The following is a 113961-nucleotide window of genomic DNA, read 5'->3' on the forward strand; positions in this document are numbered from 1 at the left end:
GGTCGCTGCTGCTGTTTGCGATCACGGCGGCGCTGTTCCTGGCGTGGTTGCAGCGGGCGCGTCGCAACGCGCGGGCGCTGGGGATGCCGGCGCGCACGCCGGGGGCGCTGCTGTGGTGGTTCGTGCCGGTGATGAATCTCTATCGGCCGTACGTGGTGGTGCGCTCGGTGCTGCTGGCGAGTCGCGGCGGGTACGGGCGCTCGCCGGGGTGGCTGGCGACGTGGTGGCTGGTGTGGCTGGCGAGCGCGCTGTGGCTGTCCGTCGAGCTGGCGCTGGTGCGCGGCGAGGAGGTGGTGCGCTACTACCTGAGCGACGAGGTGGGGGTGGTGCTGGTGCTCGGGCTGGCCGCGCAGGGCGTGCTGGCGCGGCCGCTGCTGCTGGCGGTGGTGGTGGCGATCCAGCGGGCGCAGCGGGAGCAGCGGGCGCGGGGGCCGTCGTCCACGTTCGCTCAGGTCTCGCTCGCCGTCATGGCCTGTTCGCTGGTCGCGTGCACCCAGGCGCTTCCGAACGACGGGGCGACGCCCTCGGCCGGGCGGGTCTCGCCGGCGGCCCCCGTTGTGGCCCCCGTTGTGGCCCCCGTGGTGGCCCCCGTGGTGCTCCCTGAGCCCAGCGATCCGGCCCCACCGGCCGAGATCAAGTCCGGCCATGTCGTTGTGGGCGAGGGCGCGGCTGGCCTCGACGAGGCCGCCTGGATCGATTGGCAGGAGTCGCCGCTTGAGGCCGATCTCGACGGAGACGGCGTCTCGGAGGCGATCCAGTGGTCCTGCGGGCAGAGCCCCCAGACCCTGCGCATCGAGGTCGGTCGCGCGAAGACCCGCGTCAAGTATCGCGTGTCGGAGCTGATCGGCTGCGCCGCGGCTCTGGTCACGCTGATCCCCGAAGAAGCCACGCGGCAGCTCGTGTTCACGGTCGACGAGCACGACGAGGTCGGGCCGGATCTACACTTCATCTATACGTACCGCCGGTCCAAGCTCGAGCGGATCTGGTCCGGGGCGGCGAACCTGGACTTCCTCGTCGATGGCACCTGGGTGACCGAGACCAGCGATTGCGACGACGCTGCAGGCTTCATCACCACCACGACGAGTCGGCATCGCTGGAACGGCGCCAAGGTTGCCAGCGTGGTTCAGAAGGAGCGCACGCCCGTCGAGCCCGGCGGCTGCGCCGACCCGTGAAGCTCGGCCATTCGCGGCCATTCGCGGGTGCGCCGGTGACTTGAGGTCGCGCAGCTAGACCGGGGAGGCGCGGCGCTTGAGGGCGCCGTCGAGGCTCTCGAGCTCGTTGAGGTAGAGCTCGCCGCCGACCAGGCCGCGGGGGTTGATGAGGAGGGAGCCGACGCGCTTCGTGACGGCGCGGGGGACCAGCTCGGCGACGGGGGTGGCGCGGTAGGGGGCGCCGCGGGGCTGCCACATGCGCAGGGCGTCGATATCGGTGAAGCCGGCGATCACGGGGAAGCTGCCGAGGCGTTCGACCTCGAGGGGGTCGCCGGCGGCGTCGGGGTCGATCGGGACGAGCAGCGTGGCGCCCAGGAGGGCGGAGTAGAGGGCGCGGCGGGCGTCCCAGTCGCGGCGCAGGCTGAGGGCGCGCATGAGGCGGACGATCTCCGGGTTGCGCAGCGGCTCGCTGTCGCCGAGCTGGAGGTCGAACTCCGCGGGGTCGCCGGCGTCGACGCCGTAGGCCTTTGCGAAGATCGTCATGAGCTCGTCGACGAGGGTACGCAGCTCGGCGTCTGTGGCCGGGCTGTGCTTGCGGTGGAGGTTGGTGTGGTGCTGCTTCTCGCGAAAGCCGCGCTGCTTGAGCTGCTCGAGGCGGCCGGGGGTGAGGCCGGCGGCGGTCGTGAGGTTGGCGTTGGTGACGGCCTCGATGTGGAGCCCGGGGTTGTCGCGCTGGCCGGCGATCACGAGGTAGTAGTCGCGTGAGGCGACGACCAGGCGGTTGTCGCTGCCGCCCTGGCGGCGAAGCTGGTCGATCTGCGAGGCGAGGGCGTCGGCGGTGAGGGCTGGCATGGGAGGCGCTGCGGCGCGCGGGGGACGCGGGCCGGCGAACCATAGCGCAGGCGGGCCGCTTGCGTCGGCGCGGGGGCTGCGACATTTTGGGGGCCATGTTCTTCGAGGCCAACAAGATGAAGATGCCGACGGCCGCCGAGGCGCTGCCGGGGCGCGCCGAGGCGATGCCGGTGCCGGCGGTGCACTACCTGCTGGGCACCCCGCTGGTGCCGCCGTTCCCGGCGGGCTCGCAGCTGGCGATGTTCGGGATGGGCTGCTTCTGGGGGGCGGAGCGGAAGTTCTGGACGCAGCCTGGCGTGGTCTCGACGATGGTCGGCTACGCGGCGGGCTTCACCCCGAATCCGACCTACAAGGAGGTGTGCAGCGGGCGCACGGGACACAACGAGGTGGTGCGGGTGGTGTTCGACCCGGGCCAGACCAGCTTCGAGGCGCTGCTCAAGGTGTTCTGGGACAACCACGATCCGACCCAGGGGATGCGCCAGGGCAACGACGCGGGGACGCAGTATCGCTCCGGGGTCTATGTATATGATGAGGCGCAGCGGGCGGCGGCGGAGCGCTCGCGGGCGCTGTTCCAGGACGTGCTGCAGGGGGCGGGCTTCGGGGCGATCACGACGGAGATCGTGGCGGCGCCGACGTTTTATTACGCCGAGGAGTATCACCAGCAGTATCTGGTGAAGAACCCGGGCGGGTATTGTGGGCTCGGGGGGACCGGGCAATCGTGCCCGATCGGGCTCAAGCCTGGCGTGTGAGCCAGGTGCCGCACGCAGGCGGCGCGCACTGGCGTGAGCCCGAATGGGCGCTGGAGATGGGGCGGATCATGGGAGGATCGCGCGCCATTCGTCGGACTCGGCGACGCGCTTGATCACGGCGTTGCGGCGGGCGAGGAAGCGGCGCAGGTAGGCGGTGAGGAACAGGCGCTCGGCGAGGTCGCCGAGCGGGCCGAGTGGGGCGTCGAAGTCGAAGACGTCGCGCATCTCGGTGTGGCCCGCGTGCTCGCTGAAGAAGTGGTCGTGGTCGAAGCGGGCGAAGGCGCCGCGCAGCATGCTGTCGCGGAAGTGCCGCGGGGGGTCGAAGGCGGTGATGCGGCTGGAGAGGCGCTGCCACACGGCGAAGTGACGCGCGCGCCAGGTGACCTCGTCGCCGGGGCCCATGAGGCCGTGGCGGACGCCGGCGACGATCTGCTCGCCGGTGTGGTCGGCGGAGAGGCGGTGGAGGTCGACGCTGCGGGCGAGGTCGAAGCAGCGCTGGATCGGCGCGTGGATCGTGGTGCTGAGGTGCAGCGCGGGCATGCGTGGGGCCCCGCAGCATAGCGGGGTGGGCGTTGCCAGGGGTGGGCGCGGGCGATAGGGTGACGGGATGCGCGGACGGGTCGGGATCTTGGTGCTCGCGGGGTTGGGTCTCGGGTGTCCTGGGTCGGGGACGGGGAGCGCCGGTGAGTCGAGCACGGGGGCCGTGGGGTCGACGGGGCCCGTTTCGGGCAGCAGTGGCGGCGACGGTGCGAGCACGACGAGCGGGGTGGTGACGACGGGTGTGGGTACGACCGAGCTGGTGCCGACGACGGGGGGCGAGGGGAGCAGCGGTGCGGTGCTGACGACCGGGGGTGAGGCGAGCACGGGGGCGTCGGGGTGTCCGGAGCGGGCGCAGCGGGGCGTGTGGGTGTGGCAGCAGGCGCAGGCGAAAGATCCGGCGAAGGCGGCGGGGTTGCTCGCGTTCGCGGCGAAGCAGGAGCTCACGCATCTTTATCTCGAGAGTCAATCGTTGCTGCTCGAGGATCCGGAGCGGCTGGCGGCGTTCATCGGCGAGGCGGAGGCGGCGTGTGTGGCGGTCGAGCTGTTGTTCGGGGCGGCTGCGTGGGCGCAGACCGAGAACCATGGCGAGGCGCTCGCGCTGGTCGATGCGGCGCTGACATTCGTCGATGGGCTGGCGGGGGCGCGGCCGGTCGGGCTGCATTTTGACGTCGAGCCGCACGGGCTGCCGGACTGGGGCGCCAATCAGGGGGTGTACGCCAATGAGTATCTCGACCTGCTCGAGGCGATGGCGGCGAAGCTGCTGGGCAGCGAGCTGCCGCTGACGGTCGATGTCGCGTTCTGGTACGACAGCGTGGCGGTCGATCGCGACGGTGACACCCGGCCGCTGAGCGAGCTGGTGCAGGACCGGGTCGACCGGGTGGTGGTGATGGACTACCGCGATCACGCGGAGCCGCCGGATGGGATCATCGACAACGCGGCGGCCGAGGTGGCGTACGCGGAGCAGATCGGCCGGCGGGTGCGGATCGCCGTGGAGACCACCTGCGGGCTCGATCCGGAGAAGGTGACCTTCTGCGAGGAGGGGGCGATTGCGATGACGCTGGCGCTCGAGCTGACGGCGCAGGTATATGCGCAGAGTCCGGCGTGGGACGGGGTGGCGGTGCACGACCACGCGGCGTGGTCGGTGTTGATGGACTGAGCCTCAGGCGCGGCGCGGACGGGGTGAGCGCCAGATGACGGCGTCGACGAGGTAATGGTGGAAGTTGACGGCCTGGTGAAATACCAGCACGAGCGGGAGCACCTGCCAGGCGCCGCGGCCGGTGGCCTGGCCGAGCAGCCAGTAGAAGCCGATGCCGAGGCTGGCGCACACGAGGGCGTAGCGCAGGGCGTGCTCGGGCTGGCACAGGCGGGAGAGGAAGGGGCGGGTGGGGTCGATGCCGCCGCGGAAGCGGCGGGCGTTGACGGCCCAGACGAACAGGAGATATTGCGCGTTGTGCCAGATGTTGATGAAGAGCCAGCCGCGCGTGATGTCGGAGATCACGAGATAGCTGACGGTGGTGATGATGACGTGCGAGAGGATAAAGAGGGCGTGGCCGGTGCCGGCGGGCGGGCCGAGGCGGACAAGCCGGAGCTGGCGCAGGGTCCAGGTGGCGAGGGCGAGGAGGGCGAGGATGCCGACGACGATGACCGCGGCGCGCGGGACCTGCGGGCTCCACAGGGGGGTCTCGTAGAAGGTGGGGGACTGCTGGCTGGCGCGGTGGAGGACGCCCCACAGGGGGAAGCCGAAGACGATGCTATCGCCGAGCCAGTCGCGGCCGCCCGGGTCAGCGCCGCCGACGCGACGGTAGGTGCGGGCGATGCCGTAGCTCTGGCGGGTGTAGTGCCACGATTGCCAATAGTAGTAGATGGTATTGAGGACGAGCACGCCGCCGAGGAAGGCGGCGGCGCCGGTGGCGAGGAGGACCAGCGGCGGCAGGGCGGTGAGGAGGAACCAGTGCTTGCGCGCGCTGTGGCGGTCGAAGGCGACGCGGGTGTAGGTCGAGGCGACGTGGGGGTAGGCGAGCAGCCAGAGGTCGAAGAACAGGACCCAGCCGAACAGGGCCGGGTCGGCGAAGGCGACCGCGCCGAGGGTGAGGGCGAGGGCGAGGACGCCGAGGATGAGGCCGAGGTCGAAGCCGGGGCTGTGCAGCCAGTCGCTGTGGCTGCTGGGCGCGGCGGTCGACATGCGATCAGGTGACTGGCGGTGCGTCGGGCGGCTCGGGCGGGGCGGTGATCGGGTCCGGTGTATCGGGTGGCGGAGGCGTGTCCGGGGTCGGCGGGGGCGGGTCCTTGGCGAAGGGGCCCTGGGCGGTCTTCTGGGCGCAGCCCTGACCGAGCAGGGCGGCGCCGCTGATGCCGATCGCGAGGATGGCGGCGGCGGCGATGGCGATCGACGCGGCGCGTGGTCGCGGGGTCGCGTCGTGATGATGCGTGTCCATGCGGGCAGGGTATCACGGGGCTGCGCAGTCGCAGGGAGCGGGTGCCTGGGCCATCGCTGCGAGCAGGACCACGCGCTGCGTATCACGCAGTCGCAGGGAGCGGGTGCGCGGCCGATCGCGCGCATCGGCGATCCGCGACGCGGTGGCTCATGGGTCGCGGACGAGGCTTGCAGGTCGGCCGCGACCAGGGTTCTCAGCGGTCGTTCAGGGCGCGCAGGAGGCGACGGCGACGGGCGAGCAGGGCGTCGAGGCCGAGGGCGGCGAACATGAAGAGGGCGACGCTCGAGGCGAACAGGAAGTGGGCGGTGATGCGGTCGCGGAGCTCGTCCCAGGGGCCGGGGCTCGCTTCGGCGGGGGCGACGGTGACGGCGAGGACGGGGCGGGTGTCGAGGGTGGAGAAGATTGGCGTGGGCTCGCGGACGGGCTCGGCGACGGGCTCGGCTGGCGGGGCGAGCAGCGTGGGGTCGGGCTCGACCTCGGGCTCGCTGCGGGTGACGACGACCTTGCCGGGTTTGCCGAGCTCGCCGCGGATCATGCGGAGCATGGCGTCGTGGAGGCTCTCGACGGTGTACTGATCGACCTTGGGCGCGGCGTGGCTGCCACCGATGCCGGAGTGGTCGGTGAGGAAGATGTACTGACCGCCGGTGGCGCGGGCGGCGAGGCGGAGCTCGGCCTCGGCGGGGTCGCTGACGCCGCTGCCGGCGACCGGGTAGATCGCGGTGCCGTCGGCGCGGTGGCGCATGACCTGGCGGGTGAACTCGCGGGCGGGGCTGCCCGAGTGCGAGGGGGCGTCGGCGACGAGGAAGACCATGCGCGCCGTGGCGTCGCCCTCGTGCCAGGAGAGGCGGTTGCTGGCGGCGAGCGCCGCGTCCATCGCCTCGGGCTCGTCGCCGCCGCCGTTCGCGGAGTGGCGGCCGAGCATGGTGACGAAGGCATCGATGTCGCGGAAGTCGATGGACTCGGTGACGTAGTCGTCGCCGTGGTCGCGGTAGACGACGAGGCCCCAGCGCTGGGTGACGCCGGGGTTCTCGCGCGCGACCTTGCGGGCGATGTCGCGGACCTCGACCTTGAGGTACTCGAGCTCGTCGCCCATGCTGCCGGTGGTGTCGATGACGAGGGCGATGTCGAGGGCGGTGGGTTTGGCGGCGTGGCGGTGCTTCGGCGGGGTGACCTCGTAGACGGAGTCGGGGATGCCGAGCTCGGCGCGGGCCTCGGCGAGGCGCTTGATGGCCTTGCGGTAGCCGGCGGGGTCGGCGTTGTCGTCGACGGTGCCGACGGTGAGGGCGCTCGACTGGATCGCGCTGTCGTAGCCGGCTCTTGCTGTACGAGGCGCGACCGCCGAAGCCAGCCGTGCTGTCGCCCGTGCCGCCGCCGCCGCGACCGGTGCCGACCAGGCCGAGCCCGCCGACGCCGTAGGCCTCGCCGATCTCGGTGCCGGTCAGGCCGCCCCAGACGTCGGCGTCGTCGCTGCCGATCGCGAAGGCACCGCCGTAGGGTGAGGCGATGTGGCCGGGGGCGGGGATCGGATCTTTCGGGCCCTTCATCGCGTAGAGGCCGGACTTGGAGGTGGGCTTGCCCATGCGGCCCTCCTCGCCCTTGTGGCGGGTGCCGCTGATCGGCTCGTCGCTGGCGCGCACCTCGGTGACGGCCTCCTCGTCGCTGTCCTCGACGGCCAACGCCGAGGGCTCGGCGGGGCTGCCGGTCGCGAGCAGCACGACCAGCGAGAGCAGGCTGGCGAGGCCAGCACAGGTGGTCAGGGGCCAGTTGGTCCACACGGTCGAGGTGCGCACGGTGTTCATGCGAGCACAGACAGCGGGGACGCCGGGAGGTTCCCGCGATGTTGCATTCGCGGTGGGCGCGATCGGGCGCGGCGCGCGGGCGACGAGGGTCTGGCACACTGGCCGACATGAGTGAGGTGAAGCCGGCGATCGACTGGAGAAGCGTGCACGCGCTGGGGCTGCCGGGGGGCAGCGTGCGTGCGTTGATCGCCCTCGCGGTGGTCGGGACGGTGTGCGGGTTGCTGTTGCGCATGCCGGAGCGTGCGCTGCCGGAGCACCTGGAGAGCCTGCTCTTCGTGGTGCTCGGGCACTACTTCGCGGCGCGCGGGCAGGCGGCGGAGGACCCCGCGGGCGGGCCGGCGCCGCTGTATCTGCCGCGTGGCAGCGTGCGCCTGTTGTTGGTGGCGGGGCTGGTCGGCGTGGGGGTGATGGTGCTGCGTCAGGGCGATGTGCAGGCGCTGCGCGGGCTGTTCACGCTGGTGCTGGTGTTCGGGTTCTTGGTGGGGCTGTTGCTGACGCGGATCGCGGGGTGGTGGCGGCGCCGTCGGCCGCGGCCGGCTCGCTGGTTCGAGGATCTGCGGGCGTTGATCGGGCTCGGCGCGGCGGGGGCTCTCGGGGTGCACGCATTCGTCGGCGTGCTGCCCGGGCCTGAAGTGTTGGGATTCGGGCCGATCGGCGTCGAGCAGGGGCTGGCCGGGTTGGTCGGGTTCTACTTCGGCTCGCGCTCGTGACGATCAGCGGAGGATCCACGTGTCGGTGTTCTGGTCGTGGGCGACGATGCTGCCGTCGGCGAGTTCGACGCCGGCGGGGTCGCCGGGGTGGAGGGTGAGTTCGCTGTAGAGGGTGTAGGAGCCGACGCCGCGGGGGCCGGCCGGGTCGACCATCTGGAGCTTGGGGCGGCCGGCGATCGGGAACTCGCCGCGGGCCTGCCAGAGGCCCTGGGACAGGGCGTGGACCTTGAGCGGGGTGAGCGGGCGGTCGCTGAGATCGAAGGCGCCGGGGCCGGCGAGGTACTCGACGAGGTAGACGCGCTCGCCGGGCAGGAGCAGGTCGCTCCAGCCCCAGACGTAGGTGCCCTGGCTGCCGGTGAGGCCGAGGCCGGTGCGTTCGTCGAGGACCTGCATGCCCCACACGCCCGGGGCGGTGCGGTTCTTGGCGAAGCAGCTGTACCAGGCGTCGGCCTTCTCGTCGGTCCAGGTCGGTGGTTGATAGAGGGCGAACTGTTCGACCAGGCAGAGGTCGATCGGGGCGGCCATCGCGAAGTAGTTGATGAGCAGGACCTCGGCGCCGTCCATGCTCGTGCGGCTGTCGCTGAAGCGGTGGATGCAGCCGTCGACGGCGTCGGCGAGGCGGGCGACGTCCTGCATGGGGTCGGCGACGTACTTGGCGTCGTAGGTGGCGAAGATGGTGGAGGAGAAGCCGAAGTAGCGCGACCAGGCGAGCGCGCGGGTGCCGGGCTGGCCGGGGCTCTGCTCGAGCACGGCGAGGAAGCGGCTGACGTTGCACAGGTCGTCGCTGAAGCTGCCGAGCGGGGTGCCGCCGACGACGACGAGGCGGGGCTTGCCGTCGCCGCCGGTGACCGCGGCGTGGGTGCCGTAGTTGCGGCCGGAGTGGAACCACTTGGGGGAGTTCGGCTCGTCGGCGGCGGCGACGTCGTACTCGACGGTGTTGATGAGGCCGAGGGTCGCGGGGGAGACGCTGTACTGGCGGCGGTGGTAGATGAGGTTGATGTCGTCCCAGCCGTCGCCGTCGAGGTCTTGCAGGGTGCCGCCGACCTCGCGAAATTCGCCGGGGGCGAGCAGGGTGGGGATCGCCGAGAAGCCAGGTCCGCAATTCCCGGCGGCGGGGAGCTCGGGGCGCCACACGCAGAGGTAGCCCCAGTTGCCGTTCACGTTCTCGCCGTCGCCGTAGGAGGGGGCGAGGAAGGGGTGACGCAGGCCCTCGGGGTCGCGCACGGAGTCGGACCAGGCGTAGTCCTGGGCGACGGGGGCGTCGGCGCGGGCGACGATGCTGGCGGCGGCGAGGTCGACGACGGCGAGCGCGGGGGGGCCCTCTGCGCCGTCGAAGCGGCAGAAGCGGGCGGCGAGCTCGGCCAGGCCGTCGCCGCTGTGATCGCCGAGCAGCTCGAGGCGGTGGGCCTGGTAGTTGCCGTCGCATTGATCGATGGTCGCGGCGAGCGGGAGCTCGGTGAGGGCGAGCAGCGGCGAGCTGACGAGCAGGCAGGTGCCGTCGGGGCTGAGGGTACATGGCCCGAGGGACAGGTCGGTCTCGGGGGTGCCGTCGGCGTCGAGGTCGAAGGCGCCGCTCGCGGGTGGGTCGCCGGTGGTGGCGTCGGTGGTGTCGGTGGTGGCGTCGGTGGTGGCGTCGGTGGTGGTCGTGGCGACGGGTGTGGTCGACCCGGTGGTGGACCCGGGGGCGTCCGTGTCGGGGCCGTCGGTGGTGGGGAGGGCGGTGGTCCCGGTGGTGGTCGCGGCCGTGGTCGAGGCGGGGTCGGTGTCGGTCGCGGGGACGGGCGGGGTGCAGGCGAGGAGGAGGCCCGGGAGGCTGGCGAGGCTGCGAGCGAGGCGCGGCATGCGACCACCGTATCGGCCGCATGCGGTGCTGAACAGTGGTTTGCGGGGTGACGCCGAGAAAGGCTGGTGGCGGTGAAACTCCGGGGGCTGTGGGCCGCTCCAAGCAGCGGATGCAGGTGGCTCGCTGCGCGACGCTCTGTTTGTGTGCCGGCTGTTTGTGTGCCGGTTGTTCGTGTGCCGGTTGTTCGTGTACCGGGCTTGGTTGCTCGGCGGACGGGGCCGCGCGGGTCGTGCTCGCTGCGCCGGCGTCGGTGAGCGCGAGCGCGGAGCCGGCGGGCGAGCTGTGGGTGGCGAACTTCGTGGGGGACCGGGTGACGCGGCACGACGCGCGCAGCGGGGCGTTGATCAGCGAGCTGGCGGCGACGCCGGAGCTCGACGGGGCGCTGGGCATGGACCTGGGGTCGGACGGGCGGGTCTACGTGGCGAGCGAGGAGGGCAACCGGGTGCTGCGCTACGACGCGGCGACCGGCGCGTTCCTCGGCCGCTTCGTGTGGGACGACGCGGACACGCCGGTCGACGAGACGGGCGGACTCAAGGGGCCGGCGGCGGTGTTGTTCGGGCCGGACGGGGCGCTGTATGTGTCGAGCTTCGACGGCGACGCGGTGCTGCGATACGACGGCCGCAGCGGCGAGTTCATCGACGAGTTCGTGGTCGCGGGCGCGGGCGGGCTCGATGGGCCCGACGCGGGGATGGTGTTCGGGCCGGACGGGGACCTGTATGTACCGGGTTATTACAGCCACGCGATCGGCCGCTACGACGGGGTCACGGGGGACTTCAAGGAGCTGTTCACGCCCGCGGACGGCTCGTTGCTGGCCCCGCGGACGTTGATCTTCGCGGGCGACGAGCTGCTGGTGAGCAGCGAGTGGCGCTCGGCGGTGCTGCGATTTGACGCGGGCAGCGGGGCCTACCGCGGGGAGCTGATCGCGGCGCGGGCCGGCGGGCTGCACGGGGCCGCCGGCATGCTGCGGCGGGCCGACGGCAGCTTCGTGGTCGTCAGCATCGAGGCGGGTGAGCTGTTGCAATTCTCGGCGCTCGGCGATCCGCTGGCGCCGCTGGTGAGCGCCGCGAGCGGGGTGTTGCGCGGGCCGACGCACGTGCTGCACGTGGCGGACGATCGGGGTGCTGCATTCGTGAGAGGAGTCGATCCATGACGCTGCCTGAGCCTATCTGTACGCTCGTCGACGACGATCCGCTCGCCCGCGAGGGCATCGCTGCCTCGCCGGGCGACCCGGAGCTCGCGCGGCCGGACTCGCGTCTGGTGATCAAGGATGGCAGGCGGGTGGTGTTCCTGCGCGCCGAGGAGATCGACTGGATCGAGGCGGCCGACTATTACGTGCAGATCCACGTGGGCAGCAAGAGCTACCTGCACCGCGAGACGATGATGAGCCTGGAGCGGCGCCTGGACGGTGAGCAGTTCGTGCGGATCCATCGCTCGGCGATCGTCAATCGTCGGCGGATCCGCGAGCTCTCGAGCAGTCGGCGCGCGGCGGTGGTGGTGCTCGAGGGCGGGGCCACGCTCCGGGTGTCACGCAGCCAGCGCGACAAGCTGGCGGCGCTGCGCGGGTGAGGGCCCGCGGTGAGTGGGGGCGACTGGCGCTGTCGTGTGGCGCTGTGCCGCGGGATAGGCGCTATTGGGGCGGCAGGCAGGAGACGTTGTAGAGGGCGTTGCCGGTGAAGTCGGAGTAGGTGTAGGGGCGGTTCAGGCCGTCGTACTGGCCGACCGCGGTGAGGGTGTCGAGGTCGACCTTGAACACCACCTCGGGGTCGATCGGGTTGTTGGCGTCGTCGACGTCGGACCAGTTGACGGCCCAGAGGAAGCCCTCGTGATCGAAGCCGACGCCCTTGATCGTGTACTTCGACTTGAACACGGGGCCGAGCTCGAGGGTATCGATGTGGACGGCGTTGACGCCGTTGGTCGAGGAGACCCACATCCAGTCGTCGGGGCCCTCGGCGAGGCCGGAGCCGCCCCAGAAGCCGTTGACGAGGTCCCACTTCTGCAGCTCGGGGTCGAAGCGGCCGACGCCGTAGCCGCCGAGGGCGACGGAGGACAGCCAGACCTGGCCCTTGTGGTCGACGGTGATGCCGTAGGGGCCGATCTCCGGCGGGACGACGAAGACCTTGTAGGCGAAGTTGTCGATGTAGACGCGGGCCAGCTTGCCGCCGTTGAAGGCCATCGAGGTGAAGAAGAGGTCGCCGTGGGTGTTGACGGCGCCGCCGTAGGCGCCGAACTGATCGCCGGAGAAGGTGGGGATCGTGATCTGTTTATCGATGGTGCCGGTGTCGCCGTCGATGAGCGCGACGATCACCCCGCCGGGGGCGCCGAGGCCGGGGAACAGGCTCTTCTTCTCGCTCATCACCGTCCACACCTTCTCCTTGGAGGTGTTGCAGGTGCCGGGGGTGATCGTGCCCTGCGTCCAGGCGACGGGGCGCTGGTTGGAGGTCGGGAAGTCGATGAACCAGGCGCGGCACTCCTCCATGTCCCACGCGAGCACGTCGTTCTTGCCGGTGGAGGTCTGGATGCCGGGGACGCCGTTGGACTCCTTGCAGTTGGCGGGGTCGGCCCAGAATTTAACGAGGCCGCCGTGGCGATTGGCGACCGCGACGTCGCCGCTGAGCGCGACCGAGGTGCGCGACGGGTTGCCCATGCCGTCGGCGCGGGTGAGGTAGCGGCCCTCCTCCTTGAGGGTCTTCATGTTGATCTTGGAGACGGTGCTCTCCTCGGCGTTGGCGACCCAGACGTAGGAGAATTCGCAGCCGCAGGCGCCCATGCCCTCGGGGACGCCGAGGTCGAGCTTGGGGCCGCCATCGTCGGTGGTGCTGTCGACCGGGGCGGTGGTGCTGGTGCTCGCGGCGCTGTCGGAGTTCGAGCCGGAGCCGCCGGTCGGGGTGTCGTCGGTGGTGGGGAGCTGCGTGCCGCTGCCTGGGTCGCTGGGCTGGGCCGTGGTGATCGCCGTGCCGGCGCTGTCGGAGGCGCTCGTGGTGGTGTTGTCGCCGCAGGCGGCAAGCGCGGTGCAGAGGCCGAACAGGAGGAGGGCGCGCGCGGAGCTGCTCATCGCGCGACGGTATCACCTCTGTGCGGTGGAGGGGATCCACGGGGGCCGGAGCTCTGCAGATGTGGGTGGACAGGTGCTTGCGTGAGGCGAGCTGCCTTCGTTAGTTTCCGGTTTGCATGGACGCGAGGGAGCGGCGGCAGCTCGGGGCGCATTATACGTCGGAGCGAGATATCGCGAAGCTGCTCGGTGGGCTGTTCCTCGACGAGCTGCGGGAGCGCCTCGAGGTGGCGCTGGCGGATCGCTCGGAGGGGCGGGGCGCGGGGCTGCGGGAATATGTGGGTGGTTTGCGGCGGCTGCGACTGCTCGATCCGGCGTGTGGTCGCGGGGACGTGCTGATCGCGGCGTATCGGGAGCTGCGGCGCCTGGAGCTGCGGGCGCTCGTCGCGATGGCGGCCGCGGGGGAGGGCGACGATTCGCCGGGGGTCGACCTGGGGCAGGTCTATGGGATCGAGATCGACGCATCGTCGGCGCAGGCCGCGGAGCTCGGGCTCTTGCGGGTCGATCAGGAATGTGAGCTCGAGTGGGCGCAGGCTGGCCTGCGGGGGCGTGCTTCGGGGGCGCCGAGGCTGCGGGTGGCGAATGCGCTGCAGTTCGATTGGTCGGAGTGGCTGCCTGCGGGGGATGATGTGCTGGTGCTCGGGAATCCGCCCTACGTCGGCAAGCACTATCAGACGCCGGCGCAGAAGGCCGACATGGCGACGATCTTCGCGGCGTTCGGCAACGCGGGCGACCTCGATTATGTCGCGTGCTGGTTCGTCGTGGCCGCGCGGTATGTTCAGGGGACGCGGGCGAGGTGTGCATTTGTCGCGACCAACAGCGTCACGCAGGGCGAGCAGGTGCCGCTGCTGTGGCGGGTGCTGTTTGGGGTGTTCGCGATCAAGATTCACTTCGCGCATCGGACCTTCAAGTGGATGAGCGGGGAGCAGGGGGCGGCGCATGTGCACGTGGTGATCGTCGGATTTGCTGCGTTCGATCGCGGGGGCAAGCGGATCTTCGAGTATGCTGGTGACGCGGCGGTGTGCGTCGATGGGGTGGCGAACATCAGCCCGTATCTGACGAGTGGACCGGACCGATATGTCGTCAAGGCGAGGGCGGTGTTGGCGGCGGGGGTGCCGGAGATGCGCTGCGGGAACAAGCCGAGCGACGGGGGGCATCTTATCTTCACCGACGCCGAACGTGGTGAATTCCTGCGGGTCGAGCCTGGGGCGGAGCCGCTGTTTCGGCGTTATTGCGGATCGGAGGAGTTTATTAATGGGGGGATGCGCTGGTGTCTGTGGCTGCGCGGCGTCGATCCGGCGGTGCTGCGAGGGTTGCCGCGGGTGGTCGAGCGGGTCGAGCAGGTGCGGGAGTTTCGGCGAGCGAGTACGGCGGCGCCGACGCGGGCGGCGGCGGAGCGGGCGGCGGAGTTCTTTTATGTGTCGCAGCCGGCGGGGGAGTACATCGCGGTGCCGGAGGTGTCGTCCGAGCGGCGTGGATACATCCGGCCGGGTTCCTGGCGCCGGAGGTGATTGCGAGCAACAAGTTATATGTCGTCGCGACGCCGGATATGTTCCTGTTCGGGGTGTTGTCGTCGGCGATGCACATGGCGTGGGTTCGGGTGGTCGGTGGTCGGCTGCGCAGCGATTATCAATACTCGGCGGCGATGGTGTACAACACGTTCCCGTGGCCTGTGGATGCGGGCGCGGAGGAGCGGGTTACCGTGGAGGCGGCGGCGCGGGGGGTGCTCGACATTCGCGGTAGATGGCCCAGGAGCACGCTGGCGCAGCTCTACGATCCGCGGACGATGCCAGCGTCGCTGGCCCGGGCTCATGGTGCCCTCGATCGCGCCGTGGACCGGTGCTATCAGTGGGAGGCGTTTGTCAGCGACAAGGGCCGGTTTGCGCACGCGCTCAAGCGGTATCAGGCGTTGGTGGCACGCGGTGAGCTGGCGGACGCGTCAGACGGCGTGGGGACGCGGGTTGGGGGAGGCGCTGATCGCCAGGGTTACGCGGTCGAAAACGGTTGCGGGGCTCCGGGGCGACCCGGCACCATCGACGGCGCCGGGCCTGCGACGACGGGGGCACCATGGGTACGACGCTCGAGAGGCTGATCGATGGCGTGGAGCGCCGCTCCACCTGGAAGAACGCCGCCGTCGCTGTCGGCGTGACCCTCCTGGCGAATTTCGCGCTGGCCGGCTACATCCTGCCCAGCATCGAGGCGAGGCGCCCGGAAGCCATGGATGGCGGCTTTCTGGTGATGATCGACCTCCAGCCGTTGGTGTCGGCGGCGGAGGCCTACCGGATCTTCGACCTGTACAAGCCCGACATTCTGGGCTTTGTCAGGCTCCTGTATGCGGTGGACTTCGTGATCCCGGTGGCGTTCGCGTGCTTCTTCGCCTGCATGATCGGGAAGATGCTGCGGTATCTGAAGGGGCGGCTGGCGGGCGGCCCTGCTGTTGCCGTTCGCCGCCGTCCCGTTCGACTACACGGAGAACGTGCTGAGCCTGGTCCTCATCAGCCTGTACCAGGGCGGCCAGGTGTTCCCCGCTTTGGCGGGCGTGGCTGGCCTGGCGACGGCCGGCAAGTTCCTCAGCCTGGGCCTCACCGGCCTGGTGGTGGTGGTCCTGCTGCTTCGGAGCGCGGCGAAGTTCGTGGCTGCGAAGCTGGGCGGTCCGCGGGGGGCGTGACAGGGCGGGCGCTCAGGCGTCGTCGGGCGTCTGGGGGCTGACGGTGATCGGTCGGCCGAGGAGCACCGCGGCGAAGTGGACGAGCAGGGCGGCGGTGCCGTAGGCGAGGCCGACGACGACGCCGGCGTCGACGATGCCGCGCCAGGGTTGCTCGAGCAGGCGGACCAGCTGGACGATGCCGACGATGCCGAGGAGCAGGCACCACGAGATGATCAGTCGCTTGCGGGTGGCGTGGAACAGGCCGGAGCAGAAGAAGGGGGCGAGCAGGACCAGGAGCGGGTGGCGGTGCTGGCCGAGCCAGAAGGCGCGGGCGACGACGCGGGGGACGTAGCCCTTTTGAAAGCCGCGGTAGCCCTCGACGTAGCCGTTGAACACGGTCCAGCCGATGTAGAGGGCCCACTGAAACTGGCTCATGTCGTGCGAGCGCAGCGGCTCCAGGGCCATGGGCGTGAGGCGGAGGATCGCGGAGATCAGGAGGGCGCAGGTCGCGAGCACGCCCCACGCGGCGACTGCCATCACGGCGAGGCTGCGCGGCGGGTAGATCCGTATCGGTGCGCTCGGCATGGCGGCGGCATGTCTCGCACGATCGCCTGGCCGCGACAACCTGCCTGGCTCACATCAGCTCCTGGCGGATGAACTCGCAGTCGCTGGCTAGCATTGTCGCGGCCGAGTCTGGCTCACATCAGATCCTGGCGGACGAACTCGCGGCGCAGGCGCTTGAGGGCCTGCTCCTGGATCTGGCGGATGCGTTCACGCGAGAGGGCGTGGCGTTCGCCGATCTCCTTGAGGGTCTGCTCGCGGTCGTCGCCGAGGCCCATGCGTTGGGTCAGCACGGCGGCCTCGATCGCGGGGAGGTTGGCGAAGGCCTCGCGCAGGCGGGTGTGCAGCAGCTCGCTGTCGATGCGCTCCGGGGCGAGGGTCTCGTCGTTGTCGGCCAGCAGGTCGGAGAGGGTGTGGCCGGGCTCGTGGCCGATCGGCTGCTCGAGGCTGAGGGGGTCGCCGACCAGCGACCAGCGCATCCGCTGGATGCGTTCGATGCTGAGGTCGGTGGCGGCGGCCAGCTCGGTGTCGGAGGGCTCGCGGCCGTGCAGGGCGTCGAACTCGCGGCGGACCTTGGCGACCTTGTTCTGGGCGTCGATCATGTGGACGGGGAGGCGCACGGCCCGGCCGGTGTCGGCGAGGGAGCGGCTGATCGAGTGGCGGATCCACCAGCTCGCGTAGGTTGAGAAGCGGAAGCCGCGTTTCGGGTCGAAGCGGTCGACCGCCTTCATCAGGCCGATGTTGCCCTCCTGGATCAGGTCGCCGAGCGGGAGGCGGCCGTGCTTGAAGCGGCGGGCCACGGTGATCACGAGGCGGAGGTTGGCGCGGACGAAGCGGTGCTTGGCGGCCCACAGCGCCTGGTGTTCGGCCCGGGCGGCGGCGACGTAGCTGATGAAGGGGAGGCTGCCCTGGCGCGGCAGCTTGACCTTCATCGATACACCGGCGGGGTCGCCTGCCTCGAGGCCGGCGAGGTCGGCGAGGACGCGTTCGCTGACGACGCCGTCGCGGTCGGCCTCGGCGAGGGCGACCGCGAGGGCGCTCTGGGCGGCGTCGACGGCCTTCTGGTGGGCGGCGAGCTCGCGCTGGCGCAGGGCCTGGACGCGCTGCTCCATCGTTGCGAGCTCGGCGCGCGGGGCAGCGTCGTGCAGCAGCTCGCGGGCGAGGCTGCAGATCGCGGTGCCGAACGGGAGGTAGCCGAGCAGGGTTCGCCACAGGCGTTCGCGGTGGCTGGCGATCGCGTGGGCCGCGGCGAACTCCTCGTCGCGGGTCATCACGTCGTAGTGACCGAGGTCGCGGAAGTAGGTGCCGAGCAGGTCAGGCTCGGCCGTTGTGTTCGCGGGAGACGGGGTCGGGGCGGCACGGCGGGCGGGGCGTTGCATGGCCCCACGAGACTGGAAGCTTGGACAGAGTTTGTCAACCTTGATGTTCAAGGTTTGTGCAATGATGCGGGCGAAATAGCGCGTAGATTCGTGGTCATGGGCAGTTTTTGGCGTCGTAGCTTCATCGAAACAAGCTTCGTGGACGATCTCACGAGGCTTGGTCGAAGCTTCAGGCGGCGCGGGCGTGGAGTCGCGGCGGGCGCAGCAGCTTGGCCATGCGCACGCACTTGAGGCCGAGGCCGGAGCGTGCGCGGGCGATCGGGCGATAGCCGGCGCGGCCGTAGAAGGCGGTGGCGTTGAGGGTCGCCTCGAGGGTGAGGCGACGGACGCCGAAGACCCGGGCGGAGCGCTCGATGCGAGCGAGGAGGCGAGCACCGACGCCGCCGCCGGCGTGGCCGGGGTGGACGTAGACGGCTCGCACGACGCCGGTCGCGAGCGAGACAGCGGCGAAGCCGACGACGACGCCGCTGCGCTCGGCGACGACGACGGTGGCCGAGCGCACGAGCGTGGTGTAGAGGCCGCGGCCCTGGTTGGTCCAGCGGGCCAGCTCAGCGGGCCGGTAGTGCGTGCGACAGAGGTGTGCGACGGCGGCGACGTGGACCCGTGCCATGGCAGGGACGTCAGCAGCGCGGGCCAGTCGGAGGGACAGCTTCATCGCGTGCCGCCAAGGATAACCGAAGCGGCGGGGCGCTTGCCTGGTTTCGCGGCGGGGCGATCGTCGAGCGCAGGGGATCGCGATCGCGGTCGAACGGCGAGGGCCGATCGGTGGGCGGACGAGCAGACCCCACCGCGAAGGCGCGCCTTCGTGATGGGGTCTGTCGCGCCCGGGGCTCGGCCCGGTATCTGGCCGCCCAAGGGCAGTCGGCGAGCAGTCGGCGAGCAGCCGGCGATCAGTCGGCGATCAGTCGTCGCCGAAGTCTTCGTTCTCACGCCGCCGACCGCCGCGCTTGCCAGCGCCGCCGCCGGCCCAGTCACCGCCGCCGCCGCCCGCGAAGCCGCCGCCGCGACCGCCACGTTCACCGCCGCGACCGCGGTCACCACCACCGCCGCCGCCACCGCCACCGCCACCGCCACCGCGGCCACGGTCACCACCGCCACCACCACCGGGGCGGGGAGCACCGCCGCCGTGGAAGCCACCGCCGCCGCCACCACCGCCACCGCCAGCGAAGCCGCCCTCACGTGGAGGCGGTGGGGGCCGGTCCCCGCCGGCGCTGCTGCGGGGTGGGCCACCGCCGCCGCCGCGTTCGCGTTCGACGGCCTCGTCGACGCGGATGTTACGGCCGTCGACGACGGCCCCGTTCATCGCCTGCAGGGCGGCGGTCCCCGATGCGTTGTCGGAGAAGCTCACGAAGCCGAAGCCGCGGCTGCGTCCGGTCTCCCGGTCTTTGATCACGACCGCATCGACCACATTGCCAAAGGATTGAAACGCCGCACGCAGTGAGACCTCATCGGTCGCCCACGCCAGTCCGCCAACAAACAACTTCACGGTGTCCTCTTTCTCTTCTCGTTCGCCGACCCCGCGGGTCGCAGTGTGATGGTCTCGCTCGCGGCCCCACGGTGTGTTGGGGCGTTCGCCAGCCTCGAGAGTTATCAGTGATCGTCGGCGCTGTCGACCGGTGCGGACGAGACAAGATCGCCGGAGGCGCGGCCAGGGCGCGGCGTTTCGGCCCGCCGCGCGAGCGCAGGGCCGCCCCCGCGTGCCGGGCTCGTGCCGGCTCGTGCCGGCCTCGCGAGCCGCGGCGATCCCGGGTGGGGCCCGAGTTCGGGTTGGGTGGGCCCCATGGTGGCTCGGCGGGCGGGTGGGACCGGCGGGCCAGGGCGGCGGCCTCGCCGGGCACCGGGTGTGCAGGCGGTGCTGGCCCTGGCGACGCGAGCGCGTACCATGCGGGCGCCTTGCCCATCGTCACTGCCAAGCACATCTCCCGCAGCTTCGGAGCCCGCCGCGTCCTCGAGGACATCAGCGTCACGGTCCACACTGGTGAGCGCGTCGGCCTCGTCGGCGTGAACGGCTCGGGCAAGAGCACGCTCGTGCGGATCCTCGCCGGACTCGACGTGCCGGACACCGGCGAGGTCGTGCATCGCCGCGGCGCAGCGATCGCGTACCTCGAGCAGGAGCCGCGCTTCCCGGAGGGGATGCGCGCGCGCGAGGCGGTGCTGGCGGGCCTGGGCGGCTGGTCGGAGGCCCGCGCGCGCCACCTGGCCGCCAGTGAGGCGCTCGAGCACGGCGAGCTGACGGCCGCGGAGGTCGGGCGCCTGGTCGCGGAGCAGAGCGCGGCGGCCGGCGAGATCGAGCGCCTGGGCGGGTGGGAGCGGGTGCACGAGGCGGAGGCGCTGCTGGATCGCCTGGGGGTGACGGACCCGGAGGTGATCGTCGAGCAGCTGAGCGGCGGGGAGCGGCGGCGGGTCGCGCTGGCCCGCATCCTGGCCCAGCGGCCAGATCTGGCGATCCTCGACGAGCCGACCAACCACCTCGACGTCAGCACGATCGAGTGGCTCGAGCGCTACCTCGACGAGCAATTCGCGGGGGCCCTGCTGCTCATCACCCACGACCGCTACATCCTCGACCGGGTCTCGACCCGCACGATCGAGATCGACCGCGGCCACCTGCACAGCTTCGAGGGCGGCTTCGCGGCGTACCTCGAGGGCAAGGCGGAGCGGATGGCGCTGTCGCAGCGGACCGAGGCCAACCGCCAGAATTTTCTGCGCCGCGAGCTCGAGTGGCTGCGGCGTCAGCCGAAGGCGCGGTCGACCAAGCAGAAGGCCCGCATCGACCGCGCCCACGTGGAGATCGGCAAGGGGCCGCCGCCGGTCGAGCGCAGCCTCGACCTGCAGGTCCAGGCGGCGCGCAGCGGGAGCACGATCCTCGAGCTGCGCGGGGTCTCGCTGGCGGTGCCCGGGGCCGGGCCGGGGGCGGGCAGGTCGCTGGTCCGCGAGCTCAGCTTCGCGGTCCGCAAGGGCGAGCGCATCGGCGTGCTCGGGCCCAACGGCTGCGGCAAGACCACCCTCCTGCGGGCGATCACGGGGCAGCAGCCGCCCACGAGCGGGCAGGTCGTGCTCGGCAAGAACACGCAGCTGGCCTACCTCGACCAGACCCGCTCGGGCCTCGACGACAACGCGACGGTCTACGACAACATCGCCCAGAGCCGGCGCTCGCTCGAGGTCGACGGTCACCCGCTGGAGATCGGCCGCTACCTCGAGCGCTTCCTGTTCGACCCGCAGAGCTACGCGCAGAAGGTCGGCACGCTGTCGGGCGGGGAGCGGGCCCGGGTGGCGCTGGCCAAGCTGCTGCAGGGCAGCAGCAACCTGGTGCTGCTCGACGAGCCGACCAACGACCTCGACGTGGCGACCCTCGGGGCGGTCGAGGAGATGCTGATCGAGTTCGGCGGCACGGCGATCGTCGTCACCCACGACCGGTGGTTCCTCGACCGGGTGGCGACGGCGCTGCTGGTGTTCGAGCCGGACGGCAGGGTGACCCGGCACGAGGGCAACTACAGCCTGTACCTCGAGCTGAGCGCGCAGCAGAAGGCGCAGGAGGCCGAGCTGTCCGCAGGGACAGCCGCGAAGGCGAAGCTCGAGCGCGCGAGCAAGGCGGGTGAGGCGGGCAGCGGGGCGGGCGGCGGGGCGAAGAAGAAGGGGCTGAGCTACGCGCAGCAGCGCGAGCTCGAGGCGATCGTCGGGCGCATCGAGAAGGCCGAGGCGGAGGTGGAGCTGCTGACGGCCCGGCTGGCGTCGCCGGCGGTGTACGCCGAGGGGCACGCGGCGGTCGCGGCGGTCAACGACGCGCTGCGCGAGGCCCGGGCGCTGGCGCAGTCGCTGACCGCCCGCTGGGAGGAGCTCGAGGCGCGCAAGGACGCGTGAGCGACGGCTCGCGGGGCGGCGTCGGCGGTGGACCGTGCTTGCCCGGGCACTGAGCGCCTCGGCGACGGCTCGCGCGGGGCGGCGACGACGGGTGTACGCTGGTGGGCGATGCGACTCGCCGGGTTCGCTGTGTTGTTCCTCGCCTGCTCTGGACCCGCGAGCGAGACGAGCGACGCGAGCAGCAGCGGCGGTCCGGTGAGCAGCACGACGCCGACCACCGGCGCGAGCGAGACCAGCGGCGGCGAGGCGGCGTGGGAGATCGGGCTGCAGCTGGACGGCGATCACGGGGCGCTGCTCAGCGTGTGGGGGGCGGCGCCCGATGATGTGTACGCGGTCGGCGGCCAGCTCACGTCGGCGACCAGCTCGGTCGGGGCGCTGTATCACTTCGACGGGGTCGCGTGGACGCAGCAGGCGCTGCCCGCGGACACGCCGATGCTGCACTGGGTGTTCGGGGTCGAGGGCGAGCTGTGGGCGGTCGGGCGCGACGGCACGGCGCTGCGGCGAGCGGGCGATGCCTGGGTCGCGACCGCGACCGGGGTGACGGAGATCCTCTGGGGCGTGTGGGGTCCGGGCAAGGATCTGCTGTGGACGGTCGGCGGTGATGGGGTCGACGACGCGCCGGTGCTGCTGCGCTGGGACGGCGCGGCGTGGGCCCCGGAGCTGCTGCCGGCCACCGGCGAGAGCACCGGGCTGTTCAAGGTGTGGGGCAGCGGGGCCGCGGACGTGACGGCGGTCGGCGACCGCGGGCTGGCGCTGCACCACGACGGCGCGGCGTGGACGGTGCAGGACACCCACGACCTCGCGGACCTGATCAGCGTGTGGGGTCACGGGCCGGGCGAGCACCTGGCGGTCGGCGGGCGGGCCAATGGTCGGGTCGCGCGCTGGGACGGCGCGGCGTGGACGGGCGAGACCTTGGCGGTGCCGGGGCTCAGCGGGGTGTGGATGGCGGCGGACGGGTCGGCCACGGTGGTCGGGATGCAGGGGACGATCGCCGAGCTCGCGCCGGGCAGCATGGTGTTGCAGCCGCAGGTGAGCCCGACCTACTTGTTGCTCCACGCGGTGTTCGGCTTCGCCGACGGCACGCGCTTCGCGGTCGGGGGCAGCCTCGCGGGACCGCCCCCGTACGTCGGCGTGATCGTGCAGCGGGGGCCGTGAGCGCGGTCCACCGTCGCGCGCGGGGTCTCGCTACAATCGCGGGGCACGGCCGCCGTGCAGGAGCTTGATCGCTATGGTTGGGATACCGGTCCGACTTGGTTCTGTTCCGCTGGCACTGTCGGCGGCGCTCGGCTGTACGGTGAACATCAACAACGACCCGACCTCGCAGAGCTCGGACCCGACGAGCGGCGGGCCGGGCACGAGCGGGGAGACGCCGACCACCACGGACGCGCCGACGAGCGGCGGGACGGGGACCAGCGACCCGGGCACGAGCACGAGCAGCACCGGCAGCACGGGCAGCGATGAGACCGGCCCGGTGCTGCCACAGTGGTGCAACGGCTACAACCCGGACACCGCCGACTTCACGGTCCACAACAACAAGGACGAGTCGATCATGGACGGCAGCACGCTGGCGGCGGAGTGCGGCGGTCAGGGCTCGGTGATGATCCCGGTGTTCCCACACTTCGGCGGCTTCATGGCCGTCGCCGACTCCGTCACCTTCGACGTGATCCTGGACGTCGAGGGCTGGAACCTCGGACCCAACGGCCACTTCTTCGAAGCGCTGGCGCACGGGCACGAGATCAACTGCGCCCAGGAGCAGGACACCTATTACGGCGGCTATTCGTACAGCTTCATCCCGATCTTCCCGCCCGACGGGATCCCCGACGTCAACGTGATCAACGGCGCGGCGGGTCACCTGCACCTGACGCTGCACACGCCCGACGGCGACGTGCCCTTCGACGCCGATGTCGTGATGTCGGCGGCGATCGATCAGTGCGGCTACTGAGCGTCAGGGCTGGGCGTCAGGGGCTCGGCGCGGGGTGGGCGGCGGCGAAGGCGGGCCACATGCGATCGAACCACACGGCGTGGCCGACCGCCGAGGGGTGGAAGCCGTCGGCGAGGAAGTACTCGGGGTGGTCGGTGAGCTGGGCCGCGGCGAACAGGTCGACCAGGGCGTAGCTGTGGTCCATCGCCAGCCGGCGCAGGCGCTCGTTGTACTCGATGATGCGGGCCTCGATCTGCCCGCGCGCGACGCCGAGGAAGCGCTCGGCGAGGCCGGCCGCGGGCGCGTGCGCGAGGTTCGGCAGGGTGCCCACGACCACCTTGCTGCGGGTGCGGTCGAGACGCTCGGCGATCGCGGCGAGGTTGCGGGCGAAGCGGGGCGGCTCCACGCCGCGCCACACGTCGTTGCCGCCGATGAACAGCGAGACCACGGTGGGCCGCGCGGCGACGGCGGCCTCGAGCTGCGACTCGCGCACGCTCTGGCTGGTGCCGCCGTTGCTGGCGAGGTTGACGAGGCGGGCCGCCGGCTGCTGCGTCTGCAGGCGCGCGAACACGCGGGCGACGTAGCCGGTGCCCGCGGGCACGCCGAAGCCAGCGCCAGCGGAGTCTCCCAGGGCGACGTAGGTGATGCTCACGGCGCGGCAAGGTAGGTCGCCGGGCCCTGCAGGCAAGCGAGGTCGGCGATCCGACGCCGTGGTTCGCGTGCATCGACGGCGTCGACTGCACCGGCCTCTGCAGGCAGGTCGGCGATCAGACGCCGCGGGGGTAGGCGGCGATCTTGCTGCGCAGGCGGGCGAGGAGGTAGGGCGAGGCGGCCCCGAGCGCGTCGGCGATGGCGAGCGCCTCGGCCCCGTAGGCGGCGATCTTGGCCGGCTTCCAGTAGTGCGGCGGGGCCTTGAGGTTGTTGATGCGGTCGGCGAGCTTGACCAGCCACACCTCGCGCGGCTGCTGCTGGATCCGCCGCAGGCTGTCGGCCATCGCCTGGTCCTTGGGCAAGCTCGGGTCCTTGCTGAGGGCGCGCACGCCGGCGGCGACGGCGGGGCCGAACTCGGCGGCGATGCTGGCCTCGTCGACGCCGCAGTCCTCGATGGTGTCGTGCAGGAGGGCGCACAGCACGGCGAGGTCCGGGTCGGCGACGGGCTCGCGGGCGACGGCCTGCATGACCTCGGCGGCGACGCAGGTGATGTGGGTGAGGTACGGGAGCTCGCTGCCGGGGAGCTTCTGGCCGAGGTGCGCGCGGGCGGCGAACTCGGCGGCTTGCAGGTAGCGATCGGGGGACCAGAGCGGGTGATGCGATGCGGGCATGTCAGGTGGAGCTGCGGACGCCGTAGAGGGGGACCTCGGTGCGGCAGTCGATGGCCTCGTTGTTGTAGTCCCCCTGCGCGCGGCTGTGCAAGGTCGCCGAGAAGCGGTCTGCGCCGTTGAAGTCGCCGATCAGGTGGACATAGACGCTGATGTCGCCGAACACGCCGGCGAAGCCGTAGATGCCGGCGAGGTCGAAGTCGCCGTCGGCGTCGAGCGCCCCGGTGAGGCTCAGCAGCGCCGACTCCTCGCTGAGCACGAGGTAGCCGTCGCTCTGGGTGAGCGTGACGAAGCCGCCGGCGAAGGCGAGCTTGGTCAGCTCGTTGTTGCAGAGGTCCATGCCGGCGACCGCGGGGCAGTCGCAGGCGGCGGTGGTGTCGACCGTGATGTCGTAGCGGCCGCTGCGGTCGTCGCCGCGCGCGTCACCCTCGGCCTCGGCGGCGTCGAGGATGACGGAGGGGTCGAGCGGGTCCTGCGGCTCGGTGGTGGTGCACGCGGAGAGCAGCCAGATGCCGAGCAGGGCGCGGCTGCAGAGGGGCATCGTCGTGACGGCGGTGAGCGAGGGCAGGGAGGGGAGGAGCGTGTGCACGAGTTCTTTGCGGCGATCGATGGGCGCGGCCAGGTCAGGACGCCATCGTATCCGAGTCGGGCGGCCGCGGGGACCCGGGCCGCGACGGTCATGGCGCCTGTCCTGGGCGCAGGCGCGGGCGGCGTCGCAGGAGGACGAGCAGTGGCGCCAGGAGCGGCAGCGGGGCGGGGCCGCGGCACCCGCATCCGGGCTCACCCGCGGCCGGGTCGTCGCTGGTGTCCGGGCTGGTCGTGCTCGCGGGCGCGGGGCACTCGACTTCTGCGTCGGCGGCGGGGTCGTCGACGCAGTAGTCGTAGCTCGTGGGCGGCGGTTCGTCGTCGACGCCGACCGGGGCCTCCTCGCCGGCCGGGGCGCTGCTGACCTGCACGCTGATCTCGCCCTGCATGAAGGCGATGAAGCGGCGATCCTGGGGATCGACGATCTCGGCGCGCAGGGTGAGGAACTCGCCGGCGAGCTCGGCGGGCGGCTGGAAGTCGAGGTCGACGGTGCCGCTGACCACCGGCATGTCGACGATGAAGGGGCTCCACGCGGGCTCGGCGATGTTGCGGCCGTGGGCGAGGGTGACGGTGGTGCCGGGCATCGCGTCGACGCACAGGCGCACGCGCATGACCTGGCCCTTCCACAGGAAGGTGTCGCGGTTGGCGATCGCCAGCGCGGGCGGGCTCGCGGCCGGATCGCTGGCGTCGTCGACGATCTTGAACAGGCCGTGGCGCGGCCACCAGGCGCTGCCCGGGGGCTCGTAGGTGTAGCCGCGGACGAGGTAGGTGCCGACCGGGAGGTCGCGGGTGTCCCAGTCGACGCCGGGCCTCGCGGCGGCGCAGGTGATCGGCCGGTGCTCGCCCGGGGCGGTGATCAGGTGCCAGCAGCCGGCGTAGTCGGGGCTGTCCTCGAGGACATCTTCTGCGAACACAGGGTCGGGCGGGCCGAAGCCGGCGGCGATGTCTCGCTCGAGCTCGCCGCGGGTGTGCCAGCGCGGCACCGGGCGCGCCGCCGGGTCGCCGTGGCAGAACGCGAGCATCTGGTGGCTGCGGCTGTCGGCGGGCTCGTCCGCGCTGAGACAGACGTCGCTGTAGGGGATCGTGTAGCGCAGGTGGACGACGGGCTGGGCGCTGCGGTCGACGACGGTGAGGCAGTGCTCGTCCTGATGCAGCACCGGGGTGCGCGGGAGCAGGCCGTTGCCGGCGTGGGCCGTCGCGGGCGCGGCGAGCAGCAGGCCGAACGCGAGGCCGAGGCGGGCTCGCGGAGCGCGGACGGGTCGGCCACACATGCGCGGACGATAGCCGGCGCCGCGGCGCCCGAGAAGCAGGAGGGACCGCGGAGCCGAAGTCGCGCGCAATGCTCCGTGCCCCGGTCCAGCGGCGCGGGCTCGTGGTTCGGGTACCGGCTGCGCGATGTGTAAGGCGTGAGGAGCGAGCGACACCCCGCGACCATGGGCCCAGCCCGCGGTCGGGTACCGGCTGCGCGATGTGTGAGGCGCGAGGCCGGGCTGGTGTGCTGGTGCTGAGCCGGGTAGGGTGGGCGGGTGCTGCGATGCGCGGGGCTGCGGGCGATGAGGCTTCTCGGCCTGGTGTCGCTGGTGGGATGCGGCGCGGCGCCGGAGCGGGTGAGTGAGGCGCCTGGGCCTGGGTTGGGGTCTGGGTCTGGGTCTGCTCCGGTGCCGGTCGCGGGTCCGGTCGACACCTGGCTTAAGGGACAGCTGCACGCGCACACCGGCAACTCGGGCGACAGCGCGACGGCGCCGCAGGAGGCGCTGCGGTGGTTCGCGGGGCACGGATTCGACTTCGTGGTGCTCACCGATCACAACTTCGTGACGGTGATGCCGGGCGGTGATGCGGGGCAGCTGCTGGCGATCCCCGGGGTCGAGCTGACGCAGAACCTGGACGACTGTGTGCCGCCGCCGGAGCCGGGGATGCAGTGCCTGTTGCACATCAACGCGCTGTTCGTCGAGCCGAGGCGGGCGGGTCGCTTCGCGTTCGCGGCGACGGACGAGCGCTCGCGCCTGGGGCTGTACGAGCGGGCCCTCGCGGCGACGCGCGAGCTCGGCGGCGTGGCCCAGCTGAACCACCCGAACTTCCACTACGCGGCCGACGCGGCGACGATCGTCGCGCTGGGGCGAGGCGGGCTGGCGCTGGTCGAGGTCGCCAACGAGGCGATCGACTCGAACAACGCCGGCGACGCGGGGCACCCGTCGACCGAGGCGCTGTGGGACGCGGCGCTGGGCCAGGGCGCGAGGGTGTGGGCGGTGGCCACGGACGACAGCCACCACTACGACGACGCCGCCGCGGTCACGGCCCGCGGCGAGACGGCGTACGTCGGCGATCGCGGCTTCGTGATGGTCCGCGCCGCCCGCACGCCAGCGGCGATCCGCGCGGCGATCGAGCGCGGCGACTTCTATGCGAGCAGCGGGGTGATCCTCGAGTCGCTCACGGCGAGCGCGGGGACCCTGGCGCTGCGCACGGTGGGTGCACACGAGGTCCGCTTCATCGGCGGCGGCGGGCGCGAGCTGGCCCGCAGCCGCGGGGCGGCGGCCAGCTACACGCTGCGGCCCGGCGACGTGTACGTGCGTGCGGTGATCGAGGCGGGGGACGGGCGCAAGGCGTGGACGCAGCCGCTGTGGCGGGAGTGAGGCGCTGTCGTGGCGGAGCTGCGCGGGCGCAAGGCGTGGACGCAGCCGCTGTGGTGGGGGAGTGCACGAGCCGGTCGCGGTCGCTGAGGTGCGCCGCGGCTGCGGCGAGGGGTCGCGGGACGACCCGCGGGCGTGGGGTCTGTGGCATGCTCGCGGCCGGTGTCCGACGAGCAGAGTTCGGCCGAGATCACGCTGCGGCTGTTCGTCGTGGCGCGCTGGGTGATGCTCGTGCTCATCGCGTTCGGCTGGACGCTGCAGACGATCAGCCCGGGTATGTTCACCTGGGTGGTCTCGTGGTTCCCGCCGCCCCCGGAGCCCACTGGCACGGCCGCGGTGGTCAGCTTGCTGGTGCTCGGCAACCTGTGGGTACGCCTACGGGTGCTCGGCCGCGGCCGGGCCACCACGACGATCGCCGGCGTCCACCTGCTCGTCGACTCGGTCGCGCTGACGGCCCTGCTCGCGCTCTCGGGCGGCGTCACCAACTCGTTCACGACCATGTACTTCGTGCCGATGACGCTGGCGACCCAGCTCTCGCCGCGCTGGACCTGGGCCGTCGCGGCCGCGTCGCTGCTGGGCTTCGCCGCGCTGTTCGTGCTGGCGCCCGCGCCCGCGGGCCCGCCCGGGCACGAGCACCACTTCCTCGGCCACATCCGCGGGATGTGGGTCGCGTTCGGGATGTCGGCGGCGTTCATGACCTACTTCGTGCACCGCATCGCCCTGTCGCTCTCGCGGCAGCGGGCCGAGCTGACGCGCCTGCGCCTGGCGGCCGAACAGGACCGTCAGCTGGCGGCGCTCGGCACCCTCGCGGCCGGGGCGGCGCACGAGCTGGGCTCGCCGCTCGGGACGGTGGCGATGCTGGTCGGCGATCTGGGTGTCATGAGCGAGGCGGAGCGAGCCGACGCGATCGCCACGATCCGCCAGGAGCTCAGGCGCTGCAAGACGATCGTGCAGCAGATGTCGTCGCCCGAGCTGCGCGTGCCGAGCCTCGGCCGCGCGAGCGAGGCCTGGCCGCTCGCGCGGCTGGCCGACGAGCTGCACGACAGCGGCGGCGAGCTGCGCCTGCAGATCGACGTCGACGCCAGCGCCCGCGGGGTGAGCACCAGCCAGCCGATCGAGGTGCTCGGGCAGATCGTCCGCGCCGTGGTCGCCAACGCGGTCGACGCCTGTCGCGCGCGAGCGGGGTCCACCGGGGTGCGACTGCGCGTCGCAGTCGAGGGCGACCAGGCCCACATCACGGTGATCGACGACGGCGCCGGCATGGCCCCGCAGGCGGCGGCGGCGGCCTTCGATCCGTTCTTCTCGACCAAGCCCGAGGGGCAGGGCATGGGCCTCGGCCTCTATCTCGCGCGCGCCCACCTGCGGGCGCTCGGCGGCACGATCGAGCTGGCGTCACAGCTCGGTCACGGCACCACCGTTGAGGTCCGATTCCCCCTGACCGAGGCGCTGCGGGCCGCTGCGGGCGCTTCTGTGTGAGCTGGTGGCGGCTTTGCTTGCCGCTTCGCGGGGCATCGGGCAGGGTTGCCGAAGGGATCGCGCAATGATCGAAGCCGCCGACGACCGCATCACCGTGCTTGTGGTGGATGATGACAAGGCCTTCTGTCAGGCCATGGCGGGCGCGCTGCGCCGTCGCGGTCTGGCCGTGGTCGTGGCCCACAACTACGACGACGCGCTGGCCGAGGCCGAGGCGTGGTCGCCGGACCGGGCGGTGGTCGACCTGCGGATGCCGGGGCGCAGCGGCCTCGAGCTGGTGGCGGCGTTGCGGCGCAACGACCCGCACATGGGCATCGTCGTGTTGACCGGCTACGGCAGCATCGCCACCGCGATCGAGGCGATCAAGCTCGGCGCGACCTACTACCTGACCAAGCCGGCCGAGGCCGACGACATCCTGGCCGCCTTCACCCGCACCGCCCCCGTGATGGTCGAGATGCCGAGCCCGCAGTCGGCCAAGCCGCTCGACGAGCTCGAGTGGGAGCACCTGCAGGCCGTGCTCACCGACTGCCAGGGCAACATCTCCGAGGCCGCCCGGCGCCTCGGCATGCACCGTCGCAGCCTGCAGCGCAAGCTGGCCCGCGGCCGCCCGAGCCACGAGGGGAGCCCGGCGCCGGTCGGGGACTCGCCCGCCGCGGCGCCCGGCGGCACCACGTAACGCACCCCGGGCGGTGCCCCGCGCGGGGCACCGGAGTCGGCCGCGACCGTGTCCGGCGGTGACACGCCCCGCGCGGGTAGCATTGTCGGCCGCGTCAGGCGTCACGGTCAGGCGGCACCACGAGCGCGCGGCGATCGGTTAGCATCGCCGCGATGGCGCGCCTGTTCCTCGGCCTCGACCTGCCGTCCGACGTCGACGCCCACCTCGAGCTCATGTCTTGCGGGGTCCCCGACGCGCGCTGGGAGGGCCGCGACAAATTCCACCTGACGCTGCTCTTCCTCGACGAGCTGGATGGCCGCGTGCAGCGCTCGTTGATCGACGCGCTGACCGGGCTCCGCTCGCCGCCCTTCGAGCTCACGCTCAAGGGCGTCGGCGTGTTCCCCCCGCGCGGCGCCCCGAGCTCGCTGTGGGCCGGCGTCGCCGACCCCGCGCCGCTGCTCGCCCTGCGCCAGAAGATCGTCGCCCGCCTGCGCGAGCTGCCGATCGCGGCAGATCCGCGGAAGTTCGTCCCGCACGTGACCCTCGCCCGCGTCGGCGCCAGCCCGGTCGACGCCGTCGTCGCCTACCTGGCCGATCACGTGCTGTTTCGCAGCGAGACCTTCCGCGTCGAGCAGCTCAATCTCTACTCGAGCGTGCGCTCGGCGAAGGGCTCGCAGTACCGCATCGAGGCCGGCTTCCCGCTGCGCGCGGAGGTCCGGTAGGCGGTGTGGATCCGCCGCCTGCTGGTCGCGGCGGCCACGCTGGCCCTGGTCAGCGCGCTGGTGTTCCTGGTGGTCGACGCGCTGGCCGACCGCGCGGCGCTGGACCTCGGCCGCGGCGCGAGCCCCGAGGCGCTGGCCGCCCGTCGGCACCTGCTCGGGCTCGACCGGCCGATCGTCACCAGGCTGTTCGAACATGTCGCATCGGCCATGTCCTTCGAGCTCGGCGAGAGCGCGCGCCTGGGGGTCCCGGTGGTCACGCTGCTGCGGCGCGCCGCGGGGCCGACGCTGGCCTACGCGCTGCCCGGCTTCTTGCTCGCCACGATCGTCGCGCTGCTCGCCGGGGTCGCGGCGGCGCGGCGACGCGGCCTCGTCGATCGTGTGTTGCTGGTCGTGTCGACCCTGTTGATGAGCTGCTCGAGCGTGATCGTGGTGGTGCTCGGGCAGTATCTGCTGGCCCACCGGATGCGCTGGTTCCCCGTGCTCGGCTGGCCCCTGGCCGGCGACCCGCGGCCGCTGCTGGGCTTCGTGCTGCTGCCGGCGCTGCTGTGGGCGCTGATCCAGCTCGGCCCTGACCTGCGCCACTACCGGGCGATCTTCGTGCGCGAGCTGGCCGCGCCGCACGTCGAGGGCCTGCGCGCCCGCGGCCTCGGCGAGCGGCGCGTCGTCCTCCGGGTGCTGCGCGGCGCGGCGGCGCCGGTGCTCGCGCGGGTGTCGGCCCGCCTGCCGCAGCTCGTGCTCGGGAGCGTGGTCGTCGAGCACGTCTTCAACATCCCAGGTCTCGGCGCGCTGCTGGTCGCGGCGGTCCGCGACGCCGACCTCGCGGTGGTGCAGGGGGTGGCCTTCTGCCTGGCCGCCGCGACGATCGCCGGCCAGGCGCTGTGTGACCTGGCGGTTTACCTGCTCGACCCGCGCACCCGCGCGCCCGCGGAGGCTGGCCGATGAGACAGGTCGAGGGCTGGCGCAGACCGCTCGGGCTCGCCGGGGTCGTCGCGCTCGCGGGCCTCGGGGTGTTCGCGGTGCTGGCTCTCGGCGCGGCGCTCGGGCTGTGGGCGGCCGGCTTCGAGGGGGCCGTCGCCCGCGAGCACCTGTCCCCGGGGCCAGGTGCGTGGCTCGGCACCGACGCGCTCGGGCGCGACCTGCTGGCGCGGACGATCCAGGGCGCCCGCGTCTCGCTCGCGGTCGGCGGCGGCGCGGCGCTCGGGCTGGTGGCGATCGGCGGGGTGCTCGGCGCGTTCGCGGGGCTGCGCGGCGGCTGGATCGACCGCCTGCTCGCGGGGCTGTGCGACGCGCTGGCCGCGATCCCGCCGGTGGTCACGCTGCTCGGGGCGGCGCTGCTGCTGCGCCCCGGCCTCGCCACCGCGATCGCGGCGATCGCCCTCACGCAGTGGCACGGGGTGTTTCGCAGCGTGCGCGCCGAGGCGCAGCGCATGCGATCCGCCGATCATGACCGGGCCGCGCGGGCGATGGGCGCGGGCACATGGCACCGCATCCGCTGGCACTTGCTGCCGCGCCTGCGCCCGCTGCTCGTCACCTCGCTGGTCCTCTGCTTCGTGTACGCGGTCAAGGTCGAGGCCGTGCTCGCCTACTTCGGCGCGAGCGCCCAGACCTTGCCGAGCTGGGGTCGCCTGCTGGCCGAGACTGGCAGCGAGCTGGCGCGCGGGATCTGGTGGCCGACGGCGGCCGCCAGCGTGCCGCTGGCGCTGCTCGTGTTGTGCGCCCAGGTGCTCGCGGATCGCCTCGGCGAGGGCGAGCCTCGCGGTTGATCGGCCTTGCCGGGACTGTGATCACGCCGGGCCTGGCCTTCGGTGCTGCTGCACCGAGCTCGTTGGGTCGCTGGCGCGATGTCGCTGCTCGGTGTAGGCGCGATCGTGCCGTGTCGGCCGCGGGAACGCTGTGAGCGCTGCGCCACGGGCGATCTGTGGCGGTGAGGCCCGCGGGCCCTGGCCAGGCTGGACTCGCTGTGGCACCATCGTCGCCCGCGTTCGCCTGCGGCCTCCGCGATGACCGACTTCCTCAACGCCATCCTTAGTGTGCCCACGGTGGTGTTCACGGTGATGTTGCTGGTGATCGTGCTGTACTGGCTGATGGTCATCGTCGGCGCGATCGGGGTCGACGTGTTGCACGTCGGCGAGGCCGCCGGGGCCAAGATCGAGGGCATGGTCAGCGGCGCGGTCGAGGGCAAGATCGAGGGCGTGCTGGATGGGGCGGTCGAGGGCAAGGTCGAGGGCATGACCGGCAAGCTCGAGGCGGTGGCCGGCGGCGGCGGTTTCCTGGCGATGCTCGGCTTCGGCAAGGTGCCGGCCACCGTGGTGCTCAGCTCGCTGGTGCTGTGGTCGTGGGCGCTGTGCGTGCTCGCGGTGCGCGGCGGCGGCGGGCTCGGGCTGCCGGCGTGGGCGCTGAACCTGATCGGGCCGGCGCTGGCGGTGTTCCTCGCCGGCGTGGTGACCGGGCTGCTGGTGCGGGCGATCGGTCGCTTCATCGTTCACCACGAGCCGCTGCACCGCGCCGACCTGGTCGGCAAGCTGTGTACGATCACCACCGGTCGCGTCGACGCGGGCTTCGGCCAGGCGCTGGTCAGCGAGCACGGCGTCGACCTCACCGTCGACGTTCGCTGCGACCCGCCGAACACGCTGCAGCGGCACGCGAAGGCGGTCATCGTCGGCCACGACGCCGAGCATCACTTCTACACGGTTGAGGCCTACGATCAGCCGCTCGCACCGCTGCCCTCCGGGTCGCAGCGGCCGCCGGCGGCCTAGCGCGCACGCACGGAGGAGAGAGCAGCATGGCCGAAGTGTTTCCCACCCTGATGGCGATTGAAGAGGCGGAGCTGATCCTGGTCGGCACCATCGCCGGCGTCATCTTCCTCGTCATCGTCGGCACCTTCTTCATCATCTCCCGGTTTTATCGCCAGGTGGATCAGGGCAAGGCGCTGATCGTCAACAAGAAGGCCGGGCCGCAGGTGGTGTTCACCGGCATCGTGGTCCTGCCGATCATTCACCGCGCCGAGACGATGGACATCTCGGTCAAGAGCCTCGACATCGACCGCCGCGGCAAGGACGGCCTGATCTGCAAGGACAACATCCGCGCGGACATCAAGGTCGCGTTCTTCGTGCGCGTCAACAAGACCCCGGAGGACGTGCTGAAGGTCGCCCAGGCGATCGGCTGCGCCCGCGCGTCGGACCAGCAGACCCTCGACGAGCTGTTCTCGGCCAAGTTCTCCGAGGCGCTGAAGACGGTCGGCAAGCAGCTCGAGTTCGAGGAGCTCTACACCAAGCGCGGAGAGTTCAAGGACCAGCTCATCGAGGTGATCGGCCGCGACCTGAACGGCTACATACTCGATGACGCGGCGATCGACTACCTCGAGCAGACCCCGCTCAATTCCCTCGATCCGCACAACATCCTCGACGCCCAGGGCATCCGCAAGATCACGGAGATCACGGCCAAGCAGAACGTCTTCACCAACGAGCTGCGCCAGAAGGAGCGCATGGACGTCGGCTCGCAGAACCTCACGGCCGACGAGGCCGTGTTCCGCTACGAGCAGCAGCGCGCCGACGCCGAGGCCAAGAAGAACAAGGAGATCGCGATCTCCATGGCCCGCGAGCAGAACGAGGCCATGCGGGTCGCCAGCGACGAGAACAAAAAGACAGCGCTGGTCCAGCAGGGCAACGAGGGGGAGATCGGCAAGGCTGAGCAGGACAAGGTGCGGCAGATCGCTATCGCCGAGAAGGCCCGCGAGCGCGAGATCTCGATCGAGGTCGAGCGCAACGAGAAGGCCCGCGCGACCGAGGCGATCGGGCGCGAGCGGGCGGTCGAGCTGCTGCGCATCGAGAAGGAGAAGGCCCTGGAGATCGAGCGCAAGGCGATCGCCGAGGTCGTCCGCGAGCGCGTCTCGGTCGAGAAGGGCGTCGCCGAGGAGGAGGAGCGGACCAAGGACATCCGCGTGCTCGCCGACGCCAACCGGACCAAGGAGTCGCGGGTGATCAAGGCCGAGGGCGAGGCGCAGGAGCGGGTCGTCAAGGACGTGAAGACCGCCCAGGCTGGCGAGGAGGTCGCCAAGTTCGACGCCAAGAAGCAGCTGATCCTGGCCGAGGCCTCGCTCGAGGCGGCCGACAAGCAGGCCAAGGCGAAGATCCGTCAGGCCGAGGGCACCCAGGCCGAGGCGGCCGCGGCCGGGCTCGCCGAGGTGCGGGTGAAGGAGGCCGACGCGAGCGCGATCGAGAAGCTCGGCATGGCCAAGATCCGGGTCCAGGAGGCCGAGGCCGGGGCGATCGAGAAGCGCGGCATGGCCGAGAACGCGGTCATCAAGGAGCGCTTCGCGGTCGAGGCCGCCGGCGAGGAGCAGAAGGGCCTCGCCGCGGCGCGGGTGCAGGAGGCCGAGGCGGGCGCGCTCGAGAAGCGCGGCGCGGCCCAGGCTTCTGCCGAGGAGAAGCACGGCGTCGCAATTGCGGTCGCCGCCGAGCGGCAGGGCGTGGCCAACGCGGTCGCGGTGCGCGAGAAGCTGCTCGCCGAGGCGACGGGTCTGGCCGAGAAGGCCAAGGCGATGAAGGCGATGGAGGGCACGCCGCGCGAGCACGAGGAGTTCCGCCTCAACCTCGAGCGCGACAAGGAGGTCCAGCTCGCGGGGATCGCCGCCCAGCGGGTGCTCGCGGAGGCGCAGGCCAAGGTCCTGGCGGTCGCGCTCGAGCACGCGAAGATCAACATCGTCGGCGGCGACGGGGCCTTCTTCGATCGCTTCATCCGCGCAGTCGGCACCGGCCAGACGATCGACGGCACGGTCGACCACAGCGAGACGCTGAAGAAGCTGCTCGGCGAGTATCTCGACGGCAAGAAGAGCCTGCCCGAGGACCTCAAGGCGGTGCTCTCGCGGCCGGCGGTGTCGGCGGATGGCGTGCAGAAGCTGACCGTCTCGGCGCTGCTCGGCGACCTGATGCTCTCCTCCGACGGCGCGGTCAAGCGCAAGCTCCAGTCGCTGCTGCAGAAGGCGCAGGAGCTCGGGCTCGAGTAAGCCGTGGCCGGCGAGACCGACAAGCAAGCGGCGCCCGCGGCCGAGGGCGGCGACGCCGGGCTCGAGGGCGGCAGCTACGAGGTCATCCGCGCCCGCCTGGTGACGCAGGGCAAGGAGCTGGCGGACCGCACCAACGCCCTCAACGCGCGCCGGCAGCAGACCTTCGGCGGCACCGAGCTGGCGGTGGTGGCCAACGAGCGCGTGCGCACCGAGAACAACTGCGTGCCGGCCGACATCCTGCACGTCGGCGGGCACCTGCTGCTCGGCTACAACGTGTTCTTCGGGCTCAAGAAGGAGGTCGCGCTCGACGAGGTGTTCTCGCTGCAGAGCTTCGATGCCACGGCGCCGGAGGGTCAGGCGATCAACCCTGTGCCGGCGGCGACGCTCGCCGGCTTGCTCGACAGCGAGAGCTTCGTCAAGGAGTTCACCGACCTCTACCGCTACTACAAGGACACGCGGCTGCGCCGGCTGAAGGCCACGGAGACCAAGCTGTTCGCGGTGTTTCAGGTCAGCGCGCAGCTGGAGGACGTCAAGATCTTCCACTGGAACGTGCTGCCGAGCGGTGCGGTGCGCTACGTCGACAGCCGCGGCGACCGCGAGTTCCCGCGCCCGCCCTCGCACGACTTCGAGTGGACCCCGACCAGCCGCGAGGACCACGTCTCGGGCCAGCACCCGCACGTCAACATCAAGGACCTGGTGTTCGTCGAGACCGTCGGCGGCGACCTCACGATCAAGGTCGAGGACAACACCAAGGACGGCCTCGGGATCTACCGCGAGCCGGTCGAGGACGCCAACCAGGCGCTCGACGACGCCAAGATCTTGTACGCGATCATGGGCCCGCTGGTGCTGCTCAAGATCTTGCCGTACCGCGAGACGAAGTGGCGCTACTTCATCTACAACACGCGGATCAAGACCGTCGCGCGCCTCGACGCGATCGGCCAGAGCTGCATGCAGCTGCCGGAGGACCACGGGGTGGTGTTCCCCGGCGGCTACTACCTGCGCACCGGCGACACGCGTCAGTTCGGCAGCGACTTCGCGGCCTTCGAGTTCGAGCGGCGCATCGACTCGCCCAACGGCGAGGACGTGCTCTACGTGTTCTACCGCCGCGACCAGGGCCGTTACACGCTGTTCCCTTACAACCTGATCCGCAAGGAGATGCAGAACCCGATCCAGGCCAACGGCTACAGCCTGTTCGCCGACGGGCGCCTGGTGGTGTTCCGCCAGCAGGGCGAGGAGCCGACGCGGCTGCACCCGATGCAGGTGTGGAAGACGCCGTTCATGTCGGCCGAGCACGCGGCCGCGGCCCCGACGGACGGCTCCTACCTGGCCAAGGTCGGCAACGCCGAGCTGGTCCGCGGCATCTCGGAGGCGCTCAGCGTGGTGCGCCTGATCGAGAACCAGGACCCGCGCCGCGAGACCTACGAGGACCTGATCGCGCAGGCGGCCAAGGTCGCCGAGAACTACTACTGGATCGGCCACGCCGAGGTCGGCGACCTGGCCGGCGCGCTGAAGACGATCCGCCAGACCGGCGAGCTCATCATCGACGAGTTCGAGAAGGTCGTGGCGATCCGCAAGCGGGCCCGCGAGGCGCTCGCCGAGGCCCAGACCAAGCAGGCCGCGCTGATCAAGACCCTGCGCCCCGGCGACTGGAAGCAGGTCGAGCAGTACATGCACGCCCTGACCGCGCTGCGAAACCAGCGCGGCGTGGTCATCACCTTGCGCGAGGTCCGGTCGATCGACCTCGCCGCCCTCGACGCGCTCGAGAAGCAGCTGGTCGAGGAGTTCGACCGCATCAGCAAGGCCTGCGTGGCCTTCCTGGTCAAGGGCGACGCGCTGAGGCCGGTGACGCAGAGCCTCGACGAGGTGCTGGCCCGGCTCGAGAAGGTCGACAACGCGGCCCAGCTGAAGCCGATCGAGGAGCAGGTCACGGCGCTGGGCGACGGCCTGAACCTGCTGGCGGAGGTCGTGAGCGGGCTGCAGGTCGGCGACGCGGTCGCGCGGACCAAGATCCTCGAGGACATCTCGACGGTGTTCGCCCACCACGGCCGGGTGCGCGCGACCTACCAGAGCGTGCGCAAGCACCTGCTGACGCGCGAGGGCAAGGCCGAGTTCGGGGCCCAGTTCAAGCTGTTCGCCCAGACCGTCAGCTCGGCGCTGACGCAGTGCGACACGCCGGAGAAGTGCGACGACCAGCTGGCCAAGCTGCTGGTGCAGCTCGAGGAGCTGTCGGGGCGCTTCAGCGAGTTCGACGAGTTCCTCGGCGAGCTGGCGGCCAAGCGCGAGGAGGTGCACGACGCGCTGGCGGCCCGCAAGCAGACGCTGCTCGACGAGCGGCAGGCGCGGGTGCAGAGCCTGGTCGCCGCGGCGGACCGCATCCTCGAGGGCGTGGGCCGGCGCGCGCAGACCTTCAAGACGGCGGACGAGCTCAACGCCTACTTCGCGGCCGACGCGATGGTGCTCAAGGCCAAGGAGCTGGCGGAGCGGATGACTGGGCTCGGGGCCTCGGTCAAGGCCGACGAGATCTCGAGCAAGGTGATCAGCGCGCGGCAGGACGCGCTGCGGGCCCTGCGGGACCGCCTCGAGCTGTTCGACGGCGGCTCGGCGGTGGTCAAGTTCGGGACCTTCCGCTTCAGCGTCAACACCCAGGTGCTCGACGTGACCCTGCTGGCGCGCGGCGAGCAGATGGCGCTGCACCTCGGCGGCACCGACTTCTTCGAGCCGATCGACGACCCGGAGTTCAACAAGACCCGCGAGTACTGGAACCAGCAGATCGTCTCGGAGACGGAGCAGGTGTATCGCGGCGAGTACCTCGCGGCCGCGGTGCTGGCCGCCGCCGAGACCGGCGAGCAGGGGCTCGACCTCCAGCGCCTGCACGCCGCCGAGCGCGAGCCGGGCGGGCTGCTCGACCTGGTGCGCCGCTTCTCGGCGGAGCGCTACGACGAGGGCTACGAGCGCGGCCTGCACGACGCCGACGCGGCCGCGATCCTCGAGAAGCTGCTGGCGTTGCGGGCCACCGCCGGGCTGCTGCGCGTCTCACCCGGGCCGCGCGCGCTGGCCTGCCTGTTCTGGGCCTTCCACGCCGCGCCGGCCGGCGAGGCCGGGCGCGCCACCGATGTGCGCGCGAGCTGGCATCGCCGGGCCCAGAGCGTCGCCCGCCTGCGCGCGGCGTTCCGCTTCACGCCGCTGGCCGCGGCGCTCGGCGCGGAGCTGGCGACGGCGATCGCTGAGTTTCTCACTGGCATCGGCCTGGCCTTTCCGCCAGGTGATGTCCAGCGCGCCGGCGCCTATCTGGTCGAGGAGCTGGCCGCCGAGAAGCCGCGCTTCGTCACCAGCGCGGCCGCGGTGGCGTTGCAGCAGGGGCTGCTCGCCGCGCTTGATGCTGGCGGCCAGCGCCGCGCCTTCGACGACGACCTGCGCGCGCTCGAGGGCCGCGTGCGCGAGCGCTTCGAGCTGCTGCAGGCGTGGCTTGGCGCCTTCCTGGCGGCGACGCCGGAGCAGGCCAAGCTGGCGCCGGCGCTGCGCGAGGCCGCGGCGCTGATGCTCACCGACCGCAAGCTCGACCGCGAGGTCCAGAGCACGCCCGAGGCGCTCGAGGTCCCCGGCCTGCTCGGCCAGCACCCGCGGATCCGCGACCGCGTGCTGGCGCTGCGGCTCGACGAGTTCCTCGAGCGGGTCGGCGAGTTCATGCGCGCGCGGGTGCCTGGCTTCCGTGAGTACCGGCGCCTGCGCCAGCAGCTGATCGACCGCGAGAAGCAGCGCCTGCGGGTCGACGAGTTCATGCCGCGGGTGCTGACCTCGTTCGTGCGCAACAAGCTGGTCAGCGAGGTCTACCTGCCGCTGGTCGGCGCCAACATGGCCAAGCAGCTGGGGGCCGCGGGCGACCAGAAGCGGACCGACCGCATGGGGATGCTGCTGCTGATCTCCCCGCCCGGGTACGGCAAGACGACGCTGATGGAGTACGTCGCCAACCGCCTGGGCCTGGTGTTCATGAAGATCAACGGGCCGGCGCTCGGCCACGAGGTCGTCTCGATCGACCCCGCCGACGCGCCCAACGCGACGGCCCGGCAGGAGGTCGAGAAGGTCAACCTGGCGCTCGAGATGGGCAACAACGTGATGCTCTACCTCGACGACATCCAGCACACGAACCCCGAGTTCCTGCAGAAGTTCATCTCGCTGTGCGACGGCCAGCGCCGCATCGAGGGCGTGTGGCGCGGCAAGTCGCGGACCTACGACCTGCGCGGCAAGAAGTTCTGCGTGGTGATGGCGGGCAACCCGTACACGGAGTCGGGCGCGGCGTTCAAGATCCCCGACATGCTGGCCAACCGGGCCGACACCTACAACCTCGGCGACATCCTCGGCGGCCAGGCCGACGCCTTCGCGCTCAGCTACGTCGAGAACACCCTGACCTCGAATCGCACGCTGGCGCCGCTGGCGACCCGCGAGCAGGCCGACGTGTACCGCTTCTGTCGCATGGCCCGCGGCGAGGAGGTCCAGGCGACCGAGTTCTCGTACGGCTACTCCGGCGCCGAGGTCCAGGAGGTGCTCGCGGTGCTGCGTCACCTGTTCCGCGTGCAGGAGACGCTGCTCAAGGTCAACCAGCAGTACATCGCGTCGGCGGCGATGGACGACCAGTACCGGACCGAGCCGCCGTTCAAGCTGCAGGGCAGCTACCGCAACATGAACAAGATGGCCGAGAAGATCGTGGCGGCCATGACCACGGAGGAGGTCGATCGCCTGGTCGACGATCACTACCAGGGCGAGGCCCAGACGCTGACCATCGCCGCCGAGCAGAACCTGCTCAAGCTCGGCGAGATGCGCGGGCGCCTGACGCCGGAACGGGCCGAGCGCTGGGCCACGATCAAGCGCGAGTTCGTGCGCGTGCGCAGCCTCGGCGGCGCCGAGGACGACCCGGCGGTGCGCATCGGCGGCCAGCTGTCGATCCTCGCCCAGCGGGTCGAGAGCATCAGCGCGGCGCTCAAGGCCGCGGCCGAGACCGCGGCCACCCGCGGCAGCCAGCAGTCCGAGGCGGCCGAGCAGATGATGATGCAGCAGCAGGCCCGCATGCTCGAGCTGATGGCCTTCGCGCAGCAGCAGGCGGCGGCGAAGGTCCCGGAGAAGGGGCCCGAGAAGGCTGCCCTCACGCCGCCCACGGTCGCGGCCGGCGGCCTCGAGTGGGCCCGCCCGCAGATCGCCCGCATCGCCAACGCGCTCGAGAGCCTGAATCAGGCGACGCTCTCGGTCGAGGTCAAGAACGAGGCGCCCCCGGGCATCACCGAGCTGCTGGCCCAGCAGGTGGCGATCGTCGAGCGCACGCTGGTGCCGCTGGTGCGCGCGGCCACGGGCAACCTGCAGGACGTGAAGAACCTCGAGATCCGCGTCGACCAGATGCTGGGGATGCTGCAGGACATCGACCTGGTGCTGAAGGGCAAGTACCTGCGCTAGGCCGGCCCTGCGCTGGGCCGCAGACGCGTGTGTGGGGAGTTGGCCAGTTTGTGCGCTCACTGGTGAGGAGCTCCTTCGGCGGGCCGCAGACGCGTGTGTGGGGAGTTGGCGGGCGCGCGGCGGCGTGGCACAGTGCGTCGATGCGGCGGCGCACACTGCTCGGCGGGCTGGCTCTCGGGGCGCTGGGGCTCGCGTTGCCGCGCAGCGCTCGCGCGGCCGGGCCGCTGCGAGTCGGGCTGTACCAGGCCGCGGGCGTGCACCCGGTGGCCTTCGCGGCGGAGAAGGCCCTGCTCGAGCGCAGCGCCGGGTTTCGCTGCACGGTGCTGACCCCGACCGAGGTCTCGCGCGGGGGGCTGGCGGAGCAGGACGTCGCGGTGTTCATGGGCGGCAGCGGCACGGCGCAGGGGCGTGCGCTCGGCGACGCCGGCAAGCAGGCGGTCAAGGACTTCGTGCGCGGCGGCGGCGGCTACGTGGGCGTGTGCGCCGGGGCCTATCTCGCGCTGCAGGGCGAGGACGAGTTTCACAAGCTGCGCCTGGTGGCCGGACGCAACCTCACCGGCGACGCGTGGCAGCGCGGCATCGCCGGGCTCGAGGTCGAGGCTGTCGGCCGGCCGCGCTTCAAGCTGTTCTACGCCAACGGTCCGATCTTCACGCCCGTGCCCACCGAGGGGCTGGCGCCGTACCAGTCGCTGGCGAGCTACGTCGGCGAGATTTACAGCCTGGCCAAAGGGACAGGTCCGGGCGAGATGCCGGGCACGCCGGCGATCGTGGCCAGCGCGTACGGCGACGGGCGGGTGCTGCTGTTCTCGCCGAACCCGGTGCTCGGCGGCGACGGCGTGCTGCACCCGGAGCTGATGCTCGCGGGGCTGCGCTGGTCCGCGACGCGCGGGGCAGTGGCGGGGCCGCTCGGCTTCGCCGACGTGTTCGCGGCCTGACGCGGCTCAGAAGTGCAGCTTGAAGCCGTAGGGCGAGCACACGTCGGCGGCCGGCTTGTCGACGCGCAGCCACATCTGGAGGCTCTCGTCGTTGCCGGGGCAGTCGAGGTCCTTGATCTGGAACGACTCGGCGCTGCAGCAGCCGGGGCGCAGCGCGGGTGAGATGGCGAAGTCGCTGCCGCCCGGGCAGTTGACCTTGGTCAGCGCCACGCCGCCGTCGTCGCACTCGAGGAACAGGCAGTGCCGCTGGCTGCCGCTGACGAGGGTGAAGGTCGCCTCGGCGACGTAGCCGAGGGTGTCGGCGCCGTGGAGGTGGTACCAGTCGGCGTCGCCGATGCCGGACAGCACGCCCATCTCCTCGAAGAAGTCGTCGTCGTTGTCGGTGATGTCGCCGAGCTCGACCGGGGTGGCCTCGCCGTCGACCGGCGGTTCGACGTCGTCCGGGCACGCGAGGCCGACGCCGCAGACGTCGTTTTGGCACACGTAGCCCTCGACGCAGCTGCCGTTGTCGCAGACGCAGTTGGGCATGCCGGGGTCGCAGATCGGTCCCGTCTCGTCGCTGCTGCTGGTGCTGCCTGGCTCGCCGGTGGTAGGGGTGGCGGTGGTGCTGGTGCTGGCCGGACCGCCGGAGCTCTCGTCGCCGCTGGTGCTGCCTGGCTCGCCGGTGGTAGGGGTGGTGGTGCTCGCGGCGCTGGTGCTGTCGCCGAGGGTGGCGCTGACCGAGACCACGTCGGTGCCGTCGCTGTTGTCGCCCGCGCTGCAGGCGGCGAGGACGGTGAGCGCGAGGAGGACGTGGAGACGCGGACAGGCCATGACCGACGATAGACCAGGCGTGCGGGCCCGGGAAGCCCACGGCCCAGGTGGTCGGGTCAGTTGACCGCGTAAGGCACGTTGAGCGCGAACGGGGCGATCTCTGCGTCGAACTCCTGGCCGTCGTCGCTGACCATCTGATAGCTGCCGCGCATCGTGCCGAAGGATGTGCGCAGCGGACAGCCCGAGGTGTACTCGAAGGACTCGCCGGGGGCGAGAGTCGGCTGGGCGCCGACCACCCCGGGGCCGCGCACCTCTTCTTCGTGGCCGTTGGCGTCGGTGATGATCCAGTGGCGGCTGATCAGCTGGACCGTGTCGAGGCCGTCGTTGGTGATGCGGACGGTGTAGGTGAAGAACCACTGCCGCTCGTGTGGCTCGGAGGCCGCGTGATCAGGGAGGTATTGGGACACCACGCGGACGCGGATCCCGTTGGTGATCGCCTCGGAGGTCGCCACGGGCGGCAGTCTATGCCAAAGCGAGGCGCAGGCGACAAGTCCTGGTGACGAAGGTGGCGCTGAACTTCAGGCCCTGCGGGGCGGCTCGCTCAGCCGTTCTTGCACGCCTCGGCCTGGTCCTCGCAGCCCGGCGCCGTCTGGTTGACCAGGCCGAAGCCGATGCACGCGAGGCACAGCGGGTCTTGTAGCGTGTCGATGCTGCACGCGCCCGACTCGAAGCAACCCATGCCGATGCACAGGCCGAGGCCGATCGCGTTGGCCGCCTGGTCGGGCGGCAGGCCGTTGGCGCACATGCCGAGGCAGCCGGCCAGGTCGGGGTCGGCGAGGCACATCGGCAGGCAATCCAGGACGTCGCTGCAGGTCTTCTCCGGGGGCGGCTCGCCGGTGCTGGCGCTGCTGCTCGAGCCGGGCTCGCTGGTGCTCGGGTCGCCGCTGCTCGAGGTGCTCGGGTCGGCGGTCGTGGTGGTCGGCGTGGCGGTCGTCTCGCTGCTGCTGCTGCTCGTCGAGGCGTCGGCGAACAGGTCGTCGCTGGTACACGCGCCGACGATGAAACACGCGGCCAGGCACGCGACCACACACAGTCCGGGGCGCAGCGTCACGGCGCCAGCGTAGCAGCGGGGCAGCGCGGCGCGGCGCGAGGTCCCGCACATGTCCTGTGGAGGCCCCCGCGGGAGGTCCGCAGCGTGCTCACGTACACTGCCCGGATGCCGCTGACCGAGGATCTGCGCACGCGTCTGCAAGCCCTGATCGCCGCCGACGAGGTCGTGCTGTTCATGAAGGGCACGCGCGCGCGCCCGCAGTGCGGCTTCTCGGCGTCGGTGGTGCAGGTGCTCGACGAGCTGGTGCCGAGCTACCGCACGGTCGACGTGCTGGCGGACCCGGAGATCCGCGACGGCATCAAGGAGCTGTCGGCGTGGCCGACGATCCCGCAGCTGTACGTGCGCGGCGAGTTCGTCGGCGGAGCCGACATCGTCCGCGAGATGCACGGCTCCGGCGAGCTCGAGGGCGTGCTGGGGGTGGCGCGCAAGGAGATCACGCCGCCGCGCATCACGGTCAGCGCGCGGGCGGCGGAGGTGTTTCGCGAGGCCACCGCCGACGCGGGCCCCGATGACGCGATCCGCCTGAGCATCAGCTCGCGCTTCGAGCACGACCTCGGGGTCGAGTCGGCGCGCCCGGGCGACGTGCAGGTCGAGGTCGCGGGCCTGCGCTTCGTGCTCGACCGCATGAGCGCGGGCCGGGCCGACGGGCTGTCGTTCGACTACGTCGAGCAGGGCGGGCAGGCGGGCTTCAAGATCGAGAACCCCAACGCGCCGCCGACGGTGCAACAGATCGGGCCGACCGAGCTGGCGGCCCGCATGGCGGCCCAAATGGCGGTTGGCGAGCTGCACCTGTATGACGTGCGCTCGCCGCAGGAGCGCGAGATCGCCAGGATCGCCGGTTCGACGCTGCTCGACCCGGCGGTCCGCGACCAGATCCTCGGCCTGCCGCGCGACACCCCGCTGGTGTTTCACTGCCACCACGGCGGCCGCAGCCAGCAGGCCGCGGAGTACTTCCTCGACCAGGGCTTCACGCGGGTCGCCAACCTCCGCGGCGGCATCGAGGCGTGGTCTGTCGAGGTCGACCCGCAGGTCCCGCGCTATTGATGCGCCTGGGGCGAAGCGCTTGCCCGTTGACCGCGGCCGCGCCGTTGGTCTAGCGTCTGCTCGCGATGCGCCCACTCCACGCCCTCCTCGCCGCGCTCACGGCCAGCGCCCTGTCGGCCTGCGGTGAGCCCTGCGCCAACCTGAGCAAGGCGCTGTGCGACGGCGGAGATCCTGCCTACTGCCAGCAGGTCGACGCCTGGCTGGCGACCCGCCTCATCGACCCGGAGACCAAGGCGCCGCTCGAGGGCCAGCCGCGGGTGCAGATGTGCAGCACGATCTACGGCAGCGTCGACATCTTCAACGCGTACCGCTTCAAGGCCAAGCAGGTGATCCTCGGCGAGCCAGACTTCACGCTGGCCTCGTCGACGCCGAAGGAGAACCGGGCCGACCCGACCCCGCCTGCGAAGCCGAGCACGCCGGCGGTCACGGCTCCGCGTACGCCGCCGGCGGTCATGCCCGAGCTGGCCGACAAGGACAAGGACGACAAGGAAGAGGACAAGCCGCCGGCCAACATGTCGGACTAGCGGTTGGGCTAGCGGTTGGATCAGGTCGGAACGGAGCTGTCCGCGGGGACAGGTCCGTTGGGCCAGGTGAACAGTCGGATCAGGTCGGGACGGAGCTGTCCGCGGGGACAGGTCCGTTGGGCCAGGCAGCCTCGGGGGCGAGCGGGCTGAGCTCGCGCCAGCGATCGATGACGTCGAGGCTCGGGGGGGTCGGGGCGCCGCGCAGGGAGTGTAGGAGGCGCAGGTAGAGCTGCTGGCCTGGGTGGTCGAGGTGGGCGATCGATCGCACGAGCGAATCGCTGAGCGGGATCAGCGGCGTGGCCGTGACCGGCAGCAGGCCGTGGAGCACGCGCAGCGCCGCGGTGTCGTCGCCGTCACGGAGGCGCCACAGCACGCCGGCGAGGAAGGCGATCGCGGCGATGGTCGCGGCGTCGGCCTGCTGCGCGACGGCGAGGCGCCAGGCCTGCTGCAGGCACGGACCCACGGGCGCTCGGGTGCCCCAGCGGAGGTACAGGATGGCGAGGTCGATGTGCAGCTGGACGTCGTCGGGGGTGAGACCCTCGAGCGTGCGGTAGATGGCTCGCGCCTCGCCGCTCGCGTTGGCGAGGGCGAGCTCGCGGCCGAAGCTGAGCAGCAGCTCGGGCTGGTCGGGGTAGCGGGCGACGGTCTCGCGGAAGGCGGCGATCCGCTCGCTGCGCTTCGTCAGGCGCTCGATGTTCAGCTTGAGGGTCCACCAGTCGTGAGCTGCGGGGGCGTCGGGCACGAGCACCTGCATCGACTGCTGCAGCAGCGGGGGGGCGAGGGAGGGGGCGGGGAACGGCCCGCCCGAGAAGAGGGGGGGGGGGGGCGGGGGGGGGGGGCCGGCTGCGCGGGCGGGGCGTCGCGGATCGGCTCGGGCGGGGCGAGGTCGCGGGCCGCGGGCCTGGCTGAAAGGACAGGTCCGAGCGGGAGGCCGCGGCCGCTCCGGGTGACGGGCTCCATGCGGGGGGCTACGGGGGGCGGGCTTGGCGTCGCGGGGCTCGGAGCGGCGGAGCTCGCCGCGGAGGGTCCGCGGGTCGGGCTCGTCGCGGGCGGGGCAGGTTGCGCCGCGGAGGGTCCGCGGGTCGGGCTCGTCGCGGGTGGGGTCTCCACGCGCTCGGGTGACCTCAGGCGCTCGAGCGCGGGTGCGGGGCTCGTTGCGAACGCGACGAGGGCCTCGCCCTGCGGGGCGGCCTCGCTGGCGATCGCCTCCTCCTCGAGGACTGCCGCGAGCTCGACGGGCCGCGGGAACACGCGGCGGTGCAGCTGCTCGAAGCTCTCGCGGTACGCACGCGCGCGCTCGCCGGCGCGTTGCTCGATGCGCTGGTCCATGCGCTGATAGCCGAGGCGCTCGCCGAGCTGCAGCATGAGCTCGTCGAAGCCCTGGATCGGGACCAGCTTGCCGCGGTGGCGGCGGAGGACGTCCTGGATCTCCGGGCCGGGCAGGCCGCCGCCGGCCCAGTAGCACCAGTAGATGCCGCCGGGGATGTCGCCGGGCTGCAGGGTGTCGCGCAGCAGGCCCATGAGGCTGCCGTCGTTGCCGCCGTAGCCGATCACGATCGGCGTGTAGCTGCGCAGGAGGTCGCGCAGCGACTGGACCAGCGCCTCCGGCAGGGCGGCCAGCTCCTCGACGCGGTTCTTGGGGGCGAGCAGGAGGTCGCGGTGGACCTTGATCACCAGCGGGCGGCGCGGGTTGATGCGCACGAAGCCGGCCAGCGACTCGTGGCCGCACACGAAGGGCAGCTTGTCGGTGTAGATCGCCAGGGCGTCGGCGACGAGGTTGTCGAAGTTGGTGGTGATCACCACGCGGTGGCGGGTGTTGGCCAGGACCTGGGCGAGCACCGAGTAGCCGAAGCTGGGGTCGCGGCCGTGGAGGATGCGCTCGAGGTAGGCGTAGCCCTCGTCGGGCTGGTCGGCGAAGCGGCGGGCGAACACCTGCGAGTAGAACTCGACGGCGCGCGGGTACGCGAAGCCATCGATGTCGAGGTTGGCGGCGGTGGCCCACGCGGGCAGCGGGCGGCGCTCGTGGTCCTCGCGGGCGTGCAGCTCCTGCAGCCAGCGATCGACGAGCTGGCCGGCCATCGGGATGCCGGAGTCGAACGATGCGCCGGCGCCGAGGATGAAGGCGAAGCGGCGGTCCTCGGCGGCGTGGACCTCCTGGAAGTAGTTGAGGAGGCCGGTGACGGTCCAGGTCGGTGGGGTCGGCATGGGTCTCGCGTGGGGCCGTCAGACCGGCGGCGGCGGGGCGACGAAGCGGGGCAGCGCGACCGCGGCCAGCTGCGCGAGCAGGGCCTCGAGATCGTCGGCGTGCTGCAAGATCGGGCGGTAGATGTCGCGGATGAAGCCGCTGGCCTCGGCGTGGTCGAGGAAGCGGAGCAGCGGGGCGTAGTAACCGGCGACGTCGAGGATCCCGACCGGTTTTTGGTGGTAGCCGATCTGACACCAGGTCACGACCTCGAACAGCTCCTCGAGCGTGCCGAAGCCGCCGGGCAGGGCGATGAAGGCGTCGGAGAGGTGGGCCATCATCGCCTTGCGGGCGTGCATGGTGTCGACGACGAACAGCTCGTGCAGGCCGCTGTGGGCGACCTCGAGGTCGCGCAGGCGCTGCGGGATCACGCCGAGGACGCGGCCGCCGGCGGCCAGGGCGGCGTCGGCGAGCTCGCCCATGAGCCCGACGCGACCGCCGCCGTAGACGATCTCGATGCCGCGTTCGGCGAGTTCGCGGCCGAGGGCGCGGGCGGCCGCGGTGTAGATCGGGTCGTTGCCGTGGGCGGACCCGCAGAACACGCAGATCCGGTGAAAGACACGCGGAGGAGCCGGGGTCATGCGCCGGAGATATCACGCCTGGGCTGCGATATGCTGGCGGCGATGCGACGACAGGTGACACCGGAGGCGCGGGCGCGGGTCGAGCGGATCGCTCGCGCGCTGGCGGGGTTGCTCGATGAGGTGCCGGCGGTCGGCGCCGCGGACGAGGGGGCTCGGCCGCCGCCAGGCAGGGCGCGAGCGCCGGTGTGTCCGCGCTGCGCTGGTGAGATGGGCACGGTCGGCGCGGGCCAGGGCGTGGAGATCGATCAGTGCCTCGCGTGCGGGGCGATCTGGCTGGACGTCGGGGAGCTCGAGGCGCTGGTGGCCGAGCATGCGCCGCCTCCCGGGGCGCCCCCGCCGACGATGGCGGAGCTGCGCGATCGCATGCGCGAGGTGAACACGCCCGAGGGCCTGGTGAAGTACCGCGACTGTCCGCGCTGCGGGCAGGTGATGCGGCGCCGCAACTTCGGGACGATCAGCGGCGTGGTGATCGACGAGTGCGGGCGCCCCGGGGTGCTGCTCGACCCGGGCGAGCTGCAGGCGATCGAGGCCTTCGTCCAGCTCGGCGGGCCGGCGCTGGCCGAGCAGTTTCGCCGCGAGCAGGAGCGGCGACAGGTCCCGCCGCCGCCGCGTGAGGCCGATTCGGGGTCGGAGCCGTGGGTCGGCACGGTCGCCTCGGCGGCCGACAACCTGTGGGACGTGCTGTTTCGCGGGTCCTAGAAGCGGGACTCGAGGGTGAGCATCAGCCGGTGCTCGGGCGAGGGGATGCGGGCCAGGGTGCTCATGCGCTTGTCGAGCCAGACGTAGAGATCGTAGCGGGCCTGGATCAGGAAGGTCTTCTTGATGAGGTAGCCGACGTCGATAAACGACCACAGGCTCTGCTCGAGGTAGGCGTTGTCGTCGATAGCGAAGTTCTGGTAGCGCAGTCGGGCGCGCACGCGCAGCGGGTCGATCGGGCGGGTGGTGATCGTGAGCCAGGCCGAGATGTCCTGGCGGTAGCCGGTGCGCGACTTGCCGACGGGGGCGTCGGGGTCCTCCGGGTTGTACTGGTTGAGGTTGTCGACGCTGTTGGACTTGGGGTCGCCGATGAAGCGGTGCTGGAAGCGGGGCACCAGCTTGACGCGGCGGTGGGGGAAGAAGGCCGACTGGATGTTGTACTTGACGCTCTCGCCGCGGCAGCGGTTGGCCGGTGTTTCGACGTTGGCGTAGTCGACCACGATGTCGGGGTCCCCTTCGGCGCCGTCGCTCGCGTCGATGCCGTCGGCGAGGCCGACGTCGCCGCCGTAGCAGTAGAGGGGGCCGTTGCTGCCGACGTTCTTGTCCCGGCCCTCGAACCACACGCCGGGGGTCCACCAGCGGGTGACCTGGTGATCGACGCGCAGGCGCACGAAGATCGCTGGAGTGCGCGTCGAGGGAGCGACCCAGAAATTGACGAAGCTATTGACGAAGGTCTTCTTGGTCGGACGGCCGATGTAGCGGACGCGGAAGCCGGCCTCGTCGCGCGCGCGCTGGCCCTCGTAGACATCTGGGCCAGCGAGCGGGCGGGCGTACGGGTTGGCGAAGTTGCGGTCGTAGTAGCGGACGATGGTCTCGATCTCGTGGCGACCCCACGCGGCCGTGTGGCGCATGATCGCCGCGTACCCGCCGCCGCCACGCGGGTCGGTCTTGTCGCTGCCGCTGGCCTTGAGCATCGAGTCGAAGCTGCGCGACACCTCGATGCCGAGGTCGCTCCAGCGTTTGCCCCACGACGCGTTGACGCCGACGGCGCCGAAGGGACCGCCGAAGGGGACGCGCGCGGACTCCTGGAAGCCGAGCGGCTTGCCGCCGGTCTGCCAGGTGACGTCGGTGCCGTAGCCGGTGACGCCCACCCAGCTGCGGCGGTTGAAGAAGTAGCTGATGTTGCCGCCCGCGGTGGTGTCGCGGTACATCCGCGGGAGCTTCTGGTAGGCGAACTCGGAGGTGGGCGCGAGCAGGTCGGGCTGGCGCTTGTAGACGTCGGGGGAGTTGCAGCGGACGTCGGTGTCGTTGCGCGGGTCCTCGCAGATCGCGGGGTCGTAGAGCTGGTACTGGTAGACGGTCTTGGCCTTGACCGACATGAAGGCGTAGGCCTGCAGCCAGCCGATGCCGGCGTCCAGGCGCTTGAGGCCGACGGCCATGCCCTGCAGGGTCTCCTGCCAGCGAAAGTCGGGGGTGCCGTAGCTCTTGTGGTCGACGTCATCCTGGCAGGGGCTCTGCGACAGCTCGCCGGCGCCCTCGTTGCACAGGGCGTTGAGGCGGACGGGCCGGGGGTAGATCGTGAGGTCGCGGTAGAAGCCGTTGGGGGTGTAGTTGCGGGTGTTGTCGAAGGTGAGGCGCTGGCCGAAGCCGGCGCGGTAGGTGCCGGCGAGGATCGCCCAGCGGTCGGTGTCCCACTGGGCGAAGAACTTGGGCAGCACCGGCTGCACGCGCGGGGCCTCGGCCGACAGCGCGTTGCGGCTGGGGTCGTAGCGGACGTCGCTGACGCGGTCACGCAGGAGCACGCCGGCGACGCCGAGGCTGAGGTGGCGCAGGGTGCTCAGCTGGCCGTCGAGGACCATCGCCGGGACGCGCTTGTCGCCGACGGTGGTGGCGGCGCGCAGGCGGATCTTGCCGGAGGTGGCCGCGTAGCGGCGGCCGGGCTCGACGATGTAGATGAAGGCGGCGATCGACTTGAGGGTGTCGGCGTCGATCACCCCGGCCTTGACCAGCATCGCCGGGTCGGTGATGAAGCCGACCTCGGTCCGGAAGCGCAGGAGGGCGTCGACCTCGGCGTAGCTGAGGTTCGGCAGGGTGAAGAGATCCTCGCGCGGGGCCTTGTTGAGGTCGACGCCGCGGCGCAGCAGCTCGACGAGGGTGTCGAAGGTCTCGGCCGAGATGTCGCCGGCGGCGTTGAGCTCGACCAGGTCGTCCTCGTCGTCGATGTCGACGAAGGTCTCGTACTCGGCGGCGCGGGCGGTGGCCGGGGCGAGGGTGGAGATCAGCGCCGCGGCGGTGATCGCCGCGATGGCGAGCAGGCCGCGGCGCGGAGCGGATGCTTGCGCACATGTCCTTGCGGACAGGTGGTTCGCTCGGCGTGGCGCGTGGCGGACGGGCATGGCGCTCAGCGGACGATCGATCGGAGGGGGGCGGCGCGCTCCGATCGCAGCGCGGCCAGTGTGCCCAAACGCGCGTGGTCTTGCCAGCGCGGAGGTGAGCGGCGATGCTGCTCGCGGATGTGTGAAGCGACGATCTGGCGACCAGGGAAGGCGGGGTTGCTCGCGGGCCTCGCTAGCCTCGCTAGCCTCGCAGGGCTGCTCGGCTGTCGGCCGGCGGACGTGCCGGCCCCGGCGAGCTTCGATCCGCTGGCGACGGGTCGCCCGGAGGGCTGCGTGCTCGAGCGCTGGGAGGACGGCGACACGGCGTTTGTGGTGTGCGGCTCAGGCCCGCGGGAGGTCGTGCGGCTGCTGGCGATCGACACCCCGGAGTCGGGCTTCGACGACAACTCGCGGACGCGGGCGCAATGGCAGGCGGAGCTGTGGCAGCTGCCCTACGCGACGGTGCTGCGCTGCGGCAAGGCGGCGACGGCGAGGGCGCGGGAGATCTGTCCCGAGGGTTCGTCGGTCGAGCTGCTGGGCGACGACCGCGACAAGTACGATCGCCGCCTCGCCTTCGTGCGCTGCGCCGGGGACGACGTGAACCGGCGCCTGCTCGAGGACGGGTACGCCGGCAGCTACCCGTACCCTGCAGATCCCGAGCGGCCGCGGCTGTGCCGCTGATTCAGTCACAGGTCACTTCTCCCGCGCACACGCCCCACAGGCCGGCGTGCTTCTGGCGGGCCTCGAGCTCGAGGCTCATGAACTCGGCCTCGCGATCGCTGCCGTTGGGCGGGATGATGAGCACGCAGGCGAAGCCGCGCTCGACGAGCAGGGTGTTGAGCTCGCCGTCGGGGGCCTCGACGTAGGCGAGCAGGCGGCCGTAGGTGTCCTTGCACTCCTCGTCGTAGGTGAGCGTGACCTCCTGGCCGAGCACGAGGTCCTCGTTGTACTTGCGGGCCTCCTCGCCGTAGCAGTCGTGCTTGCCCTGGGTGATCTCGGGGGTGTCGATCATCAGGTAACGGACCTTCTGGCCGCTATCGAGGACGATGGTGTCGCCGTCGATGACGGAGGCGACGATCGCCGTGGTCGGGCCGCACAGGTTCTGCGGGTCAGGCTGGGGGCCGCCGGCGCCGCTCAGGTCGCAGGCGGGCAGCAGGAGGGCGAGCAGCGGATACAGATCGCCGGGGCGGGTCACGGACATTGCGGGTTCTCCTGCTTCGGGGTGCCGGCGTCGACGGCGACGCACCAGGGCGGGCCGTCGGCGCTGATGTTCATCGGATCTGCGAGGCCGTCGGGGTCGAGGAGGGACGACTTGCCGGGCTTCTGCAGGACGGTCCAGCCGACCGTGTGGAGCAGGACATCGGCCTTGCCGATCGAGATGCCGCCGCTGGCGTTGCCGAGGCTGGTGCTGACGACGTGGTCGACCGGCGGGAGGTTGCCGTTGACCAGCGGGTCGGCGTTGTGGGCGAACAGCTGGACGCTGCCGCTGCTGGCCGGCAGGCAGTCGGCGCTGACGAGGGTCGGCTTGGCGGCGGCGAGGGTGGCCATGTCGACGTTGGCCTTGTTGAGGATCTTGAGGTCGTTGAGGTCGACGTCGGCGAGGAACTTGAGCTCGAACCACTCGCCGTTGGCGTCGGTGACGATCGTGGGGTCGGCGAGGTACTCGTTGATCACGAGGTCGCCGGGCTTGGGCGAGACGACCAGGCGCATGGCCATGAGGCCCTGATCGAAGCACATCGGGTCGACGTTGCCGCCGCCGCAGGCGATGTTCTCGGCCTTCGGGGTGCCGCTGTCGCCGAGGCCGTAGGGGCTGCTGGCGGGGCACCAGTTGGTGACGAAGTCGTCATTGCAGGCGGTGTCGAGCGGGGCGGCGGTGATGCAGCTGGCGGCGGTGCCGAGCTGGTGGGCCTTGCCGACGCTGGCCTTGGTGTAGGTGACGGTGTCGAGCTGGGTGTCTTGCAGGGAGACGAACAGGCCGCCGCCGGAGTTGGTGAGGCTGAGGCCGGCGTACTCGTAGTCGGGCGTGGGCAGGCCGCCGTTGCCGCCGAGGTCGTTGGGGTTCGGCGGGTCGGGTGGTTTGCCGAGGCTGGAGAGGAGGACGTAGCTGTCGGCGGCGACGGGGATGCAGGTCGCGCTGGTGACGGTGTGCTTGACGGTGGGGAAGGTGTTGCCGAGGTCGAGGCCGTTGAGGTCGAAGCTGGTGGCGGCGTAGAGCTCGAACCACTCGCCGGTGGGTTCACCGGCGCCGCCGCTCTTGAGCAGGGCGTCGGGGTCGGGGTGGAGCTCGGTGATGAGCAGGTCGCCGGCCGACGGGTGGACGATCGGCCGCAGTTGTTGAGTGTCCGGGTCGCTGCACTGGTCGTCGGGCGGGGGGATGTCGCCGCAGCCGAGGTTCTCGGCCTTCGGGGTGCCGAAGTCGCCGAGGCCGAAGGGCGCGGGGCCGTCGCACCACTGGGTCGGGTCGTCGTTGATGGCGACGTCGAAGGGGGCGGCGACGGGGAGCAGATCGAGCGGGAGCTGGCGCGACTTGCCGTCGGCGGTGTTGGCCCAGCTGACGGCGTCGAGCTCGGTCTGGGTCATGGCGAGCTTGTTGTCGACGCCGACGACGAGGGTGGAGTTGTCGTTGGTGAGCGAGATCTTGTCGACCCAGTCGGGGGCCGGGAGGCCGCCGTTGAGCGCCGCGTCGGCGCTGTGGGCGATGAGCACGTAGCTGCCGGCGGCGATCGGGACGCAGCTCGGGTCGGCGACGGTGGCGTAGGGCGACTCGAGGGTCTTGCCGAAGGTGAGGCCGTTGAGGTCGATGTCGGCGCCGACCAGGAGCTCGATCCACTCGGCCTCGGCGCTGTCGCCGAGCATCGGGTCGGTGAAGACCTCGGTGACGAGCAGGTCGCCGGGGGCGGCGTAGTGGATGTCGCGCGGGACGTCGCCGTCGATGCAGGTGCCGTCCTTGGCGGCGACGGGGCACTGCGGGTTCTCGTCGCCGGGGCTGCCGAGGTCGCCCTCGTCGAAGGGGGTGGTGGCGAGGCACCAGTTGATCGGGTCGTCGTTGCCGGTGGCGGTGAGGCTGTCCGGATCGAGGCTCCAGGCGGCGCCGTCGCTGGTCTTGGTGTAGTGGACCTCGTCGATGATCTGGCCGTCGTAGGCGATGTAGACGCCGGGGGTCGGGTTCGACGCGGAGGGGCTGTCGACGAGGGTGATCTTCGCCTCGAAGTTGGCCTTCTGCCACTCGACGTGCTCGGCGAAGACGACGTAGGTGCCGGCGCTGGCGTTGATGCACTGCGCCTCCATCAGCACCTTCTCGGGCTTGCTCGGGTCGGCCAGGAACTTGCTGGTGTTGCCGCCGAACTGCAGGCAGTTGAGGTCGACGTCGCCGGCGGTGACGTAGACCTCGAACCACTCGCCGGCTGTGGCGTCGGTGAGCTTGGCGTTCGGCATCACCTCGGTGATGATGATCTGGCCGGGCATCGGGGCGTGGACCGGGCGCAGGAGGTCGTTGTCGTAGCACGCGCCGCAGGCGGGCACGGGCAGGGCGCAGTCGGGGTTCTCGGCGCCGGGGGTGCCGTAGTCCTCGCCGCTGTAGACCTCGGTGGCGAGGCACCAGTTGGCGAGGTCGTCGTTGTCGACGGCGTCGGGGGGCTTCTTGCCGAGGCTGCGGCTGTAGCCGTCGGCGGGGTCCTGGTAGAGGGCCTCGTCGACGACGACGTCGCCGCAGACGACGCGGAGCTTGCCGTCGCTGTTGCCGAAGCTGCCGAGGTCGGCGGCGTAGCCGTAGTCGATGTGCTCGGGGCGGGTGTCCTGGGCGGCCTTGCCGAACACGAAGTACTGGCCCGGGCCGATGCTGAGCGCCTCGTCCTTGATCAGGTGGCCCTTGGCGCTGGTGCCGTCGACCTTGCTGTACTCGAGGCCGAGGTCGCTGAGCGCGACGGGGGTGTCGCTGGGGTTGTAGACCTCGAACCACTCGAAGCTGTTGTCATCGGCGCCGGCGGGGTCGGGCATGATCTCGGTGATGATGAGGTCGCCCCTGGACAGCTTGGCCGTGCAGTCGCCGACGGTGTCGCCCTCGGTGTCGACGCCGGTGTCGTTGTTGCAGGCGGCCGCGAGGGAGGCGGCGAGGAGGAACGGGACGACGCGGAGGAGGTTGGCGCGGTGCATGAGGGCTCTCGGGGGTCGGCTGCGTTCGTCCGTGAAGCGCGGGGTGCCTAAGGGTTATGGTGGCGAGGGTGGCGAGGCGGTCGCTGTGGGGGCGACCGGGAGTGGTTCGAGCGGTGGACCTGGTGGTGGTTCGCCGGGCAGCTCGGGCGCGACCGGGGGCTCGGCGATCGGGGCCGGGGCGACGTCGGGGCTCGCGGGTGAGGCGGCGGGCGGGGTGCTGGCGGCGGTCGGCGAGAGCACCTCGATCTCGACCTGGGCCGGGATCGTGACGAGGATCTGGTACTCGTCGCGGTTGGTGTACTTGTTGCGGTACTTGGCGACGACGCCGCGGGCGCGGATGAACTCGCCCTTGGCCGCCTCGACGTGGGACTCGGCGAGGACCTGCTTGTCGAAGAAGATGAGCGGGAAGCTGCCGCTGCGGCGGCGGCTGAGCATCACCTTGGTAGGTCCGCCGGTCTTGCTCGGGCGGATGTCACCGACGGCGCCGAGGACCACGACCTCGCGGCCGAGCAGGCCCTGGATGCGGTCCATCGCGTCCCAGTGGGTGAGGACGACCCAGTCCTTCTTGCCGTCGGAGTCGCGCTCGAAGGCCTGCACGTACTCGCCGCGGCGGTTCCACCAGGCGAGGCGGCGGTCGTAGTCGGGGTAGTGTTGCTTCGTGGGGTCCCAGATGCCGCGCTGGGCCTTGCGGGCCTCGTCCTGGGCGGCGATGAACTCGTTGTGGAAGCGGCGGGAGATGCCGTACTTGGTGAAGTAGGGGCTCATGCCGGCGCGGACGCACTCGATGTTGTAGTTGAGGCGCTTGCCGTCCTTCTCGACGAAGACGTAGGTCAGGTAGCGGTTGTAGAAGTCGCGGATCTCCTTCGGGTGGTCGCGCTCGAGCTCGACGAAGCGGACGCCCTGGAAGAACTTGACGGCGTACTTCTTGGCCTCCTCGCCCATGGGTGTGGGGATCTTGACCGGGTGGGAGGTCTTGGCCTGGGCGTCGGCGAGGTAGCGCTCCCAGCCCTTGTCGAAGTCTCGCCACTCGGACTTGCGCTTAAATGTTTCCTCGGTGTCGAGGCCGAGGAGGCGCATGCTGGCGTCGAGGCCGTCGACGCGGATCGTGTCGCCGTCGATGACCTTGGTCAGCGGGAAGTGGCCGAGGTGGAGGCCGACCTCCTCGCGCTCGAGGCCGGCGAGCACGTTGGTCCGGTCGTAGCGCTGGATCGGCTGGGCGCAGGCGGGCTGGAGCAGGGCGAAGCCGAGGACCAGGCCGAGGGCGCCCAATGAGTGGCCCAGCGAATGGCGCCACGAATGGCGCCACGAATGACGGTAGCGGAGGTTCAGGGGCACGGCGGGTTCGCCTCCCCCGGGGTGCCGTTGAGGCCGATGCCGGTCTGTGGGCCGTCGCCGGGGCTGGTGTTGGCGCACCAGCCCTCGCGGCTGTCATCGTTGCTGGCGGCGTCCGGCGGGGCGCTGCCGTCGAGCGAGAGGGTGCCCTCGCTGGGCAGGCCCATGTAGATGAGGTGGTCGAGGACGACGTCGCAGCTGACGAGGTCGAGGGTGGCTGCGCCGTAGAGGTCGCGCGGGTTGTCGACGTTGGTGCTCGAGTGGAAGTCGGGGGTGTAGTCGTAGTCGATGTAGGGGAACTCGTCGGGCGGGCCGCCGCCGACGACGAGGTAGTCGCCGGGCTCGATCGTCAGGTCCTCGTCGCGGACGACGAAGGAGACGGGGCTGGTGCCGTCGAGCTGGGTGAATTCGAGGCGCAGGCCGCGGGCCGGGATGGCCGCGTCGGTGGGGTTGTAGAGCTCGATCCACTGGCGGTAGCTGCCGCTCTGGGCGCCGCGGAGCTCGCTGATCACGAGGTCGCCCTCGGCGAGCGCGGGGCAGTCGTCGGCGAGGGGGGGGCGCACGCAGGCGCCAACGACGAGGCAAAGGACGAGCGGGGCGACGAGGGAGGTGGCGCGGGTGAGGGCGACGCGTCCGCCTGGCATTCGCATGCCGCGACGCGCTTCGAACCTGCCCGAGGAGACCAACAGCGAGACCTCTAGGGTCCCATCCTAAACCAAAGTGAGGAGCATGGGCTGGTCTGCGTGCTGCTGCAAAATTCCAGCGAAGCGGCGGAGGTCGGCGATCGAGTGACAGCGCGGTGAACTCGGGATGACGCGCCGGCCTGGTGGACGGCTGTCCGTGGCGCTCGTAAGTCCATCGATCTGCAACGATCAATTCCTGTGGAGGAGAGGCGTCGGGACGCGGCCCCAGGAGGTTGCGGGCGGCCTGTGTGGCTGTTCAGTGCGGCGATCGGGGCGACGGGGGCGCGGGAGATCGGCTCGCGGAGCCGACTTCAGCGATCGGCGGAGGCGGGGCGGTGGTGAAAGTTGTGGGCCGCCTGTGGGCGCCGTGTGGGCAGCCTGCGGGTGGCCTGTGGGTCGCCTGTGGACAACTCGCCTGCCCCAAAGGCCAGGTTCATTCGGCCAGGCGGGGGAACAGGCCGGTGCGGGCGTTGTAGCAGGCGAAGCAGGCGGGGGCGTAGCGGTCGTTGCCGCCGAGCTCGACCTGGGGGCCGTCGAGGACGGCGGCCCGCTCGGAGGTCGGGGCGTCGCTGGCCTGCATGCGCAGGTTGAAGATCGCCTTGCGGTTGCAAAACTGGCAGGTGACCTTGACCTCCTCGATGCTGTCGGCGAGCTCGAGCAGGCGGCGCGAGCCGGGGAACAGGCCGGTGCGGAAGTCGGTGCGCAGGCCGTAGCAGATGACGGGCGGGCCGCCCTGGGTGAGGGCCCGCAGCTGCTCGACGAGGGCGGGGGACAGGAATTGGGCCTCGTCGACGAGCACGCAGTCGATGCCACGGAAGTCGGCGGGGTCGAGGCGGGTGCTGTCGTCGACGAGCATGTCGGCCTCGGCCTCGATGCCGGCGCGCGAGCGGATGGCGGCGGCGCCGAAGCGGTCGTCGGTGCGAGGCTTGACCAGGAGGACGCGCTTGCCCTGGCTGCGGTAGTTGTGGGCGACGGCGAGGAGGTTCAGCGTCTTGGCGCTGTCCATGGTGCCGTGGCGGAAGTAGAGCTTGGCCAAGTCGGGCTCCTGGTGCGGACCTTCTGGGTGCTGACCCGGGCTTGATACTCGTGGTACGACGCGGTGTCCATCCAGGACGCCAGGGGGGCCGCATGAGCTTGGATCAGGGAATGAGCGTCGTCGGCTTCTTCGTGCTGCTCTGCGTGGGCTACGCGCTGAGCCGCGACCGCAAGGCGGTCAAGCTGCGGATGGTGCTGTGGGGCGTGGGCCTGCAGTGGTTGATGGCGGTGCTGCTGCTCAAGGTGCCGCAGGGCCAGGCGGTGCTGACGGCGGGGGCCTCGGTGGTCCAGGGGGTGCTCGACCACGCGTTCGTCGGCTCGAGCTTCCTGTTCGGCGAGCTGGGCAAGCCGAACGGGGGGGCGAGCGGGTTGGGGGTGATCTTCGCGTTCCAGGTGCTGCCGACGATCGTGTTCGTGGCGGCGCTGTTCGGGGTGCTCTACTACCTCGGGGTGATGCAGCTGATCGTCCGCGTGCTGGCGCGGGCGATGGTCCACGTGTTCGGGGCCAGCGGGGCGGAGTCGCTGTGCGTGGCGGCCAGCATCTTCATGGGCCAGAGCGAGGCGCCGCTGACGATCCGCCCGTTCCTGTCGCGGCTGACGGAGTCGGAGCTGTTCACGGTGATCGTGGCCGGGATGGCCTCGGTGTCGGGGGCGATCCTCGGGGCCTACGTGCTGCTCGGCGGCGTGCGGATCGAGCACCTGCTGACGGCGATGGCGATGACGGCCCCGATCTCGCTGGTGTTCGCCAAGCTGATCGTGCCGGAGACGGGCACGCCGGAGACGGCGGGGCGGGTCGACGACGCGCCGGTCGACAACTCGCGCAACCTGCTCGACGCGGCCGCCAACGGGACGATCGACGGCATGAAGCTGGCGGCCAACGTCGGCGCCATGCTGATCTCGTTCATCGCCCTGGTGTCGCTGCTCAACGGGCTGATCGGGCTGATCCCCGGCGGCGGCGACGAGCCGCTGACGCTGCAGCGCCTGCTCGGCTGGGCCTGCGCGCCGATCGCATTCCTCATGGGGATCCCGTGGGGCGAGGCGACCCAGGTGGGGTCGATCCTCGGGACGCGGGTGGTGGTCAACGAGATCGTGGCGTTCCAGCAGCTGCACCAACTCAAGGGGGTGCTGGCCGATCGCTCGGTGGCGATCGCAACCTTTGCCGTCTGCGGCTTCGCCAACCTCTCGAGCATTGGGATACAGATCGGTGGCCTCGGCGCGCTGGTGCCGGAGCGCAAGTCCGACATTGCCCGCCTCGGCCTGCTCGCGCTGGTCGCGGCGAGCCTGGCCAACTTCTCCACGGCCTGCGTGGCCGGAGCCCTCCTCTAGCAACCAACCTCAGGATTCGTCATGTCTGAGCAAGTACCGATCCTCGACATCCGCCGCTTCGACCAGCAGGACCCGGCCGCGCGCGCCGGCTTCGTCCGCGACCTGAACACCGCGTACCGTGAATTCGGCTTCGTGGGCATCACCCGCCACGAGATCCCCGAGGGGCTCATCGCCGACGCGTACCGGGCGGTCAAGGCGTTCTTCGCCCTGCCGGAGGCGACCAAGGTGGCGTACGAGGTGCCGGGTTCGGGCGGGGCTCGCGGGTACACGCGCTTCGGGGTCGAGCACGCCAAGGACTCGCCGGCGGTCGACCTCAAGGAGTTCTGGCACGTGGGTCGCGAGCACGTGGCGGGGGCGGCGTGGACGAAGGACATCCCGCCGAACCTGTGGCCGACGGAGATCGCGGGCTTCCGCGAAGCGACCTGGTCCCTGTACCAGGCGCTCGAGTCGCTGGGGAACCGGGTGCTGCGGGCGGTGGCGCTGGGGCTGGGGTTGTCGGAGGGGTACTTCGCGGACAAGACGGACCACGGCAACAGCATCCTGCGGCCGATCCACTACCCGCCGATCCGTCAGGGGCTCGGGGACCCCGAGAGCGTGCGCTCGGGCCAGCACGAGGACATCAACCTGATCACGCTGCTGATCGGCTCGGGCGAGCCGGGGCTGCAGGTGTTGTCGCTCAAGGGCGAGTGGATCCCGGTGACGACGATCCCGGAGACGATCGTGGTCAACGTGGGCGACATGCTGCAGCGCCTGACCAACAACGTGCTGCGATCGACGACGCACCGGGTCGTCAACCCGCCGCCGCCGTTTAGCGAGGTGCCGCGCTACTCGATCCCGTTCTTCCTCCACCCGAACTCGGAGTTTCTTATCAAGTCGCTGGAGACCTGCGTGACGGCGGACAATCCGGAGCACTACCCGGAGCCGATCACGGCCAACGATTACCTGACGCAGCGGCTGATCGAGATCGGGCTCTTGCCGGGAAAATCGTAGGGCTGGCGCTGCGGCGGCGAGGTTTGGTAGCGTGGGGCATGATCGCCCCTCGTGTCCCGGTCCCGTGTTCCTTGCTCTGGCTGACCTCGCTGCTGGGGGGTTGTATCAGCACGGGGGAGCACGGCACGGACGCGACCGCGAGCGGTGAGACCGGGGCGGACACGGGGGGCTCGACCGGCGGAGCGGCGAAGTATCACGCGACGATCCGCCGGACCGCGTACGGCGTGGCGCACATCCTGGCCGACGACATCGGCAGCGCAGGCTTCGGGCAGGCCTACGCGTTCGCGCAGGACCATGCGTGTGTGCTGGCCGATCAGATCTTGAAGGTGCGGAGCGAGCGGTCGCTGTTCCTCGGGCCGGGGGAGTTCGGGCAGCACCTCGACAGCGACTTCGCGTACCTCATGCTCGACGTGGTGAAGCGGGCGGAGGCGGGGCTGGAGAAGCAGTCGCCGGAGGTGCGGGCGCTGATCGACGGATACGTGGCGGGCTACAACCAGTACCTGGCCGACACGGGGCCCGAGAACGTGGTCGGCAGCTGCAGCGGGCAGGCGTGGCTGCGGCCGATCTCGTCGCTCGACCTGTTCGCGTATTATGTGGATCTCGGGCTGCTGGCCAGCGGCAACGCGCTGGCTGGTTATCTGGCGACGGCGCAGCCGCCGGGCTCGCCGCTGGTGCGCCCGGGCGGGTCGGTGTCGGGGCTGCGCGGGCCGCCGGGGTCGGGCTTTGGCAGCAACGGCTGGGCGCTGGGGCGGGCGAGCACGGCGAGCGGCGCAGGGATGGTGGTGGCCAACCCGCACTTCCCGTGGGAGGGCGAGCTCAAGCTGTGGGAGAGCCACGTGACGGTGCCGGGTCAGGTCAACGTGTACGGCGTGGGCCTGATGGGCGTGCCGGGCTCGTTGATCGGGTTCAACGAGCACATGGCGTGGACGCACACCTTCTCGGACGGGCAGCGCTTCACGATCTACGCGCTCGATCTGGTGAATGGCGATCCGACCAGTTACATGTACGAGGGCAAGCCGCGCAAGATGGAGGCGCGCAGCTTCAAGCTGCAGGTGCGGCAGCCGGACGGCGGGCTCAAGGAGCAGGAGCGGACGCTGTATGCGAGCCACTACGGGCCGATCCTCAACGTCGATCCTTTCGGCTGGAGCGACGAGCTGGCGCTGACCTACCGCGACGCGAACATCGACAACACCGACCTCATCGAGCAGTTCTTCGGGATGAACCGGGCGACCTCGATGGCGGAGTTCAAGCAGGTGTATCAGGAGATCGGGGGCATCCCGTGGGTCAACACGATGGCCGCCGACAAGACGGGGAGCGCGTGGTACATCGACGCATCGGCGACGGCGCGGCTGAGCCAGGCGGCGATCGACGGCTGGCTCAAGAAGGTCGAGGACGGCGACTTCCTGGCTGGCGTGCTGTACGGCCAGGGGCTGGTGCTGCTCGACGGCGGCGACAAGCAGAACGAGTGGACCGACGCTCCGGGGGCGCGCCGGCCGGGGATCGTGCCCTACGACGAGTTCCCGCAGATCGACCGCGAAGACTTCGTGTTCAACGCGAACGACAGCCACTGGCTGAGCAACCCGGCGGCGCCGCTCGAGGGCTACTCGCCGCTGCACGGGTTCGAGCGGGTGCCACAGTCGCCGCGCACGCGCATGAACATGCGCCTGCTGACGGAGCAGGGCGCGGGCAGCTCGGCGGGGGCCGACGGCAAGTTCACGGTGAGCGAGCTGCAGGGGGCGATGATGGGCAACCGATCGATGACGGCGGACCTGCTGCTGGACGCGGTGGTCGAGCGCTGCGAGGCGACCTCGACGGTGCTGGTGATGGACGAGCAGGTCGACCTGAAGGCGGCCTGCGGGGTGCTGGCGGGCTTTGACGGGCGCTTCGACGCGAGCAGCGTGGGCGCGGTGGTGTGGCGCGAGTTCCTCGGGTCGTACGGGCTCGACAGCGCGAAGGACTACGGGCCGCTGTTCTCGGTGCCCTTCGACCCGGACGACCCGATCGAGACGCCGAACACGCTGACGCCGGCGCCGGTGATGGGTCAGCCGGACAAGGTGCTGGAGGGGCTCGGCAAGGCGGTGCTGCGGCTGAAGGCGGCGGGCGTGGCGGTCGACGCGGAGCTCGGGGCGGTGCAGCAGGCGACGCGGGGCGGCCAGAGCTTCGGGCTGGCGGGCGGGCAGGCGCGCGACGGGACGGCCAACCAGCTGTCGTACGGCAGCCTCAAGACGACGGTCGACCCGCTGACGCCGCGAGGCGAGGTGGTGAGCAGCGAGACCGGGCTGACAAAGGACGGGCACTACGTGGTGAACTACGGCTCGAGCTTCGTGATGGTGGTGGAGCTCGGCGCCGACGGGCCGCGGGGGCAGGCCTTCTTGACCTACTCGGAGTCGGATGACCCGGCCTCGCCGCACTTCAGCGACCAGACGAAGCTGTTCTCGGAGCAGCGCTGGCGGCCGATCGTGTTCGCCGAGGCGGACATCGCCGCGGACCCGCTGCTGCGGACGCAGGAGGTCGCGGGCGGGGAGTGAGCGATCGCTTGCGGGGCCGGTGGGGGCAGGTCCGCCGGCCCGCGCGATCCTGATACGGTGCCCGTATGAGGCGCCCCTTCGTCTACGCCGGCATCTTCGCGGTGGCGCTCGCCACCCTGATGCTCGAGATCCTGCTGACGCGGATCACCAGCGTGATCGCGTGGTACCACCTCGCGTTCTTCGTGATCGCGCTGGCGATGCTGGGCATGACGGCGGGCGCGGTGGTGGTGTTCCTGTGGCCGCGGGTGTTCGCCGCGGTGCCGCGGCGGCTGTTCGACTCGGCGCTTAGCTTCGCCCTGCTGGCGCCGCCGGCCCTGGCGTGGACGATGTCGGGGCCGCTGCTGCCGGTCACCGACCTGATGGGCTTCGTGGCGCTGCTCGGGCTCGGGCTGGTGCTGGCGCTGCCGTTCACGCTGGTGGGGGTGACGCTGACGCTGGCGCTGACGCGGGCCGGGCTGCCGCCGGGGCGGGCCTACGGGGTCGACCTGCTCGGCGCGGCGCTGGGGGCGGTGCTGGTGATCCCGCTGCTCGACGCGGTTGATGCGGCCTCGGCGGTGCTGGTCGCGGGGGCGGTCGCGGCGTTGGGGGCGTGGGCGTTCGCGGCTGCCCGTACGGACATGCCCGCCGGGACAGGTCGCAAGGGACAGGTGTGGGCGCTGGGGCTGGCGCTGCTGTGGACCGCGGCGGCGTGGGGCAACGCGACCGCCGAGACGCCGCTGCTGCGGCCGGCGTGGGTCAAGGGGCAGCACGAGGACTACGCGGCGCACCTGTGGATCGGCTGGAACACGCACTCGCGGGTGACGGTGTCGGCGACGGCCTCGCTGCCGCCGATGCTGTGGGCGGCGGGGCGCAACACGCCGCCGGAGCAGCTGCGGCCGATCGCGCAGCGGATCTTGAAGATCGACGGGGCGGCGGCGACGGCGATGGCGGAGTACGCCGGCTCGGACCACGCGTACCTCGAGTGGGACGTGTCGTCGTTCGCCCACCAGCTGCGGCCGCGCGGGCCGGCGGCGGTGATCGGTGTGGGCGGCGGTCGCGACGTGCTGGCGGCCGCGCGCACGGGCCACACGCCGGTGGTGGGCGTGGAGCTGAACGCCAAGATCGTCGGCCTGCACCGCGGGGCGATGGCGGAGTTCTCGGGCATCGCGGCGCTGCCAGGGGTGGAGCTGCGGGCCGACGAGGCGCGCAGCTTCTTCACCCGTGACCGCCGGCAGTACGACGTGATCACGATGTCGCTGATCGACACCTGGGCGTCGACGGGGGCGGGCGCCTACTCGCTGTCGGAGAACGGGCTGTACACGGTGGAGGGCTGGCTGGCGTTCATGCGCCGGCTGACGCCGACGGGCATCTTCACGGTGTCACGGTGGTACAAGTCGGACTCGCCGGGCGAGACGGGTCGCATGCTGGCGCTGGCGATGGAGACGCTGTGGCGGCTCGGCGCGAAGCAGCCGCGGGCGCACCTGATCTTGCTGCAACAGAGCAGCGTGGCGACGCTGCTGGTGTCACCGTCGCCGTTCACGCCGCGGGACCTCGACCGCATGCAGCAGGAGGCGGTGCGGCTCGGCTTCAACATGGTGCTGACGCCGCGGCGCCTGCCGGCGCAGCCGCTGCTGAAGGCGCTGGTCGAGCAGCCGGACTCGGCGTCGCTGTGGGCCTTCGCGGCCGGGCAGGAGCTCGACCTGACGCCGCCGAGCGACGACCGGCCGTTCTTCTTCAACATGCTGCGGCCGCGGGCGTGGCTGGCCGACACGAGCGAGGTGGACCGCCAGGACTTCGCGTTCCTCGGCAACCTGCAGGCGACGCAGACGCTGGTGTACGCGACGCTGGTGAGCGTGCTGTTGACGCTGCTGGCGGTGCTGGGGCCGCTGTGGCTGCGACGCGGGCAGCTGCGATCGTCGGCGATCGACCGGGCGACGCTGGCGGCGGCCTGCGCCTATTTTGCGCTGATCGGGCTCGGCTTCATGTTCGTCGAGATCGGGCTGCTGTCGCGCGTGGGCGTGTTCCTCGGCCACCCGACGCTCGCGCTCGCGGTCGTGCTCGCGGGGATCATCCTGTTTACCGGGATCGGCAGCCTGGTCAGCGGGGTGGTGCCGGTGGAGCGGCCGCGCGTGGCGTGGTTCTTCCCCCTGCTGCCGGGGCTGCTGGTGGTGCTGGCTCGCGCGGCGCTCGGTCCGGTGATGGACGCGTACGCGGGCGCGCCGGTGGCCACGCGGGTGCTGCTGACGACCGCGCTGATCGCCCCGCCGGCGCTGGCGATGGGGCTGTGCTTCCCGCTCGGGCTGCGGCTGGTGCGGCGCGCTCGCGCGGAGGCGCCGGACGACATCACGCCGTGGCTGTGGGGCGTGAACGGTGCGTGCGGTGTATGTGCCAGTGGTCTGGCGCTCGGGACCTCGATGGCGTGGGGCATCCAGGCGACCCTGGCGATCGGGGCGCTTTGTTATCTGGCGCTGCCGATCTGCACCTGGTGGCTCGTGCGAAGGGGCTGAGGCCAGGCGACGCTGAGCTGTCCTTCGAGACAGGTGGAGCATGGATCCGCGCGCGGGGCCACGGCGGCGCGTCGCGGCTGGGCAGGGCCGTGAGGCTTCGATATCCTGTGGGCGGAGGGTGCTTATGATGGGGCATGGATTGGATGGACGGGTGTGCCGTGGTTTCGCCGCGGCGTGGTTGATGGCGGCTGGTTGCGGCGATAACGGCGGGAGCGAGACCTCGAGCTCGACCTCGACGGACGGTACGGGGGCGATGACGACGACGACGAACGCGCCGACGACGGACGCGTCGACGACGGACGCGCCGACGACGGACGCGCCGACGACGGACACGCCGACCACGGTCGATCCGTCGGCGAGCACGACCGATGTGACGACGGTCGGGTCGACGACGGCGGAGATGACCGGGAGCACCGGCGTCGGGCCGATCTGCGGCGACGCGAACATCGACCCCGGGGAGCAGTGCGACGACGGGCCGAGCAACGCCGACGACGCGGCGTGCACGGCGGCGTGTCAGACGGCGGTGTGCGGCGATTCGCTGGTGCTGGCGGGGGTCGAGGGCTGCGACGACGGCAACGTCGACGACGGCGACGGCTGCTCGGCCGACTGTCAGATGGAGAGCTGCGGCGACGGCAAGGTGCAGGGGCTGGAGGAGTGCGACGACGGCAACGCGGCGGACGACGACGCCTGCCTGAGCACCTGCAAGAACGCGGTGTGCGGCGACTCGGCGGTGTTCGCCGGGATGGAGGAGTGCGACGACGGCAACCTGGTCGACACGGACGCGTGCCTGGGCACCTGCAAGATCGCGAAGTGTGGGGATATGGTGGTGCAGGAGATGGTCGACGAGTGCGACGACGGCAACATGAGCAACGCCGATATGTGCACGAACATGTGCAAGCTGCCGACCTGCATGGACAAACTGCAGGACGCGGCGGAGACCGACGAGGACTGCGGCGGGGGAGCTTGCCCGAAGTGCGCGCTGGGCAAGAAGTGCCTGGCGGGCAGCGACTGCGGCTCGGGTGTGTGCACGATGAATGTCTGTACGCCGCCGCAGAGCTGCAAGCAGATCCTCGCGGCGGACCCGCAGGCCAAGAGCGGCAAGTTCAACGTGGATATCGACGGTGGTGGCCCGTTGCCGGCCTTCGACGTGTTCTGCGATATGACCAACAGCATGGGCGGCTGGACGATCTTCTATGCGGCCAGCGGCGCGGACAACGAGCAGGCGATGATCAGCGACACCGAGGCGCTCGTGGGCAACCCGCTGATGTTCCAGGCGTACAACCTGAGCCGGGCGCGCAAGGTCGCGCTCAGCGCGATCGCCAGCGAGACGCTGTTCGTGCGTGGCAACAGCATCTGGCTGCGCGCCGACAAGGCGGCCTTCGACGCCAACCTGGTGGTCGCCAACACGACGGCGAAGAAGGCGGTGAACCTGGTGACGAGCAACAATATCATGGCGGCCGGGTTCATGGGCTACGCCAACTTCAACACGGCCAGCGGCGGCGACTTCGGGGTGTCGGTGTCGCCGGATGGCCCGACCTGCAACGGCAACACGGTGACTGGCTTCGACCATCATTCGGCCGCCTACCGCATGCTCAACTGTGGGTGTCAGCGGCATTATCTCTACAGCTACTCGGCTGGCGCGGGGGACAACGACGCTGGCTACGACGTGAACACGGCGCTCGGGGCGTGGGCGGCGACGGATGCCTGCCATGTCGCGGAGGGCGGCACTTTCGGCTTCTACGCGGCGATGCGCTGACGCGGCGGGGAAGGGGCGGAGCGCGGGGCGGATCCGCGCTGGCGATCGCGGTTGACGGGGTGTTTGGCGGTGGACGATAAGACCTTGCGTCGTCGCCGACTCCCCGGGTGACGCGCGAGGCGAGCACAATCCATGGCCAAACCGATCATCGTGTCCTTCGGCGGCGTGCAGTCCAACTTCGACCACGAGAAGCTGGACCGCGCCAAGCTCTACGGCCGCCGTCAGCGGCAGGTGCTCGACCCCGACGGGCAGCGCTGCGAGAAGGCCGAGCTGACGCGCGACGGGACCTTGCTGGTGCGCTCGGGCATGACGGCGCAGGGCTACTTCGACGACAGCGGCGCGTGGGTGCCGAACAACCGGCTGGTCGGGCTCGACGCGGCGGGCAACCCGGTGCCGCTGCAGCCGTCGACGCTGGGCGAGCCGCAGGCGCTGCAGGGTCCGGTGGCGCCGACCGAGCTGCTCGATCTCGCGGTTCGCTCGGTCTACGTGCTGAGTCCCGAGGGCCTCGACCCCAAGCTCGAGGCGGAGCTCAAGGCCGGCAAGATCTTCAAGTTCACGTTCAACTACCGCGCCGACTACAAGCCCGAGCTGGCCTTCCTGGTCGGCAACGCCAGCGGCTACTTCGCGCTGGTCGGCGAGCCGAGCGAGAGCGACTGGCTCGAGCTGCAGACGGTGGTGGCCGAGGCCGCCGACGAGGCGGACGACGAAGAAGAGCTGGACTTCGAGATGTTCTAGGGAGGCAGGAGAAGCATGCGCAAGATCAACCTGATGAACGAGGCCTCGCGCAACGCCGAGGTGGTGATCGAGTCGGTGCGCAAGCCGCCCGGGATCACGACGGGCCTGCCGGGCGGCAAGAAGGTCGCCTTCAAGCGCTACGTGGCGGCCACCGAGGGCGGGCTGCACGCGAAGCTGGCGGCGCTGCACGGCGACGGGCTGGCGAAGGCGCTGATCGCCGGCGACCCGGAGATCGACCGCGAGCTGGTCGGGCGCGAGGTCGGCGAGACGCAGACGGTGTTCCTCTCGGGCGGGGGCGAGGTGCTGCACGCGTCGCCGTCGCTGGTCGAGGTCATCTTCGGCACCGACGGCAAGGAGCGCGAGCGCAAGCCGGCCGAGTCGGTGGCGGCCAACACCAACGAGGAGTCGCCGGTGCGCTTCACCAAGCTGCGGCTCAAGCGTGGCGAGCTGGTCACCAAGTTCGCGGTGGTGCGGACGATCCAGATCAAGCACACCAGCGGCCTCAGCTACGACTTCTTGTATGCGATGGCGAAGGAGCTGGCGGACAAGGACGAGGTGGCTCGCCTCGGCGCGGGGCCCAAGGGCCGCGACCCGCTGATCTTCCAGGAGAACGGGGCGCGCTACCAGGCCTTCCTCGAGGGCCGCATCGACGGTCCGCGCTACAAGCTCCTGCTCCACCTCAGCAACCTCGAGCTGCGCACGCTGGCCGCGGCCGCCTCCTGATCCGACCCTCCGTTCCCCGAGGACACGCACATGGCTCTCTTCTCCGTCGACAGCGCCCGTCCGCTCGGCAAGGGCAAGCACTCGCCCGCCGGCAGCATCACCGACCCCGAGCTGGCCTCGCACCTGCGCAACTACAAGCGGACGGTCGCGGGCAGCTACCGCGCGCTGGTCCAGGAGGACCTGGCGACGGCGCTGCCGCACGGGCCGCTGCTGGTGTCGCCGAAGATCGACGGCGAGCTGTGGTTCCTGGTCATGGACGGCGACGAGCTGTTCCTGAGCTCGCCGACCGGTCGCGTGGTGTCGGGTGACATCCCGGTGCTGGCCGAATTGAAGGCGGCGGCGGGGCGGGCCCGCGGGCGCACGGTGGTGGCGGGCGAGCTGTTCGCGGTCAAGCCGGCCGGGCAGGGTCGGGCGCGGGTCGGCGATCTGGCGGCGGTGATGGGCGGCGAGGACAAGGCGCAGGTCGAGCGCATGGCCTTCCACGCCTTCGACCTGCTGGTCGGCGGCGACGCCGAGGCGGCCACGCGCAGCATCGTCTACGGCGAGCGGCTCGAGGTGCTGCGGCGGCTGTTCGCGGGGGGCAAGCGGGCGCAGGCGATCCGCACCGAGGCGACCACCGCGGGGGACCGGGTGCAGGCGCTGTGGAACGAGTGGGTCGAGGGCGGCAAGGGCGAGGGTCTGGTGATCCGCGCCGAGGGCTCGTGCTCAAGGTGAAGCCGTCGATCACGATCGACGCGGCGGTGATCGGCTACACGGACAGCTCGGACGACCCCGAGGGGGTCGGCGCGCTGCTGATGGCGCTGCTGCGCGAGGACGGGCAGTTCCAGGTGATCGGCTCCTGCGGCAACATGCCGACGGAGGAGCGGCGCGCGTTCAAGAAGATGCTGGCGGGCAAGGAGATCGGGTCGAACTTCCGCTACGCCAACAGCAAGGGCGCGCTGTACCGCTTCGTCAAGCCGGAGACGGTCATCGAGTTCAAGGTGACGGACATCCAGGGCGAGGACTCGAGCGGCGACCCGATCCACCGCATGGTGTTGGAGCACGGGGCGAAGGGGTGGACGACGGTCCGCGAGATGCCCGGCGCGAGCATCCTGCACCCGGTGTTCGTGCGCCTGCGCGACGACAAGTCGGTCAACCCGACCGACATCCGGGTGGCCCAGGTGCTCGAGCGCTGCCTGATCGACGGGCTGGCCAAGAAGGCCGAGCGGGTGGTCCTGCCGGCCAGCGCGGTGGTTCGGCGCGAGGTCTACGCCAAGGAGGCGAAGGGCCAGGTCGCGGTGCGCAAGCTGGTGCTGTGGCAGACCAACAAGGAGACGCTGGACCGCAGCTACCCGGCCTACGTGGTCCACTGGACCGACTACTCGGCCGGGCGCAAGGACCCGCTGCAGCGCGAGGTCCGGGTCGCGCCGAACCTCGCCGAGGCGCAGCGGATCGCCGACGAGATCATCGCGGAGAATATTAAAAAGGGCTGGGACCGGCAGGCCTGACGGCTGTCTGATCGGACAGTGTCTTCAGGACAGGTTCTTCGGGACAGGGCCTGGGGGACAGGGCCTGGGGGACAGGGCCTGGGGGACAGGTCGTGCAGGACAGCGGGATCGGGCTGTCCCGGGCCGTCTCAGGCTGTCTCGCCGCCGTCGATCGCCAGGGCCTGGCCGGTGATGCCGTCGGCGGCGCGGCTGGCGAGGTAGGCGACCAGGGCGGCGACCTCCTCGGGGCTGCGCAGGCGCTGCTGCGGCGAGAAGCGGGCCAGGGTGGCGCGGGCCTCGTCGGCGCTGCGACCGGTGGCGGCCTGGATGTTCTCGCTGGCGCGCGCGACGATGTCGGTGTCGGTGAAGCCGGGGCAGACGGCGTTGACGGTGACGCGCTTGCTGGCGAGCTCGACCGCGAGGGCGCGGGTGAGGCCGACGAGGCCGGCCTTGCTGGCGGTGTAGGCCGCGGTGTAGGCGTAGCCCTTGAGCGCGGCGGTCGAGGCGATGTTGATGACGCGACCCCAGCCGACGCGCACCATGCCCGGGACGAGCGCGCGGGTGAGGGCGAAGGGGGCGCCGAGGTTCAGGGCCATGAGGGCGGCCCAGTGCTCGTCGTCGGTGCGGGCGAGTGGGGCGGAGTGGGCGGCGCCGGCGTTGTTGACGAGGACCTGCACGGGGGCGCCGAGCTGGTCGCAGAGGCTGGCGAGTTCGCCGAGGAAGCGGTCGCGGTCGGCGGGGTCGGCGAGCTCGCAGGGCAGGGCGTTGACCGGTCCGCGGGCGAGTGGGCGGAGCTCGTCGACGAGGACGTCGAGGGCCCGGCGGTCGCGGCCGCCGAGGACGAGGGCGTGCTCGGGGGCGAGGGCGTGGGCGATGGCGCGGCCGATGCCGCGGCTGGCCCCGGTGATGAGCGCGAGGGGTCGCATGTCGGGCCAGTGTAGCGGCTGGCCGCTGGCCGCGACTAGCCGCCGAGCGGCATGAGGTCGGGAGATCCGGGATCGACCCTCTTGGTCGGCGGGGTGACGGCCTTGGTCGGCGCGCTGGTGTCCTTCTTGCGCGGGCGCTGCGTCGCGGGTTGCGGCGCGCGGCGCTGCAGCGCGTCGGCGCGGTCGAGCTCCTGGTCGTGGTCGGGCACGAGCTGCAGGGCGAGCTCGTCGTAGCCGTCGGCGCGCAGGGTGAGGGCGATTTGCGTGGCGCCCTGCGGCACGCGGACGCCTGCGGGGTCGCTGGTGCTGCCGATGCGTCGGCCCTGGGTGTCGAAGATCTCGGCCGCGACCGCGCCGGTGCGGATCTTCAGGCTGACCTCGGGGACAGGTTGCAGCGGGAGCAGCTCGGGGCTGGCCTTGGTGGGCGCCGGCTCGAGCGGGAGCAGCTCGGGGTTGGCGGCGACCCTGGCCGCGCGGGCGGCTCGCTTGGGGTGGTCGGCGGCGGCCGGGGCGTCGTCGGCGATCACGAGGACGGTGGTCACGACGCCGGCGGCGGCGACGGCCGCGAGCAGCGGTGCGAGCCAGCGGCGGCGCGGCGCGGGCGGTGCCTCGCCGCGGAAGCCGACGGCCTGCCCGGCGGCGAGCGGGCGCGGCAGCTTCTCGACGACGACGGTGACCGGGGCGGCGCCAGTGCCGGTCGCGCTGGCGGCGGCGGCGAACTCGGTCATCGACTGGAAGCGCAGCGCGGGGTCCTTCTGCAGCGCCTTGAGGATGATCGCCTCGACCTCGGGGGCGATGTTTAACTTGGGGTCGACGCTGCTCGGGCGCGGCGGGGGCTCGAACATCTGCTTGTTGAGCAGGCCCATGAAGGTGTCGGCGTGGAAGGGTCGATCGCCGGTGAGCAGCTCGAAGAGGATCACGCCGGTGGCGTAGATGTCGACGCGGTGGTCGTGCGGCACGCCCTGGGCCTGTTCCGGGGACATGTAGTCGGGCGTGCCGAAGATCATGCCGGTGCGCGTGAGCTGCTTGCCGCCGTCGGCCTCATCGGTGAGCACCTTGGCGATGCCGAAGTCGAGGATCTTGATCGTGTCGCCGTCGCCCGAGCGCGCGAGGCGGTAGCAATTCTCGGGCTTGATGTCGCGGTGGTAGATGCCGCGATCGTGGGCGGCCTGCAGGGCGGCGCACAGCTGGAGCAGCATCGGCCGCACGCGGGTCCACGGCAGCGGGCCCTCGCGGGTCAGCAGGTGCGCGAGGTCCTCGCCCTGCAGGTACTCCATCACGAAGAAGGCGGCGCCGTCCGGGGTGGTGCCAAAGTCGTGGATCTCGATCACGTGATCGGACTCGATCATCGCGGCGGCCCGGGCCTCGCGGAGGAAGCGTTCGGAGAGCTCGGGGCGGTGCAGGTAGGCGTCGCCGAGCACCTTGACGGCGACCTTCTTGCCGATCGAGCAGTGCTCGGCGAGGTAGACCGAGCCCATGCCGCCCTCGCCGAGCTTGCGCAGCACCCGGTAGGTGTCCTTGAGCAGCGTGCCGATCCGCGGGTCCTCGCCGCTCCCGCTCGGCGCGGGCCGAGGCAGCGGCGCGTCACCGCGGGCGAGCAAGGTCTCGCCCGCGCTCACCGGACTCACGCTGGCGCGCTGGGTCTGTGTCATCGCCGCGGAGCAGTGTCGCATCAATACGCGGGCGTCACGAGTAGCGCTGGGTCAGCGCACTTCCACGCATGGCGCATTCGCCCGCGGTCGCTCGGCTTGTCGCTGTGCATGGCTCGGTGATACATCCAGGGCGTGCTGCGTGTGCATGGGTCGCGAGCGTCGAGCTTCGGCGTGCTGCTGTGGGCGCTGGCAGGGCCGGTGGCAGCGCAGGCCCAGACGCCCGCGGAGTCGGTCAGCGCGGCCGAAGGTGATGTCCAGGCCGACGGACAGCGGCTGTTCGACGAGGCGTCGGCGGCCTACAACCTCGGCAAATTCGCCGACGCGATCGCCAAGTTCGAGGCCGCGTACGCGCTGCTGAAGGCGCCGTCGTTGCTCTACAACCTCGGGCAGGCGCACGCGAAGGCCTACGAGATCGACCAGGACCTCGCCCATCTGCGGCAGGCGCGGGTGCTGTTCACCAACTTCATCAAGATCCGTGAGAGCACCGGCGAGGCGACCGGCGACGCCAAGGAGCGCGTGGCGGAGATCGAGGCCGAGATCGCGGCGAAGGAGCAGGCGGCGGCCGCTGTGCCACGGCCGGCCCTGGTGGCGCCAGCGCCAGCGCCAGCGCCGACGCCGACGCCGACGCCGACGCGTCGACGGCCGCCGGGAGCCCTGACCTACGCGGGCGCCGGTGTGCTCGTGGGCGGGCTGCTCGCGGGCGCCGGCCTGGCAGCGACGGGCTTCGTCAGCCGTGGCCGCCTCGTCGACCAGGCGGCAGCGGAGGGCACGCTGGTGCCGCTGTCGTCGGTTCGCGCCGACGAGTACGCGGCCCACGAGGGCCAGGCCGCGGCGATGGCCTACGCGGGGATCGGGGTCGGCGCGGCGCTGGTGGTCACGGGTGCGGCGCTGTTGATCGTCGACCACGTGCGTCGGGGAAAGCCCGCGGCTGCGGGCAAGCGGGCGCGCTTCACGGGGGCCGGGATGGCGGTGAACTTCTGATGCGGGCCGCGATGCGTGGATCGGTCGTGGCGATCGCGTGCGTGCTGGTGGCGCAGTCCGGTTGCTTCGCGGTCGAGCCCGTCGGGCCCTGCGTCGACAGCACCGGGCTGTTCGAGGCGGGGCAGGTGTGCCTGGTGCCCGGGCTCGACCTGGCGCTGCCGGGTGCGCCGTGGCAGCTGCGGCGCGCCGTGTTCGACAAGGACGGCGTCGACGACCTCGCGGTCGGGCTGGCCAGCGGCGACGGGCGCACGGTGTACGCGGCGACCGAGCTCGCTGGCGCGGGCAAGCTGACGCAGGTGGCGAGTCCAGCGGTGATCCAGGACTTCGTGCCGTCGTTCGTGTATGGCGACCCGACCGGCGTGCAAGATCTGGCGACGCTGATCGAGACCGACGACCTGATCAACGGCGGCAAGCTGACGGTGCACACCTGCGGCGATGATGTCTTCGCGTCCGGCGAGAGCGTGAGCTTCGACCTCCGGGGCAAGACGCTCAGCTTGCCCTGCATCAGGCCCGTGTCGCTCGCGGCGGTGGGGGACGGCGTCGCGGCCGACATCGGCTGGGGCATCGCCTGCGACTCGATGCCGGCGCCGGACAAGTCGCCGGTCGAGCCGGCCGACATCGGCTTCTTCCTGAGCCCGGCGATCGACAAGAGCGGCAGCTTCGAGGCCTACGGCGACCCGCGCTACTCGAGCACGCACGCGGTGGTGGCCGCGCGGCTCAACGACGGCGCGTTCCTGGATATCGGCTTCGCGGCGGTGCCTTCGTCGGGCAACAGCGACGTCATCGCGCTCACCTACGACAACGACGACGTCGCGCGGCCGAGCGAGTCGGTGGTGATGCCGGGGCAGGGGCTCATCTCGCGGCTCTACGCGGCCGACCTCGACGGCGACGGGGTCGAGGAGTTTGTCGCGCTGCACCGCAAGGGCGACGTGATCACGATCTCGCGGCGGACCCAGAAGGACCCGCCGACCTACGCGCCGCTGGACCAGGAGCTCTACGCCGGGATCTTCGCGGTGCCGAGCCCGCTCGCGGCGGCCTTCGGCGACTTCACGGGCGACGGCGAGGTCGACATCGCGGTCGCCTTCGACAACGAGGACGGCACGACCAGCGTCGGCGTGTACATTCGCTGGCCCGACCAGGACCCGGGCGTGTTCTTCTCCAGCCTCGGGGCGCTGCGGACTTACACGGACGGCGAGGCTGTGGTCGACCTGATGGCGCTGACGCTCGACGACGACGACAAGCCCGACCTCGCGGTGGCGCTGGCGACCGCGAGCGGCGGGCGCCTGCAGGTGTTCCTCAATCGTTCGCCGAGCTCGGGCTGAGCTCGCTGGCGGCGACGACGTGGCGGTCGAAGATCGCCAGGTCGCGCAGCTGCACCTGCGCGTGCTCGTCGGCGGCGATCAGGATGAGGCCGAGCTGGGGCACGGCGCTGCGCGGCCGCCACGGCAGCGGCGCCGACTGCCAGGCGCCCGGGTGGTGATCAGGCGGGTCGATCTCACCGATCTGCTGCGTGTCGTCCCACACCTGCACGCGCGCGTCGGGCCCGAGCTCGATGTCGCGGAGGTTGACCACGAGGTCGTGCGGATCTCGGCTGTCCCCGGGGACATGTGAGCGGGCGAAGTCGAGGCGTTGACCGGCGCGTAGAGGGAGCGTGAGGCCGCCGCCGACCGGGGCGGGCAGGGTTCCGGGGCGCGCCCGCGAGAGCGAGCGACCGGCGACCCAGCGGATCGCGGTGACCGGGTGGCCGAGGTCGGTCGCGGGCGCGAAGGTGCGGGCCCACGCGGCCGAGGGTCGGGTGAAGCCAGCGCTGTCGGGCGGGAGCAGGCGCAGCTCCGCGAGGCTGCCGTGCGGACAGGGGCGATCGGGGCGGGGCTTGTCGCTGCCGCGGACGGCGATCCGTCGCGGGATCTTGGCCAGGACGAAGGGGCCGAGGGTGTCGCGCGAGGCGGCGCCCGGGGCCGGACGTAGGTCGAGCGCCGCGCCGTCGACGGCGATCTTCCAGCGCTCGCCGGCGGCGCCACCTGTCCCTGCGACCATGACCAGAGAGACAGGTCCCTGGAGGCCGCGGGGCGGGGTGAGCACGAGCGGGCGCTCGGGGTCGAGGCACAGCTGTCCGCTGCTCCACGTGGCGCCGGCGAGGCGCAGGCCGAGCGGGCCGCGGAGTTCGCCGTCGACGAAGCGCCACGCGTGGACCTGGGCCAGCAGGGCGGGGTCGACGTCGACCGCGAACAGGGCCATGCGCAGGTCGGCGCGGGTGACCCGGGTCGGCAGCTCGCCCTCGACGGGGGTGAGGCGGTCGAGGAAGAGCTCGACGAGGGCGACGGGGCGGGCGACGAAGGGGGCCGGGAGGCGATCGTCGATCGCGGCGACGGGGGCGAGCGGGCGGCCCTGCTCGTCGCGCGGGGTGCGGCTGTGGCTGGCTTCGTTGAGCAGGAGGAACACCTGCGGCGCGGGCCGGTCGCGCGCGGTCGGGCCGGCGATCAGCAGCTCGTGCAGGGTCGCGTAGGTGGCCTCTTGCGAGCGGTAGGGCAGCACGGTGCGGCCGCGGCCGATCGCCAGGGCGCCGCCGATCTGGTTGAAGGTGTGGGCGCTGTGCCAGCCCTCGCCGCCGGCGATGACGATCGCGTCGGCGGGGATCTCAGCGGCGAGGGCGTCGATCGCCCGCTCGGCGCCCGCGAACTCCTGCAGGCGCGTGACCGGGTGCGTGAGGTAGGGGGCGAGCTGGGCCGCAAGCAGGCCGAGGCCGAGGCCGCCGGTAGCGATCGCGGCGGGGCGCGGGCCTGTCCTTCGGGACATGAATGAATGGCCAGCCGCGAGGGCCAAGGCGGCGAGCAGGCAGGCGAGCGGGAGCAGCTCGGGGACGAGGTAGCGGCCGTAGTAGTAGAGCGTCGCCTGCGGGAGGTTGCGCTGGGCGTAGAGCGCGAGGGTGAAGACCGGCACGCTGGCGAGCGCGAGCAGCCAGACGGCGTGCGGGTCGGCGGCGGGGCGCGTGGCGGCGAAGCGGAGGGCGCCCGCGGCGGCCGCGAGCAGGAGGCCGGCGCCGAGCAGGGGGCCGGCGGGGTCGAGGCGGCTGTGTCCGCCGCCGAGCACGGCGAGGGTGGCGTAGAGGGCGAGGGCGAGGGCCGCGGCGAGGACGAGGGCGGCCGGCAGGCGATCGATGCGGCCGCGATAGGGTCGGAGCAGGTGGTCGCCGATCAGCCAGGCGACGGCGGACAGGGCGGCGGCGAGGCCGACGGCGGGCAGCGAGAGCGGCGCGAGGGCGCCGAGCTGACGGTGCAGCTCGTCATAAAGGTACGGGAAGCTGGTGGCGACGTGGACGGCGAGGCTGGCGACCAGCAGTCCGAAGAGACAGGTCGGCGCGACGAGGCGGCGCGGGCCGGTGCCGGGCACGAGCCAGAGGATCGCCAGCAGCAGCGGCGCGCTCAGCCAGGCGTTGCCGCGGATCCACGCGGTCGCGCCGAGCAGGAGGGCGGCGAGCGGCGTGGTGTCGCCGCCGACGCGCAGGCCTCTCGCCAGGGCGAGGGCGGCGGCCAGCAGCAGCAGGCCGGTGAGCGGCTCGGTGAGCGGCGTGCGCTGGACCCACACGGCCAGCGGCGAGCAGGCGTAGAGCCCGGCCGCGAGCAGGGCCCACGGTCCGCGCGGGAGCAGGCGTCGGCCGAGCGCCCACAGGCCGAGCACGGCGAGCAGCGCCTCGAGGTGGAGCAGCAGGGTCATGCGTTCGGGGCCGACGACGAGGCCGCTGGTCGCGAGCAGGGTCGGGTGGAGGTGGAGGAATTGCGGGACGACCTCGCCGCGCGCGCGGTCGGCGAGGTAGAAGCCGGGGCGGTAGGCGCCCTCGTAGCGGCCGGCGCGTCCGGGGCCGCCGGCGGGCGGGTAGAGCCCGAGGATGTCCCCGGGGCCAGGTCGTTCGTCGACGGCGCGACCGGCCGCGGCGAGCACGGGGTCGACGAGGCCGATCGCGCCGGTGCGCAGGGTGTGGCGGGCCCGCAGCACGTAGCTGCCCTGGTCGCGGCCGCCGAGCTCGGCGGGGATCACCGGGCTGCGCAGGGCCAGGGTTGCGAGCGCGAGCGCGGCAGCGGTGAGCCACACGCGGTGGTCGTCGGCGGGCGGCAGGCGCTCGGGCTCGCCGCTCGGAACCTGTCCCCAGGGCCAGGCGAGCACGGCGGCCGCCGTCAGCACGAACACCAGCGCCGGCGCCGAGAACCAGCCGAGCGCGGCGAGCCCGGTGGCGAGGAGGCCGACCAGCGCGAGCAGACCAGCGCCGACGATCACCAGCGCCTCGACGGTCCGCGCGGTGCCTTGCCAGCGCGCCCACCGGCGCAGCAGCGCGGCCGCGAGGGCGAGGATGGCGAGCAAGACCAGCATCGCGCGCGAGCATAGCAAGCCGGCGCGGTGCTGGTCGGGACGGGATGATCTGTCCAAAGGGACAGGTCAATTCACGGATCGTCGGGCGGCGCTCGTCGCCGTGGTGAGGCCGTGAGAACCCTCTCGGCCGCCGCGAACTCGCGGTTCGTGCTGCACACGCGACGGCGTCGCGGCGCCGCGGGCCGGCAGCGCCGTGGCGGACGAGCGAGAGGCGGCGCAGCAGGCCGTGCGGCGGCGTTCACGTGGCGGCCTCGGCTGGTCAGGCGCGGCCCTCCTCTGGCATCCTCCGCGGGCATGATCACCTACTTCGATGGCAAGTTCGTCGACGACAGCGAGGCCAAGATCAGCGTGCGCGCGCGTGCGATCAACTACGGCCTCGGCTGCTTCGGGGGCGTCCGCGGCTACCTCGCGGACGACGGCCAGCAGGTGTTCCTGTTCCGCGTCCCGGAGCACATGGCCCGCCTGCAGCACTCGGCGCGGGTCCTGTTCATGCGCCTGCCGGCGCCGCACGCCGAGCTGTGCGAGCTGGTCCGCGAGCTGCTGCGCCGCAACAGCGTCCACTTCGACGTGTACGTGCGGCCGCTGCTGCTCAACAATTCGATCAAGCTGGCGCCGGTGATGCGCGAGGAGGACAGCCTGCTCACGATCTACTGCCTGCCGCTGCAGCGCTACATCGACAAGGACGCGATCGACGTGTGCGTGTCGTCGTGGCGGCGCGCGACCGACTCGGCGATCCCGGCGCGGACCAAGCCGACCGGGCTCTACCTCAACAGCGCGCTGGCTCGCCGCGAGGCGCACGACAACGGCTTCGACGAGGCGATCTTCCTGACCGAGTACGGCAAGGTCTCGGAGGGCAGCGCGGAGCACGTGTTCATCGTCCGCGACGGCACGCTGATCAGCCCGCCGAGCACCGAGGACAACCTCGACGGCATCACCCGCCGCAGCCTGATCGCGCTCGCCACGGAGGATCTCGGGCTGCCGGTGCTGGAGCGGACGATCGGGCGCACCGAGCTCTACGTCTCCGATGAGATGTTCCTGTGCGGCACCGGGGCGGAGATCACCCCGGTCGGCTCGGTCGACCGCCGCAAGATCGGCGAGGGCGGTGTGGGGCCGATCACGGCACGTTTGCAGAAGCACTTCGCCGACGTCGTCCGCGGCCGCGTCCCGGAGCGCACAAGCTGGCTCACCCCCGTGTGGCCCTGAGCTGGCCCTGAGCTTGGGCCTGAGCTTGGCCCCGAGTTTGTGGACTTGAGCCGCCGCGTCGGCCTACAACGGCAGCATGCGTGACCACGTCGTCGTCCGCGCGCGCTGGGCCATCCTCGCGGCTCTGGTGGCGCTGTGCGCCTGGATCCTCCCGGGGGCGCTGCACGTCCGCGAAGACAACGACGTCCTCGCCTTCTTGCCCGGCGATCACCCCGAGGTGGTCAGCTTCCGCGAGATCGCCGATCGCTTCGGCGTCCTGGAGATCGCGCTGGTCGGGCTCCATCCTGCGGACGGCGACATGCTCTCGCTGGCCCGGGTCGACGAGGTGCGCGAGCTGTCGCGGGTGATCGGCGAGCTGCCGGGCGTGCGCATGGTGCTGTCGTTCACCGACCTGCCCGACCCGAAGGTCACGGAGGAGGGGCTCGAGGTCGCGGCGCTGGTGCCCCCAGACCTGCGCGACGAGGCGAAGATCCGCGAGAAGGTGCTCGCCTCGACCGACGCGGTCGGCAACCTGATCTCCCGCGACGGCAAGGCCTCGGCGCTGCTGGTGTTCCTGCTGCCGCAGGCGCACGGCGACGGCGAGGGCCCCGGCCGCAGCCACACGCTGCAGCAGATCCGCGACGTCGTCGCCGCCGGCTGGCAGGGCGAGAGCCACGTCGGCGGCGGCCCCTTCGTCGAGGACGCCGCGGCCCGCTCGAGCCGCAGCGACGTGAACCGACTGTCGCCGATCGTGATCGGCGTGCTCGTGCTGGTGTCGGCGCTGCTGCTCGGGAGCGTCACCGCGGCCGGGTTGAACCTCATCCTCACGGGTCTCGGCGTCGGCCTGGTGATGGGCGCGCACGGGCGCTTCGGCGAGCCGCTGACGATCGTCAGCAGCTCGCTGCCGGTGATGATGGTCGCGCTCGGCGGGGCCTTCGGCGTCCACATCCTGGCCGGCTACCAGCGCCAGCAGGGCAGCAGCCGCGAGCGCGCCAACGCCACCTTGCGCGAGCTGTGGCTGCCGGTGGTGCTGAGCGGGGTGACCACGGCGGTGGCCTTCTTCGCGCTGGTCGTGATGCCGCAGGTGCCGATGCAGCGATTCGGCGTGATCGCGGGGACGGGCGTGCTGCTGTTGCTGTTGCTCGCGCTCGGGGTGCTGCCGGCCCTGCTCGCGGTGCTGCCGGAGAACCTGCTCAAGCCGCGGACCGAGCGGGCGATGCCGATGCGCGGGCGGCCGCCGCTGTGGCTGATGGCGATCCTCGCGGTGGGCGGGGCAGCCGGGGCCACGCAGCTGCGTGCCGACCCCGACATGACGGCGGTGTTCTCCGCGGAGAGCGAGCCGATTCAGTCGAACAATTTCTTCAACGCGCACTTCGGCGGCAGCACCTTCCTGCAGGTCGCGGTCGAGGTGAGCCACGCGGCCCCGGACCCCGAGAACCCGGACCGCAAGGGCCTGGCCGAGCCGACCGTGCTGCGAGAGATCCGCGACCTCGGCGAGCGCATCAAGGCGGTCCCTGGGGTCGTCGATGTCCGCTCGGTGGTCGAGCCAGTGATGCTGCTCAATGAGGCGCTGGGCGGGCGGCGGGGCATCCCCGAGACGCCGGGGCGGGCCGGTCGCGTGCTCACGTACTTGCAGGGGCACCCCGCGGTCGCGCAGCTGATGACCGCCGACGGCGGCGGCGCGCTGATCCACATCAAGCTCGCGCCGATGTCGGGCGCCGAGCAGCTGCGGGTGGCGGCGGAGGTGCGAACGCTGCTTGAGCGGCACGCAAGCGGGCAGATGCGCGTGGTGAAGACCCGCGGTCCAGAGGCCAGCCAGGCCGCCCACGCGCAGCAGATCGCGGAGGTCGGCGAGCACCTCACGCGCCTGACCGGGAGGCCGGTCGATGCCCAGGCGCTGACCGGCGCCGCGGCGAAGGAACCGTCGCCCGCGCTGCTGGCCGCGGTGGCCCAGGTCCGCGATCGGGCGCTCGACTCGGAGGACAGTCCGGTCGAGGGCGTGCCCCGCAGCGAGATCGACGCGATCGATCCGGCGAGCTTGATCGTTCCACGCGGCCCGGCGCTCGAGGCCCTGCTGCGCGAGAAGCTGCCGACGCTGGCGGCCAAGGACGCCGAGGGCGTCGGTTTCGTCGCCAAGCACCTCGGACCCTGGATCGACGAGGTGCTCGAGAAGTTCGTCGTCGAGGGTCGCTGTGCGGCGCTCGGCCTGTCTGACGCGAAGGCCTGCGCCCCGATCGAGTCGAGCCTGTCCGAGCTCGACGACGACGAGTGGCGCATGGCTACCGGGGAGGGCCGCGCGCTCAACCTGCAGACGCGGCTCACCGGACAGCCGGTGATCGGTGCGGCCTTCGCCGAGTCGGAGACGCGCAGCCTGTTCGAGTCGACGCTGGTGTCGGTGATCGGTCTGGCGTTGACCTTGCTGGTGGCCCGTCAGCTGCGGGCCCTGATCCCCGCCCTGTGGACGCTGTGCGTGACGATGGGCCTGCTCGCGCTGCTCGGTCTGCCGATCAGCGTCGGCACCAGCATGATCTCCTGCATCGCGATCGGCGCTGGCGTCGACTTTGCCATCCACCTGGGCTTTCGTGCCCGCAGCTTCAGTGGCCCGGATCGCGGGCAGCGGGCGGTCGACGAGATCGGCGTGGTCACGCTGATCTCGGCGCTGCAGCTGGCTTGCGCGTTCGCCGTGCTGTTGGCCTCGGAGCTGGCACCGCTGCGAGATTCGGGATCGGCCTGGCGATCGGTCTGGTGGGTGCGGCCCTCGGCGCGTGCTGGCTGGTCCCGTGGCTTTATCGCGGACGCCCCGCGTAGATTCGCGGCACGTGCAACGAGTTGCGGCGTGCAGATCCTTGCGCGGGAGGCCCCCGGTGGCTCCCTGGCGACGATCTGTGCGTTTCAGGGGTGTCCGCTCGCGGCCATTGTCCCAGTGTGACGCGGATCACCAAATGGCGTAAGCGGGCGAATTGGGGCCATTTGTGGCCTTTCACGCCCAGTGCATGCGACGGGAGGAGACTCGGCAGCGGCCAGAATAGGCGACCGACATGCCCGTCCAAGGGCCCCGGCGCGTACCTGCGCCGCCGCTGAGATATAGTTCAGGAGCTCGACTGCCATGAAGCCGATTTCATTCCTCCTCGCCACGATCCTCGCCACTTCGGGCGTCATGCTCGTCCCCTCGCAGCCGGCCGAGGCCGCTGTCACGGGGGCCGACGTGCTGGCCAAGCTTGACACCCTCGCGGTGCGCTTCCCGGACCAGACCTACAAGGCGACGATGGAGATCTACAAGGGCGGCAACCTGCGGACCACGATGGTCTTCGGGATGTGGATGAAGAACCTCGAGAAGCAGTTCATCCACTTCACCGCCCCGGGCGACGTCGCCGGCATGAAGATCTTGATGGAGGACCGCGAGACGATCTACATGTACAGCCCGGAGTTTCAGAAGGTCCGGCGCATCGCGGCCCACATGCAGAACCAGGGCTTCCTCGGCAGCGAGTTCACCCCCGAGGACATGGTGATGGCCAAGCTGTCGCCGAGCTTCGACGCCGAGCTGGTCGGCAAGGAGGGCAGCGAGACCAAGCTGGTGCTCAAGCCCAAGACCGGGGTGTCGCTGTCCTATTCGAAGCTCGAGATCTTCATCGACTCGACCGTCAACGGGGTGACCCGCATCCACTACTTCGATAGCACCGGCACGCACGTACGGACCCAGACACGCGAGGAATGGCGGCCCTTCGAGGACATCAAGATCCCCACGCAGGTCCGGATGAAGAACCTCAAGACGGGTGACGAGACGGTCATCAAGCTGTCAGAGATCGACGTGAAGACCCCGATCGCCGACGATCTGTACTCGCGTCGGACGCTGATGCGCGGGTAGACTCCCTCGCGTGCTCTGGCCCTGCGTAGCACTCCTCCCTCCGTTCGCCCTGTGGGCGCAGGCTCCCGCGCCTGCGCCCAGGCCGTATGTGGGCCCCGGCATCGTCGAGGCCCAGCCGGTCGCGCCACAGCCCGCGGACCAATCGTCACGCCCGCCGCGGGCAGGGCCGCCACCGGTCGCCTCGGACCTGTCGATGGACGACGTGTTCGGCGGCCCGGCAGCGCCCGCCGAGGGCCCGGATACCGCGCCCGCGCCCGCGGTCAACACAGCGGCGGCTGGCACTGGCGGCGACAAGAAGCCCGGTGAGCTGGGTATGGACGACGTGTTTGGCGGGCCCACGGCCGACCCGCCGCAGAAAATGTTGCCGCGCGAGGCTGCGAACCCCACGATCTCGCCGACCAAGGGTCTGATCGATGCGGAGAACCCCGGCGCGGACAAGGGTGGGTCCGCGCCGACCTCCAGCTACAACGGCAAGCTCAAGACCCGCTTCCGCCTGCTCAGCAGCCTCTACTACGACGTCGACCGCGCCAACCCGCGACGGATCAGCCGCAACGAGAACCGGCTCGAGCTCTACGTCGCGTACACGCCGAACAAGCACGTGCAGATCGTCGCCGACGCCGAGCCGGTGTTGATGGGCGTCAACCAGTCGCGTGAGCTCGATGACCTCGCCTCGCAGGTGTACATCCAGCGCTTTCACATGGAGAGCGACGCGGCCTACGTCGCGCTCACCGACCTCGCCCCCGGCCTCGACATCAAGGTCGGGCGCCAGATCGTCGTCTGGGGCACCGCCGACAAGTTCAACCCGACCAACAACATCAACGCCGACGACGTCGAGGACCGCCCGCTGTTCACCGAGCCGATCGCCAACCAGATGGCGGTCATCGACTACGCGCCGCTCGGCGACAAGCTGTACCTGCAGGGCGTGTACGTGCCGCTGTTCTTCCCGGCCCTGCTGCCGCCCTCGGCCGCGTACGGCCTGAAGGACCCCTTCGCCGAGGTGCCCTTCGCCAATCAGACGGAGAAGGACAAGATGTCCTATCTGCAGGAGACCTACCTGCCGGCCAACCCGAAATTCACCCCGGACGTCTACGGCCACGTGGTGCCGCCGGAGAACGCGTTCAAGAACGGGCAGTTCGCGTTCAAGCTCGGCTCGCAGCTCGGCTCGGTCGATCTGTCGGCCTCGTACTACTACGGGCGCCACGACTTCCCGCTGCCGCGGCTGTCGCAGACGACGATGACGAACCCGGTGAGCGCGGACTACCCCGCGGACAAGCAGGTGGGCTGCTGCTTCCGTTCGGACGTCGATCTCATCTACCCGAAGATGCAGGTGATCGGCCTCGACTTTGCGACCCAGCTGCCATTCCTCGGCAACATGGGGCTGTGGGGCGAGGGGGCGCTGATCATCCCCAAGCAGCACAGCTTCACCTTCGACATCCCCGTGCCTGGCGGCATCGACGTCACCCCTGACAATGGCGTGGAGGACCGCGAGACCGAGGTCACCGGCATCACCGTGAAGGCTCAGCCCTTCATCAAGGCCACCGCGGGCCTCGACTACACCTTCGGCAAGCACGTGTACGTGCAGGCGCAGTACCTGCGCGGCTTCATCAACGAGTTCGGCGCCGGGCACATGGGCAACTACCTGGTCGGTGGCGGTGATCTGATCTTCTTCGGGCGCAAGCTGGTGTTCCGCGTGTTCGGCCTGGTCGACTTCCCGAGCAACAACCCGAGCAAGCTGCGCAACGCCGAGGGCACGCTGATCCGCGGCGGTCCCTCCGGAGTGCTCGCGCCGGCGCTGCTGTTCGCGCCGCCGTGGGGCTACGTGAACTTCGAGCTCGGCGGCTTCGCGCTGTTCGGCGCCAACAAGACCTACTTCGGCCAGTCGGCGGCGGGCTCGTCGATCGCCTACTTCAAGGTCATCGGCTCGTTCTGAGCCAGGCGCCGCAGGCGGGCCAGCCTGCGCTCGATGCGGCCGTAGACGGTCTGGGCGCCGAAGCGGAAGTTGGGCACTTCGTCATCGGCCACGTCGGGGCTCTCTTGCCCGGCGGGCTGGCCGAGCAGCAGCTCGACGCCCTCCTCGACCGTGGAGATCGGCCAGATGAAGAAGCGGCCGGCCTCCATCGCCGCGAGCACGTCCTCGCGCAGCACGAGGTTGCGGACGTTGCTCTCGGGGATGATGACGCCCTGCGAGCCGCTGAGGCCGTGGTCGCTGCACACGTCGAAGAAGCCCTCGACCTTCTCGTTGACGCCGCCGACCGGGAGCACGCGGCCGCGCTGATCGACGCTGCCAGTGACGCCGATGTCCTGACGCGCGGGCAGGCGCGCGAGGCTCGAGAGCAGCGCGAAGAGCTCGGCCGTGGAGGCGCTGTCGCCCTCGATCGGCAGGTAGGTCTGCTCGAACACCACCGAGGCGTCGAAGCCGAGGCGGTAGTCGCGGGCGAAGCGGTCGTGCAGGTAGCCGGCGAGGATCAGCACGCCCTTGCTGTGGATCGGGCCCGACATCTCGACCTCGCGCTCGATGTTTAGCGGGCCCTGCTCGCCGGCGTAGGTGACGGCGGTGACGCGGCAGGGGCGACCCACCGACTGGAAGCCGTCGGAGACCACGGCGAGGCCGTTGATCTGGCCGATGTGGGCGCCGCTCAGCTCGACGCGGATCTGGCCGTAGCGGTGCATGTCGAGCAGGCGGTCGCGCAGCTGGCCCTGGCGGTCGCGCATCAGCTTGACGGCGGCCTTGAGGTGCTCGTCGGTCAGCTCCTCGCTGCCGAGCGCGAGCGAGGTGGCCTCGGTGATGAGGTCGCTGAGGAGGCCGAGGTTGGTGGTGAGTCGGTTCTGGTCCTCGGCCAGGCGCGCGCCGTAGTGCATGAGGAAGGCGACGGCGCTGCGCGAGCAGCGGGGCAGGCCGCGGTTGGCCGCGAGCCAGGAGGTGACGCCGGGATAGACCGTCAGCCCCTCCTCGATCGACATGTCGTCGGCGAAGTCGGCGCGGATCTTGAAGAGGCGGCCGAACTCGGGGTCGAGCTCCTGCAGCTGGATGATGAGGTCGGGGTCGGCGACGAGGACGACCTTGACGTCGAGCGGGGCCGGCTGCACGCGCAGCAGCGGCGGGCCCTCGGTGTCCTCGTAGGGTTGGATCGATCGCGCGAGCAGGCAGGCCTTGAGGTGCTCGTAGACCCGCTCGCGCTTGACCAGGGCCTCCGCGTCGAGGATGAGAAAGCCGCCGTTGGCGCGGTGGATGTCGCCGGCGAGGATCGTGCCGGGCTCGGGGTAGCGGCCCTCGCCGGAGCCGGCGACCACGCGCCCGAACAGGCCGGACAGCGTGACGTTCTGGGCGTGGACGATCGGCGCCGGCTCGCCCTCGCTGTTGGTGATCAGCAGGGTGGGGATCACGAGGCCCGCGGGCAGCGGCGCGGCGGTCAGCGGGAGGTGGTGGCCTTCCTCGAGGTGGTAGATCTCGCGGAGGTGGGCGTGCAGGTCGGCGATGAACTGCTGCAGCTGCGCGGTCGCCAGGACGCGCGTCGGGATCGCCGCGAAGCTGGCCTCAATGTCGCGGCGCAGGGCCTCGCGCTGGCGGTGCAGGAGGTTGGCGTTGCTCTCGGCCTCGAGCAGGGCGAGCTGGCGCTGGGTCTCCTCGACGTGCGGACGCAGGGCCTCGATCGCGTCGAGGTACTGGCGACTGATGCCGCCGGCGCGCTCATCGTCCTCGATCTCGGTGGCTGACCCGGCGGCGTCGGCCGGGTCGTCGGCCGGGTGGTCATCGCCCTGACGATCGGCCTCCTCGTCGGCCTGGTCGTCGAGCGGCACGAAGTCGAAGCCGTCGTCGTTGGCGACCAGACCCATGCCGTGGGTGGCGGCGATCTTGCCGAGCGCGTCGTGCAGCTTGCGTTCGGCGGCGCTCTGCTCGCGATGGACCTCGAGCTGCAGGCGGCTGCGCACGCGGCCCTCGAAGACCTCGTGGATCGCGGACTCGAGGCGGGCGTGGAGCTCGGTCATCGCCCGCACGAAGGCTGGACCTGTCCCGGGGGCCAGGAACGCCGGGACAGGTTCGAGCGGCCAGCGCGGGTTGGTCAGGAGGACCAGGTCGCGCGGGGCGGGGCGCCGGCCGGCCTCGGCGCGGGCCAGGGCGATCGCGGTGAAGGTGCGCCCCGTGCCGCGTTTGCCGACGACGGCGACGTTGAAGCCGGGGGCGCGTTCGGCGAGGCCGCGGCGCAGCGCCTCGACGGCGCGGCCCTGCGGGGCGATGCGCGCGCTGAGTTCACGCTCGGCGGAGGCCTGGATGAGGGCGGCCTCCGGGATGTCCTGGGCGCGTACCTGGGTGGTGCAGCGGTCCGCGTCGAGCGGGGTGCGTACGGCCATGGTGTCAGTCGGCCGAGGCAGGCGGCGCGTCGCCGCCGACGCTGCCACCGATCGCGGTGATCGTGCGGGCGATGTTCTGCTTCTGATCCTGATCGGTGTCGGGATCGGCGGAGAGCTCGCGCAGGACCTTCAGCACCAGCGCGCGCGTCTCGGCGCTGCCGTCGTTGACGAGGCGCTCGAACGCCGCGGTGCAGTCGTCCTCGTCGCCGCGGGTGTTGAGGATGCGGATGACGCAGGTGTACGCCCACTGCGGGGCGCGGGCGTGTAGGGCCTCGATGCTGCCGAGCAGCGCCTTGAGGTAGGAGTCGTCGAACTTCTCGAGGACGTAGAGGACGTTCCAGTAGATGCCGTAGGGGTCGTTGTCCTCGAGCAGGCCGAGCAGGCGCGGCATCACGGCCGGGTCGTCGATCTGCTCGAGCTGCTCGATGAGGCGCGGCAGGTCCTCGAGGGCGTCGCCGCCGAACTGGGCCGCCTTGCGCAGGCGGTCGAGCAGGCCGTGCACGTCGTCGGCGGTCGGCAGCGGGGGATCTTCCTCGAAGTCCTCATCTTCTTCGGCGACCTCCAGCACGCTCTTCTTGCGCGGCGCGGGCGGCGCTTCGGGCTCGAAGCGGATCACGTCCGCCGGGTCGATCACGTTGCGGCTGCTCATCGTCGGGGCCTCGCGAACGTCGGCGTCGTCGTCGAGGGTGTTGTCATCGTCATCATCGTCGGCCGAGCGTGTCGGCTTGCGTGCGGCAGGTTTGGCGGCGGGCTTGGCGGGCGCGGCGGGTCGCGCGACCGGCTTGGCGGCGGCCGGCTTGGCGGCGACCGGCTTGGCGGCGACCGGCTTGGCGGCGACCGGCTTGGCGGCGGCTTCGGGCTCCGGCTTCCCCGCGGGCTTGGCGGGCTTGGCATCGGGCTTGGCCTCGGGCTTGGCGACCGCCTTGGCGGCCACCTTGGCCGGCTTGGCGACGACGGCTGGCGCCGGCTCAGGCTTGGCCGCGGCGGTCCGGGACTTGGCGACGGCCTTGGCGGGCTTCTCGGGCGCTGCGACGGCCTTGCTCACCTTGGTCGCGGGCTTCTCGGGTTTGGCGGCCGGCTTGGCGGCTTTGCCAGCGGGATTGCCCGCTGGCTTGGTCGCTGGCTTGGGTTTGGCGGCTGGCTTGGCCGTGGCTTTGGCCACGGCACGCTTGGCCGCCGGCTTGCTCGGAGCCTTGCTGGCGGTTTTCTTGGCGGCTGGTTTGGATCGCGTCGACGCTGCTGCCACGGGGGTTTTCTACGCGATCGGCTGTACCTGTGGCAAGCCCCACGGCAGGGTCGCTATGCTGCCCACCCATGGCATCACGTACAGTCGTGGATTCGGTCGAGTGCGTCGCAGGTCCGCCGCGGGAGGTGGCGGCGCTGACGGCCCAGATCGAGGCGCTGCGCCGCCGCTTCCCCGGCGCGATCGTCGAGCGCTATCTCGACCACGTGCCGGAGGTCGGCGAGCGCGTGCACATCGCCGCCGGGGCCGCGGTGGTCGGCGATGTCTGGCTCGGCGACGCGGTCAGCGTCTGGTACGGCTGCGTGCTCCGCGGCGACGTCAACCGCATCGAGATCCGCGAGCGAAGCAACCTGCAGGACGGGACGGTGGTCCACCTCGGCGACGAGCACGGGACCTTCGTCGCCGAAGAAGTGGTGGTCGGCCACCGCGCGGTGATCCACGGCTGCCGCATCGGCGGCGGCACCCTGGTGGGGATCCAGGCGACGATCCTCGACGCCGCGGTGATCGGCGAGGGCTGTGTGATCGGCTCCTGCGCGCTCGTCACCGCCGGCACGGTGATCCCGCCGCACAGCCTGGTGGTCGGCGTGCCTGGCAAGGTGGTTCGCACGCTCACTGCGAGTGATGAGGCGTTTCACCGGCGTCTGGCCGGGAAGTACACGCGCCTGGCCCATAACTACCGCGTGGGCTGACGGAGGTGCGGCGGCCTCATCCGTGGTCAGCCGGTGGTCGAGCCAGTGCTCGAGCCGCTGCTCGAGCTGGAGGTGTCGCCGGTGGTCGAGGTGTCGCCGGTGGTCGAGGTGTCGCCGGTGGTCGAGGTGTCGCCGGTGCTCGTGCTGGGGTCGGTGGTGCCGCCGCTGGTGGTCTCGCCGAGGCCGCGAGGCTCACAGGTGCCGTCCGCGGGGTGGCAGCGGAGGTCCTCGCAGCAGCCGCGGTGGTCGAAGCACCAGCGACCGAGGTCGAGCGGGCCGATGCAGTTGTTCTTGGCCACACACTCGGCGGCGCTGCGCATGCCCCCGGGCGGGCCTCCAGTCGGGCCTCCAGTCGGGCCGGCGTCGATGGCGTCATAGTCGGCGACGCAGATGCCCTCGCTGTCGCAGTCGCTGCTGCCCATGCAGGCGTCGGTGGTGCCGCTCGTGGGCTCGTCGCCGGTGCTCGTCAGCGCGGGGCCGGTGCTGGTCCCGTGGGTGCTGTTGCCGTTGCCGGGACAGGCGGCGAGCACGAGCAGGACGAGCGGGAGGCGGCGCACGCGGGCGACCATATCACTCAGGGGTCGAACACGCAGCGGATCGTGAAGGGCTTGCGGGTGCGAGGGATCGTCGTCTCCTGGCCGGACTTCGGGTCGACGATCCACGCCTGCGCGGCGTCCTCGGCGAAGGGCGTGCGGGTCCAGTGGAAGCCGTCCTGCTGCTCGAGGTCTTGCACGCCGGCGAAGCGCTTGACCTCCTCGCGGTCCGGGAGGCGCCAGTGGGCCAGACCGCCGAGCCGGAGCTCGCGGCAGTGGGTCTCGCCGGCCGGCTGTAGAAGGGAGGGGCAGGGGTGGGCGGCGTCGCAGCGCAGCGCGTAGAGCGGTGGCTCGAGCAGGACGGCGCCCTCGGGCGCAGGCGGGGGTCGGGCCTTCGGCGTGGCGAACGGGGCGTCGGGCGCTGTCGGGGGCTTGGGGTCGAGCTTGGCGGTGTCGACCGCCTTGGCAGGCGCCTGCGCGGGCGGGCCACAGCCGGTCAGCATGCACGCGAGCAGCAGGGATGAGCGCGTCACGTCGGCGAGCCTAACAGAGGCGGGGCGGGGTCGCCTACTGCGTGGTCTCACTGCATAGGCATCGACGATCGCTTCGCGGGCGGGCTGCTGGCGCGTGGCGAGTCAGCCCGGCACGGTGCGCAGCAGCTCGGCGAAGGCTCGTCGTGCGGCCCAGGTGCGGGTCGGCGCGGTGAGCCCGTAGAAGGCGCCGTGGCGGGTGACGAGCTTGGCGATCGCGGCCTCGGTCTGGGCGCCCCAGGCTCCGTCGATGCCGCCGGCGAGGGGGAAGCCGAGGCGCGTGCAGTGGCTCTGGACGGCGCGTGTCAGCATGCGTTGGTTGGTCGGCAGGGCGGCGAGCGTGGTGGTCACGCGGGGCCACGGGAAGGCCGGGCCGGGGTCGCGCTTGCGGCCCGGGGTGACGTGCTCGTGGCCGATGACCTGGGTCGGGTCGATCTTGTTGCGCTTGACCACCGCGGCGACGAGGGCGAGCAGGGCGGTGACCTGGGCCTCGGGATAGGCGGCCCACACGAAGCCGGCGCTCGCGGGCCGATCGTCGCGGACCGTCGCTGGCGGGCTGGCGGCGAACTTCACGAGGCCGTCCTCGGTCCGGCGGATGCGACCGGCGTCCTGCGCCTCGCCCCAGCCGAAGTTCACGGTCTCGATGCCGATCGAGAACTGGTTGACCTGGTCGCGTCCGTTCCACGCGCTCTCGCCGGCGTGCCAGGCGCGGTCCGTCTCGCGCACGAGGCGGCGGACCTCGCCGTCGGTGCCGACGATGTAGTGCGCCGATACGCCGCGGGCGCGCATCATGCTCACGGCCTCGGCGAGGCTCTCGTTCGCGGTGTAGTGCAGCACGAGGCAGTCGGTCCGCGCGCGGCCCTTCCAGAAGTGGGGCGAGAGGTCGTCGATCATGGGCGGGGTGCAGGGTATCCCGGACTGCGGATATTGGCATGGCGCGGCGGGGCCGGCGGAGGCGGAGGCTCAGGCTCTTGTGCCGCGCGCGAGCGCCTTGCCGACGAATGCGACGAACTCTCGCTCGAGGCGGCCGGGCACGCGGTCGAGCAGCCGCACGAGCGAGATGCGGTTGGTCAGGGCCCGGTGGCGGGTGGTGATCGCCACGAGCTCGCCGGCCTCGAGCGCGCGCGCGACGGTGTGGGCCGGCACGACGCCGAGGCCCATGCCGCGCAGGGCCGCGGAGATCACGGTTTGTACGCTCTCGGCGGTGAGCGCCAGATCGATGCGTGGCGGTACGCGCTCGAAGTGGTGGCGAAACCAGCTGCGGACCGCGGGCGCGTGTGCCTGGTAATCGATGAAGCGGAGCGGGGCCAGGCGGGCGAAGGCGCGGCTGCCCTGGAGGTGCTCGCGCTCGAGCGCGGCGCTGGCGATCAGCACGAGGGTCTCGTCCATCACTTCGCTGACCTCGAGGCCGCTCATACGGCTGGCGGCTGGCCGGCGGGCGTCGAAGAGGTCGGCGAAGCAGAGGTCGAGCTGGCCGTCGGCGAGCAGGGGCACGAGCTCCGCCGGGTGCCCGAGGCGCAGCGCGTAGCTCACGGCCGGGTGCGCGCGCGAGAACGCGGCGAGGGCGTCGGTGAGGCGGTGCGAGCCGAACTCGACGGGGGCGCCGATCCGCAGGGTGCCGGCGAGCTCGTGGCGGGCGCGGCGGATGTGCTCGATGCCACCCTGGAGGGCCGCGACGAAGGGGGCGACCACCGAGTAGAGCGCGTCGCCGGCGGCGGTCGGGACGATCGCCCGGTGGCGGCGGATGAACAGCTGGGCCCCGAGCTCCGCCTCGAGCTTGGCGAGGCTCTGGCTGACGGCGGACTGCGTGACGTGGAGGGCGAGCGCCGCGGCGCCGACGCTGCGGGCCTGGTGGACGTGGAAGAAGACGCGGAGGCGGTTGAAGTCCGGTAGCATCAGTGTGGCTAATGTTAGACGATAAAATGTTGAATGAGACTAATTTGTTGGTCTCCCGCATCATCGGCGCAGGAGAGACGAACGACATGACGACGATGGATATCTGTTGATGCATCCCTGGCCCCACGGGGCCGCGATCGGATCGAGTGGGCAGAGCGGGCGATGCCGGTGCTGGCGGCGATCCGCGGGCGCTTCGCGGCGACGCGGCCGCTGGCGGGCGTGCGGGTGGCAGCCTGCATGCACGTGACCGCGGAGACAGCGGCGCTGATGCGCACGCTGGCGGCCGGGGGCGCGCTGCTGCGGCTGTGCGCGAGCAACCCCCTGAGCACGCAGGACGACGTCGCCGCGGCGCTGGCCGTCGACGACGGGATCGCGGTGTTCGCCCGCGCGGGCGAGGACCGGGCGGCCTACTTCGCGCACCTCGAGGCGGCGCTGGCCGGGCGCCCGCAGCTGGTGATGGACGACGGCGCCGACCTGACGACGCTGGTGCACACGACCCACGCGGCGCTCGGCGAGGCGGTGGTGGGCGGCACGGAGGAGACGACGACGGGGGTCACGCGGCTGCGGGCGATGAGCCGCGAGGGCGCGCTGCGCTGGCCGGTGATCGCCGTGAATGATGCGACGACCAAGCATATGTTCGATAACCGCTACGGCACTGGCCAGAGCACGATCGACGGGATCCTCCGCGCGACCAATCGCCTGCTGGCGGGGGCGTGCTTTGTGGTGTGTGGATACGGCTGGTGCGGCCGCGGACTGGCCGCGCGCGCGGCCGGGATGGGGGCGCGGGTGATCGTCACTGAGGTCGACCCGCTGCGCGCGCTCGAGGCGGTGATGGACGGCTATCAGGTGCTGCCGATCGCCCAGGCGGCGCCGATCGGCGACTTCTTTTGTACGGTCACGGGCAACCGCAGGGTCATCGGGCGGGCGGAGTTCCTGGCGATGAAGGACGGGGCGGTGATCGCCAACGCGGGGCACTTCGACGTCGAGCTCGACCTCGAGGCCCTCAGCGAGCTGGCGCCGGTTCGCCGCCGCCTGCGGCCTGCGCTCGACGAGCGGGCGCTGGCCGACGGGCGCCGGATCTACCTGCTGGCGGAGGGTCGCCTGGTCAACCTCGCGGCCGCCGAGGGCCACCCGGCGGACGTGATGGACCTGAGCTTCGCGGACCAGGCGCTGTGCGCGGAGCAGCTGATCGTCGCCGGGCCCGCGCTGACGGCGGGCGTCCACCCGGTGCCGGCGGCGATCGATCGCGAGGTGGCGCGGCTCAAGCTGCGGGCGCTCGGCGTGGCGATCGATACGCTGACGGACGAGCAGCGGGCGTACCTCGGCGGGTGGCAGCTGGGGACGTAGGAGATACGACGATTGCAGTGGCGCGCGGGGCCGCGCAGGGGGTAGATTCCGCGCGCCATGGCGTTCACGTCGTATCAGGGTCCCGACTTCTCCTTTGAAACCACCTCGGTCGAGGCGCTCGCGGATTGGGCGACCCGGGCGATCGCCGCGGGGCGGGTGCCGTGTGCGTACCTGCGGGCGTCGTGGTGTCCGCCGAACGTGAAGATCGAGCGGTCGCTCGGAGACCCGCAGATGGCCCGGGCGTTGCGCGAGGTGGCGGCGGCGAGCCTCGACATCGACGCCTGCGGCGCGCAGCTGCAGGAGGCGGGCTTCGATGCGCGCAGCGTGCCGGTGTTCTTCATCATCGACGCGCAGGGCCGGCCGACGGGGGCGAAGATCACGGGGGCGGCGTGGGGAGAGAACACGCCGGAGAACATGGCGCCGCCGCTCGAGCGCTTCTTCGACGCGGCGCGCGAGGCCCGGCCGGCGCCGGTTGTCCGGGCCACGAGCGCGCCGAGCTCGCCCGGGGCCTATGCGCCGCCGGTCGCCCGGGCGGGCCAGGCGGGCCCGCCCGCTGGCTCACCAGCAGGCTCGCCGGGGACCTCGCGCTTCGCCGCGGTGCTGATGGTGGTGGGGTCGCTGGCGCTGATCGGCTTCGCGGCGTGGCTCAAGGTGTCCTCGGACGAGGCCGACAGGCGCGAGAAGGCGGACGCGGAGCAGAGCGAGCGGATCCGGAGGGACGTCGACGCGGCGATCCAGAGCAGCTTGAAGGCGCAGAAGGGGTCGTGATCGTGGACCTGTCCTCACGGACAGGTTGTAGAAGGCGGCGGGTTATACGAGGACCTTCTCGCGGACTTCCTTGGCGATCGCGTCGCGGGCCTTCGGGTCGCCGAAGGACGAGGGCGGCAGGTCCTTTCCGCGGATCACGGCCGGACGCTCACCGACCTCCTTGAGCCAGCGCTCGAGGTGGCCCAGGCCCGAGATGTCGAGCTCGGCCCACGTGTAGCCGCGGACCCACGGCCAGGTGGCCATGTCGGCGATCGAGTAGTCGCCGGCGAGGAAGGGCGTGGTAGCCAGGTGCGCGTCGAGCACCTCGAACAGGCGCCGGCACTCGCGCTGGTAGCGGCCGATCGCCCACGGGAGCTTCTCCGGGGCGTAGCGGATGAAGACGTTGGCCTGGCCCATCATCGGACCGACGCCGCCCATCTGGAACATGAGCCACTGGATCACGCGCGAGCGACCCTTGACGTCGGTGGGGAGGAACTGGCCGGTCTTCTCGGCGAGGTAGATGAGAATCGCGCCGCTCTCGAACACGGCGAAGTTGTCGGCGTCGCGGTCGACGATCGCGGGGATCCTCGCGTTGGGGTTGATGGCGCGGAACCACGGCTGCTTCTGATCGCCGTTCGACAGCGACAGCGCGTGCAGGGTGTAGGGGAGGGCCATCTCCTCGAGCGCGATGGAGATCTTGTGGCCGTTCGGGGTCGCGGCGGTGTAGAGGTCGATCATGGCGGCGGTAGTGTATCCGTGGCGGGTGGCAGGCCGACAGCGGTCTGGCCGGCGCGCCAGCTGCGCTTTCGCGCTCAGCGAGCGGGTCGGCTCAGGTCTCGAGTTTGCACAACTCGCGGAGTCCTCCCATAGACGAGGCGTCCACGGGGGCCAGGCGCAGCGACTTAAGCCGTCGCACCGCTGATTCCTCCACAGGGAGCTTTGATGTCCAAACGAATTGTCACGATCCTTGGTGTCGTGCTCGCGTCTGCCGCGTGCGCGTCCTTCCCTCCGCCGACCAATACAATGGCCAGCTCGATCGCCTCGGTGCGCGGCGCGGAGGAGCTCGGCGCCGCCAACGTGCCGCAGGCCGCGCTGCAGCTGCAGCTCGCCAACGAGGAGATCAGCCGAGCCCGGGTGCTGATGGCCGACGGCGACAACGAGAAGGCCCACTACATGGCGCTGCGCGCCGGCAATGACGCCGAGCTGGCGATCGCGCTGACCCGCGAGAACGCCGCCCGCAGCGAGGCCGCGAAGGCCAAGCAGCGAGTGGTCACTGCCCTGACTCCGGAGGCGACGCCATGACCCGCACACATTCCTTGCTGTTCGCCTCGACCTTCGCGTTGCTGGCCGCGTGTGCCCACACGGCGCCGCGCGAGCTGGTCGACGCCCGCCTCGCCTACGGGCGGGCCGCGGACGGGCCCTCGAAGACCTACACCCCGGCCGAGCTGCACGTCGCCAAGGACTCGCTCGGCCTGGCCGAGCGCTCCTTCGTCGACGAGGGCGACACGGTGCTGGTGCGCGACCAGGCGTACATCGCCCAGCGCAAGTCGGAGCTGGCCGAGTCGCTGGCCCGGACGGAGATGTTCAAGCGGGGCATCCTCGCCTCGGACGCTCAGGAGGAGCAGATCGAGAAGAAGGACGCGGCGCACACCAAGTCGGAGCTGGTCAAGGCCAAGGGCGCGCTGGCGGCGGAGCAGGCCGCGGGGGCCGCGTCGGAGAAGGAGCTGGTGGCCGAGCGCCAGCGCCGCGAGGAGGCCGAGAAGCGGGCCGCGCTGGCGGCCGCCGACCTGGCGCGCATCGCCTCGGTCAAGCAGGAGGAGCGCGGGACGGTCATCACGCTCAGCGGCAGCGTGCTGTTCGCGAGCAACAAGTACGCGCTGCTGCCGGCGGCGGAGGCCAAGCTGAGCCAGGTCGCGGATGCGCTGCTCAAGGGCGACCCCGACGCCAGCTACGTCGTCGAGGGGCACACCGATACGCAGGGCAAGGCGGGCGCCAACCAGACGCTGTCGGTGAACCGGGCCAACGCGGTGCGCGACTACCTGGTCGGGCACGGGATCGCGTCCGACCGGATCACCGCCGAGGGTCACGGCCCTGATCAGTCGATCGCCGACAACAAGACGGCCGAGGGTCGGGCCAACAATCGTCGCGTCGAGATCGTCGTCAAGCCCGGCTCGCCGCGCTGACCGTGATCGCCTGCGAGGCCCGTGGCGTGCGCGCCGCGGGCCTCGTCGCGTCTGCTGTTCGCTGGGACAGGAATGATCGGTGGCGCGGGCCACGAGTTGGAGCGTGCAAATGCGGCGAGAGCACCTGGGCCTGGTGGTGGCGATGTTCGTGCTGGCCGGGGTGGTCGGCGCGGTGATGTGGTTCAAGTGGAACTCCGACGGGCCCGGGACCCACGGCGGCGGCGAGGACCTGGCGGTGAAGATCGAGGCGCCGATGGCCGCGCCCCTGCAGCCGCCGGAGTCGCCGCCGGAGTCGCGTCGCCGCGAGCGGGCGACGATCGCGGGGGCGGTGCGCGACCCGGGCGGCAGGCCGATCGCGGGGGCGATGGTGTGTGCCACGGCGAGCTCGACCTTGCTCGGCGCGAGCGACACGCGCTGGCCGAGCTGCGCGAGCACCGGACCGGACGGGAGCTATCGGCTGAGCGATCTATTCGGCGTGCGTCAGCGGGTGAGCGCGAGCGCTGCGGGCTATCTGCCGGGCGAGCATGTGCACCTGCAAGCGGGTGTGCGCCGCCGGGCGATCGATCTCCGGCCGGGCGGCGCGGGGCAGGACATCGACGTGACGCTGGAGCGCGGCGGGGTGGAGATCCGCGGGGTCGTCCGAGATCTGCGGGGCGAGGCGATCGCGGACGCGTGGGTCGCGAGCGGCGAGCCGGAGGATGGTTCGCCGCGGGCGTGGGGGCGCTCCGGCGTGGACGGGCAATTCGTGCTGTGGGTGCGACCGGGCGTGGTGACGGTGGTCGCGCAGGCGACGGGGCACGTGGCGGGCAGCGCCCGCGGGGCGAGCGAGGCGCACACATTCGCGGTGTATCTGGCGCCCGCTTCGCTGCTGCGCGGCAAGGTGCTGGGCGTCGACCGCGAGCCGGTCGAGGGCGCGTGGGTGCGGGCGCAGCGGGGCGGCGAGCTGACGCAGACGGACGCGGCGGGGCACTTCGAATTCGCCGCGCTGGCGCCGGGTGTGTACAAGCCGGAGGTCGAGACCGACGATGGGTTCGGGATGGCGGCGGAGCAGGTCTCTTTGGGTCTGGGCGAGCCATCGCCGCTGCTGACGATCTCGCTGCAGGCGGCGGTGTTCGTCGAGGGGCACATCGTCCGCGCGGGCGGGGAGCTGTGCGACGATGGTTCGCTGCGCCTGCGCGACCTGGCCACCGGACGCGAGGTGTACGACCGCAGCGAGGCGAGCGGGCTCGTGCATCTGCGGGGATTGTTACCCGGGACATATGCCGTGACGATCGCGTGCAAGGGGGCGATCGCGGCGGAGCGATATCCGCTGTTGACGGTCGGCGAGCGGGATATCCTCGACCAGGCGTGGGAGGTGGCGAATGGGCGTTCGATCACCGGCGTGGTGGTCGATGCGAGCGGCGTCGCGGTGCCGGGGGTGCGGCTGGTGGCCCGCGCAGCGGGCACCACGAGCGACCCGCCCGCGGCGGTCAGCGACGAGGCGGGGCGGTTCCGGCTGCGCGGGCTCTTGGCCGGCAAATATGCGATCGTGCCGGTCGCGCAGGCGCAGCGGACCATGCCCGACGCGGCCGTGGCGGTGGAGATCGGGGCAGCGGAGCCCCCGGGGTTGCGGGTCGCGCTGGCGGCGACCGGTGAGCTGCGCGGCAAGCTGCGAGATCCGAAGGCGCGGCCGATCGCGGGCGCCGAGCTGTCGCTGCGGACCGCGTGGGGCGAGCAGCGGGCGGTCACGGGCGACGACGGCGGGTTTCATTTCCCGACCGCGGCGGTGGGCAGCTCGACGCTGGGTGCGAGCCTCGGCGGCGCGCCGCTGGCGTTATCGCGGCGCTCGCGGGTGTCGATTCGTGGTGGTCGGACCGCGACGATCGAGCTGGTCAGCGCGGCGGCGACGGGGGTGATCACGGGGGTGCTGCGCGACGCGGACGGGCGGTCGATCGCGGGTGCGCTGGTCGAGGCCCGCGCCGAGACTGGGGGCCCTGTGGGCGCGGCGGGGCTGCTTCGCAACGACACTCGGGCTCCGCAGCTCACGGATGTCGCGGGTCGCTTCGCGCTCGCGGGGCTGCCTGCGGCGAGCTACACGGTGGTCGCGCGGCGGATCGGCGGCGGCGAGGCGCGGCGGCAGCACGTGAGACCGGGCGCGGCGCTGACGCTGGCGCTGGCGCCGTGCGGGCGGGTCACGGGCACGGTGGTGTTGCCGGGCGGCGGGGTGCCGGGGGCCTTCGTGATCGAGCTGGTCGAGGTCGGCACGGGGCAGCGTCGCGGCGACGAGTTTGTTGGCACGGCGGGGGCGTGGGCTCTCGGTGGTCTGCCGCACGGCAGCTACGAGCTGCGCGTGCAAGCGCGGGAGGGGGCGCTCACGCAGGCGCTGGAGTTCACGGCGGGGCAGGAGCGTTCGGGGCTGCGGCTCGAGCTGGTGGGCGCGACGACGCTGCGGGGGACGGTGTTGGATCTCGAGGGGCGGCCGGTGCCGGAGCTCGAGGTGGCGAGTGCTTCGGTGCGGGGGATCGCGTCGGACACGCGAATCATCACCGATGAGTCGGGTCGCTTCGAGCTGTCGCGGGTGCCCGTGGGGCTGGTGTGGGTGACGGTCGGGACGCCCGGTGCGCGGCCGGGTCCATACGGGACGACGCGGGTCGGGGTGGAGGTGCCGCCGGACCGGCGCACGATCGACGTGCCGCCGATCCGGGTGGCGCGGCGGAGGATCGGCGACGGCGAGGCGCGCGGCGATCTGGGGTTCACGCTCATGGGCGGCAAGCCGGGGGTCGACGCCCAGCTCGCGCCGCTCAAGGTTGCGACGGTGCGGCACGGGGGTCCGGCGGCGGCGGCGGGCTTGCAGGTGCGGGACGAGATCGTGGCGGTCGACGGTGAGGACGTGCGCGGCGCGAAGCGGTCGCTGTACGACACCCTGGTCGAGGTGCCCGCGGGGGTCTCGCTGCGTCTCGAGCTGGCGCGCGGGGTGACGCTGGAGCTCGTGACGAGCCGGAAGCGCTGAGGCGCTTGAGCCTGTGCTGTGGGCGGCCGCGGCGTCAGCGGGCCGGGTCGAGGGCGGCGACCCGGAGGCGCTGTTTGTCGGCGGAGGGCTGGCGGGCGTCGTAGGCGATGAGCGCCTCGTCCCACGAGCCGTACATCGGGTTGGGCACGACGAACCAGCGGGCGCCCCACCACGCGCTGTGTTCCGTGACGAGGGCGGCGCGGCGGTCGCGAGCGGGCTTGTCCTCCTCGACGAAGTCGAAGAGGTTGTCGCCGACGACGATGACGACGCGGTGCTTGCTGGCGATCTCGCGGCGGCGGGGCGACTTCTGTTTCCAGCCCTTGCTGTCGTCGCGGAAGTAGAAGGTGCCCAGGTCGTCGGCGTCGGGGAAGCCGAGGGCGGCGAGGTTCTTGCGGGTGTCCTCGGCCTGGACGCCGGCGTCGCGGTTGGACACGTAGAACACGCGCACGCCCTTCTTGGCGGCGGCGGTGAGGAACTCGCGGGCCCCGGGGATCGCGGTGGCCTTGGCCTCGCCGACCCAGGCGGCCCAGGTCTCCTTGTCGAACTCGGCGCCGTCGGCGATGAGGCGGGCCTGATAGGCGCTGTTGTCGAGCACGGTCTCGTCGACGTCGACGATGATCGCGGGGGGTAACTTGGCGAACTTGCCGTCCTGCTCGAGCGCGGCGGTCCAGCGCTTGTCGGCGAGGGCCCGATCGAGGGCGTGGGTCGCGGTGTTGTAGGTCTGCAGGGCGGCGGCCTCGAACTCGGCGCTGGTCTGGAACCATGCGGTCGCGCTCAGGCCGTCGTGGAGGGCGGTGCGGGTGTTGGCGGGTGCGGCCTCTGGGGCGGGCGTGGGGGTCGCGGGCGCGGGGGTCGCGGGCGCGGGGGTCGCGGGCGCGGGGGCCACGGGTGCGGGCGAGGCCTCGCAGGCGGTGGCGAGCAGCAGGACCGTGAGCAGCGAGAGGCGTACCATCGGGCGCGCAGCCTACCGCGATCGCCGGGCCGACCGCCACTGACGAGTTTGTCGCGAACGATCGACGGAGCGTCGGCGAGGCGCACGCAGGACGCGGCTGAAGTGTTACGGTCGCGGCACCATGGGTCCCGGCCGTCTCCTGTTCCCCGCTCTGCTCATCCTCGGGTGCGCTCACTCGCCGCCGCCGCAGCAGCAGCAACAGCCGGTGCCGCTGCGTGCGACGAGTGGTCCCGTGACGCGCCCGAAGTCGATCACGACGCCGATCGACCGCGACGGCGATCGCGTCCCGGACGGATCGGATCGCTGTCCGACCCAGCCGGGCTCGCTGCGCGACGGCTGTCCCGTGGTCGACACGGACGGCGACGGCATCTCGGATCGCTATGACCGCTGTCCCACGGTGCCCGAGGTCCGCGACGGCCGGGCCGACGGCGATGGTTGCCCGATCTCCGCGGCCGGGGCCCGGTGAGCCGAGACCCAGCCGCGGCCCGATGAGCCGACACCGCGGCGTCAGCCCAGCGGCGGCACGGTGCTGGCGACGAAGGCCTGGATGTGCCGCAGCAGCGCGCGCAGCTTGGGCAGCCCGGCGAGCGCCGCGGGCACGAGCATGTGCAGTGGTCGCTCGCGGCCGACGAGCTCGGGGAGGATCGGCACGAGGGTGCCGGGTTCGACGCCGGGGTCTGGCAGCTGGGCGTCGGGGATGAAGCCGATGCCGATGCCGGCGAGGACGCACTGGCGCAGGAAGTGGACGTCCGGCGAGACCAGCAGCGGGTCGATCTCGACGGGCTCGCCGCTGAGGAGGGGCAACAGGTGGCCGTCCTCGCCGGGGGCGGTCCAGGCCAGCAGGTCGTGGCCGGCGAGCGCGTCGAGGCTGGTCGGGGTGCCGCGGCGGTCGAGGTAGTCGCGGCTGGCGATCAGCCACTCGCGCATGCGCAGGAGCTCGTAGGACAGCCAGTTGCCGGGCGGTGACACCGGGGCCAGGTGCAGCAGCACGTCGAGGTCGTCGAGGTGGTCGCTGAGCGGGTCGTCGATGTGGCGCATCTGGATCGCGAGGCGCGGGTAGTTGGCGTGGATGAGGGCGATCAGCGGGGTGACGCCGTGCGGCGGTAGTCCGACGGGCACGCCGACGCGCAGCACGCCGACCGGCTCGCGGCCGATCTCGCGGACCGAGGCGATCAGGGAGCTCGCCTCCTGCAGCACGTGGCGGCCGCGGGTGGCCAGCAGCGCGCCGGCCTCGGTGACGACGACGCCGCGGGCGCTGCGTTCGAGCAGCGGCACGCCGGCGCGGGCCTCGAGCGCGTCGACGCGGCGGCGCAGGGTGGCGCGGGCGACGTTGAGGCTGGTGGCGGCCGAGAGGAACGAGCCGGTCTCGACCACCGCGATGAAGGCCCTGAATTCTTCGAGGTCCATGGCCGCGGTCAGCGTACACCCGCGCGTTCGGCAGCGTCACGCAGGTCGTGCGGCGCGGGCGGGGCTCAGCGAGCCTTGAGGCCGCCCGACGACTTGCTGCTGGCGGGTTTGCTGGCGGGCTTGCCTGTGGGCTTGGCGGGCGCGCGGGCGGTGCGGGCCTCGGCGGGCTCGCGGGCGGGAGGTCGGGGCATCGAGGCCTTGATCCACAGGCCGAACATGAAGCACAGGCCGAGGGTGGCCCAGAAGGTCCAGGGCGAGGGCCAGCTCTCGAGGCCGTGGCGCAGGTTCATGCCGAGCAGGGTGGCGACCGCGGTGACGGGCAGGAAGACGGCGGCGATCATGTTGAGGCGGTGGGCCGCCTCGAGCATGTGCTGGGCGTCGCGCGACTGCTCCTCGGCGCGGCGGGCGATGGTGTAGTCGAGGCCCTCCTGGGCGTGGGCGTGGGTCAGCTCGAAGGCCCGCTCGGCGTCGCCGGCGAGGTCGCGGACGGAGATCAGGGCGCGGTCGTCCTTGGCCGCGTCGCGGGCCTCCTGCAGCGTGCGGTGGAGGTTACGAGTGCCGCGCAGCAGCGGGCCGGCGTCGTGCACGAGGTGGAACCAGTCGTCGGCGCTGTCGGCCTCGTCGGTGAGGGCCTCGAGGCGCGCGGCGGCCTCGACGAAGGTCTCGACGTGCGCGCGCAGGCTGGCGATCCCGGGCGGGCCGCCGCTGCTGCAATTCCAGGTGCCGTCGGGCGTGCGCCAGTACAGCCGGGCCTCGCGGCGCTGCGGGGTCTCGGGGTCCGGGAGCTCGTGCAAGATCACCAGCAGGTGTCCGCCGTGGGTCATGCAGCGCTGGCGGCCGGCCTGGTTGCCCATGCGCTCGCGGAAGACCTCGGGCACCTGCCAGGTGTGGGGGATCGGGCTCGTCATGGCGGTGAGTATCGGGCCAGACGCGGGCCGCGAGAAGCCCTGGCGGGCGGGCGGCGAGGGAACGAGCGCTGGTGGCGGACTCGGCTTCGGGCCGGGGCCGCTGGCGCGGTCGCCCGGCGATTCGCGACCTGCAGCGGCCCAGGCGGATTGTCGAGTGTCAGCCGGGGATGGTTTGTATGTGGGCCGATGGTCTGTATGTAGATAGTTCGGTGAGCTCGGCGCTCACCTGCCACAGGAGGAAGGGGGCGGGCGAGCCGGAGTGCTCGGCAACGCCGGGCGGGCGGCGCGGTCGATGTCGAGCCGCGAGCGGCCCGGGGCCTCGGCCGCGGATCGGGTACGATGCGGCCCATGGTGCGTATGCGGTCGGTGGGGGCAGTGCTCGTGGTTGTGGTGCTTGGGCTCGGTTGCGGGGACGCGGACCACGTCAGCGCCAGCGGGGACGCTGCCAGCGGTGATACGGGCGCCGCGAGCGGCACGGAGGCCAGCGTCACGAGCGGGGCGGCGAGTGAGGGCACGGCGAGGGCACGGCGAGCGGCGACCGCCACGGCGACGGCGACGGCGACGGCGACCGGCGACGATACCGGCGACCCGACGGGCGGCGACACCGGCGAGGTGCCGGGCAGCGGCTGCGCGGGGCGCCTCGAGCCGGTCGCGCATATCGAACCGGTGCAGGTGGTCGGTGACGGCAGCCCGGCGTCGTGCAGCGAGCAGGCGCTGCACGACGCCGTCGCGCAGCTCAACGCGGGCGCGGGCGGCACTCTGACCTTCGCCTGCGGCGGGGCGCACAGCTTTACGCTGACGAGCTCGCTGTTCGTGGCCAAGCCGACGATCATCGACGGCGCGGGGGTGATCACGCTGAGCGGGGGGAACGCCGTCCGCGTGATCGAGCTCGATCATTACGTCGACTTCGTCGCGCAGGGCCTGACGATCCGCGACGGCTTCGTGGCCGCCGGGAGCCCGGACGAGAGCGGCGCGGGGATCCTCCACCCGTGGTTTGGCACGCTGAAGGTCATCGATACGACCTTCGAGAACAACCATAGCGCGAGCCAGGACCACGACGTCGGCGGCGGCGCGATCTATGCCGGCGGGCTCACGGAGGCGCTGCTGTCCGGATGCAGCTTCATCGGCAACAGCGGCTCCACCGGCGGCGCGGTGCTCAGCCGCAGCACCAATCTCCGGGTCGTCGACAGCGTGTTTCGCGAGAACTCGGCCACGACCTACGGCGAAGACGGACAGTACGGCAACGGCGGGGGGCTCTATATCGATCGGATGTGGATCGACGCGCCGGTCGACTTCGTGATCTGCGGCAGCGAGTTCACGGCCAACCACGCGAAGGTCCACGGCAGCGCCTTCTTCTCGTACAACCTCGAGGGCGGCGGGGCGCTGTTCGACCGCTGCAGCTTCATCGCCAACGATATGGCGGGCAGCCCGGGCGGCGGCACCGGCAGCGTGTATCACGAGGGGGTGCCGCTGCGGCTGGTCGACTCGACCTTCGCGGACAACCACACCGACGCGCACGCGGGCGGGCTGTTCCTCGGCGGGGGCACCGACGCCGAGGTCAGCAACTGTACCTTCTCGGGCAACAGCACGCCGGGCAACGCGGGCGCGCTGTGGGCCGGCAATGGCGTGGTCGCGGTCGGCAATTCGACCTTCTCGGGCAACAGCGCGGATTATGGCCCGGTGTTCTTCAAGGGCGAGGGTGGCACGGTGACGCTCACCAACGTGGTCCTGGCGGACAACAGCACGGCCAACGAATTCAGCGCGCTGGCCTGCCACGAGACCTTTCAGGACGGCGGCGGCAATGTCCAGTGGCCGGACATCAAGAACAACGGGAACCCCGACACGCCCTGTGCCGCCGGTGTGGTATTCGCCGACCCGCAGCTCGGACCGCTGGCCGACAACGGCGGCCCGACGCGGACGATGGCGCTCGGCCCGGGCAGCCCGGCCGTCGACGTTGCGCCGAACTGCCCGGAGTTCGATCAGCGCGGCCTACCGCGCTCGGGCCTGTGTGACGCGGGAGCGTACGAGCTGCAGCCGTGAGCACGCGAGTCTTGGGCAGCACGGGGCGCTGATCGGGGTCGGGGACAGCGTATACGACGTTCGCCGGACCAAGGCGCCTCGCAGCGACGTGTCGGGCCGCGGCGTGTCGTGCTTGCGGGCGCACGGACGGGCGGCGATACTCGGCCGTGTTCAACCGATCGCCGCGCTTCGTCTCGGTCCTCGCGCTCGCCGGCTGCTTCGTCGACGCGGGCGGGACGTCGACGAGCGACGCGAGCGCGAGCGCGTCGTCCACCTCCGGGCCCGCGGTAACAACCGGCGGTGAGACCGGCGGGCCAGGCGGGACCACCACGGGCGCGACTACCGACGCGAGCACAGGCAGCGATGCGACCACGACCGGCGCGAGCGGGGGTACGGACGTGATGGCCAGCACCGGCGGCGAGTGCCTCGCGCTCGCGCAGCTGGCGATGACCAAGGACTGCGTGAAGGGCGTCGACATCGCCTCGGAGGACTGGGGCACCCAGCGCTGCGCGGAGGAGTTCGGGGCGGGCTGGAGCTGGATCGAGCACCACTATCAGGGCGGGTGGGACGTCGAGGGCAGATGGATCGAGGAGGCGAGCGTCGGTCTGCGCGGGTGGGTGCAGGTCACGGACCAGGACTCGGAGTGCTTCTCGAACGGCGGCACGAAGGGCGTGACCTGGGTGCGCACGTCGTGCTCGGCGACCTGTCACCCGGGATGCGATGCATATGTGGGCGACACCCCCTGCGATCAATGCCTGCGCCTGATCTGCGTCGCCGCTGCCCGCTAGCTTGGGCGGCTCGTGAACGATCGGCGGCGCCAGGTCGCAAATATCGAGGTATTAGCGGCGCACGAAGTGGAGCACGCTGGTCTCGGCGCTGCCGTCCTGCGCGCGGTAGACCTCGGTGCGATCGAGGGTGTCGGGGCCGAGGACGAAGACCAGCTCGTGCATGACCGACTGGCCGGGCCCGACATTGGTCGCGTCGAGATATGTGAATGTGACGCGCTCGGCGCTGGCCTCGCTGGCCCGCAGGCGGACCTGATTGCCCTGCGCGCAGTAGTGCGTCAGCATCAGGCCGCGGCCGTCGGGGTGGTACACGCTGAGGGTCTGTTCGGCCGGCGAGGCGCCGAAGGTCTCGAGCAGGGCCGAGCCGCGTGAGACGAGGCGATAGCTGACCTCGAGCGCGGGGCCCCGCTCGCTGCTCGCCGTCCAGGTGCCGGGCAGCCCGTGCAGCAGGCGGGCCCAGGTGTGGCTGGCGTCGATGCTCGCCCGGGCCGGGCTGGGGGCGGGCCGCTGGCCCGCGCAGGCGAGGCTGGCCAGGGTGGCGAGGGCCAGAGCGAGGGCGGCGACGGGGCTGCGGGCGCGCATGCGGGCGGAGCATAACAGCATCGCGGCCCCGGCTCATGCTGCCGGGCGGTCGCGGGCAGCGCCGTTGTCATCGAGGCGAAACACCCGGCGCGCGTTGTCGGCGAGGAACAGGGCCCGGGCCTCGGCGTCGAGCCCCAGCGAATCGAGGTCTTCGAGGGCCCGGTGCGGGAGGATCATCGGATAGTTGGATCCGAACAACACCTTGCGGCGGCCGTCACGCTGCATGTATCGCACGAGCTCCGGCGGATAGCGCTTTGTGGTGTAGGCCGAGGTGTCGATATGGACATTCGGATATTTGCGGGCCAGGGCGATCATCTCCTCGGTCCACGGATAACCGATGTGCCCTGCGACGATCACGAGGTCGGGGAAGTCGAGCGCGACGTCGTCGAGGTAGGGGATCGGCCGGCCGGTCTCGGAGCTGCGCAGCGGGCCGGTGTGCCCGACCTGCGTGCAGAACGGGACGCCGAGCTCGACGCATTCGGCGTACAGCGGATAGTAGCGGCGGTCGTTCGGCGGCAGACCCCACAGCCAGGGGATCACGCGCAGGGCCTTGAAGCCGAGGGTACGGATGCAGCGCCGCAGCTCGCGGACGGCGCGGACCGGGTCGCGCAGGTCGACGGCGGCGACGCCAGCGAGGCGGTCCGGGTGGGCGGCGACGAAGCCGGCGACCTCGTCGTTGCTGATCAGCGGGCCCTCCGGCGCGACCCAGGCGCTCAGCAGGCCGCGCTCGACCCCGGCCGCGTCCATGGCGGCGATCGTCATGGCGATCGGCAGCTCCTCGCTCGGGGCCTCCATGCCGGTCCAGCGGCGCAGCGGGGCGAGCATCTCGTGCTGCGCGAGGCGGACGGTCGGGTGCTGCATCCACACGTCGATGGTCATGCCTGGCCGAGTACTTCAGGTCGTGCGCCGGGCGCAAGCGTGCCGACGAAATTCGCGCCCCGGCCGCGAGCTTGTGCGCCGTCGTGGGTGCCGCCAGTATGGCCCTGGTGCCGCGCCCGGGCGGACCCGCGGCTCATGATCATCGACCCGACCCTGCGCGCATCCCATGGGCTCACGCGGGAGCCCGCCGCGGAGCCCGTGCTGCCCGACCTCGAGGCCAAGCAGGTCGGCCACTTCGCGATCCTCCGCCGGCTCGGCGAGGGCGGGATGGGCGTGGTCTATGCGGCCTACGACGAGCGCCTCGAGCGACGCGTGGCGGTCAAGCTGCTGCACGCCACCGACCACGCCCGCCTGCTGCGCGAGGCCCAGGCGCTGGCCCGCCTGTCCCACCCGAATGTCGTGCAGATTTACGAGATCGGCGAGAGCCACGGTCAGATCTTCGTGGCGATGGAGCACGTCGAGGGCCCCACCCTCGCCGCCTGGCTCGCCGCCGAACCCCGCGATGTCGCCGCGATCTTCGAGGTATTCCTGCAAGCCGGCCGCGGCCTGCTCGCCGCCCACGAGTCGGGCCTGGTCCACCGCGACTTCAAGCCCGGCAATGTCATCGTCGGCGTCGATGGCCGCACCCGCGTCCTCGACTTCGGCCTCGCCCGCGCCGGCGACTCGCTCAGCGACGGCGCCATCCCGCGGCCATCGGGGCCCCTGCCTGAGATCAGCCTGCTCAGCTCGCCCCTGACCCGCACGGGCGTGCTGCTCGGCACGCCCGCCTATATGTCGTCGGAGCAGCACCAAGGCGCCCCGGTCGACGCGCGCAGCGATCAGTTCAGCTTCTGCGCCGCGCTGTTCGAGGCCCTGTACGGCGAGCGCCCGTTCGCCGGGGAGACCCTGTATGAGCTCTCCGGCAACGTGATCGCCGGCCGCATTCGCCCGACCCAGCTGCGCCCCGAGATATCGCAAACCGTGCACGCCGCGATCGTCCGCGGCCTCGCGCCCGACCCCGCCGCCCGCTGGGCCTCGATGGGCGAGCTGCTGGAGCAGCTCGCCCGCGCTCGCCGCGAACACCTCACCCTCGGCGATGGCCGCATCGGCGTGTGGATCGGCGTCGGCATGCTCGTCCTCTCGCTGACCGTCATGGCAGTGGTCCAGGTCCTGTGGGACAAGCCGGCCGACGTCACACCGGTGCAGCACATCCGCCTCGCCGCGGTGGTCGCCCTGGTGGGCGTGCCGATCCTCGCCCTGCTGCTGCGCCGCGATCGACCCACCCGACAGCGCCAGCTGATCATCCTCGGCATCGTCATGATGGTCCTGAGCTGCGTCCAACGCCTGGTCCTGTGGCGCGCCGGCTTCGGGGTCGTCGCCATGTTGTGCGTCGAATCTCTCACCTTCGTCGCCGCATACTCGACCGCGGCCACGATGCTGCGAGCCCCGCGGATCTGGCTCAATGTCCCGATCTTGCTGATCCCCGTGGCGCTGGTCATCGAATACGACGGCTCGCCCTACTTGATCTCCAGCTCGTGGCTGTTGGCCCTCGCCGTCACGATCCACGGCTGGCGCCGCGCGGCGCCGACCGACACGTGAGCGGGCCGCGCTACAGGAAGTGGATCCACTGGGCCGTGGCGAGGATGGTGAGGCGATCGAGCCAGGTCTCCACGCGCGCGAGCTGGGTCGCCTCGGGCTCCTCGAAGCTCAGGAGCAGCGGATCAATGTCCAGGAAGACCAGCTCCGGTTGATCGCCCTCGCCCTGGTTCGCCGCGCCGTGCTGGAGGAACGCGTCCATCACCCAGCCGCCGCCCACGGCCCCGCTCAGGCGGTGGAGCGAGGCCACGATGTCGGTCTGGGCGGACGCGGTTTGCAGGCGCAGGCGAATCCAGGTGCGAGGGGCCGAGAAGTCCAGCCAGTAGTTGTTCCTTCGCGCGAGCGCGACGAGTTGTGAACGGAACCAGTGCGTTTGATCCGCGGCCGGGACAAAGACGTTCGCCCGGGTGTCCGGGACCTCGCGCTGGATCTGAGCGCAGAGCGCGTCGAAGTGACGGCGAAGGCCGCCGGCCAGGACCGCGATCCGATTCGAGGAGCCTTCGCGAGTCTGGCTGTTGCGAGCCTCGACCTTTCTGCGACCGGCGCGCAGCACCGCCGCGAGATCGGCCTTTCTGCTGGTGACGGCCTCGGCTTCTGCGCTCGCCTGGAGCAGGACGCGGCTCATGCAGTCGGCGAAGAAGGTCACCAGGGGCCGGAGATCGCCCTGATCTGCGGCCTCGAGCGCTGGGAGGTAGCGCCCGTCGCGGTCGTCGCGGTCGACCAGCAATGGTAAGAGCCCGGCGCGGATGAACTCGAAGCTGGCGAGGGCGCGGGCGACCCGACCGTTGCCGTCCTGGAAGGGGTGGATCTGGGTGAATCGGTGGTGGAGCCACGCGGCGCGGACCTCGGGCAGGTCGTCAGGGAGCACGTGATAGAGCTCGATGAGTCGATCCATTTCAGAAGCGACGTGCTCTGGGGGGCAGTATTCGTGGACCGTGCCGTCGGGTCTGGTGGGATTGTTGGAGTGCTGTTTGTAGGCACCTCGCAGCAGCGGGACCTGGATATGTTGCCCGGCGGTCGTGATGCCGTCCGTAAATTGTTGGTGCCGGGTCAGGAGCGCGTGGAGATCCTTGATCCACCCGACGCTGAAGGGGCGCGTCTGACCGATGAGGTCCATGACCAGCGCGAGCCCCTGGCGGTGATCCTCGAGGATCTCGACCAGGCGATCGCCGGACATCGTCGCGTCTTTATGGCTGACCAGGCTGGCATGAAAGCCCTGTTCGATCAGCGTGACGGTCAGGCCACGAGAAAGGTCGTAGAGCCGCTCGAGGACGCCGGTCTCGATGCTCCATTTCCGGGCGAGTCGCTCCTGGAAGGTGGCGAGGACGTCGAACTCCTGCATGCGCGCGCGCTGTCGCCGCCACATGTGGGTGAAGGCGCGGACGTCGGGCGAGGCGAGCGCGGCTGGATCGGGCAGTCCCGCGATGGGCTGCCAGATGTGGGGCGCGGCGGACGACATTGTTCGCACGCTTATCACGGTCGCGGACGCCCGGTCCACCGGTGCGCAGCGCTACGGGCCCGGGTGGGTGGCGAGCCATTGTGCGGCCCGTTCGCGTTCGCGTTGGTGGCCGGGGCCGGTGGGTGCGAGCACGGCGACGGCCTCGCTGGCGAGGGTGCGGGCGCGGGCGGGTTGGCCGTTGTGGACGAGGGCGTCGGCGAGGTCGAGGCTCAGCTCGGCGCGCTCGCGGGGCGGGCCGCCGCGGCGCAGGCGAGCCACGGAGCGCTCGAGGCCGGCGAGGCGCTCGGGGTCGCCTGGGGGGCTGCAGTGGGCGAGCTGGCCGTCGAGCAGGAGGTTGTAGATGTGATCGGCGGGGAGCAGGCGTCGCAGCGAGTGCTGGCCGCGGCGCAGCAGCGGCAGCGCCTCGTCGCAGCGGCCCTGGCGCTCCCACCATTGTGCGAGGCCGACGATGGCCTCGACGACGTCGATGTGTTCGGGGCCGAAGGCGTGCTCGCGGATTGCGATGGCGCGGTCGAGGTAGGCGCGGGCGCCGGCGAAGTCGCCGCGGAGGGTGAGCAGGCGGCCGAGGGTCTGTTCGCTGTATGCGATGGTCGGGTGGTCGGGGCCGAGGCTGGCGAGGGTGGCGGCGTGGGCTCGCCGGAGGTGGGGTTCGGCCTCGTCGAGGCGGCCGAGGTCGAGGAGGGTGGCGCCGATGTTGTTGTCGAGGGCGATGCGGTCGGGGTGCTCGTCGGTGACGCTGCGGGCGTAGATGGCGTCGGCGCGCTCGAGGTCGCGGAGGCCCTCGGCGGCGTGGCCGGCCTCGGTGTGGAGGGTGCCGCGATTGGTGTAGGAGAGGCCGGTGTCGGGGTGGTCGGGGCCGAGGCTGGCGAGGGCGATCTCGAGGTCGCGGTCCTGGTAGCGCAGGGCCGCCGCGTACTCGCCGACGTGGCCGAGGATCATGGCGATGTTGTGGCACTCGATGCCGACGCGCGGGTGGGTGGGGCCGAGGACCCGCTCGGAGATAGCGAGGGCGCGGCGGTGGTGATGCAGCGCCTCGCGGTAGCGGCCGAGCTGTTGGTAGTTGCCGCCGAGGTAGCCGAGGAAGGTCGCGACCTGCTGCGAGTCGGGGCCGTGCAGGCGCTCGGCGGCGGCGACCGCCTGGGTGGTGAGGGAGAGCGCCTCGTCGTAGTGGCCGGCGTCGTGCGCGAGCAGGCCGCGGTAGCCGAGCAGGCGCAGCGAGTTGGCCTCGCGATCGCGGCCGACGCGGTCGATCGCGGCCGACGCGTGGCGGGCCCACTGCTGGGCCTCGGGCAGCTTGCCGCCGCGGGCCCCGACGCAGTACACGAGCTCGAGCGTGGCCTCGACCACGGCGCTGTCGTGTTTGACCGCGGTCGCGGTCCACACCGCGTCGGTCAACGCGGCGCTGCCCTCGGTGACGCGGCCCTCGCGGCACAGGAAGGCGCCGAGCAGGAGGTCGGCCTCGGCGCTGAGCGGGCGGAAGCCGAGGTCGTGGGCCTGGGCGGCGAGGGGCTGTGCGAGCGCGAGGCCGGTGGCATAGCGGCCGGCGTGGAGGAGGGCGCGCAGCTCGGCGAGTTGGAGGCGGCGGGTGACGACCGCGGCGCGCGGCTCGGGGGCGTCGGGGAGGGCGGTCTCGGGGGCGGTGAGGGCGGCTGCGTCGGCGCAGCCGGACAGCGGGGTGAGGGAGCGGGCGGCGTGGACGGAGCGTTCGACGACGGGGCCGTCGGCGGCGCGGAACAGGCGGACGAGCGCGCGGGTCTCCTCGAGGCGCTCGTCGAGGCAGGCGAGGCGGCGGTCCATCAGCGCGGGCGACTGCTCGCCGCGGATCTGGGTCGCGGCGCAGTTGTCGGTGGCCATCGCTTGCCAGTCGGCGAGGTGGCGGTCGAGGTCGGCCTCGACGGCCTCGCGGGCGGACGCGGCGTAGGGCAGGCCGGTCGCGGTGAAGGCGACGCGGACGGCGGCGCGGGCCTCGTCGTCCCAGACGCCAGCGGCGCGGGCCGCCGCGCCGAGGCAGCGCGTCGATAGATCTGTCTCTCGGGACAGGCCGATGGCGAGGCCGACGGCGGCGGCCGTGAGCGCGGCTGCCACGGCGAGGCCGCGGGTCCGGCCGCGCTCGGGGGCCAGCGCGGCCAGGAGGGCGGCCATGTCCGGCCAGCGCTCGGCCGGCAGCGACGCCAGGCCGCGCTCGAGCACCCGCAGCAGCTTGCGCGGGACCTTGCTGTCTCTCGGGACAGGTGTGAACTGACGCTTGCGCACGGCGACCAGGAGGGCGAGCTGGCTGGTGCCGGCGAAGGGGAGCGCGCCGGTGAGGGCCTCCCACAGCGAGACGCAGAAGCTGAACTGGTCGCCGCGGGCGTCGACGGTGACGCCGAGGCGCTGCTCCGGGGCCATGTACGCGGGCGTGCCGACGATGGCGCCGTCCTGGGTGAGGCGGTCGGAGGGGTCTGCGGTGCCGAGGGCGGAGGCGATGACGGAGCTGCGGGAGAAGGCGAGGTCGGCGAGGTCGCGGCGTTCGGGCGACGGTGCGGCGCCCGGGTTGTCGGCGCGGGCGAGGCCGAAGTCGAGGACGCGGACGCGGCCGTCGTGGCCGACGAGCACGTTGTCGGGCTTGAAGTCGCGGTGGACCAGGCCGGCCGCGTGTGCGGCTGCGAGGCCGCGGCCGGCCTGGGTGTAGACGGCGAGGGTCTCGCGCCAGGACGGCTGGCGCTGCTGCCAGGCGCGCAGGGTGAGGCCGTCGACGAACTCCATGGCGATGAAGACCTGGCCGCCCTGCAGCATGCCGACGTCGTGCACGGTGATGACGTTGGGGTGGGTGAGGCGGGCCATCGCCTTGGCCTCGCGGAGCAGGCGGGTCGCGCTGGCGCGGTCTTCGTCGCTGGTGCCGGGGCCCGGGCCGCGGATCTGCTTGACGGCGATCTTGCGGTCGAGCTCGGGGTCGTAGGCGGCGTAGACCACGCCCATGCCGCCGGCGCCGAGGCGCTCGAGCACGATGTGGCGGCCGATCATGTCGCCGCGCGTGAGCTCGGCGTCGGGGTCACGCGATGGGGCGGGGCGATCGCCGGGCTCGTGGACCGTCACGGCGTCGGCGCGCACGGGCGCTGGACGCAGCGTGTCGAGCATCGCGG

95 protein-coding genes and 1 pseudogene (2 of these 96 only partly in view) are annotated in these 113961 nt (G+C 71.6%); 52 read left to right on the plus strand and 44 right to left on the minus strand.

The features are described from left to right. A protein-coding gene (locus IPJ59_RS25340) for a DUF4328 domain-containing protein (protein WP_293262974.1) crosses the window boundary here: on the plus strand, positions 1 to 1172 show its 3' portion. The gene continues 244 nt to the left of window position 1, outside the view; 1172 of the gene's 1416 nt are visible here — the last part of the coding sequence; its start codon lies off the left edge, out of view; it ends in the stop codon at positions 1170 to 1172. 54 nt (positions 1173 to 1226) lie between these two features. On the opposite strand, the gene IPJ59_RS25345 is transcribed toward IPJ59_RS25340, so the two are convergent. After that, positions 1227 to 2003: an SseB family protein gene (locus tag IPJ59_RS25345; protein WP_293262973.1), complete on the minus strand. Its 777-nt coding sequence runs from the start codon at positions 2001 to 2003 to the stop codon at positions 1227 to 1229. A gap of 95 nt (positions 2004 to 2098) precedes the next feature. On the opposite strand from IPJ59_RS25345, the gene msrA reads away from it, so the two are divergent. After that, positions 2099 to 2752 (plus strand): peptide-methionine (S)-S-oxide reductase MsrA, encoded by a 654-nt coding sequence (gene msrA, locus IPJ59_RS25350; RefSeq protein ID WP_293273657.1) that lies wholly within the window; start codon positions 2099 to 2101, stop codon positions 2750 to 2752. A 66-nt stretch (positions 2753 to 2818) separates the two neighbouring features. Here msrA and IPJ59_RS25355 read toward each other — a convergent pair whose 3' ends face one another. Next, positions 2819 to 3292, minus strand: coding sequence for an SRPBCC family protein (locus IPJ59_RS25355; protein ID WP_293273658.1), 474 nt, complete (start codon positions 3290 to 3292; stop codon positions 2819 to 2821). A gap of 259 nt (positions 3293 to 3551) precedes the next feature. On the opposite strand from IPJ59_RS25355, the gene IPJ59_RS25360 reads away from it, so the two are divergent. After that, a complete protein-coding gene (locus IPJ59_RS25360; protein ID WP_293273659.1) occupies positions 3552 to 4448 on the plus strand; it encodes a hypothetical protein in 897 nt (298 codons plus the stop codon). Positions 4449 to 4451: 3 nt separating this feature from the next. Here the strand turns inward: IPJ59_RS25360 and IPJ59_RS25365 are convergent, their stop codons facing one another. The 3 genes from IPJ59_RS25365 to IPJ59_RS25375 all read right to left on the minus strand — a co-directional run bounded on the left by IPJ59_RS25365 (position 4452) and on the right by IPJ59_RS25375 (position 7075). Beyond that, positions 4452 to 5474, minus strand: a complete 1023-nt coding sequence (locus IPJ59_RS25365; RefSeq protein ID WP_293273660.1) for a hypothetical protein — start codon at positions 5472 to 5474, stop codon at positions 4452 to 4454. Positions 5475 to 5478: 4 nt separating this feature from the next. Further along, positions 5479 to 5727, minus strand: a complete 249-nt coding sequence (locus tag IPJ59_RS25370) for a hypothetical protein (RefSeq protein ID WP_293273661.1) — start codon at positions 5725 to 5727, stop codon at positions 5479 to 5481. A 193-nt stretch (positions 5728 to 5920) separates the two neighbouring features. Further along, positions 5921 to 7075, minus strand: a complete 1155-nt coding sequence (locus IPJ59_RS25375; RefSeq protein WP_463673374.1) for a vWA domain-containing protein — start codon at positions 7073 to 7075, stop codon at positions 5921 to 5923. 212 nt (positions 7076 to 7287) lie between these two features. On the opposite strand from IPJ59_RS25375, the gene IPJ59_RS25380 reads away from it, so the two are divergent. Continuing rightward, a complete protein-coding gene (locus tag IPJ59_RS25380) occupies positions 7288 to 7641 on the plus strand; it encodes a hypothetical protein (protein WP_293273663.1) in 354 nt (117 codons plus the stop codon). Continuing rightward, positions 7634 to 8236: a hypothetical protein gene (locus IPJ59_RS25385; RefSeq protein WP_293262962.1), complete on the plus strand. Its 603-nt coding sequence runs from the start codon at positions 7634 to 7636 to the stop codon at positions 8234 to 8236. The genes IPJ59_RS25380 and IPJ59_RS25385 overlap by 8 nt, the downstream gene beginning before the upstream one ends. 3 nt (positions 8237 to 8239) lie before the next feature. On the opposite strand, the gene IPJ59_RS25390 is transcribed toward IPJ59_RS25385, so the two are convergent. Then, on the minus strand, positions 8240 to 10078 hold the full coding sequence (locus IPJ59_RS25390) for a hypothetical protein (protein WP_293273664.1): 1839 nt from the start codon (positions 10076 to 10078) through the stop codon (positions 8240 to 8242). 251 nt (positions 10079 to 10329) lie between these two features. Here IPJ59_RS25390 and IPJ59_RS25395 point away from each other — a divergent pair, with 251 nt between their 5' ends. Next, on the plus strand, positions 10330 to 11229 hold the full coding sequence (locus IPJ59_RS25395) for a Vgb family protein (protein ID WP_293262956.1): 900 nt from the start codon (positions 10330 to 10332) through the stop codon (positions 11227 to 11229). Then, positions 11226 to 11645 carry a LytR/AlgR family response regulator transcription factor gene (locus IPJ59_RS25400; RefSeq protein WP_293262953.1) on the plus strand — a complete coding sequence of 140 codons (420 nt, stop codon included), beginning with the start codon at positions 11226 to 11228 and terminating at the stop codon, positions 11643 to 11645. The genes IPJ59_RS25395 and IPJ59_RS25400 overlap by 4 nt, the downstream gene beginning before the upstream one ends. A 61-nt stretch (positions 11646 to 11706) precedes the next feature. On the opposite strand, the gene IPJ59_RS25405 is transcribed toward IPJ59_RS25400, so the two are convergent. Beyond that, complete coding sequence (locus IPJ59_RS25405) at positions 11707 to 13131, minus strand: hypothetical protein (protein WP_293273665.1); 1425 nt, start codon at positions 13129 to 13131, stop codon at positions 11707 to 11709. A gap of 116 nt (positions 13132 to 13247) precedes the next feature. On the opposite strand from IPJ59_RS25405, the pseudogene IPJ59_RS25410 reads away from it, so the two are divergent. The 3 genes and pseudogenes from IPJ59_RS25410 to IPJ59_RS25420 all read left to right on the plus strand — a co-directional run. Further along, positions 13248 to 14740: pseudogene (locus tag IPJ59_RS25410) on the plus strand (DNA methyltransferase); the annotation flags it as partial. Positions 14741 to 14773: 33 nt separating this feature from the next. Next, positions 14774 to 15220: a type IIL restriction-modification enzyme MmeI gene (locus tag IPJ59_RS25415; RefSeq protein ID WP_366524682.1), complete on the plus strand. Its 447-nt coding sequence runs from the start codon at positions 14774 to 14776 to the stop codon at positions 15218 to 15220. Between the two features lie 384 nt (positions 15221 to 15604). Then, positions 15605 to 15796 (plus strand): hypothetical protein, encoded by a 192-nt coding sequence (locus IPJ59_RS25420; RefSeq protein ID WP_293273668.1) that lies wholly within the window; start codon positions 15605 to 15607, stop codon positions 15794 to 15796. A 12-nt stretch (positions 15797 to 15808) separates the two neighbouring features. Here the strand turns inward: IPJ59_RS25420 and IPJ59_RS25425 are convergent, their stop codons facing one another. From IPJ59_RS25425 to IPJ59_RS25440, 4 genes are all read right to left on the minus strand, one after another. Continuing rightward, a complete protein-coding gene (locus IPJ59_RS25425) occupies positions 15809 to 16360 on the minus strand; it encodes a hypothetical protein (protein WP_293262939.1) in 552 nt (183 codons plus the stop codon). A gap of 113 nt (positions 16361 to 16473) precedes the next feature. Continuing rightward, positions 16474 to 17715: a sigma-70 family RNA polymerase sigma factor gene (locus tag IPJ59_RS25430; protein ID WP_293273669.1), complete on the minus strand. Its 1242-nt coding sequence runs from the start codon at positions 17713 to 17715 to the stop codon at positions 16474 to 16476. Between the two features lie 169 nt (positions 17716 to 17884). After that, positions 17885 to 18370 (minus strand): GNAT family N-acetyltransferase, encoded by a 486-nt coding sequence (locus IPJ59_RS25435; protein WP_293262933.1) that lies wholly within the window; start codon positions 18368 to 18370, stop codon positions 17885 to 17887. Positions 18371 to 18616: 246 nt separating this feature from the next. Further along, on the minus strand, positions 18617 to 19201 hold the full coding sequence (locus IPJ59_RS25440; protein ID WP_293273670.1) for an RNA recognition motif domain-containing protein: 585 nt from the start codon (positions 19199 to 19201) through the stop codon (positions 18617 to 18619). Positions 19202 to 19608: 407 nt separating this feature from the next. Between IPJ59_RS25440 and IPJ59_RS25445 the strand changes: the two genes are divergently transcribed. The 3 genes from IPJ59_RS25445 (at position 19609) to IPJ59_RS25455 (ending at position 23515) form a co-directional block, all read left to right on the plus strand. Continuing rightward, positions 19609 to 21573 (plus strand): ABC-F family ATP-binding cassette domain-containing protein, encoded by a 1965-nt coding sequence (locus IPJ59_RS25445; protein WP_293273671.1) that lies wholly within the window; start codon positions 19609 to 19611, stop codon positions 21571 to 21573. 108 nt (positions 21574 to 21681) lie between these two features. Then, entirely contained in the window at positions 21682 to 22728 is a 1047-nt protein-coding gene (locus IPJ59_RS25450) for a hypothetical protein (protein ID WP_293273672.1), read from the plus strand. 139 nt (positions 22729 to 22867) lie between these two features. Next, positions 22868 to 23515 carry a hypothetical protein gene (locus IPJ59_RS25455; RefSeq protein ID WP_293273673.1) on the plus strand — a complete coding sequence of 216 codons (648 nt, stop codon included), beginning with the start codon at positions 22868 to 22870 and terminating at the stop codon, positions 23513 to 23515. 16 nt (positions 23516 to 23531) lie between these two features. Here IPJ59_RS25455 and IPJ59_RS25460 read toward each other — a convergent pair whose 3' ends face one another. The 4 genes from IPJ59_RS25460 to IPJ59_RS25475 form a co-directional block, all read right to left on the minus strand. Continuing rightward, the gene (locus IPJ59_RS25460; RefSeq protein WP_293273674.1) at positions 23532 to 24146 is read right to left on the minus strand and encodes an SGNH/GDSL hydrolase family protein; all 615 of its coding nucleotides are present in this window, start codon (positions 24144 to 24146) and stop codon (positions 23532 to 23534) included. 115 nt (positions 24147 to 24261) lie between these two features. After that, positions 24262 to 24816, minus strand: a complete 555-nt coding sequence (locus tag IPJ59_RS25465) for an HD domain-containing protein (RefSeq protein WP_293273675.1) — start codon at positions 24814 to 24816, stop codon at positions 24262 to 24264. Position 24817: 1 nt separating this feature from the next. Continuing rightward, positions 24818 to 25402, minus strand: coding sequence for a hypothetical protein (locus tag IPJ59_RS25470; protein ID WP_293262912.1), 585 nt, complete (start codon positions 25400 to 25402; stop codon positions 24818 to 24820). A gap of 88 nt (positions 25403 to 25490) precedes the next feature. Continuing rightward, positions 25491 to 26669: a hypothetical protein gene (locus IPJ59_RS25475; RefSeq protein WP_293273676.1), complete on the minus strand. Its 1179-nt coding sequence runs from the start codon at positions 26667 to 26669 to the stop codon at positions 25491 to 25493. Between the two features lie 387 nt (positions 26670 to 27056). On the opposite strand from IPJ59_RS25475, the gene IPJ59_RS25480 reads away from it, so the two are divergent. The 10 genes from IPJ59_RS25480 to IPJ59_RS25525 all read left to right on the plus strand — a co-directional run bounded on the left by IPJ59_RS25480 (position 27057) and on the right by IPJ59_RS25525 (position 42257). Beyond that, on the plus strand, positions 27057 to 28028 hold the full coding sequence (locus tag IPJ59_RS25480) for a CehA/McbA family metallohydrolase (RefSeq protein WP_293262906.1): 972 nt from the start codon (positions 27057 to 27059) through the stop codon (positions 28026 to 28028). Between the two features lie 159 nt (positions 28029 to 28187). Beyond that, on the plus strand, positions 28188 to 29501 hold the full coding sequence (locus tag IPJ59_RS25485; RefSeq protein WP_293273677.1) for a sensor histidine kinase: 1314 nt from the start codon (positions 28188 to 28190) through the stop codon (positions 29499 to 29501). A 64-nt stretch (positions 29502 to 29565) separates the two neighbouring features. Next, positions 29566 to 30174 carry a response regulator transcription factor gene (locus tag IPJ59_RS25490; protein ID WP_293273678.1) on the plus strand — a complete coding sequence of 203 codons (609 nt, stop codon included), beginning with the start codon at positions 29566 to 29568 and terminating at the stop codon, positions 30172 to 30174. A gap of 152 nt (positions 30175 to 30326) precedes the next feature. Beyond that, entirely contained in the window at positions 30327 to 30875 is a 549-nt protein-coding gene (gene thpR, locus IPJ59_RS25495) for an RNA 2',3'-cyclic phosphodiesterase (protein WP_293262897.1), read from the plus strand. Between the two features lie 3 nt (positions 30876 to 30878). Then, on the plus strand, positions 30879 to 31817 hold the full coding sequence (locus IPJ59_RS25500) for an ABC transporter permease (RefSeq protein ID WP_293273679.1): 939 nt from the start codon (positions 30879 to 30881) through the stop codon (positions 31815 to 31817). Beyond that, positions 31814 to 32638, plus strand: coding sequence for an ABC transporter permease (locus IPJ59_RS25505; RefSeq protein WP_293273680.1), 825 nt, complete (start codon positions 31814 to 31816; stop codon positions 32636 to 32638). Before IPJ59_RS25500 ends, IPJ59_RS25505 begins: the two co-directional genes overlap by 4 nt. A 237-nt stretch (positions 32639 to 32875) precedes the next feature. Next, positions 32876 to 33631, plus strand: a complete 756-nt coding sequence (locus IPJ59_RS25510; RefSeq protein ID WP_293273681.1) for a hypothetical protein — start codon at positions 32876 to 32878, stop codon at positions 33629 to 33631. A 26-nt stretch (positions 33632 to 33657) separates the two neighbouring features. After that, on the plus strand, positions 33658 to 35880 hold the full coding sequence (locus IPJ59_RS25515; protein WP_293273682.1) for a flotillin family protein: 2223 nt from the start codon (positions 33658 to 33660) through the stop codon (positions 35878 to 35880). A 3-nt stretch (positions 35881 to 35883) separates the two neighbouring features. Next, positions 35884 to 41322: a DNA repair ATPase gene (locus IPJ59_RS25520; protein WP_293273683.1), complete on the plus strand. Its 5439-nt coding sequence runs from the start codon at positions 35884 to 35886 to the stop codon at positions 41320 to 41322. A gap of 140 nt (positions 41323 to 41462) precedes the next feature. Beyond that, entirely contained in the window at positions 41463 to 42257 is a 795-nt protein-coding gene (locus IPJ59_RS25525; protein ID WP_293273684.1) for a BPL-N domain-containing protein, read from the plus strand. Positions 42258 to 42263: 6 nt separating this feature from the next. Here IPJ59_RS25525 and IPJ59_RS25530 read toward each other — a convergent pair whose 3' ends face one another. From IPJ59_RS25530 to IPJ59_RS25540, 3 genes are all read right to left on the minus strand, one after another. Next, on the minus strand, positions 42264 to 43070 hold the full coding sequence (locus IPJ59_RS25530) for a hypothetical protein (RefSeq protein WP_293273685.1): 807 nt from the start codon (positions 43068 to 43070) through the stop codon (positions 42264 to 42266). Positions 43071 to 43126: 56 nt separating this feature from the next. Next, positions 43127 to 43522 carry a Co2+/Mg2+ efflux protein ApaG gene (apaG, locus tag IPJ59_RS25535; protein WP_293262873.1) on the minus strand — a complete coding sequence of 132 codons (396 nt, stop codon included), beginning with the start codon at positions 43520 to 43522 and terminating at the stop codon, positions 43127 to 43129. A gap of 89 nt (positions 43523 to 43611) precedes the next feature. Continuing rightward, on the minus strand, positions 43612 to 44121 hold the full coding sequence (locus IPJ59_RS25540; RefSeq protein ID WP_293262870.1) for a hypothetical protein: 510 nt from the start codon (positions 44119 to 44121) through the stop codon (positions 43612 to 43614). A gap of 105 nt (positions 44122 to 44226) precedes the next feature. Here IPJ59_RS25540 and grxD point away from each other — a divergent pair, with 105 nt between their 5' ends. Both grxD and IPJ59_RS25550 read left to right on the plus strand, forming a co-directional pair. Next, positions 44227 to 45165: a Grx4 family monothiol glutaredoxin gene (grxD, locus tag IPJ59_RS25545; protein WP_293262867.1), complete on the plus strand. Its 939-nt coding sequence runs from the start codon at positions 44227 to 44229 to the stop codon at positions 45163 to 45165. A 65-nt stretch (positions 45166 to 45230) separates the two neighbouring features. Continuing rightward, positions 45231 to 45689 carry a hypothetical protein gene (locus tag IPJ59_RS25550; protein WP_293273686.1) on the plus strand — a complete coding sequence of 153 codons (459 nt, stop codon included), beginning with the start codon at positions 45231 to 45233 and terminating at the stop codon, positions 45687 to 45689. Positions 45690 to 45768: 79 nt separating this feature from the next. Here IPJ59_RS25550 and IPJ59_RS25555 read toward each other — a convergent pair whose 3' ends face one another. From IPJ59_RS25555 to IPJ59_RS25565, 3 genes are read right to left on the minus strand one after another with little or no spacing between them, the layout of a single operon-like run. Next, complete coding sequence (locus IPJ59_RS25555; protein ID WP_293273687.1) at positions 45769 to 46443, minus strand: tetratricopeptide repeat protein; 675 nt, start codon at positions 46441 to 46443, stop codon at positions 45769 to 45771. Then, positions 46386 to 47894 (minus strand): SIR2 family protein, encoded by a 1509-nt coding sequence (locus IPJ59_RS25560; RefSeq protein ID WP_293273688.1) that lies wholly within the window; start codon positions 47892 to 47894, stop codon positions 46386 to 46388. Before IPJ59_RS25560 ends, IPJ59_RS25555 begins: the two co-directional genes overlap by 58 nt. Before the next feature lie 18 nt (positions 47895 to 47912). Next, positions 47913 to 48512: an LOG family protein gene (locus tag IPJ59_RS25565; protein WP_293262858.1), complete on the minus strand. Its 600-nt coding sequence runs from the start codon at positions 48510 to 48512 to the stop codon at positions 47913 to 47915. 42 nt (positions 48513 to 48554) lie between these two features. Between IPJ59_RS25565 and IPJ59_RS25570 the strand changes: the two genes are divergently transcribed. Next, positions 48555 to 49211, plus strand: a complete 657-nt coding sequence (locus IPJ59_RS25570) for a zf-TFIIB domain-containing protein (protein ID WP_293273689.1) — start codon at positions 48555 to 48557, stop codon at positions 49209 to 49211. Here IPJ59_RS25570 and IPJ59_RS25575 read toward each other — a convergent pair. Beyond that, positions 49208 to 51604, minus strand: coding sequence for a helix-hairpin-helix domain-containing protein (locus IPJ59_RS25575; RefSeq protein WP_293273690.1), 2397 nt, complete (start codon positions 51602 to 51604; stop codon positions 49208 to 49210). The two genes, IPJ59_RS25570 and IPJ59_RS25575, sit on opposite strands and share 4 nt — an antisense overlap. Positions 51605 to 51721: 117 nt before the next feature. On the opposite strand from IPJ59_RS25575, the gene IPJ59_RS25580 reads away from it, so the two are divergent. After that, complete coding sequence (locus tag IPJ59_RS25580; RefSeq protein WP_293262849.1) at positions 51722 to 52264, plus strand: thermonuclease family protein; 543 nt, start codon at positions 51722 to 51724, stop codon at positions 52262 to 52264. Between the two features lies 1 nt (position 52265). On the opposite strand, the gene IPJ59_RS25585 is transcribed toward IPJ59_RS25580, so the two are convergent. From IPJ59_RS25585 to IPJ59_RS25605, 5 genes are all read right to left on the minus strand, one after another. Continuing rightward, positions 52266 to 52784: a thermonuclease family protein gene (locus tag IPJ59_RS25585; protein ID WP_293273691.1), complete on the minus strand. Its 519-nt coding sequence runs from the start codon at positions 52782 to 52784 to the stop codon at positions 52266 to 52268. Continuing rightward, the gene (locus tag IPJ59_RS25590; RefSeq protein ID WP_293273692.1) at positions 52775 to 55735 is read right to left on the minus strand and encodes a lamin tail domain-containing protein; all 2961 of its coding nucleotides are present in this window, start codon (positions 55733 to 55735) and stop codon (positions 52775 to 52777) included. Before IPJ59_RS25590 ends, IPJ59_RS25585 begins: the two co-directional genes overlap by 10 nt. 54 nt (positions 55736 to 55789) lie before the next feature. Continuing rightward, complete coding sequence (locus IPJ59_RS25595; RefSeq protein ID WP_293273693.1) at positions 55790 to 57070, minus strand: thermonuclease family protein; 1281 nt, start codon at positions 57068 to 57070, stop codon at positions 55790 to 55792. Further along, positions 57061 to 57717: a lamin tail domain-containing protein gene (locus IPJ59_RS25600; RefSeq protein ID WP_293273694.1), complete on the minus strand. Its 657-nt coding sequence runs from the start codon at positions 57715 to 57717 to the stop codon at positions 57061 to 57063. The genes IPJ59_RS25595 and IPJ59_RS25600 overlap by 10 nt, the downstream gene beginning before the upstream one ends. A gap of 466 nt (positions 57718 to 58183) precedes the next feature. After that, positions 58184 to 58786 (minus strand): thymidine kinase, encoded by a 603-nt coding sequence (locus IPJ59_RS25605; RefSeq protein ID WP_293273695.1) that lies wholly within the window; start codon positions 58784 to 58786, stop codon positions 58184 to 58186. Between the two features lie 110 nt (positions 58787 to 58896). Here IPJ59_RS25605 and IPJ59_RS25610 point away from each other — a divergent pair, with 110 nt between their 5' ends. From IPJ59_RS25610 to IPJ59_RS25650, 9 genes are all read left to right on the plus strand, one after another. Beyond that, a complete protein-coding gene (locus IPJ59_RS25610; protein WP_293273696.1) occupies positions 58897 to 60111 on the plus strand; it encodes a NupC/NupG family nucleoside CNT transporter in 1215 nt (404 codons plus the stop codon). A 21-nt stretch (positions 60112 to 60132) separates the two neighbouring features. Next, entirely contained in the window at positions 60133 to 61101 is a 969-nt protein-coding gene (locus IPJ59_RS25615) for an isopenicillin N synthase family dioxygenase (RefSeq protein WP_293262829.1), read from the plus strand. 38 nt (positions 61102 to 61139) lie between these two features. Next, positions 61140 to 63629: a penicillin acylase family protein gene (locus tag IPJ59_RS25620; RefSeq protein ID WP_293273697.1), complete on the plus strand. Its 2490-nt coding sequence runs from the start codon at positions 61140 to 61142 to the stop codon at positions 63627 to 63629. Positions 63630 to 63694: 65 nt separating this feature from the next. Then, positions 63695 to 66115, plus strand: a complete 2421-nt coding sequence (locus IPJ59_RS25625; RefSeq protein ID WP_293273698.1) for a hypothetical protein — start codon at positions 63695 to 63697, stop codon at positions 66113 to 66115. Positions 66116 to 66368: 253 nt separating this feature from the next. Further along, positions 66369 to 67871: a DUF4215 domain-containing protein gene (locus IPJ59_RS25630; RefSeq protein WP_293273699.1), complete on the plus strand. Its 1503-nt coding sequence runs from the start codon at positions 66369 to 66371 to the stop codon at positions 67869 to 67871. A 132-nt stretch (positions 67872 to 68003) separates the two neighbouring features. Beyond that, the gene (locus IPJ59_RS25635) at positions 68004 to 68606 is read left to right on the plus strand and encodes a hypothetical protein (protein ID WP_293262818.1); all 603 of its coding nucleotides are present in this window, start codon (positions 68004 to 68006) and stop codon (positions 68604 to 68606) included. A 15-nt stretch (positions 68607 to 68621) separates the two neighbouring features. Then, entirely contained in the window at positions 68622 to 69329 is a 708-nt protein-coding gene (locus tag IPJ59_RS25640; protein WP_293273700.1) for a hypothetical protein, read from the plus strand. 30 nt (positions 69330 to 69359) lie between these two features. Next, on the plus strand, positions 69360 to 70043 hold the full coding sequence (locus IPJ59_RS25645; protein ID WP_293273701.1) for an ATP-dependent DNA ligase: 684 nt from the start codon (positions 69360 to 69362) through the stop codon (positions 70041 to 70043). Further along, positions 70031 to 70816, plus strand: coding sequence for an ATP dependent DNA ligase (locus tag IPJ59_RS25650; protein ID WP_293273702.1), 786 nt, complete (start codon positions 70031 to 70033; stop codon positions 70814 to 70816). The genes IPJ59_RS25645 and IPJ59_RS25650 overlap by 13 nt, the downstream gene beginning before the upstream one ends. 128 nt (positions 70817 to 70944) lie before the next feature. Here the strand turns inward: IPJ59_RS25650 and IPJ59_RS25655 are convergent, their stop codons facing one another. Together IPJ59_RS25655 and IPJ59_RS25660 are read right to left on the minus strand one after the other, a co-directional pair. Continuing rightward, positions 70945 to 71721, minus strand: coding sequence for an SDR family NAD(P)-dependent oxidoreductase (locus IPJ59_RS25655; RefSeq protein ID WP_293262809.1), 777 nt, complete (start codon positions 71719 to 71721; stop codon positions 70945 to 70947). A gap of 35 nt (positions 71722 to 71756) precedes the next feature. Beyond that, on the minus strand, positions 71757 to 73373 hold the full coding sequence (locus IPJ59_RS25660; RefSeq protein WP_293273703.1) for a serine/threonine-protein kinase: 1617 nt from the start codon (positions 73371 to 73373) through the stop codon (positions 71757 to 71759). Between the two features lie 132 nt (positions 73374 to 73505). On the opposite strand from IPJ59_RS25660, the gene IPJ59_RS25665 reads away from it, so the two are divergent. Together IPJ59_RS25665 and IPJ59_RS25670 are read left to right on the plus strand one after the other, a co-directional pair. Continuing rightward, positions 73506 to 74354: a hypothetical protein gene (locus IPJ59_RS25665; RefSeq protein ID WP_293273704.1), complete on the plus strand. Its 849-nt coding sequence runs from the start codon at positions 73506 to 73508 to the stop codon at positions 74352 to 74354. 11 nt (positions 74355 to 74365) lie between these two features. After that, positions 74366 to 75676 carry a hypothetical protein gene (locus IPJ59_RS25670; RefSeq protein WP_293273705.1) on the plus strand — a complete coding sequence of 437 codons (1311 nt, stop codon included), beginning with the start codon at positions 74366 to 74368 and terminating at the stop codon, positions 75674 to 75676. Here the strand turns inward: IPJ59_RS25670 and IPJ59_RS25675 are convergent. Further along, positions 75651 to 78719 (minus strand): hypothetical protein, encoded by a 3069-nt coding sequence (locus IPJ59_RS25675; RefSeq protein WP_293273706.1) that lies wholly within the window; start codon positions 78717 to 78719, stop codon positions 75651 to 75653. The two genes, IPJ59_RS25670 and IPJ59_RS25675, sit on opposite strands and share 26 nt — an antisense overlap. 294 nt (positions 78720 to 79013) lie before the next feature. Between IPJ59_RS25675 and IPJ59_RS25680 the strand changes: the two genes are divergently transcribed. From IPJ59_RS25680 to IPJ59_RS25695, 4 genes are all read left to right on the plus strand, one after another. Next, positions 79014 to 79922, plus strand: coding sequence for a branched-chain amino acid transaminase (locus IPJ59_RS25680; RefSeq protein ID WP_293262794.1), 909 nt, complete (start codon positions 79014 to 79016; stop codon positions 79920 to 79922). A 76-nt stretch (positions 79923 to 79998) separates the two neighbouring features. Further along, complete coding sequence (locus IPJ59_RS25685) at positions 79999 to 82830, plus strand: efflux RND transporter permease subunit (RefSeq protein WP_293273707.1); 2832 nt, start codon at positions 79999 to 80001, stop codon at positions 82828 to 82830. A gap of 177 nt (positions 82831 to 83007) precedes the next feature. Continuing rightward, positions 83008 to 83766, plus strand: a complete 759-nt coding sequence (locus tag IPJ59_RS25690) for an outer membrane lipoprotein-sorting protein (RefSeq protein ID WP_293273708.1) — start codon at positions 83008 to 83010, stop codon at positions 83764 to 83766. 193 nt (positions 83767 to 83959) lie between these two features. Beyond that, entirely contained in the window at positions 83960 to 85696 is a 1737-nt protein-coding gene (locus IPJ59_RS25695) for a DUF1302 family protein (RefSeq protein WP_293273709.1), read from the plus strand. Here IPJ59_RS25695 and IPJ59_RS25700 read toward each other — a convergent pair. Both IPJ59_RS25700 and IPJ59_RS38750 read right to left on the minus strand, forming a co-directional pair. Beyond that, positions 85669 to 88116: an AAA family ATPase gene (locus IPJ59_RS25700; RefSeq protein ID WP_293273710.1), complete on the minus strand. Its 2448-nt coding sequence runs from the start codon at positions 88114 to 88116 to the stop codon at positions 85669 to 85671. The two genes, IPJ59_RS25695 and IPJ59_RS25700, sit on opposite strands and share 28 nt — an antisense overlap. Before the next feature lie 4 nt (positions 88117 to 88120). After that, positions 88121 to 89362, minus strand: coding sequence for a hypothetical protein (locus IPJ59_RS38750; RefSeq protein ID WP_293273711.1), 1242 nt, complete (start codon positions 89360 to 89362; stop codon positions 88121 to 88123). A gap of 68 nt (positions 89363 to 89430) precedes the next feature. Here IPJ59_RS38750 and IPJ59_RS25710 point away from each other — a divergent pair, with 68 nt between their 5' ends. Beyond that, positions 89431 to 90048 (plus strand): gamma carbonic anhydrase family protein, encoded by a 618-nt coding sequence (locus tag IPJ59_RS25710; RefSeq protein WP_293262776.1) that lies wholly within the window; start codon positions 89431 to 89433, stop codon positions 90046 to 90048. A gap of 26 nt (positions 90049 to 90074) precedes the next feature. Here the strand turns inward: IPJ59_RS25710 and IPJ59_RS25715 are convergent, their stop codons facing one another. From IPJ59_RS25715 to IPJ59_RS25730, 4 genes are all read right to left on the minus strand, one after another. Continuing rightward, positions 90075 to 90605 (minus strand): hypothetical protein, encoded by a 531-nt coding sequence (locus tag IPJ59_RS25715; protein ID WP_293262773.1) that lies wholly within the window; start codon positions 90603 to 90605, stop codon positions 90075 to 90077. Positions 90606 to 90622: 17 nt separating this feature from the next. After that, positions 90623 to 91114 (minus strand): Lcl C-terminal domain-containing protein, encoded by a 492-nt coding sequence (locus IPJ59_RS25720; RefSeq protein WP_293273712.1) that lies wholly within the window; start codon positions 91112 to 91114, stop codon positions 90623 to 90625. Between the two features lie 102 nt (positions 91115 to 91216). Further along, positions 91217 to 92005 carry an N-acetylmuramoyl-L-alanine amidase gene (locus IPJ59_RS25725; protein ID WP_293273713.1) on the minus strand — a complete coding sequence of 263 codons (789 nt, stop codon included), beginning with the start codon at positions 92003 to 92005 and terminating at the stop codon, positions 91217 to 91219. Positions 92006 to 92074: 69 nt separating this feature from the next. Further along, complete coding sequence (locus tag IPJ59_RS25730) at positions 92075 to 93007, minus strand: LysR family transcriptional regulator (RefSeq protein WP_293262764.1); 933 nt, start codon at positions 93005 to 93007, stop codon at positions 92075 to 92077. A 99-nt stretch (positions 93008 to 93106) separates the two neighbouring features. On the opposite strand from IPJ59_RS25730, the gene ahcY reads away from it, so the two are divergent. Both ahcY and IPJ59_RS25740 read left to right on the plus strand, forming a co-directional pair. After that, a complete protein-coding gene (gene ahcY, locus IPJ59_RS25735; RefSeq protein ID WP_293273730.1) occupies positions 93107 to 94354 on the plus strand; it encodes an adenosylhomocysteinase in 1248 nt (415 codons plus the stop codon). A gap of 57 nt (positions 94355 to 94411) precedes the next feature. Further along, a complete protein-coding gene (locus IPJ59_RS25740; RefSeq protein ID WP_293262758.1) occupies positions 94412 to 95122 on the plus strand; it encodes a hypothetical protein in 711 nt (236 codons plus the stop codon). Positions 95123 to 95164: 42 nt separating this feature from the next. On the opposite strand, the gene IPJ59_RS25745 is transcribed toward IPJ59_RS25740, so the two are convergent. Next, positions 95165 to 95839, minus strand: a complete 675-nt coding sequence (locus IPJ59_RS25745) for a glutathione S-transferase N-terminal domain-containing protein (RefSeq protein WP_293273714.1) — start codon at positions 95837 to 95839, stop codon at positions 95165 to 95167. Positions 95840 to 96076: 237 nt separating this feature from the next. Between IPJ59_RS25745 and IPJ59_RS25750 the strand changes: the two genes are divergently transcribed. The 3 genes from IPJ59_RS25750 (at position 96077) to IPJ59_RS25760 (ending at position 100273) form a co-directional block, all read left to right on the plus strand. Beyond that, a complete protein-coding gene (locus IPJ59_RS25750) occupies positions 96077 to 96403 on the plus strand; it encodes a DUF4398 domain-containing protein (protein WP_293262752.1) in 327 nt (108 codons plus the stop codon). Next, a complete protein-coding gene (locus IPJ59_RS25755) occupies positions 96400 to 97284 on the plus strand; it encodes an OmpA family protein (protein ID WP_293262749.1) in 885 nt (294 codons plus the stop codon). The genes IPJ59_RS25750 and IPJ59_RS25755 overlap by 4 nt, the downstream gene beginning before the upstream one ends. Positions 97285 to 97393: 109 nt before the next feature. Further along, complete coding sequence (locus IPJ59_RS25760) at positions 97394 to 100273, plus strand: carboxypeptidase regulatory-like domain-containing protein (protein ID WP_293273715.1); 2880 nt, start codon at positions 97394 to 97396, stop codon at positions 100271 to 100273. Positions 100274 to 100307: 34 nt separating this feature from the next. On the opposite strand, the gene IPJ59_RS25765 is transcribed toward IPJ59_RS25760, so the two are convergent. Further along, on the minus strand, positions 100308 to 101225 hold the full coding sequence (locus tag IPJ59_RS25765; RefSeq protein WP_293273716.1) for a 5'-nucleotidase, lipoprotein e(P4) family: 918 nt from the start codon (positions 101223 to 101225) through the stop codon (positions 100308 to 100310). A gap of 121 nt (positions 101226 to 101346) precedes the next feature. On the opposite strand from IPJ59_RS25765, the gene IPJ59_RS25770 reads away from it, so the two are divergent. Continuing rightward, positions 101347 to 101691 (plus strand): thrombospondin type 3 repeat-containing protein, encoded by a 345-nt coding sequence (locus IPJ59_RS25770; RefSeq protein WP_293273717.1) that lies wholly within the window; start codon positions 101347 to 101349, stop codon positions 101689 to 101691. 41 nt (positions 101692 to 101732) lie between these two features. Here the strand turns inward: IPJ59_RS25770 and IPJ59_RS25775 are convergent, their stop codons facing one another. Beyond that, entirely contained in the window at positions 101733 to 102632 is a 900-nt protein-coding gene (locus IPJ59_RS25775) for a LysR family transcriptional regulator (protein ID WP_293273718.1), read from the minus strand. Positions 102633 to 102697: 65 nt separating this feature from the next. After that, complete coding sequence (locus IPJ59_RS25780; protein WP_293262736.1) at positions 102698 to 103540, minus strand: magnesium transporter CorA family protein; 843 nt, start codon at positions 103538 to 103540, stop codon at positions 102698 to 102700. 348 nt (positions 103541 to 103888) lie between these two features. Between IPJ59_RS25780 and IPJ59_RS25785 the strand changes: the two genes are divergently transcribed. After that, positions 103889 to 105580 (plus strand): choice-of-anchor Q domain-containing protein, encoded by a 1692-nt coding sequence (locus tag IPJ59_RS25785; RefSeq protein ID WP_293273719.1) that lies wholly within the window; start codon positions 103889 to 103891, stop codon positions 105578 to 105580. Positions 105581 to 105726: 146 nt separating this feature from the next. Further along, positions 105727 to 106347 (plus strand): hypothetical protein, encoded by a 621-nt coding sequence (locus IPJ59_RS25790; RefSeq protein ID WP_293273720.1) that lies wholly within the window; start codon positions 105727 to 105729, stop codon positions 106345 to 106347. A gap of 51 nt (positions 106348 to 106398) precedes the next feature. On the opposite strand, the gene IPJ59_RS25795 is transcribed toward IPJ59_RS25790, so the two are convergent. Continuing rightward, positions 106399 to 106926: a hypothetical protein gene (locus IPJ59_RS25795; RefSeq protein ID WP_293273721.1), complete on the minus strand. Its 528-nt coding sequence runs from the start codon at positions 106924 to 106926 to the stop codon at positions 106399 to 106401. 33 nt (positions 106927 to 106959) lie between these two features. Beyond that, a complete protein-coding gene (locus IPJ59_RS25800; RefSeq protein ID WP_293273722.1) occupies positions 106960 to 107805 on the minus strand; it encodes an amidohydrolase family protein in 846 nt (281 codons plus the stop codon). 135 nt (positions 107806 to 107940) lie between these two features. On the opposite strand from IPJ59_RS25800, the gene IPJ59_RS25805 reads away from it, so the two are divergent. After that, complete coding sequence (locus IPJ59_RS25805) at positions 107941 to 109383, plus strand: serine/threonine-protein kinase (protein ID WP_293273723.1); 1443 nt, start codon at positions 107941 to 107943, stop codon at positions 109381 to 109383. A 10-nt stretch (positions 109384 to 109393) separates the two neighbouring features. Here the strand turns inward: IPJ59_RS25805 and IPJ59_RS25810 are convergent, their stop codons facing one another. Both IPJ59_RS25810 and IPJ59_RS25815 read right to left on the minus strand, forming a co-directional pair. Further along, positions 109394 to 110839, minus strand: coding sequence for a Fic family protein (locus IPJ59_RS25810; RefSeq protein WP_293273724.1), 1446 nt, complete (start codon positions 110837 to 110839; stop codon positions 109394 to 109396). Positions 110840 to 110890: 51 nt separating this feature from the next. Continuing rightward, positions 110891 to 113961: the 3' portion of a tetratricopeptide repeat-containing serine/threonine-protein kinase gene (locus IPJ59_RS25815; protein WP_293273725.1), read on the minus strand. It continues 55 nt past the right edge of the window; the window shows 3071 of its 3126 coding nt (coding positions 56-3126); the start codon falls outside the window, past its right edge — the gene reads right to left on this strand; it ends in the stop codon at positions 110891 to 110893.

Source organism: Nannocystis sp. (genome assembly GCF_016714285.1).
Taxonomy (GTDB): domain Bacteria; phylum Myxococcota_A; class Polyangia; order Nannocystales; family Nannocystaceae; genus Nannocystis.

Excerpts from the sequence above, each read along its gene's own strand:
- IPJ59_RS25345 (WP_293262973.1), bottom strand. The coding sequence starts at position 2,003 with ATGCCAGCCCTCACCGCCGACGCCCTCGCCTCGCAGATCGACCAGCTT.
- msrA (WP_293273657.1), top strand. The coding sequence starts at position 2,099 with ATGTTCTTCGAGGCCAACAAGATGAAGATGCCGACGGCCGCCGAGGCG.
- IPJ59_RS25355 (WP_293273658.1), bottom strand. The coding sequence starts at position 3,292 with ATGCCCGCGCTGCACCTCAGCACCACGATCCACGCGCCGATCCAGCGC.
- IPJ59_RS25365 (WP_293273660.1), bottom strand. The coding sequence starts at position 5,474 with ATGTCGACCGCCGCGCCCAGCAGCCACAGCGACTGGCTGCACAGCCCC.
- IPJ59_RS25370 (WP_293273661.1), bottom strand. The coding sequence starts at position 5,727 with ATGGACACGCATCATCACGACGCGACCCCGCGACCACGCGCCGCGTCG.
- IPJ59_RS25385 (WP_293262962.1), top strand. The coding sequence starts at position 7,634 with ATGAGTGAGGTGAAGCCGGCGATCGACTGGAGAAGCGTGCACGCGCTG.
- IPJ59_RS25390 (WP_293273664.1), bottom strand. The coding sequence starts at position 10,078 with ATGCCGCGCCTCGCTCGCAGCCTCGCCAGCCTCCCGGGCCTCCTCCTC.
- IPJ59_RS25400 (WP_293262953.1), top strand. The coding sequence starts at position 11,226 with ATGACGCTGCCTGAGCCTATCTGTACGCTCGTCGACGACGATCCGCTC.
- IPJ59_RS25405 (WP_293273665.1), bottom strand. The coding sequence starts at position 13,131 with ATGAGCAGCTCCGCGCGCGCCCTCCTCCTGTTCGGCCTCTGCACCGCG.
- IPJ59_RS25415 (WP_366524682.1), top strand. The coding sequence starts at position 14,774 with ATGGTGTACAACACGTTCCCGTGGCCTGTGGATGCGGGCGCGGAGGAG.
- IPJ59_RS25425 (WP_293262939.1), bottom strand. The coding sequence starts at position 16,360 with ATGCCGAGCGCACCGATACGGATCTACCCGCCGCGCAGCCTCGCCGTG.
- IPJ59_RS25430 (WP_293273669.1), bottom strand. The coding sequence starts at position 17,715 with ATGCAACGCCCCGCCCGCCGTGCCGCCCCGACCCCGTCTCCCGCGAAC.
- IPJ59_RS25435 (WP_293262933.1), bottom strand. The coding sequence starts at position 18,370 with ATGAAGCTGTCCCTCCGACTGGCCCGCGCTGCTGACGTCCCTGCCATG.
- IPJ59_RS25450 (WP_293273672.1), top strand. The coding sequence starts at position 21,682 with ATGCGACTCGCCGGGTTCGCTGTGTTGTTCCTCGCCTGCTCTGGACCC.
- IPJ59_RS25465 (WP_293273675.1), bottom strand. The coding sequence starts at position 24,816 with ATGCCCGCATCGCATCACCCGCTCTGGTCCCCCGATCGCTACCTGCAA.
- IPJ59_RS25475 (WP_293273676.1), bottom strand. The coding sequence starts at position 26,669 with ATGTGTGGCCGACCCGTCCGCGCTCCGCGAGCCCGCCTCGGCCTCGCG.
- IPJ59_RS25490 (WP_293273678.1), top strand. The coding sequence starts at position 29,566 with ATGATCGAAGCCGCCGACGACCGCATCACCGTGCTTGTGGTGGATGAT.
- thpR (WP_293262897.1), top strand. The coding sequence starts at position 30,327 with ATGGCGCGCCTGTTCCTCGGCCTCGACCTGCCGTCCGACGTCGACGCC.
- IPJ59_RS25505 (WP_293273680.1), top strand. The coding sequence starts at position 31,814 with ATGAGACAGGTCGAGGGCTGGCGCAGACCGCTCGGGCTCGCCGGGGTC.
- IPJ59_RS25510 (WP_293273681.1), top strand. The coding sequence starts at position 32,876 with ATGACCGACTTCCTCAACGCCATCCTTAGTGTGCCCACGGTGGTGTTC.
- IPJ59_RS25515 (WP_293273682.1), top strand. The coding sequence starts at position 33,658 with ATGGCCGAAGTGTTTCCCACCCTGATGGCGATTGAAGAGGCGGAGCTG.
- IPJ59_RS25525 (WP_293273684.1), top strand. The coding sequence starts at position 41,463 with ATGCGGCGGCGCACACTGCTCGGCGGGCTGGCTCTCGGGGCGCTGGGG.
- IPJ59_RS25530 (WP_293273685.1), bottom strand. The coding sequence starts at position 43,070 with ATGGCCTGTCCGCGTCTCCACGTCCTCCTCGCGCTCACCGTCCTCGCC.
- grxD (WP_293262867.1), top strand. The coding sequence starts at position 44,227 with ATGCCGCTGACCGAGGATCTGCGCACGCGTCTGCAAGCCCTGATCGCC.
- IPJ59_RS25550 (WP_293273686.1), top strand. The coding sequence starts at position 45,231 with ATGCGCCCACTCCACGCCCTCCTCGCCGCGCTCACGGCCAGCGCCCTG.
- IPJ59_RS25555 (WP_293273687.1), bottom strand. The coding sequence starts at position 46,443 with ATGCAGGTGCTCGTGCCCGACGCCCCCGCAGCTCACGACTGGTGGACC.
- IPJ59_RS25560 (WP_293273688.1), bottom strand. The coding sequence starts at position 47,894 with ATGCCGACCCCACCGACCTGGACCGTCACCGGCCTCCTCAACTACTTC.
- IPJ59_RS25565 (WP_293262858.1), bottom strand. The coding sequence starts at position 48,512 with ATGACCCCGGCTCCTCCGCGTGTCTTTCACCGGATCTGCGTGTTCTGC.
- IPJ59_RS25570 (WP_293273689.1), top strand. The coding sequence starts at position 48,555 with ATGCGACGACAGGTGACACCGGAGGCGCGGGCGCGGGTCGAGCGGATC.
- IPJ59_RS25575 (WP_293273690.1), bottom strand. The coding sequence starts at position 51,604 with ATGCCCGTCCGCCACGCGCCACGCCGAGCGAACCACCTGTCCGCAAGG.
- IPJ59_RS25580 (WP_293262849.1), top strand. The coding sequence starts at position 51,722 with ATGTGTGAAGCGACGATCTGGCGACCAGGGAAGGCGGGGTTGCTCGCG.
- IPJ59_RS25585 (WP_293273691.1), bottom strand. The coding sequence starts at position 52,784 with ATGTCCGTGACCCGCCCCGGCGATCTGTATCCGCTGCTCGCCCTCCTG.
- IPJ59_RS25590 (WP_293273692.1), bottom strand. The coding sequence starts at position 55,735 with ATGCACCGCGCCAACCTCCTCCGCGTCGTCCCGTTCCTCCTCGCCGCC.
- IPJ59_RS25600 (WP_293273694.1), bottom strand. The coding sequence starts at position 57,717 with ATGCGAATGCCAGGCGGACGCGTCGCCCTCACCCGCGCCACCTCCCTC.
- IPJ59_RS25610 (WP_293273696.1), top strand. The coding sequence starts at position 58,897 with ATGAGCGTCGTCGGCTTCTTCGTGCTGCTCTGCGTGGGCTACGCGCTG.
- IPJ59_RS25615 (WP_293262829.1), top strand. The coding sequence starts at position 60,133 with ATGTCTGAGCAAGTACCGATCCTCGACATCCGCCGCTTCGACCAGCAG.
- IPJ59_RS25620 (WP_293273697.1), top strand. The coding sequence starts at position 61,140 with ATGATCGCCCCTCGTGTCCCGGTCCCGTGTTCCTTGCTCTGGCTGACC.
- IPJ59_RS25625 (WP_293273698.1), top strand. The coding sequence starts at position 63,695 with ATGAGGCGCCCCTTCGTCTACGCCGGCATCTTCGCGGTGGCGCTCGCC.
- IPJ59_RS25630 (WP_293273699.1), top strand. The coding sequence starts at position 66,369 with ATGACGACGACGACGAACGCGCCGACGACGGACGCGTCGACGACGGAC.
- IPJ59_RS25635 (WP_293262818.1), top strand. The coding sequence starts at position 68,004 with ATGGCCAAACCGATCATCGTGTCCTTCGGCGGCGTGCAGTCCAACTTC.
- IPJ59_RS25640 (WP_293273700.1), top strand. The coding sequence starts at position 68,622 with ATGCGCAAGATCAACCTGATGAACGAGGCCTCGCGCAACGCCGAGGTG.
- IPJ59_RS25645 (WP_293273701.1), top strand. The coding sequence starts at position 69,360 with ATGGCTCTCTTCTCCGTCGACAGCGCCCGTCCGCTCGGCAAGGGCAAG.
- IPJ59_RS25655 (WP_293262809.1), bottom strand. The coding sequence starts at position 71,721 with ATGCGACCCCTCGCGCTCATCACCGGGGCCAGCCGCGGCATCGGCCGC.
- IPJ59_RS25660 (WP_293273703.1), bottom strand. The coding sequence starts at position 73,373 with ATGACACAGACCCAGCGCGCCAGCGTGAGTCCGGTGAGCGCGGGCGAG.
- IPJ59_RS25670 (WP_293273705.1), top strand. The coding sequence starts at position 74,366 with ATGCGTGGATCGGTCGTGGCGATCGCGTGCGTGCTGGTGGCGCAGTCC.
- IPJ59_RS25675 (WP_293273706.1), bottom strand. The coding sequence starts at position 78,719 with ATGCTGGTCTTGCTCGCCATCCTCGCCCTCGCGGCCGCGCTGCTGCGC.
- IPJ59_RS25680 (WP_293262794.1), top strand. The coding sequence starts at position 79,014 with ATGATCACCTACTTCGATGGCAAGTTCGTCGACGACAGCGAGGCCAAG.
- IPJ59_RS25685 (WP_293273707.1), top strand. The coding sequence starts at position 79,999 with ATGCGTGACCACGTCGTCGTCCGCGCGCGCTGGGCCATCCTCGCGGCT.
- IPJ59_RS25690 (WP_293273708.1), top strand. The coding sequence starts at position 83,008 with ATGAAGCCGATTTCATTCCTCCTCGCCACGATCCTCGCCACTTCGGGC.
- IPJ59_RS25695 (WP_293273709.1), top strand. The coding sequence starts at position 83,960 with ATGGACGACGTGTTCGGCGGCCCGGCAGCGCCCGCCGAGGGCCCGGAT.
- IPJ59_RS25700 (WP_293273710.1), bottom strand. The coding sequence starts at position 88,116 with ATGGCCGTACGCACCCCGCTCGACGCGGACCGCTGCACCACCCAGGTA.
- IPJ59_RS25710 (WP_293262776.1), top strand. The coding sequence starts at position 89,431 with ATGGCATCACGTACAGTCGTGGATTCGGTCGAGTGCGTCGCAGGTCCG.
- IPJ59_RS25725 (WP_293273713.1), bottom strand. The coding sequence starts at position 92,005 with ATGATCGACGACCTCTCGCCCCACTTCTGGAAGGGCCGCGCGCGGACC.
- IPJ59_RS25730 (WP_293262764.1), bottom strand. The coding sequence starts at position 93,007 with ATGCTACCGGACTTCAACCGCCTCCGCGTCTTCTTCCACGTCCACCAG.
- IPJ59_RS25740 (WP_293262758.1), top strand. The coding sequence starts at position 94,412 with ATGGCGTTCACGTCGTATCAGGGTCCCGACTTCTCCTTTGAAACCACC.
- IPJ59_RS25745 (WP_293273714.1), bottom strand. The coding sequence starts at position 95,839 with ATGATCGACCTCTACACCGCCGCGACCCCGAACGGCCACAAGATCTCC.
- IPJ59_RS25755 (WP_293262749.1), top strand. The coding sequence starts at position 96,400 with ATGACCCGCACACATTCCTTGCTGTTCGCCTCGACCTTCGCGTTGCTG.
- IPJ59_RS25760 (WP_293273715.1), top strand. The coding sequence starts at position 97,394 with ATGCGGCGAGAGCACCTGGGCCTGGTGGTGGCGATGTTCGTGCTGGCC.
- IPJ59_RS25765 (WP_293273716.1), bottom strand. The coding sequence starts at position 101,225 with ATGGTACGCCTCTCGCTGCTCACGGTCCTGCTGCTCGCCACCGCCTGC.
- IPJ59_RS25770 (WP_293273717.1), top strand. The coding sequence starts at position 101,347 with ATGGGTCCCGGCCGTCTCCTGTTCCCCGCTCTGCTCATCCTCGGGTGC.
- IPJ59_RS25775 (WP_293273718.1), bottom strand. The coding sequence starts at position 102,632 with ATGGACCTCGAAGAATTCAGGGCCTTCATCGCGGTGGTCGAGACCGGC.
- IPJ59_RS25780 (WP_293262736.1), bottom strand. The coding sequence starts at position 103,540 with ATGACGAGCCCGATCCCCCACACCTGGCAGGTGCCCGAGGTCTTCCGC.
- IPJ59_RS25785 (WP_293273719.1), top strand. The coding sequence starts at position 103,889 with ATGGTGCGTATGCGGTCGGTGGGGGCAGTGCTCGTGGTTGTGGTGCTT.
- IPJ59_RS25795 (WP_293273721.1), bottom strand. The coding sequence starts at position 106,926 with ATGCGCGCCCGCAGCCCCGTCGCCGCCCTCGCTCTGGCCCTCGCCACC.
- IPJ59_RS25800 (WP_293273722.1), bottom strand. The coding sequence starts at position 107,805 with ATGACCATCGACGTGTGGATGCAGCACCCGACCGTCCGCCTCGCGCAG.
- IPJ59_RS25805 (WP_293273723.1), top strand. The coding sequence starts at position 107,941 with ATGATCATCGACCCGACCCTGCGCGCATCCCATGGGCTCACGCGGGAG.
- IPJ59_RS25810 (WP_293273724.1), bottom strand. The coding sequence starts at position 110,839 with ATGTCGTCCGCCGCGCCCCACATCTGGCAGCCCATCGCGGGACTGCCC.